The organism is Bacterioplanoides sp. (assembly GCF_965219715.1).
Classification (GTDB): domain Bacteria; phylum Pseudomonadota; class Gammaproteobacteria; order Pseudomonadales; family Oceanobacteraceae; genus Bacterioplanoides.
This window is the reverse complement of the sequence record NZ_OZ244785.1, coordinates 1,815,001-1,930,343: the sequence shown is the minus strand read 5'-3', so window position 1 is coordinate 1,930,343 and position 115,343 is coordinate 1,815,001. Positions and strand designations below refer to the sequence as shown.

93 protein-coding genes, 1 pseudogene and 1 riboswitch (2 of these 95 only partly in view) are annotated in these 115,343 nt (G+C 47.7%); of the genes and pseudogenes, 42 read left to right on the top strand and 52 right to left on the bottom strand.

The annotated features are described in order from the left end of the window. Together holA and lptE are read right to left on the bottom strand one after the other, a co-directional pair. Positions 1–893 carry the 5' portion of a DNA polymerase III subunit delta gene (holA, locus tag ACOQOZ_RS09245; protein WP_420591980.1) on the bottom strand. It extends 112 nt beyond the left edge of the window, so only the first 893 of its 1,005 coding nucleotides appear in the window; its start codon is at positions 891–893; its stop codon lies beyond the left edge, outside the window. Next, complete coding sequence (gene lptE / locus ACOQOZ_RS09240; protein WP_420591979.1) at positions 890–1,411, bottom strand: LPS assembly lipoprotein LptE; 522 nt, start codon at positions 1,409–1,411, stop codon at positions 890–892. The genes holA and lptE overlap by 4 nt, the downstream gene beginning before the upstream one ends. Positions 1,412–1,618: 207 nt before the next feature. On the opposite strand from lptE, the pseudogene ACOQOZ_RS09235 reads away from it, so the two are divergent. Next, positions 1,619–1,741, top strand: a pseudogene (locus tag ACOQOZ_RS09235) (hypothetical protein); the annotation flags it as partial. On the opposite strand, the gene leuS reads toward ACOQOZ_RS09235, so the two are convergent. Next, a complete protein-coding gene (gene leuS, locus ACOQOZ_RS09230) occupies positions 1,700–4,273 on the bottom strand; it encodes a leucine--tRNA ligase (RefSeq protein ID WP_420592411.1) in 2,574 nt (857 codons plus the stop codon). The pseudogene ACOQOZ_RS09235 and the gene leuS sit on opposite strands and share 42 nt — an antisense overlap. Before the next feature lie 335 nt (positions 4,274–4,608). Between leuS and ACOQOZ_RS09225 the strand changes: the two genes are divergently transcribed. The 5 genes from ACOQOZ_RS09225 (at position 4,609) to ACOQOZ_RS09205 (ending at position 12,484) form a co-directional block, all read left to right on the top strand. Beyond that, positions 4,609–5,241: a c-type cytochrome gene (locus ACOQOZ_RS09225; protein WP_420591978.1), complete on the top strand. Its 633-nt coding sequence runs from the start codon at positions 4,609–4,611 to the stop codon at positions 5,239–5,241. Positions 5,242–5,366: 125 nt separating this feature from the next. Continuing rightward, entirely contained in the window at positions 5,367–9,056 is a 3,690-nt protein-coding gene (locus tag ACOQOZ_RS09220; protein WP_420591977.1) for a hydantoinase B/oxoprolinase family protein, read from the top strand. 65 nt (positions 9,057–9,121) lie between these two features. Further along, on the top strand, positions 9,122–9,442 hold the full coding sequence (gene grxD / locus ACOQOZ_RS09215; protein ID WP_420591976.1) for a Grx4 family monothiol glutaredoxin: 321 nt from the start codon (positions 9,122–9,124) through the stop codon (positions 9,440–9,442). 370 nt (positions 9,443–9,812) lie between these two features. Then, positions 9,813–11,225 carry a DUF4856 domain-containing protein gene (locus tag ACOQOZ_RS09210; RefSeq protein ID WP_420591975.1) on the top strand — a complete coding sequence of 471 codons (1,413 nt, stop codon included), beginning with the start codon at positions 9,813–9,815 and terminating at the stop codon, positions 11,223–11,225. Between the two features lie 95 nt (positions 11,226–11,320). Beyond that, positions 11,321–12,484: an imelysin family protein gene (locus ACOQOZ_RS09205; RefSeq protein ID WP_420591974.1), complete on the top strand. Its 1,164-nt coding sequence runs from the start codon at positions 11,321–11,323 to the stop codon at positions 12,482–12,484. Between the two features lie 102 nt (positions 12,485–12,586). Here ACOQOZ_RS09205 and ACOQOZ_RS09200 read toward each other — a convergent pair whose 3' ends face one another. After that, complete coding sequence (locus tag ACOQOZ_RS09200; protein WP_420591973.1) at positions 12,587–13,762, bottom strand: DUF1513 domain-containing protein; 1,176 nt, start codon at positions 13,760–13,762, stop codon at positions 12,587–12,589. A 33-nt stretch (positions 13,763–13,795) separates the two neighbouring features. Beyond that, complete coding sequence (locus tag ACOQOZ_RS09195) at positions 13,796–14,710, bottom strand: sterol desaturase family protein (protein ID WP_420591972.1); 915 nt, start codon at positions 14,708–14,710, stop codon at positions 13,796–13,798. Between the two features lie 125 nt (positions 14,711–14,835). Here ACOQOZ_RS09195 and ACOQOZ_RS09190 point away from each other — a divergent pair, with 125 nt between their 5' ends. The 3 genes from ACOQOZ_RS09190 to ACOQOZ_RS09180 all read left to right on the top strand — a co-directional run bounded on the left by ACOQOZ_RS09190 (position 14,836) and on the right by ACOQOZ_RS09180 (position 21,271). Beyond that, a complete protein-coding gene (locus ACOQOZ_RS09190) occupies positions 14,836–17,073 on the top strand; it encodes a TonB-dependent receptor family protein (protein ID WP_420591971.1) in 2,238 nt (745 codons plus the stop codon). 174 nt (positions 17,074–17,247) lie between these two features. Then, positions 17,248–19,905: a LuxR C-terminal-related transcriptional regulator gene (locus tag ACOQOZ_RS09185; protein WP_420591970.1), complete on the top strand. Its 2,658-nt coding sequence runs from the start codon at positions 17,248–17,250 to the stop codon at positions 19,903–19,905. A 211-nt stretch (positions 19,906–20,116) separates the two neighbouring features. After that, on the top strand, positions 20,117–21,271 hold the full coding sequence (locus ACOQOZ_RS09180; RefSeq protein ID WP_420591969.1) for a hypothetical protein: 1,155 nt from the start codon (positions 20,117–20,119) through the stop codon (positions 21,269–21,271). 41 nt (positions 21,272–21,312) lie between these two features. On the opposite strand, the gene ACOQOZ_RS09175 is transcribed toward ACOQOZ_RS09180, so the two are convergent. The 3 genes from ACOQOZ_RS09175 to ACOQOZ_RS09165 form a co-directional block, all read right to left on the bottom strand. Beyond that, positions 21,313–21,975, bottom strand: a complete 663-nt coding sequence (locus ACOQOZ_RS09175) for a metallophosphoesterase (protein WP_420591968.1) — start codon at positions 21,973–21,975, stop codon at positions 21,313–21,315. Positions 21,976–21,994: 19 nt separating this feature from the next. Further along, positions 21,995–23,299, bottom strand: a complete 1,305-nt coding sequence (locus tag ACOQOZ_RS09170; RefSeq protein WP_420591967.1) for an O-antigen ligase family protein — start codon at positions 23,297–23,299, stop codon at positions 21,995–21,997. 79 nt (positions 23,300–23,378) lie between these two features. After that, positions 23,379–23,948 carry a hypothetical protein gene (locus ACOQOZ_RS09165; protein WP_420591966.1) on the bottom strand — a complete coding sequence of 190 codons (570 nt, stop codon included), beginning with the start codon at positions 23,946–23,948 and terminating at the stop codon, positions 23,379–23,381. Positions 23,949–24,415: 467 nt separating this feature from the next. Between ACOQOZ_RS09165 and ACOQOZ_RS09160 the strand changes: the two genes are divergently transcribed. From ACOQOZ_RS09160 to ACOQOZ_RS09110, 11 genes are all read left to right on the top strand, one after another. Beyond that, a complete protein-coding gene (locus tag ACOQOZ_RS09160) occupies positions 24,416–25,618 on the top strand; it encodes an oligosaccharide flippase family protein (RefSeq protein WP_420591965.1) in 1,203 nt (400 codons plus the stop codon). Beyond that, positions 25,611–26,453, top strand: coding sequence for an ATP-grasp fold amidoligase family protein (locus ACOQOZ_RS09155; RefSeq protein WP_420591964.1), 843 nt, complete (start codon positions 25,611–25,613; stop codon positions 26,451–26,453). The genes ACOQOZ_RS09160 and ACOQOZ_RS09155 overlap by 8 nt, the downstream gene beginning before the upstream one ends. 164 nt (positions 26,454–26,617) lie before the next feature. Next, complete coding sequence (locus ACOQOZ_RS09150; RefSeq protein WP_420591963.1) at positions 26,618–27,700, top strand: O-antigen ligase family protein; 1,083 nt, start codon at positions 26,618–26,620, stop codon at positions 27,698–27,700. Continuing rightward, positions 27,693–28,835: a glycosyltransferase family 4 protein gene (locus tag ACOQOZ_RS09145; RefSeq protein WP_420591962.1), complete on the top strand. Its 1,143-nt coding sequence runs from the start codon at positions 27,693–27,695 to the stop codon at positions 28,833–28,835. Before ACOQOZ_RS09150 ends, ACOQOZ_RS09145 begins: the two co-directional genes overlap by 8 nt. Continuing rightward, on the top strand, positions 28,832–29,989 hold the full coding sequence (locus ACOQOZ_RS09140) for a glycosyltransferase family 4 protein (RefSeq protein ID WP_420591961.1): 1,158 nt from the start codon (positions 28,832–28,834) through the stop codon (positions 29,987–29,989). The genes ACOQOZ_RS09145 and ACOQOZ_RS09140 overlap by 4 nt, the downstream gene beginning before the upstream one ends. Continuing rightward, positions 29,989–30,744 (top strand): WecB/TagA/CpsF family glycosyltransferase, encoded by a 756-nt coding sequence (locus ACOQOZ_RS09135; protein ID WP_420591960.1) that lies wholly within the window; start codon positions 29,989–29,991, stop codon positions 30,742–30,744. Before ACOQOZ_RS09140 ends, ACOQOZ_RS09135 begins: the two co-directional genes overlap by 1 nt. A gap of 16 nt (positions 30,745–30,760) precedes the next feature. Beyond that, entirely contained in the window at positions 30,761–31,885 is a 1,125-nt protein-coding gene (gene gmd, locus ACOQOZ_RS09130) for a GDP-mannose 4,6-dehydratase (RefSeq protein ID WP_420591959.1), read from the top strand. 6 nt (positions 31,886–31,891) lie between these two features. Continuing rightward, complete coding sequence (gene fcl, locus ACOQOZ_RS09125; protein ID WP_420590291.1) at positions 31,892–32,857, top strand: GDP-L-fucose synthase; 966 nt, start codon at positions 31,892–31,894, stop codon at positions 32,855–32,857. Further along, entirely contained in the window at positions 32,850–33,359 is a 510-nt protein-coding gene (locus ACOQOZ_RS09120) for a GDP-mannose mannosyl hydrolase (RefSeq protein ID WP_420590292.1), read from the top strand. The genes fcl and ACOQOZ_RS09120 overlap by 8 nt, the downstream gene beginning before the upstream one ends. Further along, positions 33,356–34,780: a mannose-1-phosphate guanylyltransferase/mannose-6-phosphate isomerase gene (locus ACOQOZ_RS09115; protein WP_420591958.1), complete on the top strand. Its 1,425-nt coding sequence runs from the start codon at positions 33,356–33,358 to the stop codon at positions 34,778–34,780. Before ACOQOZ_RS09120 ends, ACOQOZ_RS09115 begins: the two co-directional genes overlap by 4 nt. A gap of 20 nt (positions 34,781–34,800) precedes the next feature. Then, a complete protein-coding gene (locus ACOQOZ_RS09110; protein WP_420591957.1) occupies positions 34,801–36,168 on the top strand; it encodes a phosphomannomutase CpsG in 1,368 nt (455 codons plus the stop codon). 77 nt (positions 36,169–36,245) lie between these two features. Here the strand turns inward: ACOQOZ_RS09110 and galE are convergent, their stop codons facing one another. Further along, positions 36,246–37,280, bottom strand: a complete 1,035-nt coding sequence (galE, locus tag ACOQOZ_RS09105; RefSeq protein WP_420591956.1) for a UDP-glucose 4-epimerase GalE — start codon at positions 37,278–37,280, stop codon at positions 36,246–36,248. Positions 37,281–37,517: 237 nt separating this feature from the next. Between galE and ACOQOZ_RS09100 the strand changes: the two genes are divergently transcribed. The 7 genes from ACOQOZ_RS09100 (at position 37,518) to ACOQOZ_RS09070 (ending at position 45,536) form a co-directional block, all read left to right on the top strand. After that, entirely contained in the window at positions 37,518–38,684 is a 1,167-nt protein-coding gene (locus ACOQOZ_RS09100) for a nucleotide sugar dehydrogenase (protein WP_420591955.1), read from the top strand. Between the two features lie 179 nt (positions 38,685–38,863). After that, the gene (locus ACOQOZ_RS09095) at positions 38,864–40,267 is read left to right on the top strand and encodes an undecaprenyl-phosphate glucose phosphotransferase (RefSeq protein WP_420591954.1); all 1,404 of its coding nucleotides are present in this window, start codon (positions 38,864–38,866) and stop codon (positions 40,265–40,267) included. Between the two features lie 88 nt (positions 40,268–40,355). Then, complete coding sequence (locus ACOQOZ_RS09090) at positions 40,356–40,637, top strand: VanZ family protein (RefSeq protein WP_420591953.1); 282 nt, start codon at positions 40,356–40,358, stop codon at positions 40,635–40,637. A gap of 127 nt (positions 40,638–40,764) precedes the next feature. After that, positions 40,765–41,988, top strand: coding sequence for an outer membrane beta-barrel protein (locus ACOQOZ_RS09085; RefSeq protein WP_420591952.1), 1,224 nt, complete (start codon positions 40,765–40,767; stop codon positions 41,986–41,988). A 169-nt stretch (positions 41,989–42,157) separates the two neighbouring features. Continuing rightward, the gene (locus ACOQOZ_RS09080; protein ID WP_420591951.1) at positions 42,158–42,727 is read left to right on the top strand and encodes a polysaccharide biosynthesis/export family protein; all 570 of its coding nucleotides are present in this window, start codon (positions 42,158–42,160) and stop codon (positions 42,725–42,727) included. Between the two features lie 9 nt (positions 42,728–42,736). Then, entirely contained in the window at positions 42,737–44,935 is a 2,199-nt protein-coding gene (locus ACOQOZ_RS09075; protein WP_420591950.1) for a GumC family protein, read from the top strand. After that, on the top strand, positions 44,913–45,536 hold the full coding sequence (locus tag ACOQOZ_RS09070) for a hypothetical protein (RefSeq protein ID WP_420591949.1): 624 nt from the start codon (positions 44,913–44,915) through the stop codon (positions 45,534–45,536). Before ACOQOZ_RS09075 ends, ACOQOZ_RS09070 begins: the two co-directional genes overlap by 23 nt. A 19-nt stretch (positions 45,537–45,555) precedes the next feature. On the opposite strand, the gene ACOQOZ_RS09065 is transcribed toward ACOQOZ_RS09070, so the two are convergent. The 16 genes from ACOQOZ_RS09065 to ACOQOZ_RS08990 form a co-directional block, all read right to left on the bottom strand. Beyond that, complete coding sequence (locus ACOQOZ_RS09065) at positions 45,556–46,386, bottom strand: class I SAM-dependent methyltransferase (protein ID WP_420591948.1); 831 nt, start codon at positions 46,384–46,386, stop codon at positions 45,556–45,558. Between the two features lie 35 nt (positions 46,387–46,421). Continuing rightward, positions 46,422–47,399, bottom strand: a complete 978-nt coding sequence (locus ACOQOZ_RS09060) for a LysR substrate-binding domain-containing protein (RefSeq protein WP_420591947.1) — start codon at positions 47,397–47,399, stop codon at positions 46,422–46,424. A gap of 252 nt (positions 47,400–47,651) precedes the next feature. Beyond that, positions 47,652–49,760: a TonB-dependent receptor plug domain-containing protein gene (locus ACOQOZ_RS09055; protein WP_420591946.1), complete on the bottom strand. Its 2,109-nt coding sequence runs from the start codon at positions 49,758–49,760 to the stop codon at positions 47,652–47,654. 81 nt (positions 49,761–49,841) lie between these two features. Beyond that, the gene (locus ACOQOZ_RS09050) at positions 49,842–50,609 is read right to left on the bottom strand and encodes a hypothetical protein (RefSeq protein ID WP_420591945.1); all 768 of its coding nucleotides are present in this window, start codon (positions 50,607–50,609) and stop codon (positions 49,842–49,844) included. After that, entirely contained in the window at positions 50,575–51,156 is a 582-nt protein-coding gene (locus tag ACOQOZ_RS09045) for a DUF2878 domain-containing protein (RefSeq protein WP_420591944.1), read from the bottom strand. The genes ACOQOZ_RS09050 and ACOQOZ_RS09045 overlap by 35 nt, the downstream gene beginning before the upstream one ends. A 1-nt stretch (position 51,157) precedes the next feature. Further along, positions 51,158–52,552: a class I SAM-dependent methyltransferase gene (locus tag ACOQOZ_RS09040; protein WP_420591943.1), complete on the bottom strand. Its 1,395-nt coding sequence runs from the start codon at positions 52,550–52,552 to the stop codon at positions 51,158–51,160. Next, entirely contained in the window at positions 52,549–53,553 is a 1,005-nt protein-coding gene (locus tag ACOQOZ_RS09035; RefSeq protein ID WP_420591942.1) for a DUF1365 domain-containing protein, read from the bottom strand. The genes ACOQOZ_RS09040 and ACOQOZ_RS09035 overlap by 4 nt, the downstream gene beginning before the upstream one ends. Further along, entirely contained in the window at positions 53,553–54,947 is a 1,395-nt protein-coding gene (locus tag ACOQOZ_RS09030) for an NAD(P)/FAD-dependent oxidoreductase (RefSeq protein ID WP_420591941.1), read from the bottom strand. Before ACOQOZ_RS09030 ends, ACOQOZ_RS09035 begins: the two co-directional genes overlap by 1 nt. A gap of 15 nt (positions 54,948–54,962) precedes the next feature. Further along, positions 54,963–55,748, bottom strand: coding sequence for an SDR family NAD(P)-dependent oxidoreductase (locus ACOQOZ_RS09025; protein ID WP_420591940.1), 786 nt, complete (start codon positions 55,746–55,748; stop codon positions 54,963–54,965). After that, a complete protein-coding gene (locus ACOQOZ_RS09020) occupies positions 55,745–56,176 on the bottom strand; it encodes a nuclear transport factor 2 family protein (protein ID WP_420591939.1) in 432 nt (143 codons plus the stop codon). The genes ACOQOZ_RS09025 and ACOQOZ_RS09020 overlap by 4 nt, the downstream gene beginning before the upstream one ends. Next, a complete protein-coding gene (locus ACOQOZ_RS09015) occupies positions 56,173–57,114 on the bottom strand; it encodes an acyl-CoA desaturase (protein ID WP_420591938.1) in 942 nt (313 codons plus the stop codon). Before ACOQOZ_RS09015 ends, ACOQOZ_RS09020 begins: the two co-directional genes overlap by 4 nt. Further along, positions 57,114–58,688, bottom strand: a complete 1,575-nt coding sequence (phrB, locus tag ACOQOZ_RS09010) for a deoxyribodipyrimidine photo-lyase (protein ID WP_420591937.1) — start codon at positions 58,686–58,688, stop codon at positions 57,114–57,116. The genes ACOQOZ_RS09015 and phrB overlap by 1 nt, the downstream gene beginning before the upstream one ends. After that, positions 58,688–59,617 carry a MerR family transcriptional regulator gene (locus tag ACOQOZ_RS09005; RefSeq protein WP_420591936.1) on the bottom strand — a complete coding sequence of 310 codons (930 nt, stop codon included), beginning with the start codon at positions 59,615–59,617 and terminating at the stop codon, positions 58,688–58,690. Before ACOQOZ_RS09005 ends, phrB begins: the two co-directional genes overlap by 1 nt. Next, positions 59,607–60,584: a YbgA family protein gene (locus tag ACOQOZ_RS09000; protein ID WP_420591935.1), complete on the bottom strand. Its 978-nt coding sequence runs from the start codon at positions 60,582–60,584 to the stop codon at positions 59,607–59,609. Before ACOQOZ_RS09000 ends, ACOQOZ_RS09005 begins: the two co-directional genes overlap by 11 nt. A gap of 225 nt (positions 60,585–60,809) precedes the next feature. Continuing rightward, positions 60,810–61,193 (bottom strand): sirohydrochlorin chelatase, encoded by a 384-nt coding sequence (locus tag ACOQOZ_RS08995; RefSeq protein WP_420591934.1) that lies wholly within the window; start codon positions 61,191–61,193, stop codon positions 60,810–60,812. 15 nt (positions 61,194–61,208) lie between these two features. Further along, the gene (locus ACOQOZ_RS08990; RefSeq protein ID WP_420591933.1) at positions 61,209–62,201 is read right to left on the bottom strand and encodes an NAD(P)/FAD-dependent oxidoreductase; all 993 of its coding nucleotides are present in this window, start codon (positions 62,199–62,201) and stop codon (positions 61,209–61,211) included. Positions 62,202–62,344: 143 nt separating this feature from the next. Here ACOQOZ_RS08990 and ACOQOZ_RS08985 point away from each other — a divergent pair, with 143 nt between their 5' ends. The 4 genes from ACOQOZ_RS08985 to ACOQOZ_RS08970 all read left to right on the top strand — a co-directional run bounded on the left by ACOQOZ_RS08985 (position 62,345) and on the right by ACOQOZ_RS08970 (position 66,208). Continuing rightward, complete coding sequence (locus ACOQOZ_RS08985) at positions 62,345–64,114, top strand: acyl-CoA dehydrogenase C-terminal domain-containing protein (protein WP_420591932.1); 1,770 nt, start codon at positions 62,345–62,347, stop codon at positions 64,112–64,114. Positions 64,115–64,155: 41 nt separating this feature from the next. Then, entirely contained in the window at positions 64,156–65,070 is a 915-nt protein-coding gene (locus ACOQOZ_RS08980) for a TIGR01777 family oxidoreductase (RefSeq protein ID WP_420591931.1), read from the top strand. A gap of 289 nt (positions 65,071–65,359) precedes the next feature. Next, complete coding sequence (locus ACOQOZ_RS08975; RefSeq protein WP_068659300.1) at positions 65,360–65,689, top strand: hypothetical protein; 330 nt, start codon at positions 65,360–65,362, stop codon at positions 65,687–65,689. 183 nt (positions 65,690–65,872) lie between these two features. After that, positions 65,873–66,208: a DUF6482 family protein gene (locus ACOQOZ_RS08970; protein ID WP_420591930.1), complete on the top strand. Its 336-nt coding sequence runs from the start codon at positions 65,873–65,875 to the stop codon at positions 66,206–66,208. A 40-nt stretch (positions 66,209–66,248) separates the two neighbouring features. Here the strand turns inward: ACOQOZ_RS08970 and ACOQOZ_RS08965 are convergent, their stop codons facing one another. From ACOQOZ_RS08965 to ACOQOZ_RS08950, 4 genes are read right to left on the bottom strand one after another with little or no spacing between them, the layout of a single operon-like run. Beyond that, positions 66,249–67,850 (bottom strand): deoxyribodipyrimidine photo-lyase/cryptochrome family protein, encoded by a 1,602-nt coding sequence (locus tag ACOQOZ_RS08965; protein WP_420591929.1) that lies wholly within the window; start codon positions 67,848–67,850, stop codon positions 66,249–66,251. Beyond that, the gene (locus ACOQOZ_RS08960; RefSeq protein ID WP_420591928.1) at positions 67,828–69,285 is read right to left on the bottom strand and encodes a DASH family cryptochrome; all 1,458 of its coding nucleotides are present in this window, start codon (positions 69,283–69,285) and stop codon (positions 67,828–67,830) included. Before ACOQOZ_RS08960 ends, ACOQOZ_RS08965 begins: the two co-directional genes overlap by 23 nt. Further along, complete coding sequence (locus tag ACOQOZ_RS08955) at positions 69,275–69,472, bottom strand: DUF2256 domain-containing protein (protein WP_420591927.1); 198 nt, start codon at positions 69,470–69,472, stop codon at positions 69,275–69,277. The genes ACOQOZ_RS08960 and ACOQOZ_RS08955 overlap by 11 nt, the downstream gene beginning before the upstream one ends. Positions 69,473–69,474: 2 nt before the next feature. Continuing rightward, a complete protein-coding gene (locus ACOQOZ_RS08950) occupies positions 69,475–71,004 on the bottom strand; it encodes a cryptochrome/photolyase family protein (RefSeq protein ID WP_420591926.1) in 1,530 nt (509 codons plus the stop codon). 176 nt (positions 71,005–71,180) lie between these two features. On the opposite strand from ACOQOZ_RS08950, the gene ACOQOZ_RS08945 reads away from it, so the two are divergent. From ACOQOZ_RS08945 to ACOQOZ_RS08930, 4 genes are all read left to right on the top strand, one after another. Then, entirely contained in the window at positions 71,181–72,704 is a 1,524-nt protein-coding gene (locus ACOQOZ_RS08945; protein WP_420591925.1) for an FMN-binding glutamate synthase family protein, read from the top strand. 112 nt (positions 72,705–72,816) lie between these two features. After that, on the top strand, positions 72,817–73,797 hold the full coding sequence (locus ACOQOZ_RS08940) for a hypothetical protein (RefSeq protein ID WP_420591924.1): 981 nt from the start codon (positions 72,817–72,819) through the stop codon (positions 73,795–73,797). 209 nt (positions 73,798–74,006) lie between these two features. After that, on the top strand, positions 74,007–76,334 hold the full coding sequence (locus ACOQOZ_RS08935; protein WP_420591923.1) for a bifunctional diguanylate cyclase/phosphodiesterase: 2,328 nt from the start codon (positions 74,007–74,009) through the stop codon (positions 76,332–76,334). Positions 76,335–76,380: 46 nt separating this feature from the next. Further along, entirely contained in the window at positions 76,381–76,551 is a 171-nt protein-coding gene (locus ACOQOZ_RS08930) for a hypothetical protein (protein ID WP_420591922.1), read from the top strand. Between the two features lie 44 nt (positions 76,552–76,595). On the opposite strand, the gene ACOQOZ_RS08925 is transcribed toward ACOQOZ_RS08930, so the two are convergent. Genes ACOQOZ_RS08925 through imuA form a run of 4 tightly spaced genes read right to left on the bottom strand, consistent with a single transcriptional unit; the run spans position 76,596 to position 83,672 of the window. Then, positions 76,596–78,305, bottom strand: a complete 1,710-nt coding sequence (locus tag ACOQOZ_RS08925; RefSeq protein WP_420591921.1) for a GMC family oxidoreductase — start codon at positions 78,303–78,305, stop codon at positions 76,596–76,598. Between the two features lie 44 nt (positions 78,306–78,349). After that, the gene (locus ACOQOZ_RS08920) at positions 78,350–81,511 is read right to left on the bottom strand and encodes an error-prone DNA polymerase (protein WP_420591920.1); all 3,162 of its coding nucleotides are present in this window, start codon (positions 81,509–81,511) and stop codon (positions 78,350–78,352) included. Beyond that, on the bottom strand, positions 81,508–82,983 hold the full coding sequence (locus ACOQOZ_RS08915) for a Y-family DNA polymerase (RefSeq protein ID WP_420591919.1): 1,476 nt from the start codon (positions 82,981–82,983) through the stop codon (positions 81,508–81,510). The genes ACOQOZ_RS08920 and ACOQOZ_RS08915 overlap by 4 nt, the downstream gene beginning before the upstream one ends. Next, the gene (imuA, locus tag ACOQOZ_RS08910; RefSeq protein WP_420591918.1) at positions 82,980–83,672 is read right to left on the bottom strand and encodes a translesion DNA synthesis-associated protein ImuA; all 693 of its coding nucleotides are present in this window, start codon (positions 83,670–83,672) and stop codon (positions 82,980–82,982) included. The genes ACOQOZ_RS08915 and imuA overlap by 4 nt, the downstream gene beginning before the upstream one ends. A gap of 390 nt (positions 83,673–84,062) precedes the next feature. On the opposite strand from imuA, the gene ACOQOZ_RS08905 reads away from it, so the two are divergent. Then, a complete protein-coding gene (locus ACOQOZ_RS08905) occupies positions 84,063–86,048 on the top strand; it encodes a putative bifunctional diguanylate cyclase/phosphodiesterase (RefSeq protein WP_420591917.1) in 1,986 nt (661 codons plus the stop codon). 7 nt (positions 86,049–86,055) lie between these two features. Here the strand turns inward: ACOQOZ_RS08905 and cobO are convergent, their stop codons facing one another. Continuing rightward, complete coding sequence (gene cobO / locus ACOQOZ_RS08900) at positions 86,056–86,700, bottom strand: cob(I)yrinic acid a,c-diamide adenosyltransferase (RefSeq protein ID WP_420591916.1); 645 nt, start codon at positions 86,698–86,700, stop codon at positions 86,056–86,058. A 130-nt stretch (positions 86,701–86,830) separates the two neighbouring features. Between cobO and aceE the strand changes: the two genes are divergently transcribed. The 3 genes from aceE to ACOQOZ_RS08885 are packed head-to-tail and all read left to right on the top strand — an operon-like array spanning position 86,831 to position 93,293. Continuing rightward, positions 86,831–89,524 carry a pyruvate dehydrogenase (acetyl-transferring), homodimeric type gene (gene aceE / locus ACOQOZ_RS08895; RefSeq protein ID WP_420591915.1) on the top strand — a complete coding sequence of 898 codons (2,694 nt, stop codon included), beginning with the start codon at positions 86,831–86,833 and terminating at the stop codon, positions 89,522–89,524. A gap of 43 nt (positions 89,525–89,567) precedes the next feature. Beyond that, positions 89,568–91,214 carry a dihydrolipoyllysine-residue acetyltransferase gene (gene aceF, locus ACOQOZ_RS08890; protein WP_420591914.1) on the top strand — a complete coding sequence of 549 codons (1,647 nt, stop codon included), beginning with the start codon at positions 89,568–89,570 and terminating at the stop codon, positions 91,212–91,214. Between the two features lie 57 nt (positions 91,215–91,271). Continuing rightward, a complete protein-coding gene (locus ACOQOZ_RS08885) occupies positions 91,272–93,293 on the top strand; it encodes a methyl-accepting chemotaxis protein (RefSeq protein WP_420591913.1) in 2,022 nt (673 codons plus the stop codon). An 82-nt stretch (positions 93,294–93,375) separates the two neighbouring features. Here ACOQOZ_RS08885 and ACOQOZ_RS08880 read toward each other — a convergent pair whose 3' ends face one another. From ACOQOZ_RS08880 to ACOQOZ_RS08800, 17 genes are all read right to left on the bottom strand, one after another. Then, entirely contained in the window at positions 93,376–94,560 is a 1,185-nt protein-coding gene (locus ACOQOZ_RS08880) for a sirohydrochlorin chelatase (protein ID WP_420591912.1), read from the bottom strand. A 51-nt stretch (positions 94,561–94,611) separates the two neighbouring features. Further along, entirely contained in the window at positions 94,612–95,421 is an 810-nt protein-coding gene (gene cobM / locus ACOQOZ_RS08875) for a precorrin-4 C(11)-methyltransferase (protein ID WP_420591911.1), read from the bottom strand. Then, positions 95,418–96,209, bottom strand: a complete 792-nt coding sequence (gene cobJ, locus ACOQOZ_RS08870; protein WP_420591910.1) for a precorrin-3B C(17)-methyltransferase — start codon at positions 96,207–96,209, stop codon at positions 95,418–95,420. Before cobJ ends, cobM begins: the two co-directional genes overlap by 4 nt. Next, the gene (locus tag ACOQOZ_RS08865) at positions 96,206–97,009 is read right to left on the bottom strand and encodes a cobalamin biosynthesis protein (protein WP_420591909.1); all 804 of its coding nucleotides are present in this window, start codon (positions 97,007–97,009) and stop codon (positions 96,206–96,208) included. Before ACOQOZ_RS08865 ends, cobJ begins: the two co-directional genes overlap by 4 nt. 4 nt (positions 97,010–97,013) lie before the next feature. Then, positions 97,014–97,724, bottom strand: coding sequence for a precorrin-2 C(20)-methyltransferase (gene cobI / locus ACOQOZ_RS08860; protein ID WP_420591908.1), 711 nt, complete (start codon positions 97,722–97,724; stop codon positions 97,014–97,016). Beyond that, on the bottom strand, positions 97,721–99,019 hold the full coding sequence (cbiE, locus tag ACOQOZ_RS08855; RefSeq protein WP_420591907.1) for a precorrin-6y C5,15-methyltransferase (decarboxylating) subunit CbiE: 1,299 nt from the start codon (positions 99,017–99,019) through the stop codon (positions 97,721–97,723). Before cbiE ends, cobI begins: the two co-directional genes overlap by 4 nt. Then, the gene (locus ACOQOZ_RS08850) at positions 99,019–99,687 is read right to left on the bottom strand and encodes a precorrin-8X methylmutase (protein ID WP_420591906.1); all 669 of its coding nucleotides are present in this window, start codon (positions 99,685–99,687) and stop codon (positions 99,019–99,021) included. The genes cbiE and ACOQOZ_RS08850 overlap by 1 nt, the downstream gene beginning before the upstream one ends. After that, complete coding sequence (locus tag ACOQOZ_RS08845) at positions 99,677–100,525, bottom strand: precorrin-6A/cobalt-precorrin-6A reductase (RefSeq protein ID WP_420591905.1); 849 nt, start codon at positions 100,523–100,525, stop codon at positions 99,677–99,679. The genes ACOQOZ_RS08850 and ACOQOZ_RS08845 overlap by 11 nt, the downstream gene beginning before the upstream one ends. Then, the gene (locus tag ACOQOZ_RS08840) at positions 100,522–101,706 is read right to left on the bottom strand and encodes a cobalt-precorrin-5B (C(1))-methyltransferase (RefSeq protein WP_420591904.1); all 1,185 of its coding nucleotides are present in this window, start codon (positions 101,704–101,706) and stop codon (positions 100,522–100,524) included. The genes ACOQOZ_RS08845 and ACOQOZ_RS08840 overlap by 4 nt, the downstream gene beginning before the upstream one ends. A gap of 11 nt (positions 101,707–101,717) precedes the next feature. Beyond that, positions 101,718–102,401, bottom strand: a complete 684-nt coding sequence (locus ACOQOZ_RS08835) for a sulfite exporter TauE/SafE family protein (RefSeq protein ID WP_420591903.1) — start codon at positions 102,399–102,401, stop codon at positions 101,718–101,720. After that, complete coding sequence (locus tag ACOQOZ_RS08830) at positions 102,398–103,741, bottom strand: cobyrinate a,c-diamide synthase (protein WP_420591902.1); 1,344 nt, start codon at positions 103,739–103,741, stop codon at positions 102,398–102,400. The genes ACOQOZ_RS08835 and ACOQOZ_RS08830 overlap by 4 nt, the downstream gene beginning before the upstream one ends. Before the next feature lie 9 nt (positions 103,742–103,750). Beyond that, positions 103,751–104,311 (bottom strand): cob(I)yrinic acid a,c-diamide adenosyltransferase, encoded by a 561-nt coding sequence (locus ACOQOZ_RS08825; protein ID WP_420591901.1) that lies wholly within the window; start codon positions 104,309–104,311, stop codon positions 103,751–103,753. 11 nt (positions 104,312–104,322) lie between these two features. Next, on the bottom strand, positions 104,323–105,558 hold the full coding sequence (locus ACOQOZ_RS08820; protein ID WP_420591900.1) for a hypothetical protein: 1,236 nt from the start codon (positions 105,556–105,558) through the stop codon (positions 104,323–104,325). 6 nt (positions 105,559–105,564) lie between these two features. Then, positions 105,565–107,529, bottom strand: coding sequence for a TonB-dependent receptor (locus ACOQOZ_RS08815; protein ID WP_420591899.1), 1,965 nt, complete (start codon positions 107,527–107,529; stop codon positions 105,565–105,567). A 106-nt stretch (positions 107,530–107,635) separates the two neighbouring features. Then, positions 107,636–107,906, bottom strand: a riboswitch (cobalamin riboswitch). Positions 107,907–107,993: 87 nt separating this feature from the next. After that, the gene (locus ACOQOZ_RS08810) at positions 107,994–109,994 is read right to left on the bottom strand and encodes a two-component system sensor histidine kinase NtrB (protein WP_420591898.1); all 2,001 of its coding nucleotides are present in this window, start codon (positions 109,992–109,994) and stop codon (positions 107,994–107,996) included. 52 nt (positions 109,995–110,046) lie between these two features. Then, positions 110,047–110,937 (bottom strand): ketopantoate reductase family protein, encoded by an 891-nt coding sequence (locus tag ACOQOZ_RS08805; protein ID WP_420591897.1) that lies wholly within the window; start codon positions 110,935–110,937, stop codon positions 110,047–110,049. A gap of 24 nt (positions 110,938–110,961) precedes the next feature. Next, positions 110,962–112,035 (bottom strand): hypothetical protein, encoded by a 1,074-nt coding sequence (locus tag ACOQOZ_RS08800; protein WP_420591896.1) that lies wholly within the window; start codon positions 112,033–112,035, stop codon positions 110,962–110,964. Between the two features lie 144 nt (positions 112,036–112,179). On the opposite strand from ACOQOZ_RS08800, the gene ACOQOZ_RS08795 reads away from it, so the two are divergent. Genes ACOQOZ_RS08795 through ACOQOZ_RS08785 form a run of 3 tightly spaced genes read left to right on the top strand, consistent with a single transcriptional unit; the run spans position 112,180 to position 115,063 of the window. After that, the gene (locus ACOQOZ_RS08795; protein ID WP_420591895.1) at positions 112,180–112,665 is read left to right on the top strand and encodes a YajQ family cyclic di-GMP-binding protein; all 486 of its coding nucleotides are present in this window, start codon (positions 112,180–112,182) and stop codon (positions 112,663–112,665) included. After that, positions 112,665–114,086, top strand: a complete 1,422-nt coding sequence (locus ACOQOZ_RS08790) for an AmpG family muropeptide MFS transporter (protein WP_420591894.1) — start codon at positions 112,665–112,667, stop codon at positions 114,084–114,086. The genes ACOQOZ_RS08795 and ACOQOZ_RS08790 overlap by 1 nt, the downstream gene beginning before the upstream one ends. Beyond that, a complete protein-coding gene (locus ACOQOZ_RS08785) occupies positions 114,083–115,063 on the top strand; it encodes an alcohol dehydrogenase catalytic domain-containing protein (protein WP_420591893.1) in 981 nt (326 codons plus the stop codon). The genes ACOQOZ_RS08790 and ACOQOZ_RS08785 overlap by 4 nt, the downstream gene beginning before the upstream one ends. Before the next feature lie 246 nt (positions 115,064–115,309). Here ACOQOZ_RS08785 and queE read toward each other — a convergent pair whose 3' ends face one another. Further along, positions 115,310–115,343, bottom strand: the 3' portion of a protein-coding gene (queE, locus tag ACOQOZ_RS08780; protein WP_420591892.1) for a 7-carboxy-7-deazaguanine synthase. The gene runs 707 nt beyond the window's last position; 34 of the gene's 741 nt are visible here — the last part of the coding sequence; its start codon lies off the right edge, out of view — the gene reads right to left on this strand; it ends in the stop codon at positions 115,310–115,312.

Genomic DNA, 115,343 nt, shown 5'->3' with positions numbered 1-115,343 from the left:
AGCGCCCGGTGGAGGTCGTGTTTGGTGAGGTTTTGCAGTGCCTTCTTATAAGGAGGCTGTTGTTTGGGCCAGATATTATTCTTCTTGAAGGCTTCACTCAACTGTTGTCCGGAATTATTTGATAAAGAAATCAGTTGTCGGATCTTTCGTGTCAGTGCGCCGAGAATCATAATGGGCTCAACACCTTCACCTTTGAGGTGCGCCAGGATGCGACTGGCTTCGGCCTGTTTACCCAGCAGGCAGGCATCTGCTAAGCCAAATGCGTCGTAGCGTGAGCTATCGCCAATGGCCTCGTTAATCATATCTTCACTGATGGTCTGAACACCGAGCAGGCGCAGTTTCTCAATCTCCTGCACAGCGGCAAGAAGGTTGCCTTCGGTTTGTTGCGCCAGAGCGCCAATGGCTGCTGGCTCGGCCTGTAAGCCAGCGATCTGCATACGACGCTTCAGCCAGCCAGGGTATTGATTGCGATCGATTGGCCAGACCGGTAAAAACACACCTGCTTTTTCCACCGCTTTAAACCAGGCACTGCGTTGTGCTGCCGCGTCCATACGTGGGCACACGATCAGCAGCAGATTATCAGGATTGGGTTGCTTGCTCAGGTCGGTTAAGGCTGCGCCCTTGTCGGAGGGCTTACCGTTTGGAATCCGTACCTCGAGAATACGACGACTGGCGAATAACGACATGGCGTTGGCTTCTTCGCGTAAGCCATTCCAGTCAAAGCCCGCTTCAGCGTGAAACAGTTCTCGGTCTTCAATACCGGCTTTACGAGCGGCGGCACGAATTTCGTCACAGGCTTCCATAACCAGCAGGGGCTCATCGCCGGAAACCAGATAGCAGGGTGCCAGGCCTTTCTGTAGTGTCGCTGTCAGTTGGTCCTGACGAATCTTCATGGTTGCTCTGCTTTTGCCGCCGGACGTGGAATAAAGGCATCTGCCTGGGCTTTCTGCAGACGGCGCATCAGTTTGCGTACCATGTCTTTTTCCAGCTCTTTGATCTGAGTGGATTCTTCCGATGCAGTACCAACAACGTTATTGATGTCGTTGGTTAAACGACGACGGGATTTAATCTGGATAGGTAGTTCACTGTTGCGTTCAACATGTAATAAGCGGGCGTTCAAGCGGCCATTAAGCTCGTACTCGGCTACCTGACCAGAGCTGGTCACCGATAGCGTACGTTTGTCGATTTCGACAGGTTCAACCTGCAGGATGGCGGGAGCATCTGCGGCCATGTCTGTCAGCAGTACGTTATTGAACTCCAGTTGCAACTTCAGCTGTTGGTTAAAGCTGCTGCTGGCCTGACTTTGCAGGAAAAGAACGCGATATTCCTTAGGAAGTGGTGTTACACCACGGAGATGCCAACCGCAGGCGGTGAGCATGGTTAGCGTCAGAATCCAGACTATGACCCGCATCCACTTTTCCTTCTTTGTTTTGTATCTCTAAGACCCTCTTCACTAAGGCTTAATTTATTTTTCAGCCGCCGGATCAGTGGGCCATCCATGGCCCTTGATCCTTCCGCAACATCCTGTTGCTGCTTTGAAAAATAAACTAAGCCTCAATGAATTCGGTTTATCGACAGAAGGAACTGGGTGTTTGCTTTTCGACCGTCTGTGGCATGGATGCCACAGACGAGTCCACAAGGACGTGTTTACGACGTGTCGAAAAGTGAATACCCGGTTGCTTCTGCTCAGAATTCAGCATCAGTTGGCAACAATATTAACCAGCTTACCCGGTACCACAATCACTTTGCGTACGGTTTTACCGTCAATCTGCTTCTGAATCGCAGCATCCGCCATCGCCATAGCTTCCAGGTCATCCTTAGAAGCGTTGGCCGGCGCGTCTAGCTTGGCGCGAACTTTACCGTTCACCTGAACAACCAGCACGATGCTGTCTTTCACCAGTGCGCTTTCGTCAACTTCCGGCCAGGCTGCATCCAGCACTAAACCGTCGTTACCGAAGGCAGTCCACAGCTCCTGAGCGATGTGTGGCGCCATTGGGCTTAACATACGAACAACCGCATTCAGGCCTTCAGATACCACGCTGCGGCCACCGGCATTTGCCAGATCCAGCTTCTGCAATGTGTTCATCAGCTCCATGATGGCAGCGATACCGGTGTTGAAAGAATAACGACGACCGATGTCATCGCTCACTTTCTGGATGGTTTCGTGCACTTTACGGCGTGCGTCTTTTTCCGCTTTATCCAGCTGATCGGCAGCAACGATTGAGCGATCTTCCTGTTGCAGCAGCTCGAAGCTTAAACGCCATACGCGCTGCAGGAATTTCTGTGCACCCTGAACACCGTTTTCAGACCATTCCAGCGTTTGTTCCGGTGGCGCTGCGAACATGGTGTACAGGCGGACGGTGTCGGCGCCGTAAACATCGATGGCTTCTTGAGGGTCAACACCGTTGTTCTTCGACTTCGACATCTTGATCATACCTTCGTGTTTCAGCTCCTGGCCGTTCCACATGGCTTTGATCAGACGACCTTTTTCGTCACGCTCGGCTTCCACGTCTTTTGGCGCAACGTATTCTTTACCGCCGTTTTCGTTCTGATAGCTGAACGCATCAGCCAGAACCATACCCTGACACAGCAGGCTGGCGAATGGCTCATCACCTTTAACCAGGCCCACATCACGCATCAGCTTATGGAAGAAACGAGCGTACAACAGGTGCAGAATCGCGTGTTCGATACCACCGATGTATTGGTCAACCGGCAGCCAGTAATCGGCTTCGGTTGGATCAACCATCTGAGTGTCGTCCCACGGAGAGCAGTAACGCGCGTAGTACCAGGAAGACTCCATAAAGGTGTCGAAAGTATCGGTTTCGCGGAAGGCTTGTTCGCCTTCGAATTCGATGTTTTCGAAATCCGGATTGTTTTTGATCGGGCTGTTAACGCCGTCCATGACCACGTCGGTTGGCAGTTCAATCGGCAGCATATCCGCCGGAGTTGGTACTTGCTCACCGTTGGCCTTATTAATCATCGGAACCGGAGTGCCCCAGTAACGCTGACGGCTAACGCCCCAGTCGCGCAGACGGTAGTTGGTTTTCACCTGACCTTTGCCTGCATCAGACAACCACTTGGCGATGGCATCAAAAGCGGCTTCGAAATCCAGACCATCGAATTCACCGGAACTAACCAACTTACCTTTTTCAGTAAAGGCTTCCGCCGACAGATCAAAATCTGAAGGTGTTTCGATAACCTGATTAATTTCCAGGCCGTACTTCTGAGCGAACTCGAAGTCACGTTGGTCGTGTGCAGGAACCGCCATCACCGCGCCAGAGCCGTAATCCATCAAAACAAAGTTAGCGACCCAGATTGGTACTTCTTTGCCGGAGATTGGATGAATCGCAGTCAGACCGGTGGCGAAACCTTTCTTCTCCATGGTAGCGATATCCGCTTCTGCGGTGCCGCCTTTTTTGCATTCTTCGATAAATTCGGATAATTCAGCATTGCCTTCAGCGGCTTCAGCTGCCAATGGGTGGCCAGCGGCAACGGCCACGTAGCTCACGCCCATTAAGGTATCCGGACGGGTGGTGTACACCTCAAGAGTTTCTTCGCGACCTTTTATGCCGAAGTGAAGCTCAACGCCCTGGCTCTTACCAATCCAGTTGCGCTGCATGGCCACAACCTGTTCTGGCCAGCCTTCCAGCTGATCCAGGTCGTTTAACAATTCTTCAGCGTAATCCGTGATACGGATAAACCACTGTGGAATTTCTTTGCGCTCGATCGGCGTGTCACAACGCCAGCAGCAGTTGTCGATTACCTGCTCGTTGGCTAGCACGGTTTTATCGTGTGGGCACCAGTTAACCGCAGAAACTTTTTTGTAAGCTAAACCTTTCTCAACCAGCTTGGTGAAGAACCACTGCTCCCAGCGGTAATATTCCGGCTTACAGGTGGCCAGTTCACGGTTCCAGTCGTAACCAAAGCCCAGCGATTTCAGCTGGCCTTTCATATAAGCAATGTTTTCGTCGGTCCACTTGCCCGGTGCCGTGTTGTTTTTGATCGCCGCGTTTTCTGCTGGCAGACCAAACGCATCCCAGCCCATTGGCTGCATCACGTTTTTACCCTGCATACGCTCGTAGCGGGAAATTACATCACCGATGGTGTAGTTACGCACGTGACCCATGTGCAGACGGCCACTTGGATAAGGGAACATCGACAGGCAATAAAACTTCTCTTTATTGGCATCGACGACGGCTTTAAATACCTGTTGTTCTTCCCACTGGCTCTGGATCGAGGCTTCAATGGATTTTGGCTGATATGTCTCTTGCATCATGGCGTCACTATAAATTCTTACCCGCGCCTGCTTATGGCGACAGATATTGAGTAAACAGAAGAAATAAGAAAGCGCGAAAGTGTACCCGAAAGCCGGGTCTGTTCACACTCACGATTATGGCTCCGGCGCTAATAAAAATGGCTGGCTGTGGCAGAAGTGGTCCAAGACCAAGGTTATATGGCTGTATAGGCATTGGTGAGTGCCTACTAAGTAATACTTGATACAGGTCAGGAGACGATCATCTTTTGCGCGAATGGCAATTATTGCCACTTGGCCTAAGCCAGCAAGATGCGTATTTTCGCCCATCAAATGTAAAATATGAAAATTGTTGTATGAAGTATTTGCTCCGTACCCTGTTATTAAGTGCCGGTTTTATTGCGCTGTCATCTGCTGCAGAGACCGCTGAAAATATGCTGGTTGAAATGACCATGATCCAGAACAACACCGCCTTGATGCAGGCGGCGGTGGAAGATGGGCGTGAACGCGGCCAGCTGTGTTTTCGTTGTCATGGTGAAGATGGTAATTCCAAGCGCGATTACATTCCGAATCTCGCCAGCCAGAATGCCTTATATCTGTTCACCCAGTTTGAGCACTTTGCCGATGGCACCCGCAAAGACTATGTGATGAGTAAGCTGGCCGGGCATTTAAGCAAAGACGATCGTATTGCGATTGCGGTGTACTTTTCCCAGAGCGAAGTAAACAAGCGTCCGCAGCCGGTTGATGCGAACGTGAAAGGTGAGCAGTTATATCGTTCTATGTGTTTTGCCTGTCATGGCAACGAAGGTCATGGTAACCAGCAATATCCTCGTATTGCCGGTCAGCCGTATGAGTATCTGGAGTCGACTCTACTGAAGTTCCTGCATAAAGATCCTGAGCGTAAAAACTCACCGATGTCTGCGGTGATTCAGAACCTCAATGAAAAGCAGCTGAAAGAAGTGGCCGCGTACGTTGCTCATATGGAATAACGTTCCGCTGAGTCAGCCTGAACGTTTCAGACGAAGGCCCGGTTCCGTAAAGGTTCTGGGCCTTTTTTGTATTCTGGTAGAATGCCCGACGTTTTTTCTTGCTGGCAGAATACAGGCGTCTTTATATGGCTGATAACACAATAAATCACTGGCAATTCTGGGTTGATCGCGGCGGTACCTTTACCGATATCGTTGCACGCCGTCCGGATGGTGAGTTACTCAGCCGAAAACTTTTGTCGGAAAATCCGCAGCATTATCAGGATGCTGCGGTCGAAGGTATCCGCCGTATCCGCGCTGAATTTCCTCAGTTTCCGCAGGACGGTAGCGGCCAGATTGAATCGGTCAAAATGGGGACCACGGTTGCCACCAATGCGCTGTTGGAGCGTAAAGGTGAAGAGACCTGTTTGTTGATCAGTCATGGCCTGCGCGACCAGCTCGAAATTGGTTACCAGACCCGCCCGGATATTTTTGCCATCAATATCGATCAGCCGGATCTGCTGTATAAAAGTGTGTACGAAGCACCGGAGCGGGTACTTGCGGATGGCACGGTGGACATTCCGTTAGATCCGGAAGGTATTCAGGTCATTCTGCGAGAAGCACGTGAAAGTGGCTTTACCTCGCTGGCGGTGGTGTTTATGCATGCTTATAAATATCCACAGCACGAATTAATGGTGGGTGAAATTGCCCGGGAAATGGGATTCACACAGGTATCGTTATCTCATCAGGTCAGTCCTCTGATTAAACTGGTTCCGCGTGGTGATACCACGGTGGCTGATGCGTATTTATCGCCGGTGTTAAAACGTTATGTACAGCAGGTTAAATCCGGTTTGCCTCGCTCGACCGATGGCAAGCCTGTCGATTTGCAGTTTATGCAGTCGAACGGTGGGTTAACCGATGCCGATGTTTTCCACGGTAAAGATGCCATCCTGTCCGGTCCGGCCGGTGGCGTGGTGGGCATGGTGCGCACCGCAGAGCAGGATGGTTTTAACCATGTAATTGGTTTTGATATGGGTGGCACTTCCACCGATGTCAGTCACTACACAGCAGGCAAGAACGGAGAAAAATCCGGTGAGCTGGAACGTGAGACCGAAACTCAGGTCACCGGTATTCGTTTACGCGTTCCCATGATGAATATTCACACCGTCGCCGCTGGTGGTGGCTCGATTGTGAAGTTTGCTGATGGCCGTTTTCAGGTTGGGCCAGAGTCGGCTGGGGCGTACCCGGGACCAGCCTGTTATCGTAATGGTGGGCCATTAACGGTAACGGACTGCAATGTACTGCTCGGAAAAATTCAGCCACAACATTTTCCCCATGTGTTTGGCAGTGAACAAAATCAGCCATTAGATAAAGATATCGTTGAGCAGAAATTCCGCCAGCTGGCACAGCAGGTAAAAGCGTACAACGGTGAGCAGCTGACACCACAACAAATCGCCGAAGGTTTCTTGACCATTGCCGTCGACAATATGGCCAACGCGGTGAAAAAGATTTCGGTGCAGCGTGGTTATGATATTCAGAATTACGCGTTAAATGCGTTTGGTGGCGCCGGGGCGCAACATGCGAGTTTAGTCGCGGATGCACTGGGAATGGATAATGTGTATCTGCATCCGCTGGCAGGGGTGTTATCGGCTTATGGTATTGGCCTGGCGGAGCAACGTTGGTTAGGCGAAGAAGCGGTGGAAAAACCACTGGCCGATGCCAACTCTTTGCAACAAGCTGAGCAGGCGTTTCAGCAGTTATCCCAACAAAGTGAAATCAGCACGCAGGCGTCGACGGAAAAACGTCGGGCCTATTGTCGATATGACGGTTCGGATACGCACTTGTTGGTGGAGTTCTCGGACGCAGCGACTATGCGTGCCGAGTTCGAGCAGCAACATCAGCAATTGTTTGGTTTTATTCACAGCGATAAAGCCTTGATGTTAGATGCCGTACAACTGGAAGTGGTCGCCGGTGGTTACCAGCCGGAATCACTCACCTTGCCAACGGCGCAACCATTATTAAAAGAACGCTGTGATTTATTTTCTGGCGGAGAAAACCATCAGGTTGATGTGTATGCCCGCGAGCAGTTACCCGCCGGTTTTACGCTGGATGGCCCGGCATTATTAACCGATGCCAACAGTACTATTGTGATTGAACCGGATTGGCAACTGAAAGTGTTAGCCAGCGGTGCACTTGTTATCAGCAAACAAGTACAGAAAAACAAAACCGAGCTGGCTTCTGTCATAACCTCAGATAAAACAATTAAAAACGATCCGGTACGACTGGAAATTTTTAATAATATTTTTATGTCAGCAGCAGAGCAGATGGGCTTTGTACTGGAAAAAACCGCATCCAGCGTCAACATCAAAGAGCGACTGGATTTCTCCTGTGCCATTTTTGATCAGCATGGTGAACTGGTTGCCAACGCACCACACATCCCAGTGCACTTAGGCTCTATGAGTGAAAGCATTAAGGTCGTCATCAACGATCACCCGAATATGAAACCCGGTGATGCGTTTGTGCTTAACACTCCCTATAACGGCGGTACTCATCTACCCGATGTAACCGTCGTAAAACCGGTCTTTATAGAAAGAAAACCGGTATTTATTCAGCAGAATCCGATAAACGAAACACCGGACTTTTATGTCGCTGCTCGTGGCCACCATGCCGATATTGGTGGCATCACTCCGGGCTCCATGCCTGCCAACAGCCAGCATATTGAAGAAGAAGGCGTATTACTCAACAACCTGGTGTTAATGCGCGACGGTGAGTTCCAGACCCAGGCCCTTCTTGATGTATTGGCTGCTGCTAAATATCCGGCACGTAATCCACAGCAAAATATTGCCGATTTAACCGCGCAGTTGGCGGCCTGTGAAAAAGGTGCCAGCGAGCTGCAGCGTGTGTGTGATGAATACGGGGTCAGTACCGTGTCGGCTTATATGCAGTATGTTCAGGACAATGCCGAGCAAACACTGCGTGATTGCCTGAGTGAGTTGCCAGATGGTGAGTTCTGCTACGCCATGGATGATGGCACGCAATTTAACGTGAACATTCAGGTGAATCAGGCCGGGCAATCCGCGGTTGTTGATTTCTCTGGTACCGGCTATCGGCCCGACCAATTGATGCATCCTGGCAATTTTAATGCACCCACTTCGGTGGTGTATGCCGCAGTGCTGTACAGCTTCCGCGCGCTGGTGGATAAACCCATGCCACTGAACGCCGGTTTCTTTAAACCATTAACCATTAAAGTACCGTCGGAATCGATCATTGCTCCGGTTTACCCGGCAGCAGTGGTATCCGGTAACGTCGAAACGGCTCAGTACCTCACCGATTGTATGATGGGCGCACTGGGCTTAATGGCCGGTTGCCAGGGCACCAATAATAACTTCACTTTTGGTGATGACGAGCACCAGTACTACGAAACCCTGTGTGGTGGTATTGGTGCCAGTAGCAAAGGTGCGGGCGCCAGCGGTGTGCACAGCCATATGACCAACTCTCGATTAACTGATCCGGAAATTCTCGAACAACGTTTTCCGGTGATGTTAGAGATGTTTCATATCCGTGCCATGTCGGGTGGCGAAGGGGAGTTTGACGGAGGCCATGGTGTTGAGCGTCATATTCGCTTCCTGAAGGATATGCGTGCCAATATCATCAGTGGCCATCGTGATGTGCCAACCTTTGGCCTTAATGGCGGTGGTTCAGGCCAGGTTGGCTTTAATTTTGTGAAACGCCATCAGGGCCGGTTGGAGCGACTGAGCGGCTGCGCTGATGTTGAACTGGAGGCCGGAGATGTGTTCTGTATTCACACTCCAGGTGGCGGTGGCTATGGCTGCTCATAATCTGAGCTTGTGATAGAATCGCCGGATTCCTTCCAGATTTAACTCATATTGAAGAGAGAGACCCCATGGAAATTATGGACGTCATTAAAGACCAGATCGAAAACAACGACATCCTGCTGTACATGAAAGGTTCACCGAACCAACCTCAGTGTGGCTTCTCAGCACAAACTGTACAGGCTGTAATGGAGTGTGGTCAGAAGTTCGCATACGTTGATGTGTTATCCAATCCGGAAATCCGCAGCAACCTGCCGAAATACGCAAACTGGCCAACCTTCCCGCAGCTGTGGGTAAAAGGCGAGCTGGTTGGTGGTTGTGACATCATCACTGAGATGCACCAGAAGGGCGAACTAAAACCAATGCTGGTTGAAGCTGCTCCTGCCGAATAATTATTTAATTGCTAAATAATTACTTCAAAAAAAGCCGGTACATTTGTACCGGCTTTTTTGTTTTCAGCGTTCGTTGGAATGTTTTTCTAAATTAATAAGTGTAAAAACAGTTAAAATAATCAAAAGCAAATATATATTATTTGTATTCAATAAACGCATATTAAATGAATAAAACACCATAAAAAATCAGGCCTTTATCGCGAAATGACCACTTTGCTATTCCATATAACTAATCAATAAGAGGTAATAACTATTTATTCTTTATTTAAATAGGAGTAATTCTGATTTGTAGTTAGTTTTTTGTTGCAGTGTTAATGAGATTTGCTAGCATTCTCGATGATTATTAACCCGCATATAAATGAGAAAGCTAATGAACACACCTAAGATTCTGGCAGTTGCCGTATCCGCTGCTTTACTGGCCGCTTGTGGCAGTGACGACAATAAAAACGATGACAAAAAAGTTGTTAACGCTCCTGCGACATATACTTTCGACAGTAAAGTAACTGCGGGTGAATCGTCCGTTTCTTATTCTGGTCAGGTAGCACGTAATACACTGATTAACGAATTAAAAACACTGATTGGTAGCGACCTGACAACTGACCTGGGTGGTCTGGCTGTAGATGCTGCTGTTAAGCAAAAACTGGCACTGGTTTACGAAGGTGGTACTAACGGTGGTACTGCTAACTCAGGCAATGCTGACTTAACCAACAAAAACGCTTACACACTGGCGGCAGAAGTGACTACCGTTGGTTTATCTAAGAAAACCGCTGGTGCAACTTTCGAAGAAGCTGATTACAGCGAAATCAGCAGCGGCAAAAACCTGATTGGCAAGATTGCTGGTAAAGACAATGATTTAGCCCGTGGTGAGTTTGTTGGTTGGACCATCGCTGGCGAAGAAAACGAGAAAGCAAACGCTCTGGTTCAGAGCTGGTTTGATGCGGTAGCAGCGCAAGCCGCTGATCAAAACCACGCGGGTTCTGATTATGTTTCTGCGACGGGTCTGGACTACAAACAGCTGACGCAAAAATTCCTGTTAGGTGCTGTTGCATTCTCCCAGGCATCGAACGATTACCTGAAAGACTCTAAAGGCCTGCTGAAAGGCAACTCTGCTGGCGATAAAGACGGCACTAAACCTTACACTTCTCTGGAGCACCAATGGGACGAAGGCTTTGGTTACTTCGGTGCTGCACGTGATTACAACAACTACACCGACGCCCAGTTAAAAGCTCAGAAAGATAACGATACCAATGGTAATAAGGTTATTGATCTGGACTCTGAGTACACCTTTGCGATGGCACAATACGCTAACAAGCGTGACGATAGCATTGAAGGTGCGGACTACAGCAAAACCATCATGGATAACTTCCTGAAAGGTCGCCAGATTATCCAGGATAACTTTGGTACAGATCCTGTTGCTGGTGAAGGCTACCATGCAGAGCTGGCGGCAGTAGCAAAAACCATCATTATGCAGTGGGAAGAGATTTTTGCTGCTAACGTTATTCACTACATCAACGCCACTCTGGAAGATATGGCTGCGATTAATGGTAACGACCTGGGTGATCTGGCTAAGCACTGGGGTGAGATGAAAGGTTTCGCACTGGCACTGCAATTTAACCCAGAGAAAACCTCTGCAATGACTCTGGCTCAGTTAAAGCAACTGCACACTCTGCTGGAGCAAGCGCCTAAATTGACCAACGATGCGGCTTACCGTAAGCAGCTTGAAGATGCCCGTACATTACTGAAAACCACCTTTAAGTTCGAAGGTGATGTAACTAAGTGGTAATCTGCTACTAGTTCTGGTGTTACCCTAAGGCTGCTTCTGATACAGAAGCAGCCTTTTGTGTTTATATTTCGGTGGATTTTAAAGGTATTTTTCCGATGAAAATTCAAGCTTTATCTGTGTTAGCGACTGCAACGCTTTTAACCGCGTGTGGTGGTTCTTCCTCCTCATCATCAACCAGTGGAGGTGGCAACAATGGATTGTGTGCCGAATTAGCATCTAATGCTTCAAATTGTTCTGCGTTGTTGGTCACGGCCAAGGCGCAACAAGCTGGCCGTATTCAGGCATTTGAAACGGCAGCTAAAACACTGAATCAAAATACCGCTGCGTTTTGTAGTGCGATTGGCCAGGCGGGTGAAGGTGCTGCCCTGGCATTGGCTAAAACAAGTCTTACTGCAGCTGCGTCTGCCTGGCAGGCGCTAGAGCCGATGCAATTTGGTCCGGTGACAGAAAGCGCCCGTAATAACTTCTACAGCTGGCCTTTAAGCGTTGGTAAAGGTGGTCAAATTGATAATGAAATCGCTCTGGTTGCCAATGGTGGAGCTTTTAATCCAACACCAAGCAAGCGTGGTTTAACAGCGGTTGAATACGTTCTGTATAACAACCCAAACGGTGCGAACCGCTGTGATTATGCACAAAAAGTGACTGCGCGTATGGTGCCCGAGGCGGAAGCATTAACCGCCGCATCCGCTGCTTATAATCCAGCCCAGAGTTCGAATCAGCAAGCCGAAGTGCAAAGTGTATTTAATGCTTTGTTTTATCTCGACACTGATACCAAATCAGCCAAAATGCAAAAAGAAATTTTGCCGGAAGGACAGAATGATTCGTTTGCGGCAGATAAGCTGGAATACGCATACGCCGATCTTAACCGTGCTGCGGTCGCTGCTAACCTGGAAAGTGGTTTGGCAATCTTTACCGGTGAAGATAGTGTCGGTTTTGAAGAATTACTGATTGCCTCCAATCAGGCGGCGTTAGCGAGTCGGATGAAAGCTGCTTTAGAGTTGGCAGTAAATGCATCACAAGACAGCGAATTTTCACAAGGCTGGCGTGCGATATTAACCGACGCTAACAGCAACAACAAAAGCTCAAATGTTTCGGCGTGTCTGAACGTAACCGCTACTACAACCGCAGCTAACAGCAATATTGAAAAGCTGTGTTCGTTACCGAAGAAAATTCAGCCGTTTACTGCGGATCTGAAAAATCCGATGTCGATTGCATTAAGCCTGAGTGTTCCGGGTGGTGCTGCGGCTGATGGTGATTAATCAGAATCTCTGACTAATTCTGAAAAATAAAAAGGCCGGATTTAATATTTTAAATCCGGCCTTTTTATTGGTTGTTTGTTATTGGCTTTTTGAGAATGAAGATTAACTGCCAGACACCCGCAGTATTCGGCTGTGCAAATGATTCTCCCACCAAAAGTCCGGTTTTATCGTAGCGGTAATTTTTGTCAGCTGTTGATTGGCTGCTTGCCAGTGCCATAACTCTCCGGCTCCCGCTGAAATCCAGCCTTCATCCTGGCCCAGTGAAATGCCTTTGCTGTACTGCATAGTGTGTGTGTCAGGCTGTGTCGCTTGTTGCGGTTGCCAGCGGCTTAACAAGTGGCCTCTGGGGTTGGAAATTAACGCTGTGCCCGCGTAAGCAGACGATGCCGGAAAGGCTCGAAGGCTCGCGGTGTAGCCTTTCATATCCCAATAATAGTGTTCATTGTCTGGTTGCAATAACTGCAATTCAGATTCGCCATGGCGGGCAAGTGCTACCGTGGCAGGACGATCATCCTGTTTCTGATACTGGCAACCCACTAACACAGAACCATCTGGCATTTGGGTCAGATGGCGCGCGCTGAGCGCCTGAATCGGACTGCTCCAGCGCTGCTTAATTGCACCGGAAGGAATATCAATCTGAACCAGCTCCGATTTCATGGTGCTAATATTCAGCGGATCCCGGCCACTGTCCGGGTGAGTTAATACGCCGGTGTTGGCAATATATAGCTGATCAGTATCGATGATTAATTCATGGGGGCCAATGCCACCCGTTGCAATCACACGATTCAGCGTCAGGTCCGCGGCAAAAATTTCCAGAACGTAACCGGTTTGTTGCTGGTAATCGCTGGCGGTGGAATAAATAAACCGGCCATCGGCGGAAAAAACGCTGTGCCCTTCATAATGCATGTTCTCTGGTGGCATTAATTCGGCCAATAATTCGCCGGAGGCACTGTACTTTCTCAACGGCGCATCGGGTTTGCGCGAATTAACCAAAACCGCAGCAGGGGAGTTGTGTGGAAACAGATCGGCCATATGCACCCGATCGGCAACGGTGATATCACTGATAACATTTCCCTGAGTATCGCTGATCAATACCCCATAACGAGACTGCGTTGCCTGATCGCGGTAACCGGATACCAGCAGTCGTTGTACTGTGTTATCGACGTCGCTTTTTGCTGATGTGTTATTCGCAGAATAAACACCGCTGTACAAAGACGCGGAAGCAGACATCCCCAGCACTGAGGTTTGAATAAATTGGCGACGATTGATGTTTGGCATAGTTAGCTCAGTGTTGCAGCAATAATAGTTAGTTCAGCGCTTCAGCAATAATTGTTTAATCAGTGGCATATTCCGATTGGGCAAAGCAAAGTCATGCTTACCGCTGTGCCAACTATTAAACAGGTAATCCCAGATTGCCAATACCGAACCATAGTTATAGTGAATACCACCAGCGCCATGATGAAGCTGATGCTGTGCCGGGCTGATGAGCAACACTTCCAGCTTGCCGTATCTCAATGGAATATTGGAATGACGCAAATTGGCGCCGGCCATATTAAATAACCAGATAAAACCACTGACGCCAAAGATCAGCCAGAGTTCCGGAGTGCTGCCAATTATAAAAAAGTAAGCTCCGGTTAATACGCCATGAACCAGTACCAGGCGCAGCTGATACAGTAACTGTTCCAGTGGGTGCAGGCGTAATAACGTAAAGGGAGTCAGCACCTGAGCACTGTGATGCACCCTGTGTATGCGCCACAGCCAACGGCTGTGAAGCAAGCGGTGCAGGCCATAGCGAGAGGCATCGTCGACTAAAAATAAAATAACTGCGTAAATAGATATTAAAACAGCTGAATTGGTTGCAACCAGACTGTTGTCACTCAAATTTATCGCTGGGAAAACTGAACTGAAAAAAGCGTTGCTGTTAATCGCAATCTGAATAATCAGAAAAACATTACTCAGGCCTAAAAAAGAAAACAGCAGTGCATTTAATACAATTAATGCATATTCCTGGCGGGTCGATGTGTTCCACCAATAAGACAATGTAAACCAGGGTTTCAGGTAATGCTTGCGGCTTGCCCAGGAGGTTGTTGTCCATAACAGAACAATCAAAGCCGCAGACAGCCAATAGCCCCAGAATGTTCTGCTTTCCGGTGCCAACAGCAAAGAAGACAGTGATTGCCACCAATCGCTCAGCAAAGGCGGCAGGCCAGCAGATATTTCAGACACAGCCAGTACACGGTGTTAAATCAAAGTCTGAATGATAACTCATCTCCTGCACCTTTAATATTGAATCTCATTTATGGTTAAATGCCGGGTCGATAATTTTCTATGTAGTTCCTGCGGAGCCTGCCGTGCGTAAACTGTTGCTGAACCCTTCTGCTGTTTCTGATTCCCGTCGTTCTGGTGTTAAGCCATTGGCACTTGCCATTGCTCTGGCCGGAACGTCTTCTGTGGCGTTCGCCGAAGATCATGTTGAACTTGATAATGTCTATATTACTGGCGGTGAAGAGCTGGTACGTACGCAGCCAGGATCGGCAACGTTAATTGATGATGTGGCACTGGAACAGTTCGAATACACCGATATCAACCGTATTCTGAATGCCGTACCGGGCGTTAACCTGCAGGAAGAAGACGGTTACGGTTTGCGTCCAAATATCGGCCTGCGTGGCACGTCTCCGGAGCGCAGTAAAAAGATTACATTGATGGAAGATGGCGTGCTGGCTGGTCCGGCGCCATATTCTGCGCCAGCTGCTTACTACTTCCCGAATGTATCGCGCATGAGTGCGGTGGAAGTCTTTAAAGGTCCGTCGACTATCCAATATGGTCCGGCGACCGTGGGTGGTGCGGTGAACCTGGTAAGCCGTCCGATTCCTTTCAGCCGTTCCGGTGAGCTGGACGTACAATACGGCAGCGATAACTTCCAGCGCTATGAAGCCTGGTACGGTGGTGAAACTGATGGCCTCGGTTACCTGGTTGAAGGTTTACGCGTCAGCGCCGACGGTTTTAAAGATCTGGATGGCGGCGGCGACACCGGATTTGTGCGTAACGACATCAACACCAAATTCAGCTGGGAAATTCTGGGTAACTACAGCCATCGTTTCCAGCTGAAGCTGGGTTACGCCGATGAAGTATCCGATGAAACCTACCTGGGCCTGAGCCGTGCCGACTTCGATAAAAACCCGAATCGTCGTTACCGTGCCAGCAGCCTGGATAAGATGGAAACGGATCACAGCACCATCCATTTAAATCACCTGTTAACCCTGCCGAGCGACTCTACCGTTTCCACCGACGTTTATCGTCATAATTTCAAACGCGACTGGTTTAAAGTGAATAAGTTTGGTGACGGCACCACACTGCAGGAAGTACTGCAGAACCCACAAGCCAAGCAGGATTACTACAACGTTATTACCGGTCAGCAGGCATCGACTAACTCCAGTGACCAGCTGCTGATCGGCAGTAATGATCGTTCTTATGTCTCTCAGGGTATCCAGTCGCGCTTTAACACTGTGTTTAAGCAGGCAGGGTTAATCCACAACCTGGAACTGGGTTTGCGTTACCACTTCGATAGCATTGAGCGTGACCACACAGAACAAAACTACGATATGACGGCTCAGGGTGAGTTACGTGCAGTGGCAGGTACCTTCACCACCACCACGCTGAACGAAGGCGAAGCCAAAGCCTGGGCGCTGCATATTAAAGACGACATCGAGATTGATAACACCACTGTCACCATTGGTGTGCGTCATGAAAACATCACGTCCAGCAAAACGAATTTCCGCACAGATACCCGTGTTAAGCAGAACAAGCAGGAAATGGATCAGTCGGTAACCCTGCCGGGTATTGGCGTGTATTCTCAGCTGACCGAAGAGCTGGGTGTACTGGCGGGTGTGTATCGTGGTTTTACCGCAGCAACACCGGGTGGTTCGGGTGATGTGAAGCCGGAAGAAAGCACCAACTATGAGATTGGTGGTCGTTACTCCGGTATGGGTCAGGCGGAAGTGATTGCCTTCTTAAATGATTACACCCAGTTCAGCGGTACCTGTAGTTTCTCCCAGGGCTCTTGTAACAATAACAACATTGGCAACCAGGCGAATGCCGGTAACGCTCAGGTTTATGGTGTTGAAGCGAGCTGGAGCAATGAGCTTGAGCTGGCCAGCTATATGGTGCCTGTTTCTATGACCTATACCTACAGCAAAGGTGAATTTGGTGAAGAATTTACCGATGGCACCAGTGCTTTTGGTGAAGCCAACCTGAAGATTGAGAAAGGCTTTGAAATTGGTTATCTGCCTGAGCATCGCCTGAATATTCAGACCGGTATTCAGCGTGGTGATTGGCGGGTGAATCTGTCGGCGCTGTACCAAAGCGAAATGCGTAACGTACCAGGTAAAGGTGAAATTCCGGAAGAAGATAAGATCGATGCCTTCACTGTGTTCGATTTATCCGCTAACTACCAGCTGACCGAAGCGTTGCAGGTTTACAGCACGGTGGATAACCTGCTGGACGAAGAGTACGTGGTATCGGCTAAGCCATACGGCTTCCGTCCAGGTAAACCACGTTCGGTGAATGTTGGCGCGAAATTTAAGTTCTGATGCCTGTGGGTATCAGCCTGTGAGTGGCTGACAGAAGCTGAAAAAGGGAGCCTGGCTCCCTTTTTTATTGCTGCTGAGCTTCCTGTAATAAAATGTAACTGAAACATCTGTGACGTTGAGTTCAGGGAAAGGCCGTGTTTCCATAGCCGCAGTCGATAAATACCCCTTGGCATCATGATAACAACGAAAAAACCGGGTCAACCGGCTGTTGCGGGCTTTCGTCACTCCGAGCTATCGGGCGAACAATGGCAGCAAGAGCTGGATCAGCACGCACAAAATATCTGGATCGAAAATAAAGGCAAACGACCTGCCTTTGCCTCTCATTTCTGGCCCCGGGCTGAACTGCTGCATCGGGCTATGCAACAACATGATGTCGCCTGGATCAGCGCTCCGGCCGGTTACGGTAAAACGCTGCTGATGAGCGAATACTGCAACGAACTCCAGCAGCAGACCGATTCTCCGGGAGTGATGTGGTTTCGTTGTGACGATAAAGACACCCCGGATCAATACTTCCTGCGTCACTTACTTGAAGTTGCTGAACGTCAGCTTGAAGGTGTTGCGACCAATGCCTTAGCTCACTGGCATTTCTCCGAAGAACAAGGGCGAATGGATGTTGAGCAGGTGCTGCTGTTGTGGCTGTCTGAAATGGCCACGTTCGAACGTCCTTTATTGCTGTGCTTAGATGATGTTCATAACCTGAGCGACAGCAATTCGCTGCAACTATTAAGCAGCCTGGTCAGCCATCGTCCCGCCAACCTGAAACTGATGATTACCAGCCGCTACTTACCACAACCATTAGGAAAACTGCGGTTAGATCAGAGCATTGCCTGGCTTAATCATCGTATGTTGGCTTTTTCGGATGATCAGCTGCAACGCTGGCTGATGGACAACGATATTCAGCAAGCCGGACGCCTGGTGCCACAACTGAACAACCGCCTGCAGGGCTGGCCTGCCGGACTCGGATTGTGGCTCGCCTGTTATCGCGCTTTGGGTAAACCGTTTGATCCACCGGCGCTGTTAGGCCAGCAGGAAATGAGCGATTACCTGCAGGGTGAAACGCTGTTTACGCTGCCGCAGGAACTGCAAAACTTTATTCAGCGTGCCGCGGTGTTGGGCAGTTTTAACGACAGCATGCTCAACGATTGCCTTGGCGAAATCGATTACCAGCCGCAGCTCAATAGAGCGCTGGCGGTAAACCTGTTTATTCAGGCTCAGGAAGAGAAGCCAGGCTGGTACCGGATTCACCCGGTTATGGCTGAGCTGTTAGCGCGTCAGTTACCTCAGGTTGTACGTCAGCAATTACACCGCAAAGCGTATGAATGGCACAAAGATGGCGATGATCGTATTGCAGCATTACACCATGCACGTCAGGCGGGTATTGCCAATGAAGTGGTGCCCTGGGTAGAGGCGCAGGCGGAATACATTATTGCCAGCCTTGATATCGCCGCCATGCTCGAATGGTTCGATGTTCTGGGTCAGGAGCTTTTACAGTCGTCACCACGACTGATGCAGATTGCCGCCTGGTCCTGGCTGTTTACCCAGCAGCGGGAAAAAGCCGAACCTCTGGTGCAGCAATTACAGCGTGATAACAATCTGCAGGAATATGAACGGGCAGCGCTGGAAGGTTATCTGGCTCGCCTGGCTGGGCAGAACAAAAAAGCTGAAATTCTGTGTAAACAAGCGCTGGAAGAATTACCCCAGGAGCGCTTTACCGTACGTATTCTGATGATCTCGACCTTATCGAGTCTGTGTCTGATGAATAACGATGCCGACGGTGCCCGTATCTGGAACCGTCTGGCGCAGGATATGGCGCGCCAGTTCAAAGTGCCGGCGATGGAGGCTCAGGCATTATTTGAATACGCCAGAATCGAATTAAATCGCGGCCATATTCAGCGCAGCACCCAGGTTATCCAGCAAGGACTGGAGTTGTCTTCCCACAATAATGATGACTGTGGTCTGGCTCAGGGACGCCTGGTTATCTACAAGTGCTTCCTGTTGTGGTTGAGTGGAGAACCCCGGCCGCAGCTGGTGGAGCTGATGCAACAGGGCATATCCGCCAGCATTCACAGTCATGATATTGCCGTGTGTTATGGCTATGCCTTATTAGCCATGGTGAAGGCTGAAATGGGCAAGTTTGATCGGGCGCTGGATATTCTGGATCAGGCTGAGCGTCTGATGCAGCGTTGGCAGGTCGGCGTTGAAAGCTACCAATGGCTGGCGATGATTAAAGCCAATATCTGGATTTCCCAGGGCAAGTTATCCCGCGCCCAGAGTTACATCGATGAATTCGTAAAAATGCAGCAGGATGGCCCGCTGCGGTCGGATATGTTCCCAATGTTGCCGGGCTTTATTGCGGCAACCCGGGCGCGTGTTTGCCTGATTGCCAACAATCCTCAGGGCTGTATTCAGGAAGCCGACAATTATATTCGCAGTAACGGCCACAGCATTATGGCGCTGCTGATGAATATGATGCGTGCCGCCGCGTTACGCTCTATCAATCCGGCCGATAGCGATAACCAGCTGCGCTATATTCATCAGATGCTCGAACGTGCCGGAATTCGGATGAATCTCGATCAGTGGATTCCGAACCTGGCATTGGTTGAGCGCAGTAATGGCGACAGCAACAACCTGCCAGCCAGCGCCGCACTCAGTGAACGCGAGCTGGAAGTATTGCGTAAAATTGACCAAGGTCTGTCCAATCAGGAAATTGCCGATCAGCTGTTTATCTCTCTGCATACGGTGAAAACCCATGCACGCAAAATTAATGTGAAGCTCGGTGCTAAAAGCCGTACCCAGGCATTACACCGGGCGAAGGAATTGTTACTGATTTAGTCGCAGTAATGACGCTGGCCAATACGACAGCCGTATGGCTGGCTTTCTGAATGTCTTTCTTAAGTTTTTTATCTGTTATAACTGGCATCAATAGCGGTGCCGGTTTACCAATCTTGTGGCTATTAAAAATGCCAATTTGGCCCGAAAAGTTGGCAGAGTAAGCCGCATTTTACTAAACCTGTCTATTAGTTAATCAATTAAGGAAAGACGAATGGACTACAACGCATTGGTGATTGGAGCCACCAACTGCCAGCAGCTGGAACAACAAATTGGCAGTCCGTATTCCCTTACCTGTGTCGATGAATTCGAAACTCTGCTTGCCCATGCTGTCGCAACACCGTGTCAGGTGTTAATCATCAATGAAGTTATTACCGGCATGGCGGCGGCAATGGATTGGTGTCGAAAGCTGAAGCAGGAAGACATCTTTAATGATATGCCGATTGTTATGTTGGCTGATCGTGATGAACTGGCCGATCGCATGGATGCTTTTGAGGCAGGCTTCGACGATTTGATTGGCAATGATGCGATGTGGGAACTACGTGCCCGTATCGATCGCGTTGTGTTCAATAAGCTCGCCAATGCCCAGCTTAAAGCACAATTACAGCAAGCCAACGAAATGGCGTTTATCGCTATGTCGGATACCTCCGATCTGGGGGTAAACGTTCAGTTTCTGCTCGACTGCAATACCTGCAATAACCTCGATGAGCTGGGAATGCGCTTATTTCAGGCGCTGCAGAACTATGGTTTGAGCTGCAGCCTGCAGATGCGCAGTGAGCATGGCATCAAAAATATGGAAGCCAACGGCATGGCAAAAGCGATGGAATCTGTGCTGATGGAAGAGTGTAAGGATCAGGGGCGTTATGTCGACTTCGGACACCGCTCCATCATGAATTACGAAAGTGTGTCGCTGCTGGTTAAAAATATGCCGGTTGAAGACGATAAAAAATACGGCGCTATCAAAGATAATGTTTTCTCTCTGCTACAAGGCGCACACGCGCGTGTGGTTGCGTTAGATAACCAGAAAAATCTCGAATTAGAAGGAACCCTGGTGAAACAGATGGTCAGTCAGATGCGTGGGCAAATGGCAGATGTTGATGATTCCTATCAGGAAGTGATGCGCCAGATTGCCGACGTGGTTGAAAATATGGCCGACGGCGTTGAAGAAAGTATTCAGTTTCTCGGCATGGATGAACATCAGGAAAGGGCGCTGCAGAAAATTATGGAAACCGGCATTCTCGATACCAACCGGATTTTTAACGAAGGTATGCAGCTCGACCGTGGGCTGAAAGATTTCCTCAATCAGGTCGAGCACCTGTTTAATGCCGGACATATCGATGCCAGCGAATTGCAGCGTCTATTGCAGTAGCTGCAATTGCACTTGAAGAATCAGAAGTTCGCTCTGAACGTCTACAGCAACTCTTTGATAATAAAGTCGCGACCCTGATAGACACCGGGTTCAATATAAATACGATTACCCAGTTGCAGTTCCTGCTCGCACACATTGTGACCATGGATAATCAGATCAACGCCAGCAACCTTGTGCTCACGCCTTTCTTTAAAAGCGCTGCGTCCCCAGATGCATTGTTCAAGCTTTTTATCCGCCAGCGATTCGAATTCACCCCAATTTAATGCCGGAAAATCCGCGTGCACAATGCCATAGCGTTTGCCGGATTTACCGCTCACTTCAATCGCCAGTGGCAGCTTTTCAATAGCATCGAACCATAATGGCCACTGGCTGGGATCAGAACTCGCAATCCACTCACCACCATGTTGCAGCCATAACATCTTATGTTGGCTGTTCTGGTATTTCAGGCCGCTGACCATCAATAATTCGTGATTGCCCAGTACCGAGAAAAACCAAGGCTCGTTTAATAGCGCCAATGCCTGGGCGGATTCCGGACCACGATCAACCAGATCACCAACACAAATCAGACGATCTTTATCGATATCAAAACTCAGCTGATCAAGTTGTTCCATCAGCTTAGAGGTATGGCCGTGAATATCGCCGACAACAAAATCACGTCCCAGGGTATTGGTCGCTAAAACGGATTTACTGGCTGATAACTTCATACTGAACCTGCTTCAATCACTACTTATTCGGTGCCCAACGGGCAAGGGTTGCCAGCGCCATTAATAATACAAACATAAAGGCGTTGGCCGGAATCTGCAGATTAAAATCCACCGTGGAGTGAATCGCAATCGCCATCATGCCCATGGTGGAGGCAAATCCGAGGCCTTTAAATAATTCACTGCGGCGTTTGCGCATGGCCTCAATCGCCCAGAAGAAACTCCAGCCAGCAGCAATTAATAACGCCATAAATCCAACCAGACCATACTCCGCGAGAAATTGCAGATAATCATTGTGAGCGTGATCGTACAGTTTTCGGGTATGTACATCAGTGCCGCGATAGGCTGGGTAGGTGTATTCAAACGCCCCCGCGCCGATGCCTAACACTGGATTTTGCTGCCACATCTGGAAGGTATCACGCGATACTTCGTCTCTGCTTTCTGAATTTGTTGAGGTTTTCTTTAAACGATCGGCTACTTTCTCCACGCCAAAAAAAGTACCAACAATGGCGATATCAATAATCAACAGGCTGCTTAACAGAATGGTGGTGGAGCGGGATTTGTTTTTCATCAGCAGTAAGGCCAGACCGCCGGTCATCATCAGGCTGGCGAAAAAGGCAGTATTACCCATACGTGAACGGCTGAGTACCAGCGCAATCACCATCACGGCCAGTAGCAAGCGCATGGCAACTTTAGGGCTAAGCAGTGTATCAATGGTCTGGCGCATGCGCTGGCGCCAGTTGCCGTAATAACGGTTGGACTGAGACAGCAAAAAGCCGATGCCTAATGCCAGGCTCATTTCCAGGTACCCTGCCAAGTGGTTACGGTTAACAAAGGTACCGGTGGCTTTACCCTGATAAGCTTCTTTCTCCTGGAAGAAACCCCATTCAAGGCCGGTTAATACCATTAATGAACCGTAAATGGCCTGGAACGCAGCGGCCAGAATAACCACCCAGATAATACGTTTGATACGCTCACGTGAATTCAGAATTAACAGGCTGGCCGCCATAAATGCCGTAAGACCTGACCCCAGCAGGGCGTGTTGCCAGATATCATGTTGGCTATTGGCCAGAATAAGCGACTGCACAATAACCCACAGCTGAATGCCCAGCAGTAACAACAGAATAGGTAAGCTCTTCTTCAGAACCTTAGGCCAGCGCAAAACGTCGAGCTGTTGATTCACTTGTCCCTGAACAAGTCTGTTAACTTCGGTCGCCAGTAGCAGCAAAGCGGCTGCACTGTAGAGTGGCCAGACCCAGTTGGCATAACCGCCAAAGGCCAGCGGCAAGCAAAAAACCAATGCCTGATAAGAATTCCAGCTTTTCATAATCTTCTTTGACGAGGTGTCTGAATGTCGGACAAAAAAATACCCGGCATAGCCGGGTATTTGTCAGCCTTGTGGTTTATTAAACCGGGCTGATTGAACCGCCAGGAGCAGGAGCGTTTGGATCCTGAGTTGGCTCTTGGTTCTGGTTTTGATTCTGGTTAGTGTTTGAATCGTTACCAGAAGCAGTTGCGTCAGAGTTGCCAGTCAGAGCTGCAGAAGACTCTTGTGCAGATGCGATAACATCAGACGGAATGTTTTGGCTCTCAGCTGCTGCGTTAACCGCTGCTGCATCAACACCTTCAACATTGTTAGCTGCTACGAACAGAGCAGTTACAGCAACTTCCGGGCTGTCTACTGCTGCAGTAGTTGCTGCTAATACGTCGGCAACGCTTTGGTTGCTCTGGATTGCTGCAGTTGCAACGTCTGCAACCGGAACACCTGCGTCAACAGCAGTTTGTACAACCAGTGCCAGTGGCAAGCCAGCTTCAATCATCTTTTGAACAGCTTCAGCTTCACAAGCAGAAGTTTCACAAGCTGCGGCTTCTGCCTTCAGAGTCGCTGCTTCATTCAGTTGAGCCTGGGTGTATTCTTCAGCTGCGAATGCTGGCATTGCAGCAGCCATCACAGCAATAGTCAGTAATTTGCGCATAAGTCCAAATCCTTATGTAGTTCTAGTGAGTAAAGTTTGAGCGGATTCTAAAGCGCTCAATAGTGAATGCCAAGCAAAAATGGCGTAATCCGTGGAGAAAAAGTTCAAAGTACGAATATCGTACTAGTTTTGTTCTGTGACACTCTCCAGCCCAGAGATTACGGGCTTATTCCTTCATATTAAATATGAATTTTGTATGACAAATGGGCGCCAGAAAGTGTTTATTTGCGCCAGGTAGCAGAAATGGCGAAATGTGCCACTTTTTTGTAACCGGGCCATTCACAATGCCCGGTAGGTTGTGTATGGTGCGCCGGATTGTCTAAGGCCTAAACCTAGACTACTCATAAAAGGATGCTACAAACAGGGTGTTGTTCATATCTTATACGTCTGCTTGGATATATGCGCAGTCAAGTCTGTATCTGACCTTTATTGTTTCATTATTAGCCTGATGATATGGGTAATTTAGCTTGTCTATTTTGAAGAACAGTGCAATTTACCTTGGAGCAGAGGTCTGCTCTAAGTGTTTGCCTCTACTACTACTTCCTTACTTAACAAATAAGTTAGGTGTGCAAGGGTTTGCAGAGTTATCTATCGTTTTGGCGGCTGCAACATATGTACTTGTTGCTATCGGGCTGGGTGCTGATCGCTTCGTTCTCAAATTCGTAGCTGACGGAATATCTAGGGGTAGACTAGTCAGTGCGGCGTTAAAATGGTTCTGGCTTTCGTCATTTATATTATCTGTTATCGGATTTTTTTTGTACGGTGTCGAGGGGGTTATCGTCGTCGTATATGCTTTGTCTCAAGCTTCCTTGATGCTTATGCTTTCAGCATTGCAATCTAAAGAAGAGGTAGGGAAGTACTCGGGAGTCCAGGTTGGTGTTTCTATTACATCAACTGTGATGACTATCATTATATTTGAGTATGTATCATTCGGAGTAAATGAACGACTGCTTATTGTTGCAATGTCGAATTCTATATTTTCTCTATTTTTATGGAGTTATGTTAACAGTGAATCTGATATTGAAGAGACTTTTATGATTGAAAAGGGAGGCTTCTTTGCATTTATAGCTTATAGTATGCCTTTGGTTGGTTATCTTCTTTCTTCAGCATCAAAAGGTCAGTTGGAAAAAATATATTTTTCATATTCTGCGAGCGATGAGTATATAGCATCGTATTCATTGGCGTTTCAATTGATGACTTTGTATTTATATTTTTATACTTCGGTGAATAAGGCGCTTGTGCCCAAATTGTATAGTCGTCTAAGAAATGAGGGAATTGATGGGCGCTATTTCGTTAAGCAATTGATGATAAAGTTTCTTTTGTCTTGTGTAATTGTTCTGCCAGTGTTTTTCTTACCGGATTTCATTTTTACGCTGATTTTTGGTGATGAGTTTCATAGTGTTTCAGAATTGTTTTTATTTTTTTCTATATCTACGGTTCTATATTTGCCATATTTGATGTTGCTTAATACTTTGCTGTATTTCTCGAAAGTATATGAAACCTCTGTTTATGCACTTGCTGGAGTGTTTGTTTATTTTATTTCTTTATACTTTCTCCATCGATACTATCCGATACTAGTTCCACTGGCGAATTTAGTTTCAACTTTCTTTGTGATCGTTCTCATGGGGTATAAAGTGTTTTGTATAGAAAGGGATATTCGAAATGTATAATCTAAAGAAAATTTTTGTTGCACTATTTGGTGTGAGACTTATAAATTATTTGATTTTCGTTATTCAGCATAGAAGGCTTCCAGGCTCTGGTACATTTTCATATTATGTGAATTATAAAAAGATTAATTACACGGAAGAGATGGTGCGTTTGTCTGATAAAATCAGAGCGAAAGAGGCGCTGGTTGAGTGGGGGTATTCATATCTTCTCCCTGCTACTTATTGCGAAATAAGTGATATTTCAAAAGAAGCTTTTGATGCTCTGCCTGGTTCATTTGTTCTAAAGATGAACACCGGAGCAGGATGTAATTATATATGTAACGACAAGAAAAAAGTAAGTTTTGAAGAGTTATCAAGCTGTGTGTCATTGTGGGAAGTCGATAACGTAAGCTGGGTTGGGCTAGAGTTTCATTATTCTTTGATAAAACCTCGCTTGTATGCTGAGGAAGTCATCGGTGGTGGGGATGATGAACTTGTGGATTATAAATTTCACATGTTTCCAAGTGGATTTATGATTATTGCTGTATATAGAGGGCGAGGTCGTGACCTGAGAGTCGACTATTTTACTCGAGATCTAATTCGTTTGCCTCAGTTGTGGAATTATAAATCTAGTGGCCTGTCGATCGAGACCGTTATTCCAGCTAATATTAACGAGTTGATCGAGGTTGCAATGCGCTTGTATGAACTACAGAGTGAAGAATATGTAAGAATTGATTTGTATAGTATTGAGGGGAAAGTAATTTTCGGCGAGTTCACATTCACTCATTCTGGAGGATATTCGAAATTTGTGGATCCGGCATATGATAAAACTCTTTATCGCTGGGGATGGGGAGTCTAGTATGAATCGTTTGGGTTTTACTTTCGTTTTTTTTGGGCAGGGCTTTCATCAGTTGAATGTCTATTTTTTATCAAGGTTAATCTTTGTATATTAGGTTTGGTAGTATCGGAACGTGAATTTTTATTGTTCTAGATATTAGGGTGGTTCGAGAGTCTGGTTTTGTTATGAATGATGCACATGCTGTTAGTAATAAAGTTTTATATGGATATGTTGTAGTTTTCATATTGTTTATTTTTTCTTATTTGGAGCAGTTTATTTCTGGCGCGCGTTATATTAAGTACCTAGTCCCTGTGTTTGTTTTGTTTTTTTATGTGTTGGATGTTGTAAGGACGAGAGAGTTGTACTTTGTCCGGTCCAGGCCGGCTTATCCATTTGTTTTTTTGGTTTTTTACGGACTTTTTCTCTCAATATTTTATGGGGAATCCGACCTGAGGGATTTGTATTTTTTGCTTACGGCATTTGCGCCACTACTTTTTTTGGGTACAGTGCCATTACTGTATATAGATATTGCGGCTAAAGTTTTAGCGGTGCTATATCTTATCGAGTTTTCAATGTTTGGGTCAGTCGGTGAAATCTCATTTATCGATTCTAAGTCATCTTATGAAGGGACTATTAGCTTTCTATTTGGCTTCTTTGTTCTTTGGTATTCTGTACGTCGAAAATGGATTTTTTCACTATTATTCTTTGTATTGCTTCTTTTATCTTTGAAGAGAATTGCTCTCATTGGTGTGGTTCTTGGGGGAGGTTACCTACTGATGTTTCGGGCTGGTAGGGATCTTCGGTATATTGAAAAGGTAATCTACATAATACCTATTTTCGCTTTAGTGTTTTCTTTGGCGTTTTCCCTCGGTCTTATCAGTTATGTGCTGGAAGACTACTTTGGTGTTTCTATTGGCTATTTAACGATGGGGCGGTCTTTTATATCTGCTTATGTTTATGAGGCTATAGCTGGTAATGGGATGGTGTGGTTTGGATATGGGCCTGGAGTGGTTTATGAGTATGTTTCAGAAGCTACAGATGCTATTACTATTAATCTTCATAATGATTATTTGAAGATTTTCCTTGAATATGGGGTGTTTGGTTTTCTTGTTTTTTTTGCGCTGTTCGCTAGGGCGGTTCAAGGAGTTGGGGTAGTGTTTTATATTTATCTATCCTGTCTATTTTTAACTGATAATTGCCTTATATATCCACAAGTACTTTTTTTTATATTGGCAGCTATTGATGCTGAGGGTAATGATTGTGAGTGAGATCATTGTAATTCAAAGAGTAATGCCCCATTACCGTGTCCCATTTTTTGAAGCACTCCATCAAGAATGTAAGTCGCTTGGTATTAGCTTAAAGGTTGTTGTTGGAAATGAATATCCCGGGACTGTACCTAAAACGGTATATATAGAGCGCCCGTGGGTTGAATATCGACAAAATCTATATCTACGTGTTATGACAAAGGAGTTGGTTTTTCAGCCTTTCAGGCTTTCGGATTTAAAAGCTGATGCAATTGTTATTGAACAGTCTAATCGGTTGATTGTTAACTATCTGCTGCTGTTTTTAAGAGGTATGGGGTTAGTAAAGCTTGGTCTTTGGGGGCATGGAAAGAATTTTCAGGCAAGCAATAGTACATCTTTGTCTGAACGGCTGAAGAAGTGGCTATCGAAATCTTATGACTGGTGGTTTAGTTATACTGAGTCCGGCAAGAGCGTTATGGCATCTAACGGATGTCCGAAAGACAGAATTACGGTTGTCCAGAATAGTATTGATTTATCTGATTTTAATGATATTGATCGTATCAGGAATCAGGAGGAATTGAGTGTTGGTAACTTGGTGCTGAATAATCGGCTACCAACAGGAATCTATTGTGGTGGTATGTATGAAGAGAAGAGAATTCCTTTTCTTATAGGTTCCATCCTGAAAATTAAGGAAGAGATTCCGGAATTTCAGTTTGTTTTTATCGGTGGAGGCCCTGATTCATCCACTGTTGAGCGTTTTTCTAAAGAACATAGCTGGGTTGAATATATTGGTCCGGTATCGGGCCCTGATCGGGTTAAGTACTTTGCCTTTGCAAATGTTTTTTTGATGCCTGGCCTTGTTGGGCTCGCGGTTTTAGATTCGTTTGCAGCCGGGGTCCCTATGATTACTACCGATATTGGATATCACAGCCCTGAAATTGAATATCTTGAGGACGCTTATAACGGATATGTTACAGAAGATTGTGTTCAGAGCTATTCAAAGGCAGTTATTTCCCTTTTAAAGAATGACGCGAATATGGAGCAGTTGATTGAAGGTTGTAGGAAGTCTTCGGAAAAATATTCGATATCAAATATGGCTGGAAATTTTTCTTCTGGCCTTCAGGGGTTGTTAGATCGCATGGGCAGGCAAGAAATATGAGGATTTTGATTGTCCATAATGAATACCAGATTCGTGGAGGAGAAGACTCTGTTGTTGAATCAGAGTTTAAACTGCTATCTGATGATCATGAAGTCGAAGTGTTGTATCTTAATAACCATTCGGTAGCGGGGTTCGTGGATAAAGTTAAAGCTGCGATTGGTGCAATATTTTCGCTGTCTTCTTATTCTTTAATCCAGGCTCAAATAGATAGTTATAGGCCTGATGTTGTACATGTTCATAATTATTTCCCATTGATATCCCCATCCGTTTTTTATGCATGTAAGAGTAGGAGGGTTCCCGTCGTTCATACGTTGCATAATTATCGCTCGATATGCCCAACATCGTTGTTGATGTTAGATGGTAAGCCTTGTGAGAGGAGTCTGCATTCCTCAGTTTTTTGGGCGGTTAAACGTAAAGTTTATAAAGAGTCATACTTCGGAACTTTAACCCTAGCTCTGCTTATTGAATTTCATAAGGCTATTGGTACCTGGACTAAAAAAGTTGATCGTTTTATTCCGCTTACTTATTTCAGTAAAGATAAGTTTGTGACAGCGGGTTTTCCTGAGCAAAAATTGGCAGTAAAGCCTAACTTTTGCGAGAATCAACCTGTGCTGGCGGCTGATGAGCGTGGTGATTATGCTTGTTTTATTGGTCGCTTGAGTGAGGAGAAGGGAATTGCTGTCCTGTGTGAGGGGTGGTTTCCTCTTGATTATGAAATCAGGATCATTGGTGATGGTGATGTCCCTCGTTTGCCAGTCAGCCCTTCGATGAAGTTTACTGGAAGGTTAGACCGGGATGAGGCGCTCAAGACGCTCCGTTGCGCCAGATTTATAGTTATACCTTCAATCTGTTATGAGGGATTTCCAATGGCTATTGCGGAGGCATTCGCATGTGGGACCCCTGTGTTGTGTAGCCAGCTTGGTAGCATGGCAGAAATCGTTGAAAATGAAATTACTGGATTACATTTCGAACCAGGTAATGCTGAAGATTTGTCTGCAAAGGCTCAGTGGTTAATAGATCACCCAGAGGAGTGCGAGCAAATGGGGCGGAATGCCAAGGCTGAGTACCTTGAAAAGTACACGCCTGAAAAAAACTACGAGATGCTGATGGGTATCTATCAGCAAGCTATAGAAGAGGCTAAGAGGTCGAAGTGATGGATAGACAGGCGATTATATCTATGGAGGTGGATGTTGTTAACTTAGATCAAACACTTATAGCAGTAGAGGAAATGGCAAGGTCAGGGGAAGGTTCTTACGTTTGTGTATCTAATGTTCATATGTGTATGGAGGCGTTTGACTCTCCAGACTTCAAAAGAATAGTTAATGATGCTGACTTGGTCATTCCTGATGGACGCCCTCTGTCTTGGGCTCAGAAGTTGTTGGGCTATATTGATGCCGAACAGGTTCGTGGTCAGGATATAATGAATGCTATATGTGCAGCTTCAGGAAGAAAAAGTCTGAATATAGGTCTGTATGGTGGCAGCTCTGATAAGCTGTTGAAAAAAGTAACCCTAACGTTAAAACAAGATCATCCGGATATTAATATTACTTATAGTTTTTCACCACCTTTTAGGCCTTTAACCGAACAAGAAGATCAGGAAGTGGTTCGTGGTATTAGTGATGCTGATGTTGATGTGTTGTTTGTGGGAATCGGTTGTCCGAAGCAAGAAAGATGGATGGCGGAGCATAAAAATAGCCTGAAATGTGTTATGTTAGGTGTTGGTGCTGCCTATGACTTTATTGCGGGTTCTCAACAGCAGGCTCCGCACTGGATGCAGAAAATTGGCATGGAATGGGGATATCGCTTATTGTCAGAGCCTAAGCGATTGTGGAAACGTTATCTTAAACAAAACCCGCGTTTTATATATTATTTTCTCCAGCAGTGGCTATTGAAAAGAAAGTTTAAATAATTTAAGGGATATTAAAATGTCTAAAAAAGTCGCTTTAATAACAGGCATTACTGGTCAGGATGGTTCTTACCTGGCTGAGTTTTTGTTGGAGAAGGGCTATGAAGTTCATGGAATCAAACGTCGTGCATCTTCTTTTAACACGGAGCGTGTCGATCATATTTATCAAGATCGCCACGAGTCAAATGTTAACTTCTTTATGCATTACGGAGATCTGACAGACACCTCCAATCTAACCCGTATTTTAAAGGAAGTTCAGCCTGATGAAGTATACAATCTTGGTGCGCAGTCTCATGTAGCCGTTTCTTTCGAGTCTCCAGAGTACACGGCAGACGTCGACGCAATTGGTACTCTGCGTCTGTTGGAAGCGATTCGCTTCTTGGGTATGGAGAAGAAGACTCGTTTCTATCAAGCTTCTACCTCAGAATTGTACGGTGAGGTTCAGGAAATTCCTCAAAAGGAAACTACTCCATTCCATCCACGTTCTCCGTATGCCGTTGCTAAGATGTACGCCTATTGGATTGCGGTTAACTACCGTGAATCTTATGGGATGTACGCCTGTAACGGCATTCTGTTTAATCACGAATCTCCACGCCGTGGTGAAACCTTCGTTACCCGCAAGATTACTCGCGCATTGGCTAATATCTCCCAGGGCGTCGAAAAGTGCTTATATCTCGGTAATATGGATGCCTTACGTGACTGGGGCCACGCCAAAGATTACGTGCGTATGCAGTGGATGATGCTGCAACAAGATAATCCCGAAGATTTTGTAATCGCCACCGGCAAGCAAATTTCTGTACGCGATTTTGTGCGTTTGTCTGCCAAAGAACTAGGCATTGAGCTGGAATTTTCCGGTGAAGGCGTAGAAGAGAAAGCGACCATCACTAAGATTACCGGTGATACCTGTACGGGAGTCTCTGCTGGTGATGTTATCGTGCGTGTTGATCCCAAATACTTCCGTCCTGCAGAAGTAGAGACTCTGTTAGGCGACCCAACTAAAGCCAAAGAAAAACTGGGTTGGACGCCAGAGATTACCGTTGAAGAAATGTGCGCTGAGATGGTACAGGCTGACCTGGCTAAGGCTAAACAGCACGCTCTGTTAAAAGAGCATGGTTATGACGTAAATGTATCTCTGGAAGGCTAAATAGTTATGACAGTACGCATCTTTGTTGCTGGTCATAAGGGTATGGTCGGTTCGGCGATTGTTCGCCAGTTACGTGCTTCTGGCCGTGATGTTGAAGTGATTACCCGTGACCGCTCCGAGCTTAATCTCCTGGATCAACAACAGGTTCACAATTTCTTTCAGCAACAAAATATTGATGAAGTGTACCTGGCAGCAGCAAAGGTGGGGGGTATTGTTGCAAATAATACCTACCCAGCTGAGTTTATTTACGAAAACCTGATGATGGAATGCAATATTGTGCATGCAGCCCATCAGGCTGGTGTGAATGATTTATTGTTCTTGGGATCTTCCTGTATTTATCCAAAATTGGCTGAACAGCCAATGAAGGAAAGTGCTTTATTAACGGGGACTCTTGAGCCAACCAATGAGCCCTATGCAATTGCTAAAATTGCTGGCATCAAGTTGTGTGAATCCTATAACCGTCAGTATAGTCGCAATTACCGGAGTGTGATGCCTACGAACCTATATGGTGAAAATGATAATTTTCATCCAGAAAACTCACATGTTATCCCGGCATTGATGCGTCGCTTCCATGAAGCAAAGTTGAATAGTGATAAAGAAGTGGTGGTATGGGGTTCTGGTAAACCGATGCGAGAGTTTTTACATGTCGATGATATGGCAGCTGCCAGTATCTTTGTCATGAATGCCAGCGATGAGGTATATAAAAACTGCACCGAAGACATGTTATCTCACATCAATGTTGGTACCGGAGTAGACTGTACCATTGCGGAATTAGCATTGACTATGGCTGAGGTTGTAGGTTTTGAGGGAGAGGTGGTATTCGACAGTACTAAGCCGGATGGCGCACCCCGCAAGTTAATGGATGTTTCTACTTTAAAAGAGCTGGGCTGGCAATATAGCATCAGTTTAAAAGATGGTTTGTCTATGACTTATAAGTGGTTCCTAAATAACCAGGATAACTTCCGTGGCTGATGTATCCGGGGGGAGGGTTGTTCACGACTTTTTACCTGCTGAAACCTTTGAAGCTATCGTTGATGCGGCCCCTTTGGTTTCCATCGATCTGGTCGTACGAGATCAGAATGGACATGTGTTATTAGGTCGGCGTAACAACCGGCCTGCTCAGGGATATTGGTTCGTTCCTGGCGGGCGTATTCGTAAAAATGAATCTCTTGAATCTGCTTTCACACGTCTAACCAAAGACGAAATAGGAATTGAGTCGGAGATATGTAGTGCTACCTATCTCGGTTTATACGAACATTTTTATGACGACAGTATTTTTACCGAAGCAGGCAAGCTTGTTTCCACACACTACGTTGTAAATGGTTTTGAAATAGTGGTTGATTCTGCTGATATGTCATTGCCAGAGCAGCAGCATAATGATTATTGCTGGCAGAGCGAAGCCGAGTTGTTAACGAATCCAGAAGTACATATACACAGTAAATGGTACTTTCAGAAGGACAAAGGTTTTTTATGATTATTCCTGTCATTATGGCTGGCGGATCAGGCACACGTTTATGGCCTATGTCACGAACAGCTTTTCCTAAGCAGTTTCTGGCATTGGGAAACAATCTCACAATGTTACAGCAAACAGCCGCGAGACTGGATGGCTTAAGCTCCGGTAAGCCCATTGTTATTACTAATGAAGAACATCGCTTTTTGGTAGCTGAGCAAATGCGGCAGCAGAAGTCCGATGCAGATATTTTGTTAGAGCCTGTTGGTCGTAATACCGCTCCCGCGATTGCTTTGGCGGCATTGCATTTGCTAAACGCTAACACTGAAGAAACTCCTGTGATGTTGGTGCTGGCTTCAGATCATGTGATTCAGGATGACAAAGCGTTCCAGAATTCTGTAATGACGTTGTTGCCGGATGTTGAAGCCGGTAAATTTGGAACATTGGGTATTCTGCCGACAGAACCTGCTACCGGGTATGGTTATATTAAGCGTGTGGCATCGGATCAGTTGGCTTGTGTTGAGGCGTTTGTAGAAAAACCAGATGCAGTAACCGCTCAACAATATCTGGAAGAAGAATATTTGTGGAACAGCGGAATGTTCATGATACGCGCTGATCGTTATCTTGATGAGTTGAAAGAATACCGTCCGGATATTTATCTGGCTTGTGAAGCCGCGATGGCAGATACAGCGCAGGACCTGGATTTTATCAGGGTGGGCAAAGACGCCTTTGAGAGCTGTCCTGATGAGTCAATCGATTATGCTGTAATGGAGCCGTTGTCTGCTACAGGAAACGTTGTTGTCACGCCTCTTGATGCCGGTTGGAGTGATGTTGGTAGTTGGTCTGCATTGTGGGAAATCGCGGAAAAATGCGAAGATGGCAACGCTCTGTTAGGTAAAAACGTTCACAATCATACTATTTTGAAAGATACAAAAAATAGTTTTATTTTTTCTGAAAAGCGTTTGGTTGCGACATTGGGGGTGGAAAACCTTGTTGTGGTTGATACTCCCGATGCAGTATTGATCGCAGATAAAGGTAAGGTTCAGAATGTTAAAGATATCGTCGCAGATATCAAAAAACAAGGCAGAACGGAGCATCATAATCATCGTGAAGTGTATCGCCCTTGGGGTAAGTACGACTCCATTGACAATGGCGAGCGTTATCAGGTCAAGCGCATCACGGTTAATCCAGGGGCGAAGTTGTCGGTGCAAATGCATCATCACCGAGCGGAGCACTGGATTGTAGTGTCTGGTACAGCAAGTGTAACTAATGGTGAAGAAACTTACTTGGTAGCAGAAAATGAATCTACCTATATTCCAATTGGGCAGGTACATGCTCTGGAAAACCCAGGGGTCATTCCTTTGGAAATGATAGAAGTTCAGTCGGGTTCATATTTGGGTGAAGATGATATCGTTCGCTTAAAAGATAAATACGGCAGAGCATAGTAAGCTAAAGGATATAACAGATGTCTTCATTAACATGTTTTAAAGCCTATGATATTCGTGGACGTTTAGGTGAAGAATTAAATACCGATATTGCCTATCGCATTGGGCGTGCTTATGCCCAGTTCCTGGGCGCAAATAAAGTCGTTGTCGGTGGTGATGTTCGCGAAACAAGTGAAGAGCTGAAGCAGTCACTGGCCAGGGGAATTATGGACGCAGGCTGTGATGTTATTGATCTGGGCATGACCGGAACAGAACAAGTTTACTTCGCCTCTTTTCACCTGGATGTAGATGGTGGCATTGAAGTGACCGCAAGCCACAATCCAATTGATTTTAACGGTATGAAGCTCGTTCGCCGCGGAGCTCAGCCGATCAGTGGAGATACCGGTTTAAAAGACATTCAGGAGTTGGCGGAATCAGGCGCCTTTGAGGAGGTTGATAAGAAAGGCTCCTTAACCTCTTTAGATTTAATGCCAGCTTTTGTCGAGCATTTGCTGGGTTATGTTGACGTTAACAATTTTGAGCCGTTGAAATTAGTCGTCAATGCGGGTAACGGGTCGGCAGGGCCAAGTATTGACGCCATAGAAGGTGAATTTGTTCGTCTTGGTTTGCCGGTAGAGTTTGTTAAAGTTCATCATCAGCCTGACCCGAGCTTCCCTAACGGAATTCCGAATCCTTTATTGCCTGAAAACCGTTCTGCAACGGCTATTGCAGTTGTTGAAAATAAAGCTGATATGGGAATTGCCTGGGATGGTGACTTTGATCGTTGTTTCTTATTTGACGAAAATGGCGAGTTCATCGAAGGCTACTATATTGTTGGCCTGCTAGCCGAGGCGTTTTTGCTGAAGCACCAGGGCGAAAAGATAATTCATGATCCTCGTCTGACCTGGAATACCATTAACATGGTAGAGCGCAGTGGCGGTGTTGCTATCCAGAGTAAAACCGGCCACGCCTTTATTAAAGAGCGTATGCGCGCAGAAAATGCGGTATATGGTGGTGAAATGAGTGCTCATCATTATTTCCGTGATTTTGCTTATTGCGATAGTGGTATGATTCCGTGGCTATTGGTTGCCGAACTACTGTGCGTACAAAGCAAAAAGGTTTCGGAACTGGTAGGTGAGCGTATGCAAGCGTTCCCATGTAGTGGTGAAATCAATTACTGCGTATCCGATGTGCCCGCTGTGTTAGATGCTGTGAAAGCGCACTTTGCAGATCAAAATCCAGAGCTGGATACAACCGATGGTTTGAGCCTGGAATTGCCAGAGTGGCGTATGAATATTCGTGCTTCGAATACAGAGCCTCTGTTGCGTCTCAATATTGAAACAGTTGCAAACACAAAACTACTAGATGATTTGATTGGTGAAGTTGAAGAGCTCATTCGATCAGTCTAGCTAACCGATCAATTTTCAGCTGAATCAGGGTTGTCTGTCATGATAATCCTGATCCTAACTACGACAAGAAAGACCTGTTAACGATATCCTCTCGGATTCTGGCTCTGCCAGTTCCAGCTATCCTGAACCATTTCTTTGAGTCCAAGCTCAGCTTGCCAATTCAGTTCCTTTTGGGCGCGGGTCACGTCGGCATAACATGCAGCCACATCACCAGGCCGGCGTTCAACAATTTGGTACGGAACTTCAATGCTATTCTCTTTGGCGAATGAGTTCACCATTTGTAAAACACTGACGCCATTACCTGTTCCCAGGTTGTAAGCCTGAACACCATCGATACCTTCAGCGGACAGCAATTTTTCGACCGCCTTAACGTGACCCTTAGCCAGATCGACGACATGAATGTAATCACGCACTCCGGTTCCATCGATGGTGTCGTAGTCGTCACCAAATACAGCCAGTTGCTTACGTCGGCCAACTGCTGTTTGGGTAATAAATGGCATCAGGTTGTTCGGAATATCGGATGGATCCTCGCCGATTTTGCCCGAAGGATGAGCACCTACCGGGTTAAAGTATCTGAGTAATGCAACTTGCCAGTTGTTATCACCGTTAGCCAGGGCATCGGCTGCTGGTAAATCCCTCAACATTTCTTCAATAATTAACTTCGAGCGACCGTAAGGGTTGGTGGCGCTGAGAGGCATATCTTCAGTGAGTGGCAATGTCTGCGGATCACCGTAAACCGTTGCGGAAGAACTGAACACCAGGTTTTTAATGCTCGCGTTTTTCATCGCTTCGCACAGTATTAAAGTGCTGATGAGGTTGTTGTTGTAATACATCAGGGGTTCGGCAACCGATTCCCCTACCGCTTTAAGGCCAGCAAAATGGATAACGGCGTTGATTGGGTAGTCCTTGAACAGAGATGCCATTAATGTTGCATCACGTACATCACCTTCGATAAAGGTCAGGGACTTTCCTGTGATTTCTTCAACCCGTTTGAGTGCTTCCGGGCTCGAGTTATCGAGGCTGTCGACTACCAAAACGTCAAAGTTATTGTTAAGTAATTCAATGCAGGTGTGAGAACCGATGTATCCTGCGCCGCCGGTGACAAGAATCATAAATCTTCCATGGAAATAGTTGCTTGGGCACTGCGCCCCGATGTCGGCGATTATAGGTAGTCAAAGGTCTGGTTAAAACAGTTAAGTGCATCGCTTTTTTAAATAACACATCTGTCAGCCACATTCGCTAGGGCATTGTCTTTTATCTGACTTGGTGCAGTGGTATTGTTGGCGCCAGTTTTTATATGGTCAGAGCTGATTCGGAATCAGCTGTTTGAAGGAATAGTGAGTAGCAAGATGAAGATTACTGTTGCAGGGACTGGTTATGTGGGCTTATCCAATGCGATGTTGCTGGCCCAGCATAACGAGGTCATAGCGCTGGACATTGATGAACATAAGGTTGCGCTATTGAACGAGCGCCAATCCCCGATTGTTGATGCCGAAATCGAGCAGTTCCTTGGTCGTGACGATCTGAGTTTCCGAGCCACCCTGGATAAGGCTGAAGCTTATAAAGATGCCAGCTTCGTTATTATTGCTACTCCAACGGATTATGATGTTGAAACCAACTACTTCAATACTTCCAGTGTTGAGGCGGTGATTCGTGATGTAATGAGCCATAACCCGGATGCTGTGATGGTGATTAAATCGACTATTCCGGTCGGCTTCACTCGCCGTATCAAGGAAGAAATGGGATCGGATAACATCATTTTCTCTCCAGAGTTCCTGCGTGAAGGTAAGGCACTTTACGATAACCTGTACCCGTCGCGCATTATTGTGGGTGAAGACAGTGAACGTGCTCGCCAGTTTGCAGGCTTATTGGCTCAGGGTGCTGTCAAAGAAGAAATTGCCCAGCTGTTTGTTGAATCTACCGAAGCGGAAGCCGTTAAATTGTTCTCCAATACGTATCTGGCAATGCGTGTTGCTTACTTTAATGAACTCGACAGCTATGCCGAAGTTCATGGGTTAAATCCCCGTCAGATTATTGAAGGTGTTGGCCTAGACCCTCGTATTGGCGACCACTACAACAACCCTTCTTTTGGTTACGGCGGTTACTGTCTGCCAAAAGATACCAAGCAGTTATTGGCCAACTTCAGCGAAGTGCCGAGTAATATGGTACGTGCCATTGTTGATGCAAATACCACCCGTAAGGATTTTGTCGCAGATTCAATTATTGCCCGTCGGCCGAAAGTGGTGGGTGTCTATCGCCTGGTGATGAAGTCTGGCTCTGATAACTTCCGCGCATCTGCCATTCAGGGCATTATGAAGCGTATTAAAGCCAAAGGTATTGAAGTGGTTATTTATGAACCAACCATGGATGAAGATGAATTCTTCCGCTCTCGGGTTGAGCGCGACCTGAACAACTTTAAAGCAGAAGCAGACGTTATCATCGCTAACCGTATGGCTGATGAACTACAGGATGTTGAAGCTAAAGTTTATACCCGGGATTTGTTTGGTAGTGATTGATAATATTATCTTTTACGCGATAAATTGATGAAAAAGTGGCCTGTATGGCCACTTTTTTTTGCTTATCTCACAGAAAATAAAAACATAATATGACTTAATACGACAAACGCTGGTTAAGTGATTATTCATGTGGTAATTTCCGCGCGTTTTCACCATACAGCTTTAGCAGGGATGCCGTAATGTCACAAAAAGGAATGATTCGCTCACGGCAGGGCAGCTTTGCCGCGGGCTACCGTCTGATTGATCTCGCTATTATTCTGGCCAGCTTGTTTATTTCAGCAAGCATGTACGGAATTATTCTGGATTCAATGTATTTATCCGCCGTGTTAATTGCGGCAGTTACCTTCTATTTAATGGCCGAGTCGTTTGGTATCTATGGCTCATGGCGAGCGGTCTCTCCAGCGAGAATGTTAATTGCTGCTGCTGGCTCCTGGGTGATTGCTTGTTTGTTACTGGTATTAATCGGATTTTTTGCCAAGGTCAGTGAAGATTTTTCGCGTGTGGTGATGGGCAGCTGGATGCTGGCGACGTTATTGATTCTGTGTGGCTGGCGTTTAGGTTTCCGTAAAGTGCTACAAATGATGAGGGTTCGTGGCTATAACAGTCGTCGCGCTGCTATTGTTGGCTTAAATGACAATGCCTTGCGTCTGCGTAGTCAATTAAATGATCATCCTGAGTTGGGTATTGAGTTTGATGGCTTCTTTGATGATCGCAGTCATGAGCGTTTCAGTGAAGATTACCCGGAAGAAAGGCTGGAAGGTACGATTCAAGCCTTACTCGACCGTACTAAATCAGGTGAATACGATCTGATCTTTATTGCATTGCCGTTAAAAGCACAAAAGCGTATTGCACAGATTTTAGAGCGTTGTGGCGATACCACGGCCAATGTGCACCTGATCCCGGACTTCTTTACTTATAACCTGATTAACGCCCGCCTGGGTGCTGTTGGTAACGTCCAGACTATCAGTATTTATGACACGCCGATCTTTGGTTTTAACGATATTTTAAAGCGTTTATTCGATATTGTTTTTTCTGCCTGTGTATTAACCCTGATTGCCATTCCGATGTTAATGATTGCCGCGGCGGTGAAGTTTACTTCCCGTGGACCGGTTATTTTTAAACAGTACCGCTACGGCCTGGACGGTCGCAAAATTCATGTATGGAAATTCCGCAGCATGACGGTGATGGATAACGGCGATAAGGTTGTGCAGGCGAAAAAAGGCGATGCACGTATTACCCCGGTGGGTGCCTTTATCCGTAAAACTTCTCTGGATGAACTGCCACAGTTTATTAATGTGCTGCAGGGCAGCATGTCGGTGGTCGGTCCACGCCCGCATGCGGTTGCTCATAACGAGGAATACCGCAAACTCATTCCTTATTATATGTTGCGCCATAAAGTAAAACCGGGCATTACCGGTTGGGCTCAGATCAATGGCTACCGCGGTGAGACGGATACACTGGATAAGATGGAAGGACGGGTTGATTACGATCTGGACTACATCCGTAACTGGTCTCTGTGGATGGATATCAAAATTGTCTTTATGACTGTATTTAAAGGCTTTACCGGCAGTAATGTGCATTAACAGACGCTGTTGGTCATTCTTAATTTATGCACTGATTTTACTCAGTCTCAGTGTCTGTAAGTCTTTTGCAATATTTACCCCGTATATTATGTCGCTGGAAAAACTGGCGGGCGGGGATAAATGGTTACATTTTTGGCTTGCTATGCCGCTACCGCTGTTACTGCTTTGGGCAACGGCTTTGTGCAAAACCGGTTTAATAAAACGTTTGGTTTTCTCATTTCTGTTTCTCTCGTTAGCAATTTTAAGTGATGAAATATTGCAATTCTGGTTGAGTCATCGTCATTTCGATTGGCTCGACAGCCTTTATGGTATCGGCGGAATTGTCAGTGGAAGTGTGATTTATCTGATTTCGCTCAGGTTAAAGTATTAAACTGAGCTTAGATTGATCACTTAGGAAAAAAAAACGTTTTTCCCCTGCTTTTAGGGGGTGACAAGGGAATATGCCGTAGCTAGTATAGCGGCCAAATTTAAATTTGATTTTTTATTAGGGGACTACTATGAAAGCCTGGAAGCTGGCACCTCTCGCTGCTGCTCTGACTAGCGCATCTGCATTTGCAGTTGAACCTGTAGGCATGGGGTTGGGTAATGGAGTTACATTTTTACCGAGTGTTGATGTAACCGTTTCTAACAACGACAACATCTACCTGCAGTCTGACGGTAAAGAAGTAGATTCTACCATCACCCGTATCGCGCCTCAGCTGGGCCTGACTGGTGACATGGGTAAAGTAAACTGGCAAGCAAACTACCGTGCTGAGCAGGGTGTATTTGGTCACGATGAAAACGATGACTACCTGGATCAGAAAATCGATGTTGCTGCTGGCTTTGCAATTAATGGCCGTAACGAAATCGACGTAAAAGCGGCTTTTAATGCCGATCACGATAACCGTGGTGCTGGTACTACTGAAGGTGATGCGGCTCTGTCTGTTGTTGATCCGGATGAGTTCGAAGAAACAACTGCTGGTCTGAAGTACACTTTCGGTGCTGATTCTTCTTTCGCGAATATCGAAGTTGAAGCTGACAGCTACCAGAAGCGTTACACCAACAACAAAGTTGATAAAGACGGTAACGCAACCGGTATCGAAAGCCGTGACCACAATAAAGTGACTGGCGCAGCTGCTCTGAAACTGAACCTGAGCCCAGCGACTCAAGGTCTGTTAGAAGTTTCTCAGACTAACATCAGCTACGAAGAAGATTCTGCTGATAAGCGTGAAGGTGACATCCTGAAAGTGCTGATTGGTGCAAGCTGGGATATCACTGGTAAAACATCCGGTGAATTCAAAATCGGTAGCGCTAGCCGTGACTTCAAAAATTCTGATATCGATTCCAACACTCGTATCAGTTGGGAAGGTAACCTGAGCTGGAACCCGGTTACTTATTCAACGCTGACTCTGAGCACTTCTCAGAACAACAACGAAACTAATGGTGCGGGTAACTATATTGCTAACACCAATACCGTTGTAAACTGGAACCACACTTTCTCTACCTTCATTTCTGCAGGTATTGAAGCGTCTCGTGCTTCTGATGAGTATGTTGGTGACGACACTGTAAACGGTTCTGCTCGTAAAGACGAAACCATCTCTTACGGTCTGAACGTAACTTACTCGCCAAAAACCTGGGTAGATATTAAAGCTTCCCTGAAGCAGTCTGATCGTGATTCGAACAACGACACGCTGGACTACGACTCTCAGGTAGTAAACTTAGGTGTTACTTTAGCATTATAATTTAACGCTTAGTTCACGTATAATAAGCGGCCTGACAAGGCCCGGAATAAAGAGCAAGCAATTTGCTGGTGGAGTTTTCTCCGCTTTATTTCGGATGTTGTCGGGCCGTTTTTTTATATGGCGTGAATAAAATGCCATTGAGAGTGCGTAAGTGTTACAGGATGTCCGCATGTTTCGTTTTATCAGCTGTTTGCTGCTCGTTTGTTTGCCTTTTTTCTCCTCCGCTGAAATCAATCGTTATCGTTTAGGTGCCGGTGACCTGATTAATATCAGTGTTTACGACGAGAAAGATCTGACTCTGGAAGTTCGTATTGGTTTGTCCGGTCAGATTTCTTATCCGTTGTTAGGGGATGTTGTGGTGTCTGGTTTAAGCCCAAAGGAATTGGAGCAAAAACTGACCGCAGGGTTAAAAGGCCCTTATCTGATTGACCCAAGTGTTACTGTGTCGATCATCGAATACCGCCCGTTTTATGTTACCGGTGAAGTCAAAAAACCGGGTAGTTATGCCTTTCACCCAGGGTTAACCGTTGATCGTGCGATATCCATTGCCGGTGGTTTTACCGAGCGCGCCTCCAAAGGCAGCATTTATGTTAAGCATGATGAACGCAAGCAATCTTCTGAATTGAATCAGTCTGATGCAGAAGACAAAGATGCAGAGCAGGAAGAAAAGGAATCGGTTGAAATCTACGATGTAGTTCAGCCGGGAGATGTAATCACTGTTGAGCAGAGCTTCTTCTGATAGTGATTAATGATGGAAAATAAAGCGAAGTACCAGACCATGAATGATTCCGCCGTTGAAGTGATCGACCTCAGTTATTATTGGCAGGTTGTACGCCGTCAGCTGAAAATGATCATCGCCTTATCGATTATTGCCACATTAATTTCAGTGTTGGTGGTGTTGTCGATGACACCCAAATACAAGGCAACCACCACAATCCTGATCGAAGCTGAGGAAGCAAAGGTTCTATCAATTGAAGAGGTTTACGGTTTATCGGGTAAGTCCTCTGAGTACTTTCTGACCCAGTTCGAAATTCTAAAATCACGCGAAATGGCCAAGCGTGTCGTGGAAAAACTGAATCTGGTTAATGATCCTGAATTTAACCCGTTTCATCCTTCTGTTAAGAAAGGCTTTAGTTTAAAAGCTTTTATTCTTGGTGAAGGGGAGCCGCCTACTGAGAAAAAAATTCTTGATGCAACCATTGATAATTTTTGGGATGTCATCAGTGTTTCACCGGTACGGAAAACTCAGCTGGTTAAGGTATCGGTTGAAACAGAAGATAAAGATCTTGCACCAATCGCTGCCAATGCGGTTGCTCAGGCGTATATTGAAAGCCAGTTAGAAGCCAAAGTGGGTGTAACTCAACAAGCGGCCGACTGGTTGGGCGACCGTCTGGGTGGCTTAAAAACAAAATTGGAAAATTCGGAGCGCGAGCTGCAGGATTTCCGTGAAAAAAATAATCTGATCGATGTTAAGGGCGTGAATACCCTGTATGCCAAAGAACTGGATCAGATTACCGAAAAGCTTGTTGATTCCCGTAATAATCGCCTGAATATCGAAGGTACTTACACTCAGCTGCAGAAGATTAAACAGTTAAGTTACGAAAACCTCAGCTCTTTGCCGGTTATTCTGAAAAACCCGTTAATCGTTAAATTACGAGAGAACGAAACCACGGCAGAATTAAAAGTATCTGAATTAAGCAAGCGTTACGGCCCTAAGCACCCTCGTATGATTGCGGCACAATCCGATCTGGATGCTGTACGTGAATCGGTATTAACTCAGATGAAACGCCTGGCATCCGGTATTAAGCAGGATTATCAGGTGGCTAAGACTCAGGAACGCTCATTAGAAAAAGCGTTAAATGAAGTTAAGAAAAAAATTCAGAGTCTGAACCGCACTGAGTTTGAATTAAGTGAATATACCCGCGAAGTTCAGGCGAACCGTTCTTTGTACAACGCCTTCTTTAAGCGTATTCGTGAGACATCGGAAACCGGAGATTTACAAACGGCTAATGCACGGATTGTTGACCCGGCTGTTTTACCAGAAGCACCGTTTAAACCTAAGAAGAAGCTGATTGTTTCTTTAGTTATGGTTGTAAGTGTGATGTTTGGTATTGCTCTGGCGTTTTTACGTGATGCGCTGGATGCGACGGTAAAAAATGCTGAAGATGTGGACCGTAAACTGGGCTTCGCTATGTTGGGTCTGGTACCCATGATGAAACGTGAAAAAGCTCTGCCGGATACGCCGGAAAATGCAATGGCCAGGGCGTTTGCTCATAATGGTACCCACGGATTTAAAGAATCGGTACGTACTCTGAGAACCAGTTTAACCCTGGCGTCGCTGGAAAGCCCGGCCCAGGTATTATTGTTTACCTCTTCGGTACCGGCAGAAGGTAAAACCACAACGTCATTAAACCTGGCGACCGCTTATGGTCAGATGGAAAAAGTGTTGTTGATTGACGCCGATATGCGTCGTCCGACTGTGGCGAAGCAGTTGCGTTTGCCATCCGGCAGCAAAGGCTTATCGAACGCTGTGGCCAACCCGGAAACATTGGATGAGTGCATTTATTCACTCGAAGATATGAATATCGATGTGATTCCGGCTGGCTTTATTCCTCCGAATCCTCTGGAATTGTTATCGTCGAAAAACTTCACCAATCTGCTGGAAACACTGAAGGGTCGTTACCAGCGAATCATCATTGACTCAGCACCAATGCAGGCGGTAAGTGATGCACTTTATCTGTCTACGTTAGCTGACGGTGTGGTATACGTTATCAAATCTGATGCCACCAAAGATAAGCTGATTAAAGGTGGTCTGGGCCGTCTGGATGACTCTAATGCCCGCATCCTGGGTGTTGTTCTGAACCAGGTAGACGTTGATAAAGAAGCTAAGTACGGCGGTCATTACGGCGGTTATTACGATACCTATGAATATAAAGCGAGCAGTTAATGTTAACCGCTTGCTGCAAGCGGTTGTTGGTGTGCTCTTTATTGCAACCATGCAGGTATTTCTGGTATCTGCATTGGTTGCGATTGGTAAACAGCAAACGGTGACAACCAGTGATAACACTTGGTTGGAATTAGCTGATGTATTGTCGTTTTCGGACCCCGAAGTCTTTGCAGCCTTAGCAACGTATCAGCGGGAACAAGCGGTTCTGTCAGGTGAAGATAAGCGTGCTCCTCTATTGCAACAATCGTTGCTGAACTGGGAGCAGGCCATCGAATCCCGACCGCTATGGCCGTATCATCATTTAAATGCGTTACACGTTGAGGTGATGTTGAATAAACCAGCGCTGGATATTCAGCAACGCATCGATACGGTGATCAGCCAAACCCCGAATGAACGGGGCATGGACAAGTATTTGGTTGAGCTCGCTGTGTTCTCATGGCCGAAACTAAACCGGGATCAACGACGCTGGATCAGCGATCGTCTTGATATCCTGAGTGGCAAAGAGTTGAAATACGTACTGAAGGCGGCGGAGCGCATTAACCGCAAAACACTGGTGTGTGTTCATTTGCCGATTAAAAAGTCGCGCCGCTACTGCAAATGAAGCTGAAGCCAATTAAAGGCTATTTTGGCTTCCTGAACTTAAGCGTCATACGATCACTTTCGCCGATGCTTAAGTACTTTTCTTTATCCTGATCACCCAGTCGTAGTGACGGTGGCAACGTCCAGACGCCACGCGGATGATCCTTGTCGTCTTTTATGTTGGCGTTAATTTCTGAAGCGCCTGCGAATTCAAATCCCGCTTTTTTTGCCAGTTGCTTAACATAAGCTTCACTGACGTAACCGCTTTTAACCATTTGTTCATAGCTGAAAGTATCCGGTGCTCTGTGTTCCACCACACCAAGAATACCGCCCGGTTTTAAAGCATCAAAAGCAGCGTTAAATACCGCCTGTTCCTGTTGATTACGCATCCAGTTGTGGACATTACGGAAGGTAAATACTTTATCCACAGAACCCGCTTCCGCCAGTGTCAGGTGTTTTGGTGGCTCCAGTAAGCTGATTTGAATATTGCCGTAAAGCTTAGGATTGCTCAGGAATTTCTCATCAAACTGAGCGCGCATTCGACGGAAGAATCCTACTTTCGAATCTTCTGGCCAGTGAGCTGCAATCAATTGGCCATCGGTTTTAACTGCCGGTGCCAGAATCTGGGTATACCAGCCACCGCCGGGCCAGATTTCAACCACGGTATCGCTGTTCTTTAATTCGAAGAAATGCAGGGTTTGTTGAGGATTGCGGAACTGATCACGCTGTTGTTCTTTTGCGCTTCGGTGTGACTGATCGGAGAAGGTCAGTGGTTGCTGCACGGTATTGCAGGCGGTTAACGCACTGCCTGCTAACAGCAGTAAAGCCATGGTTTTAAATGAAGTGGATTTAGGTTTGATCATTTCAGCCATGGCTTGTCCCTCTGATGATGAATACGGCTCTGTGGTTATTGCAGCAGCGCCGGGTTGTTGTTTTCGAGTTTATGACACTCGCCGGCTTCACCAAGTTCCACTTCCCATGGTGGATTTGGTCGAACGCTGTCGATAACAAAATCAACGAAGCTCCGTACCTTCGCCGACAGGTGACGATTACTTGGGTACAAGGCATGAATTGGATTGGCTTCGAATGGCCAGTCACACAGTACCGGCACCAGGTTATCGGAACGAATAGCTGAGGCAGCAATTAACATGGGCAGTGGTGCGATACCAACACCAGACAGGGCCAGAGTGTAAAGGCTGGCGAAGTCGTTAACCTGAAGTCGTGGTTTCACCTGAACGCTGAATTCTTCTTCGTTTGGACCAACCAGTGACCAGCTGTTCCATTCCGGTGAGCTTAATAAAGTGTGGTTTGCCAGGTCAGACGGATGTTGCGGTGAACCATGGCGCGCAAGGTAATCCGGGCTGGCGCATAACAGGCCACGAACATCACCCAGATGACGACCAATCAGGGAAGAATCTTCCAGCTGGCCGATACGGAACGCAATGTCGATACCTTCCTGTACCAGATCCAGCTTCTGATCGGATAACACCAGATCAATCGATACCTGTGGATGTTGCTCCATGTATTCAGCAACCAGGCTGCTTAACACCGTTGATCCAAACAGCACGGGGGCAGTGATGCGGAGTGTGCCGGTTGGTGTACTCTGCATCTGGGTAACCGCGATATTGGCTTCTTCGATTTCGCTGAGGATACGGGCGCAGTGGTTGTAATAAGCATTGCCGGTATCGGTAAGACGTAAGCTACGGGTGGTACGCTGAATCAGGCGAATGCCTAAACGTTCTTCCAGTTGAGTGATCTTACGGCTGACGGTGGACTTCGGCAGACCGAGGTTTTTTGCCGCGCCGGTAAAGCTGCCGGCTTCTACTACGTGAACGAATATCGCCATTTCGTTCAGATCGAACTCTTCACGTTTACCAATTAACATGGACTGCTCTCCAGATAGCAAGATGCGAGGTATGAGTCACAGTATGGGGCTACTTTCGGAGAATTAAAGCTTTTTGGAACAATTTGCTATAAAAATACCCGATTGATCCATGAATTTGATATTCCTATCACTTCAATGGGCTCAAATCGGGTATTCAGCAGCTGTTCTCAGCGGTTTCACTAGCAACCGAACAACTGCTTGTTATCACAAATGACCCTTACTGCAGCTGTAAAAGATGACAGCTGCCATAGGTTACAGCTTAGCTTTAATACCAAACGACACTATGGTTGGCAGGTCAGTCACTTCCTCACGATTACTGTAGTCAGCTCCCTCGTACTCGTAATCTACGACATTGCTGCGGCCATAAAGGTTCAGAATTTCTGCATAAAAATCCATTTCCCAGGTTTTGAAGACAAAGGTCCGGTCGGCGCGTACATCCAGCTTGTGGTAAGCCGGCAAGCGCTGGGAGTTGGTTTCGCCATACACTGGGTTGTACAACTTAGGATCGTTTTTATCCTGTTCTGCCCGCAGTAGTGGTGTGATCAGCTGACCACTCTGGTAGCGCCATTTAAAACCAATCTGCCAGTGTTTGTTGTATTGGTAGTTTGCCACCATATTGATGATCACTGGCTGATCGTAGTTATAGCGGAACTCTTTATTGGTCAGTTGATCCTTACGCTCGGTACGGGAGTAGGCAGCAGACAGCCAGCCGTACCATTTGTCGGTCAGGTTCTTGTTGATGAAGAATTCCATACCCCAGGCGGTGCCATCGGCATCGTTGGTGTAGCGGGGCAGGGCATTGTAAGCCGCTTTGTCCGCTTCTTTACTCAGATCGTAGCCGTAAAAATCCGGATCCGGGCGTGCGATGATAATGTCGTCGAGATTTTTGTAGTAGGCTTCGACCTTCCATAACAGATCATCCGCCAGCTCATTTTCGATACCAATTTCATAGTGGTCAGCTGTTGGCTGTTTCAGGTTACGGTTACCAAACTCCGGCGTATAAGAACCAAAGTTATCCGGCAGGATGTGGTACTGACCATAGCCAGACGTGAAAGCCCAGTTCTCACGGAACTCCCAGCGGCTGTTCAGTTTCGGTTCGGTGAAATCCTGTTTGGTGTAATCGTCACTGGACACCAATACCCCCGGCGTTAATGTCCAGGTTGGCGTAACCGACCAGACATCGGCAACGCTGGCGTACCAGGTGGTAACTATTGGCTTACCTTTGCCTTTGATGGTTTCACTACCATCAACAATTCGGCAATCCGGATCAAATTCATCACAGGCCGGTGCATTAAACTGACCGTTGTAACCGATATGAGCTTCTTTTAATTGCAGACCCCATTGCAGTTCGTGATCAAAATTAATCGGATAGCTGAATTGTGAACGCAGGTGGTAAGAGTTCACTTTTACGTCGATACGATTTTCCTGGCCGATACCAAAACCAAATTTCTCTTCCAGTTGCGAGAAGCCAATTTTGTGAGTCAGGCCAGAGTCATACAGTTTGTCCCACACCAGGCCCTGGGTGTTAAAGAAGGCTTTATAGCGCAGGCCACCTTTAAGGCCCGGGTCCTGCAGTACTTCGTCGGAGTCTTCGTCGAATAAAATTCCGCCTTTATCCTGTGCGCCAATTACCTGAAATGTCAGGTTTTCATTATTGCTGATGCGCCAGGTGTATTTACCCTGGTAATCGTAGAACTCGGGAACCTGGGTGAATTTAAAGTCTTCGTCGTCGAGGAAGTTTTCGATGTAATACTGAAACAAACTCTGGCGTGCGGAAAAATAAAAAGCCTGGTTATCAGTCACCTGATTTTCAACAAAAATACCGGCTTTCAGCAGACTGAAGTCAATAATGGTCTGATCCCGGTCCTGGTAAGGCAGGCGTGAATCGGCATCGATAACTGCACCAGTAGCGTTGTTATATTCCGGACCAAAGGCTGCAGCTTCCAGTTTAAAATCTTTGACGACGTTATCGTTCAGAATACTGCTGCCGTCCTGATGGAAGATATAACCCACCGGCAGGAAATCAATAATATAGGCGTTGTCTTCCGGCGACGAACCCCGTACGGCTGGCTCAGAGCGGCGACCGCTTGAGAACACCACGCCGGGCAGGCTCTCAATGGCACGCAGCGGGTCATTACCGGAACCCGGTACGCGCAGCAGTTTATCGGTTGAGATTTCAGCCAGTGGCGTATCATCGCCCTGAACCTTGACGCTATCCAGCTCGACGGTTGCTGTTTTTTCAGCACTGGTCTGAGTGTCTGTACTGGTTTGAGTTTCTGCTGTCGCAAAAAGCGGCGAGAGCAGTAATAAACTCCCGACCGTAGTCTGTAATATCCGTGGGGCTGACATTAGGCGTTCCATAAGATTTCCCTGATCAAGGTATTTTGCCTGTTATTGTGTCTTGTGTTTATTAACAGCAGCTGAATTTTCGTTATAAATTTGTTACTCGCCATCAAAATAACGATAACGGATATCAACTTGCTGACCTTGCTGGTCATTATCCTGAATATTACTCAAACCGCGATACCGCAGTAAGCGTTGAGTGGAACGCTGGTACTCGAGCTCAATAGGATCCAGCAGCCAGGATAACAGGGAAGAGCGCAACGTCATGGTAATTTTCAATGGCTGCTGTAAACGTTCCGGGTTGCTGGCTTCAACCTCAAAGTTCACGCTGGTCTGGCGGGCGACGGAAGCAAAGCTGAAAGGCACGGTTTTGCCGGCTGATAACGCTTGCCAGTGCTTGCGGATAAAATCGTCAAAGCCAGCATCAATTACCAGTTCATAGTCAAAATCATCGATAACTTTGCTGCTTGTGGTGCCATTCTCCTGTAGCGTCAGGCGCCAGCCCTTTGCCAGTTGCTCCGATTGTTCGGAATAGTTATGACGTAAATCTTTGAGAATAAAATCCGGTTGTGTCGCCGCATTAGAATACTGGTTGGTTTTTTCTGCGATTAATTCACCGTCCGCGGAAAAGTATTCAACCTGGCGAGTGACCGGAATAAGCTTCCCTTGTTTATCGTGGCGCTGAGTCAGGCTGTGTTGCTCGCGGTACAGCAGTTTATCAGGCCGCTCCAGGTCATAAGCTTCGCCGATGTAATCGAGAGAGATCGTTTGTGCCTGTGCGATATTTGTCGTCAGTGCAGCTGCAACGACAACATAAGAGAGGATACTGACGTTAAACGACATCATGGCGTTGCTCCATCGTTGCATCCTGTTTTTGTCCCTGCTGGTTTTTCTGATTAAGCTTTGGTTGGCGTAGCTGAGCAGACACCCACACCAGTAAGGCTGCCCAGAACAGACTGATCGCAACAAAGGCTGCAGGCGTTGCTTCGACAGCACCTAATTTACTGCCAAGAAAATAACTCCAGGGCGCACCGGCAGCTCCGAACAAGGCTGCGAACCAATAGCGTTTTAACAGTCCGGCCAGTGAATGACGTAATGTGGCAGCAAACGCCAGCCATAACGCCATTAACCAGAATGGAATAATAAATGACGTATGTTGTGGAAAAGACAGCCAGCCCAAATGAAACAGCAAGGTATCAAAACCAATACCGAGCGAAATGACCGGCAGAATTAAATGGAACTCCTGCTGTAAATCAGATCGCTCAACCACCCAACCAACATGCACAACCGCCAGCAGTATTAATCCCATGAGCGCCCAGATATCGCCACCGATCACACAGGCTACCCAGCACAATTGAAATAACACAGCGTTGGCCAGAATTTTTGGCCAGTTATTGCTCCCGGCGGAAGTCATGTTAAAACTCCCGGGCTTCGGGCAAAGCCGTCTTAGCTTCAGGTGAAGCCTGTTGAATCTGAGGTGAAGCCTCTTGAACAGATGAATTAACCGCCATACCGTCAGTAAGATTGCCCAGTACCGGCTGGCGACGGTTATAAGGTTTGGCAAACATCAGCTGTACGTCACCAATGACCCGCTCGGCGAAGCCACCTTCACAATAAGCAAAATAGAAGTCCCACAAACGGATAAAGGTATCGTCGTAGCCCAATGATTTGATCTGTTGCTGATTCTCAAGAAAACGCTTGCGCCACTCCGCCAGGGTGCGGGCATAGTGTGGTGTGATGTCTTCCATATGAGTCATTTTCATATCCGACGCCTGGGTAACTGCACTCTGGATCGCGGTCACACAGGGGATAAAACTACCAGGGAAAATATAGCGCTTAATAAAGTCGACTTCGGTTTTTGCTTGCTCATAGCGCTGATCGTCGATGGTGATGGCCTGAATCAAAGCAACACCGTCGGTTTTTAATAACGCGCTACAGGCATCGATATAGGTGTTAAGGTAGTGATAGCCCACCGCTTCAATCATTTCGATGGAAACCAGCTTATCGAATTGCCCGGCACGTTCGCTGGCTAATACACGGTAATCCTGCTTCAGCAGGGTAATTTTATCTTCCAGTCCCTGTTCTCTGACTTTGGCTTGCGCCCAGGCGTACTGTTCATCAGAAATGGTTGTGGTGGTTACCCGGCAACCATAATGTTTCGCCGCATGAATCGCCATCGAGCCCCAACCGGTACCAATTTCAACCAAATGGTCTTCGGGTTGCAGGTCGAGTTTCTGGCAAATGCGATCCAGTTTGTATACAGATGCCTGTTCCATGGTGGCATCGTCACTGGGAAAAATACCGCTGGAATACATCATGGTTGGATCGAGGAACAACTCAAACATGTCGTTACCCAGATCGTAATGGGCCGCAATATTTCGCTTTGAGCCTTTTTCAGTGTTTTTATTCAGCTGGTGAAAGAACTTCAACGCAATTTTCCCAACGGTAGCCCAGCCGCCGTCAATCTGATCCACCACGTCTTTATTTAACGCCAGCACACGGATGACCATTGGCAGGTCCGGACTGCTCCAGTCGTGGGTCATATAGGCTTCACCTGCACCCACGCTGCCGTATAACGCAATGTTGCGGTAGGCTTCAAAATCATGAATATCAATTCGCGCGTTATGTTGCTGATAGCGTCCGGAATTTTCCGATTGACCAAAGCGGAAGGTTTGGTCACCTTCAGTGATGATTAATGAACCGGTATGCAGTTTTTTCAGTGTACTGAATAATCCCTGGCGACACAGGCGGTCGAGCCAGTGCATGTTTTGGCTATCGGAAGCGAGTGTTTTAGCTGACGAAGTTTTCATAACATTGACTCCTTTTGATGCACCGCTTGGTCATCACTGGTCGGTTTGGAAGAATATTGTGCGGGGTGCTTGTGGCGAAAAGTGTGTTCTGGCTGGTTGTGAGGATGATCATAAAAAGGCGAGCGTTTTAACCAGAGCTTCAGTGCGTTCCAGTAAATTCCGGCAAAGACCTTCAATGTCATCAGCGGGTATTGGCGCAGTACCTGATTCATGCTCTGAGTGGTAAAAGGTTCGGCACTCAGACGCATAGTGGCATCAAACTCACGCTGCTCATCCAGGTAATTTTCCATGTGAATCAGCATTTCATCCCCAGGTTGTTGCATTACCCAGCGGTATTGCATATCCAATGGATTAAAGGGGGAAACATGGAAACTTTTATTAAACCGGTAGTGACGTGCTGGCTGATTTTCCGGGCCGCTGGTGGAAGTTGCAGCAATAGCCCTGCAGTCTGTTAGAGGCTGTGGCTGTGGTTGAGATTGTGGCTGAGATTGAGGTTGTGGTTTCTGCTGATGCTGCGTATCGACACCAGGCTCCATTAAGGTGTAATGAAAGCGTTCATCCCAGGGAGTGTTGGTAATTTCTGCCAGCGTTCCCAGTAATTTGCCATGGTCGTCATAGCAATAATAAAAAGACACCGGGTTAATCAGATAGCCGAAGTAGCGCAAATTGGTCAGCAGTTTGACTTTGCTGGCTCGTAACCCCGTGTCGCGATAAAACTGAGCAATAACAGCGTGTTTTAAATCAGCACTGTCTGAATCCATGATGTAACTGCCATTAGCGCTGTTATCCCGCTGACTGCGGGTAACAGCAGCGGCAAAATAATCACGACGGCGAAATTGCGCCGGAGCCCATCGCCGGGTGGACCAGAATGAAGAACGACTGAAGATATCATCCACTTCATCGAGATCGAGCAACACCATAAAAACCTGATAAGTGAATTCATGCTTCACTTTGGTGTGGCGACGATGGCGTACCCAGCCTTTATAAATGCAGCTGTCCATCAGGCCACCTGATTCTGCTCGGCATTTGTTTGTTTTTGATCGTCCTGATTTTTCTGATCCGGGTTGTGCTGATCTGGATTGTGATTGCTCAGGTCGATGCCAAACGATTTACAAACCCGCAGCGCACTGTTGACGCCATCCTCGTGGAAACCATTCAGCCAGTAAGCACCACAAAAATGGGTATGGTGTTTGTTATTAATCAGGTAGTGATTCTTTTGCGCCCGCATGCCTTCCAGGGTAAACACCGGATGAGCGTAATTGAAAATCCGGATGATTTTATCCGGGTTGATATCTTCAGTTTTATTTAACGTGACGCAGAAGTGTTCCGGGCAGTGATCGAAGTTCTGCAGACGGTTCATATAATAGGTCACCGCCACCGTTTCTCGATCGCTTTTTTCTTCATCGATGTGATAATTCCACGCCGCCCAGGCAGTTCTGCGTTTTGGCAAAATGGTGTGGTCAGTATGTAACACCACTTCGTTCATCTGATAAGGAATGGCGCCGAGTACTTGTTGCTCGTCCGTGGTGGCATCCGCCAGCATTGATAACGCCTGATCGCTGTGACAGGCAAAAATGACTTCATCAAACTGGCTGGTCATTTCCTGCCCTTGCTTGCGGAAGCAGATTTCTGCACCGTTGATATTGCGGTTGACCCGGATCACTGGGGTACGCAAGTGAACCTGATTAACCGGCAATAGTTCTGTGATTGCACGAACATAAGAACGTGAACCGCCACTGATCACACGCCATTGCGGACGGTCGTCGACACTTAACATGCCGTGGTTATTAAAGAAGCGAACGAAGAAATACAGCGGGAATGACATCATCATTTCTTCGCTGGCAGACCAGACCGCAGCCCCCATAGGGATAATGTAGTAACGGCGGAAATAATCGCCGTAACCTTTACGGCTCAGGTAGCTGCCTAAGGTTTCGTTGCGATTGATTTCATCGGCTGCAAGTTCCGCACGTGTTTCTTTATTGAAGCGTAAAATATCACGCAGCATCAGCCAGAATTTGGGGTTAAACAGATTGGAGCGTTTGGCAAACAGCGAGTTAAAATCATGGCCATTGTATTCCATGTCTTTTAACGGTGCTTTTACACTGAAGCTCATGTCTGAATCTTCACTGGCCACACCAAGTTGATCCATCAGCTCGATAAAATTCGGATAGGTCCAGTCGTTAAATACAATAAATCCTGTATTAACCGGATAGGTTTCTCCGGCGAGTTCGACATCGGTGGTTTGGGTGTGGCCGCCCAGATAATCATTTGCTTCAAACAAATGAACATCGTGCTGGTGGTTCAGCAGGTAAGCCGATGTCAGTCCGGAAATACCAGAACCAATAATGGCAATTTTTTTACGACAAGAACGGTCTGCAGCAGTTGTTGGATTCATTGGATTATCCTCGTCTTAAGATTCGCGTGCCATAGATTGGGTGATACGCATGCGCAGGCCAGCAGGCAGCGCAGCAATGAATTTCATAATCAGGGTAAATTTTCGTGGGAAGTGAATTTCCCAGCGACGGCTTCTCAGACCATCAATAATTTCTTCCGCTGCCTGTTCAGCACTGATGCGCATTGGCATTGGAAAATCATTTTTATCGGTGAGTGGCGTTTTAACAAAGCCAGGAGCAATCACAGAAACGTCGATGTGCTGTGGCGCCAGATCGATTTTCATCGCTTCAAGAAAATGAGTGGTTGCTGCTTTACTGGCGCCATAAGCCTGAGCACGGCTCAACGGCAGCCAGGCAACGCTGGAACTCATTCCCACCAGATAACCACGCTGGCTTTGTTTCAACAGAGGTAATACCGCTTCAACACAATTGGCCAGGCCAATCAGATTGGTATTAATAACCCGTTGAAATAACTGAGCATCAAACTGATTCACATCGACGTATTCGCAGGTACCAGCATTGGCAATTAAGGTATCGAGGCGACCGTACTTGTGCTCAATTTCATTAGCGGCCTGATGCACCGACCAGTTGTCGGTGATATCCATCGGCAGGCAAAGAATGTTATGTAATCCACTGTCCGCGCGGATTCGCTCCAGCGCTTCATGATTACGGGCGCTGATAACCAGTTGATGACATTGTTCTGCCAGTGGTTTTACCAGAGCTTCACCAATACCGGATGAAGCACCGGTTAACCAGATGACCTGCTTATTTAATGCCGGGGCTGTGCGTTGCATTGAGCTCATGACATGCGCTCCTTTAATTTGCGGATGGCCCAGCCGAGCAACGGCAAATGTTCATACAACATCTGGCCGCCATCAAAAAAATCGCGGTGTTGAATGATTTTGTCGTTATGCCAGATCAGTTCGCTGCCGCCATCAACGGTTACCGGGTTGCCGGAATTAATGCGCGGATGTTGATACACCATTTGCCAGCGTATAAAAGCGTGATTGTCGTCGTACCAGCAATGGCCAAAATCAAACTGAATGCTCTCGACGTTTTCGTACATGGACACAAAATAACGCGTCATGGCATCCAGGCCGTTTATCTTGTGGAACGGATCCCTGAACTGAATCGATTCACCGTAAACACTTGCCAGTGTGGCTTTATCAACGTTGCCACGTTGTAACTGGTGGTACAGATTCTGAAAGGCGGAAACAGCAGCGGCATTCATGATGACACTCCCGTCTGACGACCTTCTTCGAGAATGTGTTTCGGTACCGGATTGAGGCTGTGGATAATGCCAAGCCAGCTCATAACTTTAAGTACGTAATAGGTGATGTCGATCTGCCACCAATAAAATCCCTGGCGCGCGGATACTGCAAAGCGGTGATGGTTGTTGTGCCAGCCTTCACCCAGTGTCAGCAACGCAAGAAATGCATTGTTGCGACTCTGGTCTTTGGTTTTAAAGCGTTTATTGCCCCAGATATGACCCAGAGAATTAATCGCTACCGTTGAATGGAACAACATAACCGTGGAAACAAAAAATCCCCAGATCACTAACTGGAAGCCGTTAGTGTTCAGACCTGGGGCAAAATATGCTGCTAATTCTCCGGCCACATACAGCAGAGCAATTAACAGCAGGGGAGCAAAGCTGTCGAAGCGATCGAGCCAGCGAAGTTCCGGAAAACGGGAAAAATCTTTAATACGGCGATACTGTGTTTTAAAGCTGGCATCACAGGTAAACCAACCGACATGGCTCCACCAGAAACCACGTTGCACCGGTGAATGCAGGTCCTGTTCTGTATCGGAATACTGGTGGTGCGCACGATGGTGTGCTGCCCACCAGAGAGGGCCGCGTTGCGCTGCCATATTGCCCAGCAGCGCAAAAATAAACTGCCAGAAACGATTCGTCTTGTACGAACGGTGTGAAAAATAACGATGATAAAATGCCGTGATCGCAAACTGACGCAGCCAATATAACGCCAGGCAGGTAACAATGGCGGTGGTGCTGCTGTCGATGACAAAAGCGAACAGCGCAATCAGGTGCAGGGTAATAAAAGGAATAACTCTCACCCAATTAAATTGGGTTGAGTCCATTTCCTCCTGACCTGCAGCGGATGAATCAAACCAGCGAATTACATTGCGCCAGGGGGATAATTTCGTGTCCATCAGGCTTTCTCACTGCTGACTGCGCCAGCTCCGGTTAGAGTAAATAAATCCGTTTCAGGTGCTGCTTCGGTAATCCCTTCAGTTGCACCTGGTTGAGTTAACAGGCCTTCGCCTTTAAACGCTGCCAATGCCCGCAAGCGTGCGAATTTATGTTCAACCACTTCGTTGGCATAACCACACTGGCTGCGTTGAATGGCATTTGGCTGGTGTCTGGATTTGGCTGGCAAGGCGGCCAGCTCAGGAACAAATTGCGCAATAAATTCGCCATCAGGATCGAACTTCTGGGATTGCGTAATTGGATTAAAAATACGGAAGTAGGGAGCACCATCGGCTCCGGTTGATGCACTCCATTGCCAGCCGCCGTTATTTGACGCCAGATCAAAGTCCACCAGATGACTGGCGAACCAGGCTTCACCCCAACGCCAGTCGATCAGCAAATGTTTGGTCAGGAACATAGCGCTGATCATACGCAGTCGATTATGCATCCAGCCGGTTTCCAGTAACTGACGTTGCGCGGCATCGACAATCGGATAACCGGTTTCTCCCTGACACCAGGCATCAAAATCAGCTTTGCTGAAACGCCAGGGGACCGATTCGGTATCTTGTTTAAAGGCTTTATGTTTATTCAGGTCGGGGAAGGCGACCAATAAGTGGCGATAAAATTCCCGCCAGATGATTTCATTAATCCAGCTGTTCAGTCCTGGCTCACCGTCGGTCAGCATGCAGGCATTCATTTGCCAGGCACTGTATAGACACTGACGCGTACTGAGCAGACCAATACTGAGATAACATGACAAACGGCTGGTGGCAGGTTTCGCCGGGAAATCCCGCCAGTTGTGATAATCACACGCGCGTTGTTGCAGGAAGTCCTGTAATTGCTCGTGCGCTTGTTCTTCGTTAACCGGCCAGAGTGGATCACTAATTTCTTTGGCGTCGGTGGTATTACCCAGCTTTTCTTCAGCAAGTTTGGACATCGCGCTGGAAATACTTTTCTCAGCTTCTGCTGTTAAAAAATGGTTGTTCGATAGCGCTTCGGGTTTGTTGAGTGGTGGTTGCTGAAATTGTGGGAAGTGCTGACACCAGGCTTTACGAAAGGGTGAATACACTTTAAACATTTGTTGTTGTTTGTTCAGCACTTGCCCTGGCGGAATAATGCACTGATCGTGGTAACAAAACAGTTGTGGCGATTGTGCACGATTATTTTCAGCCCAGCGACTGAAAAACAGGTCGCGATTAATCTCATTAATTTCGTATTCGTAATTAAAGTACAGCTGTTCAATTTCGAGGGTTGTACACAGTGTTTTCAGTGCTTCTGCATTATCGCTGAAGGTATCACTATCAATGATTAACAGTGGAATATTCAGTGCTTTCAGTTGTTGTTCAAGCTGCATCAGAGCATTTACAGTTAACTGAATCAGGCGATCACCCATGCCATGCTGCTGCCATTGTTTGCGGCTGATAAAGCTGACTGCAATGACGTCGCTGCTCTGACCATTAGTGTTGTGGCAGGCGTGCCACAAAGCAGGGTTATCATGTACGCGTAAATCGCGGCGGAACCAAACCAGGCGTTTCATTATTGTTGTCCTCGCGGCAGTTCGGAAGGTGTATCAGAGTGAGCACCATTAGCGGTGATATAGGTTTTTATCCGTTCAGAAAAATCGCCGGTTAAATGATGTAAATGTTGTGGCGATGTGTCGCTGGCCTGAGTACCGGAAACAAAAAAACGATATTGTGGGCTGTCGTTAATACAGCTCAGCCAGCGCTGGTGATCGCTCTGGAAGCCCGGTGATAAATGCAGCCAGATCTTTTTGCAGTTCAGCTGTTCGCTGGCTTGCAGAATGTCTGCCGGTGTTAATTCATAACCGAAATATTCGATATGAAAAGATGCCGCGCCCAGTGCATAAGCCACAGCGAGCAGTTCCAGCTCTGCATCCACATGGTTAGCGACCAGCAATAACACATCACCCTGATTGTGTTTTTGTTGGTGTTGAATGTAATTGAGTAACTTACGCTTAAATTGCTGGATAAATACTTGTTGGTGCAGGTGGGAGTATTGTCGCAGGGTAAATAACACCGGCATTAAACAGTGCTGGTAATACACGGCCATTGGATAGTTGGCGAGGCCTTCACTCCATAAACTATCGAGTAAAGACAGGTTCAGATTTTTAATGCCGTCGAGCAGCTGTTGCTGTTGTACCTGCCATTCATCGTTCGAATTATCCAACCCGGATTTAATATCGTTATTCAGTAATAACTTCACCTGGCGGATCGGGTAACCCTGGTCGAGCCAATAAAGAATATGTTCAACCTGCTTAATATCATCGTCGTTATAAAAACGATGACCTTTATCGGTTCGTTGTGGCTGAACGATGCCATAACGACGTTCCCATGCTCTTAATGTCGCCGGGTTAACGCCGGTCAGCCGGGCAAATTCACGAATCGGATACAAGCCGGAAAACGAGCGTTGTATCGTCATCGTGTGCAGATCGTTATCAGATGGCATTACGCAGACCCAGCTGATATGGATATGGGTTTAAGTACACCTGCTTGTTGGCATAGTGTTGCTGCTGTTGATGACTCAAATGATGTTTCAGCAGAGTCAGCGGCACAATTAACGGTACGATGCCCTGGTGGTACTGTTTGATCAGGTCGGTCAGCTCTTGCTTGTCTCCGGCACTGAGGCAGTTTTTCAGATAGCCCTGCAGATGCATCAGAGTGTTTGTATGCATTTTGCGGGAAGCCGGTTTGGCCAGAGCAGTCATCAGCTGGCTGAAGTATTCCGTGGCTACCGTATGCAGCTCGGTTGTGCTGAGATCGGACAACAAACGGCCGAGGCTTTTATAGTGCTGCTGGCTGTGGGCCATCACCAGATATTTATAACGGGCGTGGAACTCAATCAGGTCTTTGGCGCTGTAGTCGCTGGCGATAAATTGTTGCCAGTCGTGGTAAGCAAATACCCGCACCAGAAAGTTTTCGCGTAACCCCGGGTCATTTAACCGACCGGCTTCCTCCACCGGCAGCAGAGGCTGCTTTTTACAGAACTCTTCGGCGTAAAGGCCACGGGCACTGCCTTCCGGCATGCCGTTTTCGAGATAACGTTTCACCCCAAACAAACCGCAGCTTGGGCTTTTCTGCATAAAAATGTAGCCGCACAGGTTGTTGTGCTTTTCGCCTTGTTCCTGACCGTAAGCGCGTAACTTATCGCTGACGTCCAGCTCGGCATCGCGGGTACCGCGAGCGAACACATTGGTGTCATCAGCGGATTCACTCACCAGACGGATCGGTTGTCTTGGGGTGCCCATGCCGATGGCAACTTCCGGGCAAAGTGGCACGTATTCAAAGTACTCGGCTAATACATCGGTACAGAAACGTGAACGTTTGTGGCCACCATCAAATCGTACTTGTTGCCCCATCAGGCAGGCACTGATGCCAATCGGGATTTTTACGCTGTTGGTTTGTTGCTCGCTCATATTCTCTACCTCGTTGTACATGAATGTTGTACATCTCTGTATAAGAAAAATTTAGCGGTACAGGGCTGCCTCTGTCAAAGGTTTTGTACAAGAAAAGTGTAAATTTGTATAAGAAATGGCTCTGACTATGGAAGAAACCGATATAAAAAAAGCCGTACAGCCGGAGAGGGTGGCTGTACAGCGGAAGGGAAGCGGGTGAGCCGGACCGGCTCCGTCAGTGATGGCTTAACTCAGCTGGCGAATAACAACCTGGCTGATGGCGCTGGCCACTTCGGGCTCCAGGCCAATTGGCGGGTGCAGTTCGAGCTCGCTGGCGAAGCCTTGCTGCTGCAGCGTTTGTTGAACAGTGTCGAGCATTTCCGGTACGTCTTTGCGCAGGTGGCGGCCGGCGGCGAAGAACAATGGCAGCACATCCACGTGTTCGTAGCCGCATTTCACCAGTTCGATCACCACATCTTCCAGCATGGGTTCGGCCAGCTCCATGTATGCCAGTTTCAGTGGCGTACCGGCGGGCAGTTGCTGCGCGATGCTGTTTTTCAGCTGATCAAAAGGCTCCAGCCAGTGTGGGTCAGAGCTGCCATGGGCGAGCAATACGGTTGCTTTTTTCACCTGAGAATTCCCGGGTCAGTTATTAATAAATTGCTGTGCGGCCTGCTGACCACTGAGCCAGGCACCTTCAACCGCACCCTGATCAACCCAATCGCCGCAAACGGCCAGCTGCTGTTGCTGGTCGACCAATGAACCTTTGTGTAACGGCTGATCAACAATGGCGTACAGCCAGCGATGCAGCCAGCTTTCAGTCGGGACTATGGCATCACTTTGCATCACTTCAAAGAAGGCATCCAACATCAGTTGCTGTACATGATCACGCGGGCTTTCGGTGTGCGTGCGTGCCCAGTCGTGGTTGGCGTGTACCACCCAGGTTGTGAGGTTCTGGTCACGTTCGGGCTTGCTGGAGTTCTGCGAAATCCAGTCAACAATCGGGTGCTTAACAAATGCCCCTTTCACGTCATTTGCCTGGTCATTACTGAGGCCCTGGTCAAATGCCAGCAACAGGGTAAAGGTTGGCATCAGATCAACATCACATTGTGCCGCCAGCTCCGGTGCGATCTGCTGCAGCAATGGCTGTGCCTGTAACGGTGGGGTGTTAATGATCAGGCCATCAAAGTCGCCGAAGTTATTACCCATATCGTCTTCAAGCTGCCAGCTTTCGCCATGTCGGCGGCATTCAGTGATGCGTGTACTGGCATGAAACTGATCTGCGCACTCCAGTAATTTGCGGCTCAGTGCGGTCATGCGGCTGACGCCGACGTAACGTTCAACATCATCCGGAGATTCATGGATACCGTCGGCATTAATAACGTGTGGCTGGAAATTCCAGTGCTGGATCCAGCCTTCTTTCTGCCACTGATGCAGTGCTTTGGTGAACGCGCCGTTGTGGCTGCGCATAAACTGTGCGCCCATATCCCAGCTGGCATCACCCACTTTTTTGGTAGCCAGGCGGCCGCCGGAACCACGACTCTTATCAAACACGGTGACCTGATGGCCGTGTTCCTTCAGTAATTGCAGTGCACTGAGACCCGCCATACCGGCGCCTACGATCGCAATATGTGCCATAGGATGAGATTCCTTAAACCTTGTACAACAAAATGTTAAATCTTCATTGGCTAGCAAGTGTATCTCGATTTGCTATATAGTCCAAATGTTGTATAACATTTGTATAGCTAATAGAGCTTAATGCTGATAATGAGGACAAAAGCATGACTTATAAGGCGCCCCTGCGCGATATGCAATTCGTATTGTACGAGGTACTGAACGGTGATCAGGTACTGCCATCTTTACCGGGTTTCGAAGACTCAACCCGCGAAATCATGGACGCCGTGCTGACCGAAGGTGCGAAGCTGGCTGAAAACGTGATGGCTCCGCTGAACATGCCGGGTGACCGCGAAGGTTGTCAGTACGATCCTGAAACCAAAACCGTCACCACGCCGAAAGGTTTCCGCGAAGCTTACCAACAGTTCGCTGAAAACGGTTGGACGGCACTGTCTTCACCGGTGGAATACGGCGGTCAGGGTTTACCTCACACGCTGAACACGCTGGCGGAAGAGATGGTGTGCTCCGCTAACCTGTCGCTGGGTATGTACCCGGGCCTGACGCACGGCGCAATTAATGCGCTGCTGAGCTACGGCTCTGACGAACTGAAAAACAAATTCCTGCCGCAGCTGATCAGTGGTGAGTGGACCGGCACCATGTGTCTGACTGAACCGCACTGTGGTACTGACCTGGGTCTGATCCGCACCAAAGCTGAACCTCAGGCCGATGGTTCGCACGCCATTTCCGGTACCAAGATCTGGATCACCGGTGGTGAACACGATCTGGCCGATAACATCGTTCACCTGGTGCTGGCTAAGCTGCCGGATGCGCCGGGTGGTTCAAAAGGTATTTCATTGTTCCTGGTGCCTAAGTTCCTGGATGACGGCAGCCGTAACCCGGCTTTCTGTGGTGGTCTGGAACACAAAATGGGTATTAAGGGTTCAGCCACCTGTGTGATGAACTTTGAGCAGGCGAAAGGCTGGCTGATCGGTGAGCCACACAAAGGCTTGCAGGCGATGTTCGTGATGATGAACAGCGCGCGTCTGATGGTTGGCCTGCAGGGTCTGGGGATTGCCGAAGCGGCGTACCAGACGTCACTGGAATTTGCTAAAGACCGCCGTCAGTCGCGCTCTCTGGCGGGTCCACAAGAGCCAGACCAGGCGGCGGACTGCATCATTGTGCATCCGGACGTGCGTCGTATGTTGTTACGTCAGAAAGCCATCATTGAAGGTGGTCGTGCGCTGGCGTACTTCACCGCGATGCAGCTGGACGTGTCTCAGCACGGTGCCAGCGAAGAAGATCGCGAACACGCTGATGATATGGTTCAGCTGTTAACGCCAGTGGTAAAAGCCTTCCTGACCGATGAAGGTTTCTTCTGTGCTAACGACGGTCTGCAGCTGATGGGCGGCAATGGTTTTACCCAGGATTGGCCGGTTGAGCAGTACGTACGTGACTCTCGTATTACCCGTATTTACGAAGGCACCAATGGCATCCAGGCGCTGGATCTGGTGGGTCGTAAGCTGGGTATGGCGGGTGGTCGTCCGTTGAAACGTTTCTTCGCTATGCTGGAAAGCTACTGCAAAGAAAACGAAGGCGCGCCACACATTGGTGAACTGAAAGCCGCCATGGCGAAACTGCAGAAAGCCACCATGTGGCTGATGCAAAACGGCATGACGGATCGTGAACAGGCAGGTTCGGCAGCAACGCCATACCTGCGTCTGATGGCGTTAACCTCGCTGGCGTACTTCTGGAGCCGTATGGCGCTGACAGCACGCGAACAGCTGGATAACGGTACAACAGAGACCGATTTCTATCAGGCTAAACTGAACAGTGCTGAATTCTATATGGCGAAAATTCTGCCACAGAGCAGTGCACTGATGAGCGAAATTGAATCCGGCAAAGACAGCCTGATGGCAATGACGCTGGCGCAGTTCTGATATTGCCAGTCTGTATCTGCTGAAATCATGAGGAGACGATTATGAATAAAACAATTCTGATCACCGGTGGTACCGGGTTTATCGGCCAGCGTCTGGTAGATGACTGGGTTACGGAAGGTCATCACGTTGTTATTTATAGTCGTCGTCCGGATTGGGTGAAGCGGCGTTGGGGAGGCCGTGTTGAGGCGGCCTCTTCACTGGCGACGCTGAATCAGCGTTTTGACTGGCTGGTAAATCTGGCCGGTGAAGGCATCGCTGATAAGCGGTGGAGCGCTAAACGTAAACAGCAGCTTCGCCAGTCACGTATCGATCTTTCCAGAGACTTATTGCAATGGGCGCAAGACAGCCAGCAACATTTTGATCTGGTGCTGTCCGGCTCTGCGATTGGTTTTTATGGCTCACACATGGACGATGAGCAGCAGGGAACCGGTTTTACTGAACAATCTGCTAACGGCGCTGGCTTTGCTTCACAGCTGTGTCGCGACTGGGAAACGGTTGCCCACGAATTTGATGACCTTTGTGAACGTTTGGTGATTTTGCGCACCGGCGTGGTACTGGGGCAACACGGCGGCATGCTGGCCCGACTGTGGCTGCCATTCAGCCTGGCACTGGGCGGTGTGATTGGTAGCGGTAACCAGGTCTTATCGTGGATTCATATGGATGACTATCGTCGTGCCATCCACTTTCTCAGTAAGAACTCAGTGGCGGGGGCCGTGAATATGACCTCGCCCCAGGCGGTCACTAATCGCCAATTCACCAAAGCACTTGGCCAGGTTATGTCACGGCCAACCATTGCGCCAATGCCGGGCTTTGCTGCTGAACTCTTGTTTGGTGAAATGTCAGAGCTGTTACTTGAAGGGCAGCGGGTTTTACCGCAGCAATTACTGAGTCAGGGTTTTGTGTACGACTATGCTGACATTCACGACGCTTTGCGGGAAATTCATGCTCATTGGTGATAGCCAGACGCTTTAAACGATCAGCGCGAAAGACATTGCCGACCAATGTATAGAAATACAGTACTTACTGATATGTAAGAGACTGTGAACACAATGTAAAACCCATTTTTTTGACGCCTGTCTAACCTAGCAAACCCTTGTTTTTGCATCGTATTTCCGACAAATTCCCGCCGCTTTTGTGAGGTTACAAAAAGACTGTAGTTTTGTGTTATTCCGCATTGCGGTAGCGGGTAGGAGAAGCTAAACCTAAAGATAATTAAGTTGTTACCGATACAGGTTTATTTCCCCTATGAGCATCAGTCGTCAAACTCTTGAACAAAATTTGTACGAATTCGATCAGGGATATCGCGTTACCTATGTGAACTTTTCACGGGCTAACGAATTAACGGATGCACAATTAATTCTGACACTGGAACGGGATTGCGAGCGTAAGACCTTTGCCTTCTCTCAACCTCAGTTCAGTGATGTGAATAAAAATCTGGTGGCCAGCCATGGTATTTACATTGCGGCAATCAAAAGCTCACCGCTGTCGCCTAACCGTATTGAGGTGGGTGATTCTGAAGGTGGCTTTGCATACTTTACCGCGAAGAATGTAAAAAACATTACACCCGCAGCCTGATTTGAGGCTCCGGAAAAGGAATCCGGAGTCCATCGAATAAAGCACCCTGTAGGTTAGCACCCAGTGAAAAGCCCGGCAGATATGCCGGGCTTTTTTTTATGTGACTTTTATTACTGAACTCAGCGAATATCTTGCTCTGATCCTTTATAATAACAGCGATTATTTCCGGTAAGGTTGCGTATTATGACGATTAAAATCAGTGCATTAAAAAAGCGGGATCATATTGAAAAAGTGATCATCCATTCTCTTGATTTATGTCTGTATCAGGCTTCTGCAATCATTGATGACAAAGAAGAATTTATTACTGACGATAAGGGTAAATTATTGCGCAGTCATAATGTTTTATCGTTCCAGGCGATGTTTGAAAAATATCCGATTAAAAACCTGGTCGTGCGTCATACCAGTGCTTACGATGAAATGGTGGGGCAGCCTATCCGTGAAGTCAGTAACGCGATTGAGGTACCCTTTGGCAGAAATCAGCTTGGCAGTGCTAACGGCGTTTCGGCTACCGAGCATTAACCGGTTGTCAGAACATTTAATAACTGGTAAATGACAGTAATCAGAACAAGGTCATTTGCTGAGAATTGTTCTGACGTTTTTTTCTGGAGTTGATCTTCTGGCTGTTGGCTTTTAAACCATTATTTTTTGAACCACTGCTTTTCGCAGCCGTTTTCATAGCATTGCGACGATGGTTCCGATTCTTACGTGAACCGTGTTTATCTCCGATTTGATGCGCTTCCCGGCGGAAGTCAGCATCCCTTACTCCGCTAATTAAATGACGTGCTTTACGGCAGGCATCGCTGAAATCAACCAATGGCACCGGATAGTTTTTTCCCAGAATACAATTGTATGATTGCTGCAACTTTTCCGGCATGAGCCAAGGGTGATGAATCCAGCTGGTAGGTACCTGGCGTAATTCCGGTAACCACTGGCGAATAAAATTCCCTGATGGATCTAATTTCTGCGCTTGCAGAGTTGGGTTATAAATTCGTGGCATATTGATGCCGGTTGTACCAGCCTGCATCTGAGCTTGTGGATAATGAATTCCGGGTTCGTAATCAACAAACAGTTGCGCCAGAAAAGGAGCGGTAACCTGCCAGGGAAGCCACAAAGGATAACTGGCCACCGACATCAGCATGGCGCGCATACGAAAATTAATCCAGCCATGATGATGCAGGTAACGCATACAGGCATCCACCATGGGCCAGCCAGTATTGCCGGTTTTCCAGGCAATTAACCACTGCGGATTATAGTGCTGGCGTAACTCATTATAAGCCGGATGCAGGTTACGCCATTCCATATCCGGTTGATCTTCCAGCTTCTGAATAAAATGGCAGTGCCACCACAGGCGACTTTCGAAAGCTTTTAAGCTGTTTTTCCAATAACGGGTAGGCTGTTGCTGCTGGGTTAACTGCACGGCGGTTAATACTTCCCGCATACTCAGGCAACCGTAAGCCAGATACGGGCTCAGCCGCGAGCAGGCATGCCCAGCCGTGATTGGTGAGCTGATGGATGACCGGTAAAACTCTCCGCGTTGTTGCAGAAAACCGGTTAGCAGCGCCAGCCCTTGTTGGCGACCGCCATACCGACGACCCGGACACGGCAGTGTTAATTTTCCATAATCATTGTTCAACTCAGCAGCAGGCAGTTCATGATCCCGGGTAAATACATGCCATTGAATGGTGCTTGTGATTGAGTTGTGCGACGGAGTGTCGAATGGTTGTTGCATAAACCGTTGCCAGTTTTGCGCCCAGTGATCGCGTCCGGGATTGGGCCTGACGACTCCGAATTGCTGGTATTGCTGCCAGCTAATCTGATGTTGCCGACACCAGTCAGCCACCTGAATATCACGCTGATACGTCCAGTAATTACCGGTTTCTTCGTGGCTATGCAGGGTAAACTGACCCAGTTTATTTTTTAGCTGCATCAACAATTGAACAACATTGCCCTGAAATATCTGCAACTGGCCATCAAGCTGGTGATTCAGATCGGATAATGATTCTCTGACAAATTGCCACTGGCGCACGCTGGTGTCGGGCAGTTGCCAATAGTCTTGTTCCAGACAATAAAACGCCAGGACCGGCCCTGACTGAGCCGCCTGATAAAGCGCCTGATGATCCGCACTGCGAAGATCTCTTTTAAACCAAACCAGTTGCAGCATCTTTTTCCGTCGCGATCGGAGCAGGGTAATCGGGCAGCAAGGATTCGCCACGGCTGTGTTGCTGAATTTGTCTCAAGCTGTAATGTGCCAGCTGTGGCAGCCATAACTTAATATGAGTTAATTCCGGATCATAATTTTGCAGCTGGAAATTAATATTAAAAATCCGTCCTTGTCCCGGACTGCTGCGGGGATCCTGGCCAGCACCGGCGAGGTATGCCCAGTTGCCCCAGTTACTGGCAACGTCATAATCCACCAGATGGCGCTCGAAAAAGGCGGCACCTAAGCGCCAGTCGAGTTTCAGGTATTGAATAAAATAACTGGCCAGGTTTTGCCGCATACGGTTAGAGCTGTAGCCAGTGGCGATTAATTCTTTGATACCTGCGTCGATTAAAGGCACACCGGTTTCAGCCGCAACCCATTTATTCCAGTGGCTGGCATTAAATCGTGGAGGTGTCAGTGGCTCGTCTTTAATGCCCTGATAACGGAAAAATTTTCGACCGTAAATCCGCATACTCCAATGAAAATACTCACGCCACAACAGTTCTTGTTTGAACCATTGGCTGTGTTCATTTTCACCATGTTGCTGTTCCCAGCGTTCGGTTTCATACCAGACATTACGCACAGATAATGCGCCCCATGCCAGGTGGGCACTGAGCTGTGATGAAAAATTTAATCCACAAAGCTGATTTCGGCTGGTTTTATAATGCAGCAGTCCACGGGCTTGCCAGAGGTAGGAGGACAAATGTGCGAGTCCGGCATTTTCACCGCCAATCAGGCTGAACGATTGTCCGGGTTCTTGGTTGTATGCATGTTGACTGCCGTTAAAATCATTATGCCAGGGGATCGATGGTATACGTTCATCGAAGTGATCGGACAAGTGGCTGATGGTTACCGGCGGTTTTGGAGCGTCGGGAATAATGGCCTGTTTTTCAACTTTTCGTCGGAACGCACTGAAGGACGTTGGCCAGCGTTCAAATAAATGCCCGATTTGTTGTGCTTCAAATAAAGTTTGGTTGTTGTATAGCGTTAAAGGTATGGCTTGGTGTTGCAGCTGATCCAGCCAGTAACTTTCTTCCGGGGCCTGAGCATGCTGGGTAAATATCTGTTGCATGCCTTGTTTTTTCCAATCACGGAATAATTCGTCAGGCTGCTGATACACCATCTTAAAATCGATATTCTGTAACGCCAGTTGCCGTTGCAGATCGATTAAACATGCGCGTAAAAAACGCGCTTTAGCCAGACCTATCCGGCCGGTTTCCGCTGCACATTCAGGTGGGGTACTCAAGCTGAAAGGCGTTTTTTCATCCGGGTTTAGCCAGAACGGTGGCATAATAAAAACCACCCGCAGTGGCAGTCCGGCTTGTTTGGCCAGTGAAAAGCCCGGGTTGTCATTCAGACGTAAATCCTGACGTAACCAGATTACATTAAAATTCATCTTCTACCTGACCTGCATGGCATAAATTCGGCGTTACTGGCTGAGATTTTTGTTTCGATTTTCTCCGGCAAGCGTCGCTGCAATATTTTACTTCTTCCCAGCAGCGATGCCATTTCTTACGCCAGGCAAAGGGGCGTTGGCACTGCTGGCAGGTTTTTTCCGGTAAATTCACTTTTTTGTGCGCCATGGTTACAACTCCTCAATATGCTCAAGAAGGTATTCAGCACGGTGAATAATGGCCTGCTGTTTTTCGTCTGCCATTTTTGTCCAGCTGCGATAGATCATTGCCATACGGGGATTTTTTTCGAATTGTTGCTGATGTCTTTGAATAAAGTGCCAGTACAGACTGTTAAAAGGACAGCTGTTTTCTTCACTGGAGGTTTTTACGGAGTAGCTGCAGTGTTTGCAGTAATCCGACATTTTATTGATGTAGTTACCCGATGCGGCATACGGTTTACTAGCCAGGTAGCCACCGTCTGCGTGCATTACCATTCCCAGGGTGTTGGGAAGTTCCACCCAATCATAGGCGTCGGCATAAACCGCCAGATACCAATCACAAACCTGTTGTGGAGTGATGCCCGCTAACAGTGAAAAATTGCCGGTAATCATTAAACGCTGAATATGATGGGCATACGCATTACGAAAAGTACTTTCGAAACATTCACTCATACATTTCATGCGTGTATTGCCATGCCAGAAATAACCCGGTAACTGGCGCTGGTTGTTTAATTGGTTTTGTTGTCCGTATTGCGGCATTAATAACCAATAGATACCGCGTACGTATTCACGCCAACCGATAATCTGACGAATAAAACCTTCGGCTGCGTTTAACGGCGCTTTGCCTTGCTGGTAAGCCAGCTCCACTTGTTGGCAGACTTCCAGCGGTGTTAACAAACCACAATTGAGATAGGGTGCAATCAGGCTATGAAATAAGGTGTGTTCACCACTAACCATCGCGTCCTGATAATCGCCAAAATGTGGCAACCGATGTTGAATAAAATGGCTGAGTTCTGCTTGTGCCTGTTCCCGGGTTGTCGCCCAATTAAAATGTTCCATAGTGCCGGGATGTTTTGGAAATTCACGTTCCACCAGTTCAAGCACTTGCTGGTCAATCTCATCCTGCTCGTGGCGGATACGGGGAACCAGCGCCACTGCGCCTTTGTAACGCTTGCGATTATCCTGGTCGAAATTCCACTGGCCTCCGCAGGGTTCACCTTGCTCCATTAACAATCCGGTTTTGCGCCGCATTTCGCGATAGAAGAATTCCATACGCAGTTGTTTACGGCCGCTGGCCCAGCTTTTGAACTCTTCCTGAGAGCTGATAAAGCGATCGTCCTGATAACACTCAACCGGCAGCGATAATTGATTTTGCCAGTCTTCGTCGATCGCTCGTTGCAATCGGTGCTCACCGCATTCAGTTACGACTAAAGTCTCTATGTCGTATTCAAAACAAACGGCTTGTATAACTTCTACCAGGCTGCGATGGGGGCTGTCCGGTTGATAATGATGGTAATGAATACGCCATCCGGCCGCCTGCAATTGCGCGCTGAAATGACGCATGGCACTGAACAGTAACGCTATTTTCTGCTTGTGATGGGCCACATATTGCGCTTCTTCAGCGACCTCAGCCATTACCAGCATATCCTGCTCGGGGTCCAGTGCGCGCAGACTGGCGAGATTGGTTGTCAGTTGATCAGCAAGTATCAGCCCAAGCTTCATAACCTACTCATGTATTACTGATGTATAGGTAATGTATAGGTATTGGCTTTTTTAGTCCAGAGTCATGAACCTGAGTAAACATGCCTTGTCTCAATGAAACTGTCTTTCCTGACGACTTTGACTTTTATCTACGCCAGCCGGGCAGTAACCTGATGCCGTTATGATGAGAGGTGACTATGCCCGAAGATATTTTATTAATTGCTGCTTATGGTGTGCTGGTGTTACTTGGCGTACTGGCCATCTTGTCGCTTGCGGCTTTGGTGTGGCTGGTATTTGCGTATTTTGTTGATGTAACCCAAACACGCCATACCGTCAGGCGGAATTTCCCGGTGATTGGGCGCTTCCGTTATTTCTTTGAGCATCTGGGAGAATTTTTTCGCCAGTATTTTTTTGCTATGGATCGCGAGGAAATGCCATTTAATCGGGCCGAGCGGGCCTGGGCTTATAAAGCCGCTAAAAAAGTGAATACTACGGTTGCGTTTGGTTCTACCCGCCGGCTGGATTTACCCGGCACAGTGTTGTTTGTGAACAGCCCATTCCCGGCATTAAAAAAGACCTTTGCCGAACCGGCGGAAATCACCATTGGTGAAAACTGTCGCCATCCTTTTACCACCAAGTCTCTGATTAATATTTCCGGCATGAGTTATGGCGCTTTATCCAAGCCTGCGGTTCAGGCTTTATCCCACGGTGCCAAGCAAGCAGGTTGTTGGATGAACAGCGGTGAGGGAGGTGTATCGCCTTTTCATCTGGAAAGTGGCTGTGATCTGGTGGCTCAGATTGGCACCGCCAAATACGGTGTGCGTACGCCTGAAGGTGAACTGGACGAAGAAAAGTTAAAAGCCATTGCCGCCCATGAACAGGTGCGGATGTTTGAGATTAAGCTCAGTCAGGGTGCTAAGCCTGGCAAAGGTGGCATGTTACCGGGGGCCAAAGTCTCCGCAGAAATTGCCGCTATTCGTGGTATTCCCGAAGGCGAAGACTCCATCAGTCCAAACGGCCATCCGGATATCCGCTCGGTGGATGATTTGCTCGATATGATTGCCCGGGTACGCGCGGTGACCGGTAAGCCGGTGGGTTTTAAAACCGTACTGGGTGGCATGGACTGGATTCAGGATTTGTGTCACGAAATCATGCTGCGGGGTGTTGAATCTGCTCCAGACTTTATCACCCTGGATGGCGCTGAAGGCGGCACCGGTGCGGCGCCACAACCGCTGATGGATTATATGGGACTGCCGTTAAGTCAGTCGTTACCCATGCTGGTTGATACATTGGATGAATTTAATTTGCGCCCGCGGATTCGTGTTATTGCGTCGGGCAAGTTGATTAATCCGGATCGGGTAGCCTGGGCCTTATGTACCGGCGCCGATTTTGTCGTTTCTGCCCGCGGCTTTATGTTTGCTCTGGGTTGTATTCAGGCGCTGCAGTGTAACTCCAACACCTGTCCGACTGGCATTACGACACACGATCCTAAGTTACAGAATGGTCTGGTGGTTAAAGATAAAGCCCGTCGTGTCGCGCAATACGTTGATTCGATGATTCAGGAAGTGGGCATTATTGCGCACTCTTGTGGTGTTGATGAACCACGCCGCCTGAAGCGCAGCCATGCCCGTATCGTTCAGCCCAGTGGTGCCGCAGTGTTGTTATCTGACTTGTATGCCAGCAACGACTTTCGCTCGGATGGAGATTTTCGTCATGGCTGAGGCGAGTTGATGTTCCTCAATAATCTGTAAATTTATATGAGACATTATTGTCTCATATTGGCTTTGGGTATATCTTTTCATTAGTGAAAACAAATGAAGAGGAAACCTGGCTATGAAAAAATTAGTCTCAGTGGTGTTTTCGGCAGCGTTAATTGCCGGTTGTGGCAGTGACAACAAAAAATCTGACGATAACGTGCGTGAATTTACGGCAGTGGCCGCTAAAGGCGAGCTGCTGCGTTACAGCGTTAATGAGAGCAAGAAGAGCTATCGCTATGAAATTATCGACAGTGCTTTTGGCCTCAACGGTAAGACCGGTAGTGGCACTTATAAAGTGGAAGCGGATGGTTCGTTAACCGTTTCGGAAAACGCGGCGGGCAGCCAGTCTAAGATGTATCTGCTGCCTAACGGCCTGGTGCTGGGTGCCATCACCGAAGAGTTCACCTATAACGGCGTTAAAGCGCGTCAGACCACTCCGTTTCTGGGTATTCAGAACCTGGTTGAAGACCTGAATGCCGGTGCCGGTAAATACAATTACATTGGCCAGTTCTGTGGCCATCAGCCATCCATCTGTACCGATTATGGCACTTTCCAGATTAAGGCCGACGCCACCTGGGTGAAGTGTGATCGTGAAAACAATGCTGATGAAAACAGCTGTAATAAACGTGCCAGCGGCACCATGGAACACCTGGGTGACGGTCGCTGGCAGTTGATGCGTAACGGCCGCCATATCGGCACAGCCCTGATGTTTACCTCCGGAGATCAGAAAGTGTCTCTGATTGATTTACGTGATTACAGCAGCCAGGGTTTAGGCACCGGTATTATTTTCGCAAGTTCGCAACAACCGGTGAACGACGGTGACAATGTTGGCACCTGGTTCTACAACGACGATCGTGGCCGTGGTGGTATTGCCCGGGTGGGTAAAAATGACTACGTCGTCAGCTCCGACGACTTTAAGCGCAAATACAGCTTTACCAATAATTCGCCGTGGGTCGGTTTCCAGACGTCACCGGCTAACGAGCGCAGTATCTTTACCGGTGCGGGCGTGTTCGTCAGCGAATTAAACGGTAGCCTGTTATTTGGTATTAAAAAATAATTTATATAACCCTGGGATATTAAGTAATCCGATCCCGGGGTTATATCTTGTTAATAGAGCCCGGGTTATTTACTGATAGTTACGTTAGCAATTACTTTGTTGATTTATGTCATCTGGGGGTTACCTCAGCTGGACGATGACTGATTTATCACTATATTTGTCACAATAACAAAAACTCGTGACTATTTTTTAATGCGGTATTTAGTTTCATGGCCCAGCTGAAACGCAACATCTGGACTATCTATTTTATATTCTTGCTGGGAAGTATTGTTTTAGCTGGCGTTATTGCCAGTTATCGTTGGCAGGGTGTTGTTAACGAATATAAACAGCAGCATATCCACCGGGCAGAGCAGGTTGCGTCTGCCATTCATGCCGTTTTTGTCAGTCAGGAAATGTTGCTGGATGTATTAGGCCAGCAATTATTACGTGAACACACCGATCTGACACATCCACAATCGCCCAAGCTACTCGATGATTTATTATTGGTTAACCCCTGGGTGTCGGGTTTTGGCCTGGCCCGTCCGGACGGCAAACTGGTGCTGGTTAACTCGGCTCAGGACAAAAGCCTGTTGCCGAACCTGGCGACACAGGAAAGCAGCCGCGACTCCTTTCGCCAGACATTGTCGTCATACAGCATGGTCGTTGGCCGTACTTATTATCTGAAAGCCATGAGTGAGTGGGGCATTCCTATTCGTAAAGCTTTGCGTGATAACGACGGCAATGTGCTGGCGGTGATGACCGCCGGTATTCGTATTCGTGGTGCCTCAAAAATATTTGAGAAAGACCTGCATTATGGTGCCACCGACGAGGTTAACCTGATTCGTGGCAGTGATTTTTACCTGCAATACCATTCATCCAATGCCAATAACCTCGATACGATTTATCAGAAGCCTTTATCGGACACGACACTGGACAATGGTTTTTCAGCCTTAATGGAAGCCGCTAATACCGACTTTGCAGGTATTCGTCAGTTAACCGGTGCGCTGGGGTATACGGTTGAACGTTATGGCAAGCAACGGATTGAAGCGACTCTGTATGACAGTCGTTACGATTTGTGGGTGTCGTCATCGGTTGATTTTAACGATGTGGTGGTGGAATTTATTCCGACGCTGATGACCTACGCGGCGATTTTTCTGGTCGTACAGCTGATGATTCTGTTCTTATTTCGTTCTATTGCAGCTGCCGACAAAAAGACGCGCGACCATCTGGAATATCAGGCGGCTCACGATGTGTTAACCGCCTTACCTAACCGCTATTTTCTCGTTGATCGGACTTCTCACCTGATTGATATTGGTGTGGAACGTTTCAGTTTATTATTTATCGATATTGATAACTTCAAAGGCATTAATGATAACTTTGGTCACGATGTTGGTGACCAGGTATTGCAGGATCTGGCCCAGCGACTGAACAGTATTATTGATAAGTCGGAGTTATTAGCGCGTCTGGGTGGTGATGAATTTGTCGTGATTACCACCAAATATGACGAGCAGGAATTAAAAGCCTGTGCCGAGAATATTATTGCCAGTCTGGGCAAGGTATTCAGCGTGCGTAATATGCAGTTTCATCTGGGCGCCAGTATCGGTATTGCCCGTTATCCCCAGCATGGTGATTCCCTGAACGCATTATTACGTGCGGCGGATATCGCTATGTACGAAGCCAAGAAAGATAAAAACAGCGTTGTTATTTATCGCGACGAAATTGAAGACACGTACCTCAGGCACAATCGCATCGAGCAACTGTTACGTCTGGCGCGTCATCGCAACGAGCTCTTTATGGTGTATCAGCCGCAGGTTGATCAGGCTGGCACTTTGGTCGGGGTGGAAGCACTGGTGCGCTGGAATAACGCCGAGTTAGGGTTTGTGTCGCCGGATCAGTTTATTGCCGTAGCTGAAACCAGTGGTCTGATGACGGAGTTGGGCAATTTTATTATTGAGCGCAGTTTGCAGGATATCCGCCAGGTTCAGGATGCACTGGCGCAACACTTTAACTTGTCGCTGAATATCTCCGTACGTCAGCTGTTGCAGCCCGGCTTTGTTGAAATGCTCGGTGATATGATCCAGCGATACCGGTTTTCGCCACACGAAATCGTACTGGAGATTACCGAAAACCTGTTTATCGAAGATATGAATAACGTTGGCTCGGTTATTTTTACGTTACGTGATCGTGGATTTAACATCTCGCTGGATGATTTTGGTACCGGCTACTCGTCACTGAGTGTGCTGCAGAAATTGCCGATTGATGAACTGAAGGTGGATAAAAGCTTCGTTGATGATATTCATCATGACGAAAAAGCCCGCAAGATGATTAAAAACATCATCGCTATTGGCAAGAACTACGGCATGTCGGTGCTGGCGGAAGGAGTCGAAACCGAGCAGCAGGCCTGTATGCTGAATACCTTCGGCTGTGATTATTATCAGGGCTACTGGTTCTCTAAGCCTCTTGATGTTGAGGCTTTGTGCCATTTTGTTCAGGCAGCCGACGACAGTCGTGTGATTGATAATGTTTGTGGTGAAATGCTTGACCTCAACTTAGATTGAGGTCTTAACATCCCTGTGTCTGCAATTAATCGACAGGAACACGGGCATGCCTACACACAACGAATTCCATGCTTTTTATGTAATTGAAAAAGCGTCTCAGCGCAGCCGCCGCATCAGTTCAGCTAATCGCGCTAAAGCACTCAAAGCCAGTCAGCCAAAGCCTGCGCCTTATGCCGTTGCTAAGGTGGTAACTGAGCAGGCTGCTTTCAGCTCCTGAACAGCCGACAGCAGACCAGCTCAGATGGCTGAAAGCAGAATTGGTTATCTGAGTACAGGACGCTGCAGAATCAGATCTGCTGCTCTGGCCGCCATGGCGATAACGGTGGCATTGGTATTAGCGCTGATCTGATCCGGGAAGACCGATGCGTCCATAATTCTCAGTCCATGACAGTGATGCACCTGCAGCTGGTCATTAACTACGGAATCTTGTGAGCTGGTGCCCATACGACAGCTACTCACCGGGTGGTAGACGTGGTTCGCTTTATCGCGAATAAAAGCGGTTAACTCTTCATCCGTGGTTTTATGATTACCCGGAAACACCTCTTGCAGCTGATACTGTGCCAGTGCTGGTGATTGAATGATGTTGCGGGCGTGGCGAATACCTTTGATCAACGGCTGAATATCTTCTTTGTTCGTTAACAAACCTAAATGAATATCTGGTGCTGATGCCGGATTATTATCCCTCAGCCGTATTTGCCCGCGGCTTTTCGGGCGCAGCAGAGTAATGTGCATGGAAAAGCCCCAACCCATCATAAAGAGCAGATTACGGCCATGATCATCAAATAACCCCGGGGTACACATCAGTTGTAAATCCGGTGCTGATTGCTGCTCATCGGAGTAAATAAAACCACCGGCTTCAATCAGGCAGCTGCTGAGTAACCCTTGATGTCTGGGTTGTTTTAATGGCCGGAAATACTTCCCCGCTTCTCTGATCAGTCGTGGCAACATGGCCGGAGAAAAGCTTAGGCTGGAGCGTTTGATCTTTGTATGTTTCGCCCGGTTAACGACTACCACATCAAGGTGTTCCTGCAGATGTTTACCCACGGCTGGCAGCGCCAGACGGCACGGAATCTGGTGGCGTTGTAGCTCTTGCGGGTCTCCGATACCGGATAACATCAACAGCTGCGGGCTTTGAAACGCTCCGGCGGATAAGATGACTTCTTTATTGGCAGCGATATGCCTGACTGAGCCCGACTTGCGTGATAACTGAATTTCGACCCCTGTGGCTGTCAGTTGATCGTCCGCCGTGGTTTCTGTGAGTACTTTATTCACCTGACAGTTGCTAACAACCGTCAGATTTTTTCGTGTCAAGGCCGGGTGAAGAAAGGCATGGGCACTGGAACAGCGTTCGCCGTTATCAATGGTGGCCTGATATAAACCGACCCCATTTTGTTCTGCGCCATTAAAGTCATTATTATACGGTTGGCCAGCCTGTTGTGCGGCGGCGACAAAGTCGCGACTGATTGGTTGAACATCATTCAGATCGCTGACGACTAATTCGCCATCAACACCATGAAAATGATCGTCTTTAAGCTGTGGCCGTTGTTGTTTCATGGTGGCGCGAAAGTAGGGTAATAAATCCTCATAACCCCAGCCATTGGCGCCAACAGAAATCCAGCGCTGGTAATCCTGCTGGTGGCCACGGGTATACACCATGGCATTAATTGCGCTGCTGCCTCCCAGTGTTTTTCCTCTGGGGTTGTACACCTGACGATGATTCAGTTCTTTGCCTTCCTGGCTGGAAAACTTCCAGTTGTATTTTTTCCATTGAATCAGGGCGGCGACCAGAGCCGGAATCCGGATTGCTGCTGAATTGTCCACAGGTCCCGCTTCCAGTAAGCACACGGAATATTGGCCATCGGCTGATAATCGATTGGCCAGAACACACCCGGCGGAACCGGCACCGACAATAATAAAGTCGAATTTCTGGGGAAATGTTTCTGGCAGGTTATCGGCTTGGTAAATGGGCATGGTCTCAACTTACAGCGGTGTTAACTGGCTATCAGATTACCTGATTAATGGAAGTCGTGGGAGGTGATTTCCAGCTGTTTGATGGCGTCCGTTAAATCCAGCAGACGATAGGCAATAATATGAGTCACACCTGAATTTTCGTCTTTTTCGAGTTTGCCATAAACCTGCAAAATACGGGATTTCACCAGCGTTTTAAGCTGGCGTTTGGCCGTTGATAGCCAGACAACGATATTAATACAGCCGGTTTCGTCTTCCAGTGTGACAAACGTAACTCCGGCAGAGGTTCCGGGGCGCTGGCGACAGGTAACCAGTCCGGCGACATACACTTCACTGTTGTGCTGGCATTGGGTTAATCCCAGCGCGGTGACACTGGCGCCGAGTTTGCCTTGTTCACGCAGGATTTCTAACGGATGGCGACCCAACGTCAGACCAAGGCTTTGATAATCTTCCTGCAAATTATCAATTTCATTCGACGCCTGCAGATAGTCCTGAGAGAGCGGGTTATCTAACTGTAACGGGGTTAATAAATCATCCTGAATAGGTTCCGCCACCTGCCAGCGTGCCTGATATCTGTGTTGCGATAAACTGTCAAAAGCACCGGCACTGGCCAGTGATTCACGCTCTTGTTTATTTAATTGTGCCAAGCGAATGCATTCAGCAATGCTGCGGTAACCGGCTTCTGGTTTATGGTGTTGTAAGCGTTGTGCCGCGTCCTGGTTAAAACCTTTAACCAATCTCAGACCCAGTCGCACCGGCAGGCTCTTTTTAATCACTTGTTGTACGTCTTGCCCGGTCTCAATCCGATGATCCCAATCGCTGAGATTAATATCCACCGGTAAGGTTTTTACGCTATGGTGGCGGGCGTCTTCGATTAATTGTGCCGGGCTGTAAAAGCCCATCGGCTGGCTGTTCAATAAAGCGCAGAAAAATACATTGGGATAATGGCATTTCAGCCAGGCGGTGACATAAACCAGCAACGCAAAACTGGCCGCATGGGATTCCGGAAAACCGTATTCACCAAAACCTTCCAACTGGCGCTGAATGCGACGGATATACTCCAACTCAAAACCGTTAGTCAGCATATTGTCTTCCAGCCGTTGTTGCAGTCGATGCATATGGCCTTTTTTACGCCAGCTGGCCATGGAGCGCCGTAATAAATCGGCTTCTGCAGCGGTAAAGTCTGCAGCAACTATGGCAAAAGCAATCACCTGTTCCTGAAATAAAGGCACACCTAATGTGCGTTTCAGAATGGGTTTCAGTGCTTCCAGTGGGTAGTCCGGGTCTTCCTGTTTATTACGACGTTTTAAATACGGGTGAACCATATCACCATGAATGGGGCCGGGCCGGACAATGGCAACCTGCACCACCAGGTCGTAATAATTCTGAGGTTTTAACCGCGGCAGCATATTCATCTGAGCCCGGCTTTCGACCTGAAAAACCCCGACGCTGTCGGCTTGTTGTAACATCTGATAAGTCGCCGGATCATCGCGGGGAATATCCGCCAGTGTTTTTTTCTGTTCGGGGGTGGATAACATTTCCAGAGAACGACGAATCGCCGATAACATACCCAGCCCAAGCACATCGACCTTCATCAGCCCGAGTGATTCCAGATCCTCTTTATCCCATTGAATTACCGTACGATCGGCCATGCTGGCATTTTCTATGGGCACCAGATCGGCCAGTAAACCTTCGCTGATAACAAAACCACCAACATGCTGTGATAAGTGGCGGGGGAAGTTAATAATTTCTGCTGCCAGCCGTTTAAAGGAAGTTAATAAATGACCTGGTTCCTGACTGCCGGTTAATAATTCGTCCAGCCAGTTTTCGCCATGATAACGCCAGCCGTAGTTGGCGATGCGTTGTTCTAATTGCAACAGGTTGAGGCCCAGAGCTCGGGCCACATCGCGAATGGCACTTTTGCGGCGATAGCTGATGACGGTGGCAGCCAGCGCTGCTCGTTCTCTGCCGTATTTGCGGTAAATATACTGAATCACTTCTTCGCGTCGCTGGCTTTCAAAATCCACATCGATATCCGGTGGTTCGTTTCGCTCTTCAGAAATAAAGCGTTCAAACAACAAACTGACTTCAACCGGGTTCACCTCGGTAATTTCCAGGCAATAACAGACGACCGAATTCGCCGCTGAGCCACGCCCCTGACAGAGAATATTCTGTGATCTTGCAAAACGAACAATGTCATAAACGGTTAAAAAATAATGTTCGTATTGTTTTTGTTTTATCAGGGATAGTTCTTTATTAATGGTCTGTTGGATTGTTTCCGGAATGCCTTGTGGAAAACGTTTTCTGGCGCCGATATCGACCAGGTTTTTCAGAAACCGGTGTGGACATTGGCCTTGTGGTACCAGATCTTTTGGGTAGTGATAAGCAATTTCGTCCAGATTAAAATGGCAGCGATCGGCTATTTCTGTGGTCGCTGTTATCAGTTTTTCCGGATAAAGATAATGAAGTTTTTCGGTGGAGCGCAGCTGACGTTCGGCATTGCTGAATAGCTGATCTTTACTTTGCTCAATGGTCTGATTAAGACGGATCGCGGTCAGGCAATCCTGCAGGGATTTTCGTTGGCTATGGTGCATATGAACATCATTGGCGCAAACAACGGGTAACGCTTCCGACTCTGACCACTGTAAAACCTGATGATAGTATTGGTTGTCATGTTCATCTAATAAACGCTCTGCCAGTAACCAGTATCGATTTTTATCCGGCTGTGGATGATAAAAGTGTTTTATCAGCAGTTGCTCTTCAGGCTTATGAATATCTTGCGGGCGACACAACAGAAAAACATGTTTGAGGTGTAATAAGTCCTCGCTGTAAAACCGATACTGGCCTTTTTCTGCACGGCGGCGGCAATGGCTGATTAATTGGCTCAGTTCACTGTAGGCTTTTTTATCTGGAGCAATTATTACATAACAACTGCTTCTCGGTGCATCATAAAATTCACTGCCAATAATTAAACGGGTTTTTAATTGTTGGTCTTTAATCGCCTGGTGTGCACGAACGACACCAGCCAGTGAGCATTCATCGGTAATGGCCAGGGCGTGATACTGTAATTGATCCGCGCGCTCAATCAGTTCCTGTGGGTGTGAAGCACCGCGTAAAAAAGAAAAGTTACTGACGCAGTGCAATTCGGCATACGGCTGGCTGGAGGCATCGGGTGTACAGGTCTGAGTGTCACCAGAATCACGACTCATGAAAAATAGCCCTGAATAAACCATTGCTTACTGGCGTCGCGAAATACCCATAAATGTCGCTGGGAATCCTGCTGTTGTTCAATCACCTGATAATAATCACGTTGTTGCTGCTGTCCGTGTTGCCACCAACCACTGCTGATGCGTTCCGGACCAGCGATAATATTGTCAGGTTTCTCACAGGGAATCGCCTGAGCTAATAGCCATAATGGCCGGCCGTTTGGCGATGTAACACGATGACTGTTTTTCTCCGGATAACCCTGTTCAGCCTGTAGCGCTTGCCAGGCATAATCGGGCCGGGCATCGGCGTTGCTGGTTAAGCGAAATAACTGATTGTGTTCCAGTCGGGCCTGCAGGCGATTTAATAATTGTTGACCGTGTTCCCGATTGTGAGCCGCTGAATCAGGCCAGTAGTCGGTTTGTTCAGGTTGCTGGCTGACAAACTCGCGCACCTTGAGCACCATCTCCCGCACGGGTGCAGCCAATGTTTTTTTCTCTAACTGGTAACGAATTAACTGGGTTAATTCCTGCTGACGGAACTCTGCCCGGGCAAAACGAATCAGCCAATAACTGTCTTCCTGTGGACTATCTGCTTGTTGTCGATGTTTCAGCTGAATACTGACGTGATCAATCGCAAGCTGTCGTTTGTGCAGAAAAGCACTGAGGGCACTGAGTTGTCGTCGCAGTGGAAATAACAGACCGTTGATGTGTTCAACTTCGTGAATAAATAACGCTTCATCACAAAAATCGAGGGGAGGCTGGAAGAACGTCATGGTGGTTGGTTTGTCGCCACTCAGCTGCATCAGCCAGTGAATTAAGTCGCTGTCGAAGCGGCTGGCGAGTTCCGATAACGGCAATTTCAGCAGCTGATGATAGTGGTGAACACCCAGACGCTGTAACGCCAGCTGATGAGATTCGGCTAATCCCAGTTGAGCGATCGACAAGTGCCGCAGTTGTTGCTGGTTATCAAGCCGTAACTGCTGGCGCTCAAGCGGGTGTGGTAACTGCTGGATCTTGCCGCCGTTGTTCACAGCCAGAACTTTAGCAACGGCAGGGGTATAACCCACCGCTATTTGTAATGGCCATTGATGTTGTTCCGCTTGCTGCTGAATCTGCTGGCACAACGCTGAGACACCACCAAACAGGTTTTGCATACTGGCAGCCTCAAGCCACAACCCTTGTGGTTGATCGAGACAAACCTGGGCAGAAAAGCGGTACGCCCACAGAGCTTGTTGTTGCAGCAGTTGCTCTGCTTTGTGTGGGTCCAGCAGGCTGGTTTGCAGGTCGTTGCATAAGCACAGAGCGCTGGCCAGTGGCATATCCACTTCGATTCCGGCATTGGCTGCCAGGGTATTGCGCTGACAGACGTAATGCTGGCCTCCCCGCAGTTCCAGCAGAGCGAAAGGACCGGCTTGCTGCTGGTGGAAACTGTGCAGATACAGATCCGGAAAATAGAGATAAAGCCAGATATTCATAAGCGGGATGCTGGGCTGGCAGCTATGCCATTATCATTCAGAGTAAAAGGGCGGCTGGGCCAGCTGCCCCGGCGCTTCAGGAATTCCAGCGACAGGCCTTGTTGCTGGCGCTGCAGCTTTAATCGTAATGCCGCCGGAGAACCACTGGCATCAAACGGAGTTTGTGGCCATAGCCAGCAGAAGCTCTGGCTGTCCTGAGCGGCAATCTGCAGGCGTCGGATATGTTGCTTATGCCATTGTTGCGGCCAGCCCAGTACGGCGCTGCATTGACCGCTGCGTAAACCTTCCTCCATGCACCACAGAGCCTGTTCATAGTTTTGGCTGTGGACAACCAACACCTGTTCAAGATCGATGCCTGCATTCATTAAAGCGGGGGCATAAGGAATGGCCGGTGGCGCCACCCATAACAACCACTTCGCCTGCTGGCTCAGTGTTGCCAGTGCCGGCAAAAGTAAGCTGACCTCGGCACTGCCGGGCTGGGCGTAGATTTCACATACCTGGCCAGGCTGCCAACCACCACCAGGCAGGTACTGATTCAGGTCGGCAAAACCACTGCTCAGTATGTTGTCGGGTTTTTCCGGGCAATCATTAGCAGACCATACCTGGCCCTGGCCAACCATTTGTTGCAGCGTATCGACGGGCTGCTTCAGTGACTTTTTATGTATCTGAGTATGTTGTGTGCTGGCCATAATGGAACGTTGTGTTGATTTGTATGAATATACAGTACTGTATGTAAAAATAGTATTCAATAATGTGCAGAACGACCAACAATGATGTGCATGAAATGACAGCTGCTTTGTTGCACTGATATTTTTTGACGTCAGTTGTCAGGCGTGACTTTAAGGTTTTACTAATAACATTCAATTAATTAGCAAAACTGTATATAAACCGAGAAAACTCAGGTACTTAGAGGCGTAAGCAGGGCTCAGAGAGGATTTTTATAAGATGCCATACTTAACCGCTATAACTCTGTACTTTTGCCTGATTAGCGTCTTTAATTCGTAGGCAAGGTTAATTTATATATTTATCTTTTGATAAACAGCAGTTTATCAATTGTTTTGAGTCTGCAGTCGTTGTCGATGAAGTTACCCAGCCTGAATGCCTTAACTGTTTCCCAGCTCAGATCTCCGGTCTGGGCTTATGATGTGGTTGGTCAGAAAATGGTTTGGGCTAATACTTCCGCATTGGAATTGTGGGAGGCCGATAGCCTGGAAGAATTCTGCAGCCGGGATTTTTCCAGTGATCAGTCCCAGGCTGTGCAGCAAACCCTGATGGGTTATATGGAACGCTTTGACGTGGGTGAGTACATCGACGTCTGGTGGGAAATCCAACCGAAAGGGCATAAAAAACGGGTTTTCTGTCGCCTGTCTGGCGTTATTGCTGAGCTGGAAGATGGCAGCGAGCGTATGGTGATGTTGCTGGAAGGGCAGTTTTCACCGGAAATGCTCAGCGACGGTGGCATTCCTTCAGCTGCCATGGCCGTTATTTTTGATGAAGACGGCAGCATCATCAGTGTAAACCCTCCATTTATCGAGCAGTTCGGTGACAGCATCGAAAACCTGCGTCAGATTCTGGTCGACGACATCAGTGTCTGGTTCGTCAAAGTTATGAGTTCCAATGGCCGTGATATTGAGCTGAATACCCTGAAAGGTATGCGCTGGCATCATGCCGAAGTGAACATTCAGCAGGAAATTTCTTCATCTCCTTGTTATGTCCTGACCCTGATTGATATTCAGGAACGCAAACTGCGTGAAATCGAAACCGCCAATGAAGCACGTTCCGACCTGTTAACCGGACTGATGAATCGTCGTGGCTTGCTGCAATATATGTCGAGTCATCAGGGCAAAGAATTTTCGCTGTTTTATATCGATCTGGATGGTTTTAAACCCATTAACGACAGTTATGGTCATAACGTCGGTGATGCATTATTGCGTCGGCTGGCCAATGTGCTGATGTCGCAGTCGGGTAAAAAAGTCTGCGCCCGCCTTGGTGGTGATGAATTTGTTGTGGTTTTTCTCGGCAAAAACACTGCTGAAGTTATTCTCGAAAAGGCCCGCCAGTTGTTATACGACCTGTCGCGACCGTTTGAAGTGGCCAGTGATTGTGTCGTCAGAGTATCGGCCAGTATTGGTATTGCCTGCTCGCCGAAAGATTCATCCGATATTTATGAGCTGGTGATTCAGGCCGATGCGGCAATGTACGAAGCGAAAAAACAGGGCCGCAATCAGGCTGTGGTGTATCAGCCGGGTATGGAATCGTACCTGCGACGCCGTACTGAAATTCTGCAGTATCTGGATGAAGCCATCAGTAATAATGACTTTGTTCTGCATTATCAGCCGATTATTAATGGCCTGAGCGGTGAAACCGTTCTGGTTGAAGCCTTATTACGCTGGCATCATCCAACTCTGGGCCATCTGTCGCCGCTGGAATTTATCGCGGTGGCGGAAGACAGCGGTAAAATCGCCCGATTAGAATCCTGGGTTATTCAGCAGGTGTGTCGTGATCTGGCGGCTATTCGTCAGCGTTTTTCTCCAGAGGCAAAAGTCACCATTAATATATCCGGCGCGCATATGATTCAGCCCGGTTTTATCGACAAACTGGTGGCCTTGTTAACTTCATATAATTATCAGGCTGATGATGTGGTGCTGGAGCTGACCGAAAGTGTTCTGGTGCCGGTGGTCGAAGAAAATAACCCTTGTCTGGATCAATTGGTGGAAGCCGGTTTTAAACTGGCTATTGATGACTTTGGTACCGGCTATTCATCGCTGGCCTACATCAGTCAGCTGCCAGCGCATTACGTAAAAATCGATAAGGCATTTATTGATCGTTTGCAGCAGGATCACAATACTCTGATTTTTATTCGCGATTTATGCGAAAAATTTAATATGCAGTGTATTGCTGAAGGTGTGGAAGTGATTGCCCAGAAAGATATTCTCAATAACACCAATATCTTACTGCAGCAGGGATATTTCTACGCCAGACCACAACCATTAGAAGCATTAACGTCGCCGCTTGAAGCACTTCGGGCCGACAATAGCAGCATCGAAGTGCTCAATCACGATTAAACGATTACTACCACTCGATACCCGCCTGAGCTTTTACCCCGGCTTTAAAGGCGTGTTTTTCCATTTTCATATCGGTAACCGTATCGGCGTATTCACGCAGAGCGCTTGGTGCACCGCGACCGGTAAGAATCACATTCTGGTCTTTCGGGCGATTATCCAGCGCTTCCTTTAACGTTTCCCAATCCAGTAGCTTATAAGCCAGCATATAGGTGATTTCATCAAACATCACGGTGCGCAGCTGTGGATTTTGCAGCATGGCTTTGGCTTTAGGCCAAACGGTATCAAAGGCCAGTTGATCGCGTTCTTTGTCCTGGGTTTCCCAGGTAAAACCGGATCCCATCACTTCGTGTTGCAGGCCATCGAGATTTTTCAGGATATTAGCTTCGCCACAGTTCCAGGTGCCTTTAATAAACTGCACTAACCCGGCCTGATAACCGTGCCCCAAAGTACGGATCACAGTACCAAAACCGGAACTGCTTTTTCCTTTACCGGTGCCGGTTAACACGATTACCACACCACGTTCTTCTTGGGCGCGTTCGATGGCGGCATCTACTTTGGCTTTATGACGCGCCATTTTTTCTTTATGGCGTTGGTTCGCTTTCTCTTTTTCGGCTAATTGCTCAGCGGATAACTTGTCGTTTTCTTGGCTCATGTTCACTTCACAGTCGTTCCCAGATCCTTTGACTATACTGGATTCAGGAACAGTTCTCACTCACCAACGACTTTGCAGTGTTTGAACCATCAGGCACTCAGTAATAACCGACAAACTCCGGGAGCCTTCAATGGACGAGAATCAGCTGGATAATGCCCAAACTGTCGATATCGACCCTCAGGAAACCAAAGAGTGGCAGGATGCTATTCATTCTGTCATTCGTGCTGAAGGTGTCGAACGGGCCCATTATCTGATTGAGCGTATTGCCGAACGTGCAACAAAAGACGGTATGCCGCTGCCTTATGCGTTAAACACGCCTTATCGCAATACCATTTCCCCGGAAAATGAAGCGCCGATGTCGGGTGATCTGTTTATGGAGCGGCGAATCCGCTCGCTGGTGCGCTGGAATGCACTGGCGATGGTGCTGAGAGCAAACAAAGAAGGCGGTGGCGATCTGGGTGGTCATATCTCCAGTTTTGCTTCCAGTGCAACCTTGTACGATGTCGGTTTTAATCATTTTTTCCGTGCACCGAACTCCGCCAGTGAAGATTGTCCTCACGGCGACCTGCTGTATTACCAGGGGCATGTTGCGCCGGGTATTTACGCCCGTTCATATTTGGAAGGACGTTTTCAGGAATCCGATCTTGAGCGTTTTCGCCAGGAAGCATTAGGCCCGGGATTATCCTCTTATCCCCACCCGAAACTGATGCCGGATTACTGGCAATTCCCAACGGTATCCATGGGCTTAGGACCACTGCAGGCGATTTATCAGGCGCACTTTATGCGCTATTTATCGGCGCGTGAACTGGTGCCACGTAAAGATCGTAAAGTCTGGGCATTCCTCGGTGATGGTGAATGTGACGAGCCGGAGACACTGGGTGCGATTGGTCTGGCGGGCCGGGAAAAACTGGAAAACCTGATCTTTGTGATTAACTGCAACTTGCAGCGTCTGGATGGCCCGGTGCGGGGTAATGGTAAAATTATCCAGGAACTGGAAAGTCAGTTCCGTGGTGCTGGCTGGAATGTGATTAAAGTAGTGTGGGGGCGTTTCTGGGATCCATTGCTGGCAAAAGACCGCAAAGGATTATTGCAGAAGCGTATGGATGAAACGGTGGATGGTGAATTCCAGAACTACAAAGCCAAAGGTGGCAAATATACCCGCGAACATTTCTTCGAAGCGTATCCGGAATTAAAAGAAATCATTAAAGATTTATCCGATGAGGATATCTACAAATTAAACCGCGGTGGCCATGATCCATATAAAGTTTTTGCGGCCTATCAGGCGGCGATGGATCATAAAGGGCAACCAACGGTTATTCTGGCGCACACCGTAAAAGGTTATGGCATGGGGGCTGAGGCTGAAGGTCAGAACCAGGCGCACCAGGTGAAAAAACTGGATATCGAAAGTATTCGTGCATTCCGTGATCGTTTTGATATTCCGGTGCGTGATGAAGATCTGGAACATTTACCTTTCTACCGCCCACCGGCAGACAGTCCAGAGTTGCAATATATGCGTAAGCAGCGGGAAAAACTCGGTGGTTTTTTACCGCAGCGCAATGAAAATTGGACGGCATTAACCGCGCCGGATTTATCCTTCTTTAAAGCTCAGACCGATGGTACCGGTGAACGCGAAATTTCCACCACCATGGCGTTTGTGCGCATTATGTCGCAGCTGATTAAAGACAAAACCATGGGCGATCGGGTGGTACCCATTGTGCCAGATGAAGCACGAACCTTTGGTATGGAAGGGATGTTCCGTCAGCTAGGTATTTATTCCTCTGAAGGCCAGTTGTATGAGCCGGTCGATCAGGGTCAGGTGATGTATTACCGCGAAGATAAAAAAGGCCGCATTCTGGAAGAAGGTATTAACGAAGCCGGAGCATTTTCTGCCTGGATGGCCGCGGGCAGTTCATACAGCACCAATGGCCTGGCGATGATTCCGTTTTATATCTATTACTCCATGTTTGGTTTCCAGCGTGTGGGTGATCTGGCCTGGGCTGCCGGTGATATGCAATGTCAGGGCTTTTTAATTGGTGCAACTTCCGGGCGTACCACATTGAACGGTGAAGGTTTGCAACACCAGGATGGCCACTCTCATATTCTCGCGTCGACCATTCCTAACTGTGTTTCTTACGATCCAACCTATGCCTACGAATTGGCCGTAATTATTCAGGACGGTTTAAAGCGGATGTATGAGAAGAAAGAAAAAGTCTTCTATTACATCACCAGCCTGAACGAAAACTACGCACATCCGGCAATGCCAGAGGGTGTGGAAGAAGGCATTCGTCGTGGTATTTATCGCCTCAAAGCGAACGAACAGGCGGGGCCGAAAATTCAGTTACTGGGTTGTGGCTCGATTTTACGTCAGGTTGAAACAGCGGCTGAATGGCTGGCCGATAAAGGTGTCAGTGCCGATGTCTGGAGCGTGACGTCGTTTAATGAATTACGTCGTGATGGTCTGGCGTGTGAGCGTCAGGAATATTTATCCGCAGGCGACCAGCAAGCACAACCGTATGTTACCCGTCAGTTAGCGGAGTCCAGTGGTCCTATCCTGGCAACCACCGATCATATGAAAGTATACGCTGAACAAATTCGTCCGTTTATTCCTGAAGGTCGTCGTTATCGTTGTTTAGGCACCGATGGCTTTGGCCGTAGTGACTCACGCGAAAACCTGCGTCGTTTCTTCGAGGTCGACTGGCAACACGTCGCCTGGGCGGCGGGTTTTGAACTGGTGAAGCAGGGGGATCTGAAACCGGCCGAACTGGAAAAATGGCGTGCAGAACTGAACATCGACGCCAGCAAACCTGATCCGCTTTACTCGTAATAAGCGTACTCATAACCAGCCAGGGTAATAAGGAGAAACAAGCATGAGCAATGAGTACCGAATTCCGGATTTAGGTGGCGCGACCGACGTTGAGGTGATTGAGGTTTCCGTCGCTGTGGGTGATCAGGTTGACGCTGAACAAACCTTACTGGTGCTGGAAACGGATAAAGCCAGTATGGAAATTCCGGCGGAAGTTGCCGGTCAGGTGGAAGCACTTAAAATTGCGGTTGGCGATAAAGTAAATGAAGGGGATGTGTTTATTACTATTACATCCGATGCTGCTGGTCAGCCAGCTGAAGCCGCAGCAGTAAAACCTGAAGCCGATATCAAAAATGAAACCGGAACAACAGAAGAGCCGGTCACGGCTTCTGCGGAAAGCACAGCCGATGCAGCCGCAGAAAGCACTGAAAAAGCCATTGCCGTTCCCGATCTGGGCGGTAGCGAAGGCGTTGAAGTCATTGAACTGAATGCAGCCGTGGGCGACCAGATCGACGCCGAGCAGACCATTCTGGTTTTGGAAAGCGATAAAGCCACAATGGAAATCCCGGCGGGCGAAGCCGGTAAGATTCTTTCTCTTGCAGTTGCCGTTGGCGATAAGGTAAGTCAGGGAGATGCGATGCTGACCTTGCTGGTTCAGGCTTCCGCATCACCGGCTTCAAAATCGCAAACATCCATATCGCAAACTTCCGCACCGGCGGCATTACAAGCTGCAAAACCGCAAACACCCGCCGCCAGTACCAGTCTTAGTGTTAAATCCGCAGCACAATCAACGACAGAACCACAGAAAGCTTCCGGTCAGGTGCACGCCGGACCAGCGGTGCGAAAACTGGCGCGTGAGTTTGGTGTGGATTTGTCGCAGGTCAGCGCCAGTGGACGCAAGGGACGAATTACCAAGGACGATGTGCAACTGTTTGTGAAGCAGCGCCTGAATGCGCCACAAAGTGCTGCTGGAACGGGTATTCCAGCGGTACCTGAGGTCGACTTCGCTAAGTTTGGAGCAATTGCAACAGAGCCACTTAACAACATTAAGCGAGCGACAGCCAAGGCCATGACAACCGCCTGGCTCAATGTTCCTCAGGTGACCCAGTTCGATTTGGCGGATATCACCGACCTCGAAAGTTATCGCAAAGCCCAGAATCAGCAATATCAGGCCCAGGGAATACGTTTTTCTGTCGTGCCGTTTGTAATGAAGGCTCTGGCTAAGGTGTTACGTGAGTTTCCACAGTTTGCGGCGTCGCTGAGCAGCGATGGTGAGTCACTGATTATGAAGGACTATGTTCATATCGGTGTGGCGGTGGATACGCCAAAAGGATTACTGGTACCTGTAATTCGTGACGTTGACCGCCTTTCTGTTACAGAAATCACACAGCAGCTTAATGAAAAAGCGCAAAACGCCCGCGACGGTAAGCTAACATTATTAGATATGCAGGGTGGCTGTTTCAGCTTATCGAGCCTGGGTGGGATTGGCGGTACGGCATTTACGCCGATTGTGAACCCACCGGAAGTGGCCATTCTTGGGCTGTCAAAGTCTGAAATGAAGCCGGTGTGGAATGGTCAGGAGTTTGTTCCACGGCTGATGTTGCCGTTGTCGTTGTCATATGATCACAGGGTGATTGACGGCGCAGAAGCCGCCAGGTTCAGCCAGCGTTTGGTTGCCTGCCTGCAGGATTTAAGAAACGTGCTGATGTAATCGCTATTAGTTGGTTGCAATCAGCCGACTATAAAAATACAAGGGGTTCAATCGCTCATGCTCAAGGCACTTATGTGGCCAGCCATTAAATTTATGGGGCGACTTAATTACGCCGCTAAATTTGGCCTGATCAGTTTTCTGTTTACTTTGCCGCTGGTGGTGCTCAGTGGCCAGGTATTTCTATCCGCTTTTGAAACAATGAAAAAAACCGAGCACGAACTGGCTGCCATCGGCACCATCGGAGAATTGATCGAATTCTCCCATGATATCGAGCTGTATCGCGACCAGGCATCGGTTTTACCATTTATGAATAATGCTGAGCTGGAGCAGAAAATGTCCCAGCATAAAGCAGGCATTGAAAGCCAGCTGGCACGACTGATAGAGAACAGTCAGACCGAGACTCTGCGGGAAAATCTCGAAGTCTGGCGACGTGATTATGGCAGCCGTTTGAGCATTGTTGGTGAAAACCGGCAAACGGTGTATGCCGATCAGCTGCAACATTATCAAACAGCGATTGACGAATTTCAGTCTTTGATTCGTCAGTACAGTCAGGCCAGTGGTGTTAGCCTGGATCCGGATTTTGAAATTCAGGGTCTGGTTTCTATTTTGTTAACCGACATGCCGCAGGTGATTGAAGCCGCCGGAACCGCACGTGCGATTGGTACGTACGGCATGATTGAAAAATACATCAAGTCCACCACCTTCGATTTATTAAATGATGCCTACGATGCATTGATTTCGGCTGAAGCGATTATGGCGGTGGTTGTTGCGGCTGCAAACGAAGCCGGTTTTTCACAACTGGGCGAAGCGGCCACCACGGCCAACCGTTCGCTGGAAAATATCCGAATTAAACTGGACGATGAGGCTATCTCGGCTGTGTCAGTGGAAATGACCTGGCAGGAATACGATAAATTTCTCGCCAGCGAAATCAGCTATCTGGAAAATATAGAAGCTCAGATTCTGCCACTGATTTCTGAAAAACTTCAGGAACGCCTGCAAACACAACAAACCAAAGTGCGTAACTTTTTAATTGTTATTGCGGTTGTACTTTCCATTATTGCCTACCTCTATCTCGCATTCTTTATGTCGATTCGCTTTACCATTAAACGTTTTTCCAGAACGGCGGGTTCGATTGCAGAAGGTGACCTGACTCACGAAATTAAGTTCCAGGGACAGGATGAGATGGGCCAGTTGCGCGATTCCTTTAACGGTATGGTGTCGAATATCCGTACAACATTATCAGCCGTTAAAGAATCTGCTACCGCGGTAACAAATAACGTTAACGACGTTGAAGGTATTGCCCAGCGCAGCCGTCAGGCGGTTCAGAATCAGCTTGATCAGACACATCAGGTGTCTGATGCTTTGGGATCCATGGTGGATCGTGCAGTGATGGTAACCGAGTTGGCTGAAGCGGCGGAAGCGGCAGCTAAAACAGGCCAGATTAAATCGGATGAAGCAGGCCAGGTAGTCACCCATGTGATGGGAGAGGTTCAGCGCCTGTCGCAGGAAATGGAGAATTCGATGGAGGCGGTTAATCGTCTGGCAGAAAATTCGACCAGCATCTCCAGTATTCTTGAAACCATTAAAGGCATTGCTGAACAAACCAACCTGTTAGCACTGAACGCTGCCATTGAAGCAGCCCGGGCAGGTGAGCAGGGCAGAGGCTTTGCGGTAGTAGCGGATGAAGTTCGTACTCTGGCAAGCCGGACTCAGGGTTCTGCACAGGAGATTGAAGGGTTAATCAGCGATGTTCAGCAGAATATTGTCAGTGCGGTGGATACCATGAAGGTAAATCGGGATATGGTTGAAACAACGGTAACCAACTCGGAGCAGGTGGGAGTGACCTTATCTGAAATTCAGGCCAGCATGGGTGATATCCAGTCGAAGACCAACGATATTGTGGTTACGGCCGGAGAACAGAAAAGTAATGCCAGTGCTTTAGAAACAAATCTGGAAGCGATTCGCTTAAGTGGTGAGGAAACCTCGGCAAATGCTGAAGGAACCGTGGAAGCGGTACGTAAAGCTCAGGCGATTACTGATTCGCTATCGCAGCGGGTCGACCAGTTTAAAGTGCAGTAATCTGTTACTGTGTTTGGGCGAAAAAAGAGCGACCAACAGGTCGCTCTTTTTTTATGATTTTCGACACAGCTATCGCAGGTATCTAACGGCGTTTACAGGTTGGAATTCTGTCTTGTTCCTCTTTAATCGCCTTCTCCTCGTCAATAACATGCTGTGGAAACTGACGCATAAAACAGCAGCAAATATTGTCATTAATCATGGTGCGCGGTCCATGTGGATGAGCAATATGTTTGTAGGGCGCATGGTGGTGGCCATGATCGTGTGAATGGTCATGCGAGTGATCGTGGGAATGGCCATGTGAGTGATCGTGGGAATGGCCATGTGAGTGATCGTGGGAATGGCCATGTGGGTGATCGTGTGAATGATCCGGCTGGAATTCTGCATGATGATGATGAATATCCACTTCACCCGCTGCCAGGCGACGTTTAAAGTCTTCCATCAGGGTCAGCTGGTCATTGTGACTTTGTGCCTGATGTTGAATCTCACTGATACGGGTAATAAAGGTATTTAGTACATGCGACTGATCTCTGAGATAGTCGGCTTTAATAAACTGCACATCCGTTTGCTGTTCAGCAACGCTGTCGACATAAGCATAAATTCGGTCAATTAAACGCCCGCCGAACAAAAAGTAAGGTGCCACCACCACTTTTTTGAAGCCAAGCTTACACGCCATTTCGAGACCACGACCAACACTTGGGTAGGTGACTCCGGAATAAACCGTTTCTGACCAGCCAAAGCCAAGGTTTTCGCTGACCATACGGGTTAATTTAGCTGCTTCCGCATTAGCTTCGGTAACCGATGTTCCACGACCCACAACAACCAGCATGGTGTCGTACAAACTGCCGGTTTCCGGAATTTGATCGTAACCGAGCGACTCAAGAATACGTTGCTGAAAGGCTAACAACATCTCATTGTGTAATCCCAGCTCACGGCCGTATTCGATATTCAGGGTTGGGTATTTCTGTTGGTAGGTTGTCAGCACCGAAGGAATATCATTTTTGGCATGAGTGGCTGCAAACAGCATCCCTGGCACAGCCAGTATATTTTCAACACCTTGTTCACGCAGGCGGTCGAGCGCCATATGAATATTGGGAGCGGAATATTCAAGAAAACCGTATTCGATTTTCAACTGTGGGAAACGCTGGCGTAAACCTTTTGCCAGCAGGCTGAATTCTTCTTCCGCTATTTTAGCTCGACTGCCGTGGCCGCAGATGAGCACACCACTGTTTTCGGGTAATTGGCTTAATAATTGGTCGTAATCTTTCATGAGATAATCTCAGTTATTTATTCGTCTTTTATTTTCGCGAATTGTTATTTTTTAGTTCTTTGGGTGTGCGCTGCTGAAGTTCACATCCCGGGATACTTTCGGTTTGTTTTTAGGGCGATAAACATGCGCCTGATTTTCGTCGTACAGGTAAGAATCGGCAAAGTCATCACTTCCAAGCACGTGGCCAACCAGAATTAGCGATGTACGGGTAAACTTCTTTTTCCGAACCTTGTCGACAATATCCTTCAGGGTACCGGTGACTTTATCCTGATCTTCCCAGGAGGTGCGGTAACACACAGCAACCGGGCAGTCTTCACCGTAGTGTGGAATTAATTCTTCGACGATCTTATGGATGCGGGTAACACCCAGATGGATAGCCAGCGTTGCACCACTGGCAGCTAGAGCTGGCAGACGCTCTCGTTCCGGAAACGGCGTTTTGCCTTCATAGCGCGTCATAATAATGGTTTGCGATACACCGGAGAGCGTTAACTCCTTTCCTAACCAGGCGGCGGACGCTGAGGTGGCGGTAACCCCCGGGATAATTTCGAAATTAATATTGAGCTGATTTAAACGTCGGATTTGTTCGCCAATGGCACCGTAAACCGACGGATCGCCACTGTGGACCCGGGCAACATCCTGGCCTTTACTTTCCGCTTGTTGAATATGTTCGATAATTTCATCAAGGCTTAACGAAGCGGTATCAATAATACGCTCGGCACTGTCTTCAACGTCAGCGAGAATGGCACGTGGAACGAGAGAGCCCGCGTATAAAATTACCGGACACGCATTAATGCGCTTCTGAGCTTTGATGGTGATTAATTCCGGATCCCCCGGGCCTGCGCCAATAAAATAAACCGTCATAGCTTTTTACTGTAACCCCGCGGTGTATAAATCCAGTGTTTGTCACCATTAATAATATGACGTGATTCGCTGTTACCAACACTGACCAGTGTGAACATATCAACGTCATTTGCGTCGAGATTTTCCAGCGTCGTAATAGTAATACTCTCGTCTTCCCGGGTTAGCTGCCGTCCTAATAACACCGGTGTATTACCTGGGCGATACTGCAGCAAAATGTCGCGCGCGCTGTTGATCTGCCAGTCGCGCTTTTTAGATCTCGGGTTATAAAAGGACACGACAAAATCACCGCTGCCACATGCGTGCAGGCGTTTTTCAATGGTCTGCCATGGCGTTAATAAATCAGACAGTGAAATGGTGCAGAAATCATGGCCTAACATTGCTCCGACCCGGCTCGCTCCGGCCTGCATGGCGGATATACCAGGAACCACCTCAATATCGACATCCAGCCATTGAGCTGATAACGATGATTCGGTTTCTTTCCCCTGTAATTGCAGATCAAGGAGTTCAAACACCAAAGTCGCCATGGCATAAATACCAATATCGCCACTGGAAATCAGCGCGGTATTTTTGCCTTGAGCAGCCAGATCAAGTGCCAGCCGGGCACGACCAATTTCTTTTCCCAGCGGCAGGTCATGGTGTTGCTTGCCGTTACATACATCTCCCAGCAAATCCAGGTATAAACCATAAGCAACCAGATCGCTGCATTGTGACAATGCCTGGCTGGCTTTGGGAGCAACAAGGTCTCGATCACCCGGACCGGTGCTGATTAAAAATAATTTTCCGCTCATAAACTGCTTGTTATCTCAGATTGTTTGTTTGGATAGACCCGGGCTATCGCACAGGTTGCTTTTGCATTTTTCTGTTTTTCCACCAGTAATTCGGCTGGGGATGTCATTAACTGGTCGCCGGCTAATAACGCGCTGGATTCAGCAACGCCAGCAACACCCACGGTATCGAATACATATTGAGAAGGATTTTTCAGTCGTTCTGATACGGTGTTCAGTTCAGCCGCTGTCCAGGTTAAAAAAGGCCGTTGGTATTTCTCCGCAATTGCAATCATGGCACTTTCGTCGGCTTTTAAGTCGATACTGTTAAAACTGTGGATTTGATCCATTGTGATACCTGCCCGTTGCAGGCAGTCATGAATCAGACTTTCCAGGTATTCAGCCGGGCAGTGACGCTCGCAACCAAAACCAAGGGTATATCTGGGGGAAATGTAGTTATTGGCCGTTGTTGAAACCAAGGTTGCACCAAGCTCCATGGCTACCTTATGGCCCCAGTCGTTAGCACCGCCCTCATGACCGGAAAGCAATGGGATGACAAATTGTCCCGCTTCATCCACCGCAAGAACTGCCGGGTCGTGATATTTATCGGTTAATACCGGGGCCAGGGTGCGAATAATGATGCCAGTCGCACAAACAGCGATTAATCGTTCACCTTGTTGATAAGCCTGCTGAATGGTTTCAGCAAAAGGCTTGGGTTTAAATAGAATCTGACATTCTGCGCCCAGACCGATGACGATTGTTTGTAGTCGCCGGGCCAAAGTATTTCCGGCTTCAGTCAGCGCAATTATTTTTACGGTTGTCATACGATTAATCCGGCCGCTGACTGGCAGTTACAATAAACAGGGAAAAATACGGCCCTTTTGAATCTGCGAGCATTGAAACATCATCAACAACTTTCTGCTGCTCACGCCCCACATACTCCAGATAACGGGCATCCTGCAGACGCTTACTCTGACTTAATGCCTGAATAATTTTAGGGCGATAAGGGCCGGCTTTCATGATCACCAGACTGTTGTGTTGTTCCAGTGCCTGTATTAGTCGGGACTGTGAATGACGACCATTAAGGATGGCAACGGATTCTGTCAGCATTGACAGCGGAGTTTGTAATTCGGCCGATGCTGCGGAAAAAGACGTGATACCAGGAATAACCTGTGTGCTGATATTTTCTTCACTTAACCGTTCAAGCAGATAGCTGAATGAGCCATAAAAAAGAGGATCCCCTTCGCATAAGAAAGCGACGGATTTACCCTGCTGAATAAATCCGAGGATAGATTGTGCTGCCTGATCATAAACCGCGTTTGCTTCTGTGCGATCATTCTTCATTGGCATCGCAATCGGGAGATGAGCCGCATTGCAATTTTCGAGTGCTAAGTGAGCAATTTCCAGCGCCTGGGATTCACCATTATGGTTACTTAAGTAAGCAACGACATCAGACTGCTGAATAATCCGCATTGCTTTCAGGGTGAGTAGCTCCGGATCTCCAGGGCCAACACCAACACCAATAAACTGAGCGCTCATGCAGACTCTCCACAAGGTATTTTCTCAAAACTGAATAAAGTAACCGGCAGGTTTGGCCGGTAAAGCATTTGTCCGGCCAGCTGTTCACCTTTGCTGACACTAAGCTGCAGGGTTTCGCAGCGAGCCTGATAATGTTTATTGCCGGCTGGCGAGGCAGAACTTCGCTGAAGTGATTGATAAAAACGCATCAATATAAACTTGCTGTCTTCGGTGACAGCACTGGCGACTAAAATACTGCGCTGATCCGATAGCAGGGGCAGTTGTTGCCAGCATTGCTGAAGTAGTTGTTCGAGCTCACCATCGCTGCCACCAATAAAAATTTTATTGGCTGCAGGTAAATCGGCCAGAATCTGAGGGGCACGCTGGTGAAGTGGCTTAAGGTTATGACTAACACCAAAACGTTTCTGGTTTTGTTGCAGGCACTGAAATCGTTGAGTGTGGTGTTCAATTGCATAAACAGTTTGCTGTTGGTTCCAATAAGCCCACTCAACAGCAAGTGCTCCACAGCCAGCGCCGATATCCCAACCGACATCGCCATTAGCTGGTTGTAATAAGCTTAATGCGGCGAGGCGGACTTCGCGCTTGGTAATCAAACCTTTGCCTGGGGCTTTTCCCGTAATAAATTCTTCATCCGGAATACCTGGAAACTGTGGAAAGCAACGAGACACCCCGTGCGTTTTTATAACGCTGACATGTAATTCCGGAAATACCTGATCAAGCTCGCTGAGGTCAGTGGCGATAAAATGCTGTATCTGCTCGTGTGGATAACCCAGGTCACTGAGGACACTGATTTCTGCCTGATGATAACCCGCTGCTACACATTCTTGGGCCAGGCGTTGTGGGTTGCTGTGTTGGTCAGTAAGAATCAGAAGCGTTTGCTGATCCTTCAGGGCTGAACGAATATTTTCTGACGGGCGACCATGCAGCGATAAAAACTCACAATCCTGAAATGAAAGTTTCAGGCGATGGCAGGCTGCCTGCAAACTTGAAGGGGCCGGATAAAAATTCAGTAATGAAGAATCAAAATTTTTCGTTAACCAGCGGCCAATACCAAACAACAGCGGATCACCGGAAGCCAGTATGACAAGGTTGTTGTTTTTGATATCAAAGGTATCAATCAGCTGCTTCAACTCGGATAATTTGGGTAGCGCTTTATTGGGTTGTTGGTGTAATGCTGCAACACTTGCCAGCTGCCTTTGCGAGCCAATAACACAGTCAGCCTGACGCAGATTTATCAACGCCTGTTCACTGAGCTGCACTGGCTGATCTATTCCGAGACCAATAATATGCAGCATCAGTAAATTTCTCCGCGGTTTATCCGTAATAAGGCATTACAGGCAGCGCTGGATACGGCACTTCCTCCCTGGTTTCCAAGCAAGGTAATACATTCAATGTCCAGCTCTTTATGTACATCCCACAGTGCTTGTTTGGATTCTGCTGCGCCAATAAAACCTACCGGCATACCAATAATCAGAGCCGGTTTTAACCGTTGGTATTCGGCTTTATTGGTGTCACGAAGCTGCTCCAGGTTTTCCAGTAAACGAAATAATGCAGTTGGAGCATTACCAATAACAATGACACTTCCGGGGAGTGTTTCTCGCCAGAACTTAACCGCAGCCATGGAACGTGTTTCACCAGTCTCGGCAGCCAGTGCCACGGTTCTCGAATCGTTAAGAAAACACAGTGGAGGCTGTTGAATCATTCGCTTGGTGATTCCCTGCTTAACCATTTCAACATCACACAAGATAGGTGCATTATTTTTTAATGCGGCCAGTCCCTGCTCACACGCTGCGGTACTGAACCGGACTTTATCGGCGACTTCAGGCATACCAATGCTATGAACAATACGCATCACGACTTGTTGCTGTTGATCATCAAATGCGGATAGATCGGTTTGCTCTCGAATCGTACGAAAGCTGTTTTCCTCAATCTTTTTCGGATCAATAATATAGTCAAATGGCATTCTTTAAGTCCTGAAAGTGTTGTACGGCCTGAATGCAGTCTGGCAGTTCACAGAAGGTTCGCTGAGCTTCAGCCAAGGTCGGTCTGGCCAGCATAAATACCGGAATATTCAGTTCTTTGGCAGCAATCAGCTTTGCTTCGGATGAGGGCGCACCGCTGTTTCTACAAATTACCGCCTGAACCTTGTGTCGTCTGAATAGCGCTATTTCGGCAGAGCTATCAAACGGGCCGATGTCAGAAATCCAATCACATTTTTTCGGTAGTTGAGCGGGGGAATGAATCGAGCGCAGCAGGTACGAGATACTGCTTTGTTTATTTTCCGGCTGGCTTAAACGAGACAAAGAATCGACCGTGGAGTTGTCCAACTGTCCCAGAGCAAGGAATATCCGTCCATTAATTTTGTGTTGCATCACAGCATCAAGCACATTGTTAATCGAATCATATTGCCAGCGTTGTAATGCGCCCGATGTTAGCCAGGGTGAGTGTTGTAAGCGCCAGAATGGTATATCCGCAGTGACAGATGTTTGCCAAGCTTGTTGGCTTATGTTGGTGGCAAATGCATGAGTCGCATCAATAATCAGGTCTATTGTTTGCTGCTCACAGAAATGTAATAAACCATCGTGACATGAGTTATTGGTATCGGATAACGCCTGGCGAAATTTTTTGTATTGATAGTTTTCATTGTATTGTGAGAAGCCTCCACTGATCACCTTACATGACAGCTCCGGCTGACGGACACGTCCGGCAACGCTGTATATTACGTTGATGCTATTTAAATTGATTAATGCTTTCGCCAGTTGTTTGGCCAGAGCCGTGCCACCAAGAATCAGAATATTCATGACAGTGGCTTTCCTTGAATTGGATACGTCGGAAAGGCGTTACTCGATCCAACCAGGTCTCCGTGGCGATTAATCGCCAGAACTTCCAGCTCCATTTGTTCGGGTAAATAGCGACTGGCAAATGTGTGCGCCTTGCGACAAAGTGCATCAGCAAGGGGAATATTCTGCTGCTGACACAAGGTCAGTGCTTCAATGCTGGTATTCGAAGTGAGGATTTTTTCACACAGCGTGTTATTGGCTCCGGCTTCTGCGGCGGTATCACGGATAAACGTCAGATCAATTGCAGAGGTACGGCTGTGCAGGTCGAGATGTCCCTGAGCTAATTTGGATATTTTACCGAATCCGCCCGACAAACTCAGGCGCGTAATCTTCCGATTGGTGCGCAGATACTTCAGCAGAGCTCCGGCAAAGTCGCCCATTTCAATTAAAGCCATATCCGCTAATTGATGACGCTCAACCAGCAAGCGTTCACTGCTGGTGCCGGTACTGGCTCCAATATGAAAATGATTATTGTGGCTTGCTACGTCAACCCCCTGATGAATACTGGCGATATACGCAGCACAGGAAAAAGGCCGGACAATACCGGTTGTTCCCAGAATTGATAATCCGCCGATAATTCCCAGGCGAGGGTTCATGGTTTTTTGAGCAATGTCTTCGCCATTTTTGACACCAATAGCAACCCGGAAACCACCCGCATAATTGTAGTTTTTTGCCTGGAGCCGCAGGTGTTGGGAAATCATTTGCCGTGGAACCGGATTAATTGCTGGCTCGCCCACAGCTAATAGCAGTCCTTCGCGGGTTACTGTCCCAACTCCTTCTGCGGCATGAAAGGTAATGCCGGGCTGTTTGGTTAAATACAGTTCAGAGATGATTTCGGCACCATGAGTCACATCAGGATCGTCACCGGCATCTTTAATCGTACTGGTGCGAACAGCGGGCTTTGAGTCTTCGATTGGTTGATAGCCGACAATTGCCAGGTCTGCATATTTATCGGCTTCTGTTGCAGAATCAGTGGTTTGCTTGCGACGTTTCTGTGGAAGCAATACAGAAACCGTTTTTGGCTTTTTATTCCCGAGTAAAAATTCCGCCGCCGCGACGCAACAAGCCGTTGCGCAGCAGCCAGTGGTGTAGCCGGTACGCAGTTTTTTTGTCGGACTATTTTCCTGACTTTCAGGCCACACAGAATTAAGTCTCAGATAGCCTGGTACAGCCAGAAGCCACCAATGGCGATCGCCGCGCCAGCAATTATCTGACGGCACATCGTAAACAGGCGGATTGATTTCTGTTGTAACTGCTTCTGCATTTGTCCGAACAGCAGACCAAAGGTAACCATCGATACTAAAACACCGGCAGAGAATAGCAGCAGATATGCCAATGCGGTGCCGGTTTCCGCCTGAATCATAGCGGGAATTAATGCCAGGGCGGGAGCACTGCCTGCCAGACCGTGAAGTACGCCAACCATGACCGGAGTATGTGCTTCTTTAATCTGATTTTGTGGTACTTGCTCATGGCCATCGAGTTGAATATGCGTGTGGCGTATATCACCATGACTGTGTGTTGTGACACTCAGCTTTTCTTTGTGGAACTGCCAGAAGCACACCAGTCCTAAAATAATCAGCAAAACGCCAACGCTGGATTCAGCAATATGCTGAATGGATTCGGGCAATGAAACGCCCAGACCAAATAACAGCATACCCAGAATAAGTAGCACACTGCCATGACCAATCGCCCAGTTGGCACTGAATTTTAATGTGCGGCGCAAATCCGGTTTACGGTTACTTAATGCTGAAACCGCCATAACATGATCAGCGTCTAATGCATGTAATAGCCCTAAGCCCAAACCGGTGAATAAAAGGGTCATTAATTCTGGAGTCATGCTGAAGGTACGTCCTGGTAGCCAAACAATTTAGCAATGGCGAGTGGATTGGATGGAAAAAACAAATGCAGATAGCTGGCGGTTAATTGCTTCTCACGGAAAATTGCTTCTCCGGGAGCGGTGTGCCGCTGACGCTTGCCATAAGAAATTGCTTCGGGCGTGTTGCTGCTGCGTGACCTGTGGTGTGCGTGCGCACGCACATCACCTTCTGGTAACGGTGCTGTCTGCATTCCCTGGCAGCCGCGTTTACCGCGCATTGCTCCGTGCCCGGTTAATGCTGCCGTCATCGGGTATTGTTGATCCTCAAGATCGATCAGAGTTTCGAGGCAATATAAAAAGCCACCACATTCGGCGAGTACAGGGGATCCAGATTCAACAAATGTACGAATCTGCTGCAGCATTGCCGTATTTTCTGACAACTGCTGAGCGTGTAATTCGGGATAGCCACCAGGCAACCATAGGGCATCGCAATCCGGCATTTTTTGATCACTTAGCGGAGAGAAGTAGCGAACTTCGGCCCCCAGTTTTTTCAGCAAGTCGACATTTGCCTGATAAATAAAACTGAATGCATTATCTCTGGCGATTGCTATGGTTTTGCCGGCTAACGCCTGCGTAAGTTTTTCGCAGCCGTCGGAATAATTTTCGACGGGATAAAATTCGGTCGCGGGTAGCTGTTGTAATAACGGTAAAATACCGGCTTGCTGTAAGGCATCGGCAGCAGCTTCAAACCGCTGCTCCAGCTCCTGATGTATTTCGCTGGCCTGCACCAATCCCAGATGGCGCTCTGGTAGTGCTATACCTTCTGTACGCGGCAGATTAGCCCAGAGAGGCAGGTCTTCAGGTAAATTATCTTCGATTAATTCGCGGTGCCTGGCGGTGCTGCAATGATTGGCTATTAACCCGGCAACCGCGACGTCCTGGCGAAATGAAGCCAGCCCTGAAGCGACCGCTGCAGCAGTTTGTGCCATGCCTTTTACATCCATGACCAGCACCATTGGAATATTAAATCGCGCTGCCAGATCTGCGCTCGAAGGTGTGCCATCGAACATTCCCATGGCACCTTCGACGATGATCAGATCATTTTCCTGAGCTGCCTGAAAAAAGCGTTGCTGGCAATACTGGTCGCCAGCCATCCACAGGTCGAGAGGTTCGACTGCCTGGCCGGACGCCTGTTCAAGAATCTGAGGGTCCAGGTAGTCTGGTCCACACTTGAATACTTTTACCTTACATTGCTGGCGTTTGAGCAAACGCGCAATACCGGCGGTAATTGTGGTTTTACCCTGGCCGGATGCAGGCGCCGTTAAAAAAACGGCGGGACATAATGCTGGAGATTGTGGCACGGTTGCCGCCTATTGTTCGCGTTGGTGGCGACTTTTCCAAAGTATTTCGGAACCATTTTCGCGTCTGGCTAATACGCGTGCGGTGACAAATAATAAATCGGATAAACGATTCACATAGCGCAATGCTAATGGGTTCAGTTCATCAACCTGATTAAGCTGAACCAGTGAACGCTCTGCCCGGCGACACACTGTACGTGTCATATGACATAACGCGGCTGCTTTGCTTCCTCCAGGCAGAATAAAATCTTTTAACGGTGGCATAGTGTCGTTCAATGCTTCGAGGTTATCTTCAAGATCGGAGATCAGAACTTCCTGCAGAGCATTAAAACCTGGTACCGATAACTCACCGCCAAGATCAAATAAGTCGTGCTGAATCTGATGAAGCAGAGGAATCAAATCGTCTGCTTCATCTAACTCGGCTCTGAGCATACCGACCCAGGAGTTCAGCTCATCAACATCACCAATGGCATGCATACGCTCGCTGCTTTTACTGATGCGTGATCCATCGCCCAGTCCTGTTTCACCTTTGTCGCCGGTTTTGGTGGCGATTTTAGAAAGTCGGTTGCCCATGTTCGCTCCGATTAATTGTTGTCAGACGAGTCTTTATTTTCTACTGGATTGTTTTTTGGCAGCTCTGAATCTTCTTTCACTTGTAAGAACTGAATATTAATTGGCTTCAGTTTAGTGTTGACAGAGCTTAGCTGAATACTGGCAATTGATCTTGGGTCGCTAAAATCAGCAGCTGCATTAATCCGGGTAACTTTATTATCTTCACCCGGCAAACCCAGCCAAATTACTTCATTACGGGCTGCTAAGGCAGAAATGCTGCCATTGGCCAGATCATCACTTATCAGGCTTGTACTGTTGTCCGAATTCAACTTATACAAAGCATCAATTGAGCGTTTCAACTCACTGTTGTAGCCTTTGTATTCGGTGAAAAATAATGAACCGTTTTCAGTCGCGACGATACGATTAACCGCGTGGTCAGTTGTCAGGGTTTTAAGGCTGTAATTGTCTACATCAAGAACCTCGATACCACCAGTGTTCTTTGCGCCATAAACTAAAGACGCCAGGTATATTTTGTTACCCGACATGACACCACTTTGATGATTACGTAAGTCAAGCGAGATAGCTTGTACTCCATCGATCGCAGTATCGGTATCAATTTCGTTCCATGTAGTTGTATCAAATACAACAACTTTGGAGTTGTTAGTGGCAGCAAAACCTTTCAGGTTCTGTAATGTAATGAAGACCCTGTTTTTATTGTAAAAAACCATATCCATTTCCGGATCTTTGTCGTTTTCAGTTGCATCAGTAACGTGGCGGCTCAGATCCAGCTCTCGGATAAGGAAATCTTCGGCATTTCTTGCCTCAAGATTAACAACCCAAGCTTTAGGCATGCCGTAGCGGGTAATAACCGCTGTATTATTATCAATAAAGGCCATGTTATATGGGTTGGCTGATGTACTGTCTCCTGGAGTTTTCAGAGAAAAACCTTTGCCAGGGTAATAGCCTAGTTGTGGGTCTTTAATATGATACTTTTGGATAGTATCAATTTTGAACTTACCAATATGATAAAAGTATTCACCACGAGTTACGATTGTGTAATCTGTTGCTGTTTGCGGATTGTAGTTACTGGCGACATCGTTAATGCCATTTGAGAACTCAATCATGCTCTCGCCAGAACCAACGCTCTGAATAACAGCAACGTCTTTAAACTTAATTTCTTCAGGTGAGCTATTGTTGCTATCGCTGCCACAGGCGCTAAGTAGCATTGACGAAGAAATTGTTGCACATAAAAGTGTTTTATTTTTCATGTTTAATTACCATTGATATTTTGTTTTAAAGAAAATCATTCGGCCAGGCTCGGGGTATCTTTCGAAATCACGTGCACGATTACTTGTTGCATCTGTAATACTTAGACTGAGCTGCCAGTTTTGAGGTTGATAGGAAACCCGTGCATCCCACCGGTTCATTGGATCTTTTTCTATCGAGTTCGAATTATTGTAATAGCCATTTCCTGAACGCCGATTGCTAATGCTGAAGAACCAATTATTCTTTTGCCAGATAGCAGAGCTGAATACTATCCATTGGTCATAATTAGCGACCTGCTTGCCCTTGTAGGAAGAGAAACGTTTATCTTCTATTATTTCATTAGATTGCAGTGTAAAAGCAGTGTTCAATGTCAAGTTAGCAGATACTTGCCAGCTGATATCTTGCTCTAAACCCGTGTGGAGAGTCTCTCCAAGGTTGTCATATCTGATAATTCCACGACTATCGCTTTCAGAGAAAATAGCTTGCTTTAACTCCCGTCTGTACACACTGGTTGAAATTTCAAAGCTATGAAATGGAATAACTATTCCTGACTCTACTTGCTGTGATGTTTCGGGCAATAGATTTGGGTTGCCAATGCTTGAACCACGATCACCAAATATTTCTTGAGTTGTCGGTATTCTTAGCTGGTGAGATATCTTTCCATAAACAGACGTACCACTGTCAAAATTATATGTCAGACCACTGCTGAAAGTTGATTTTGTGTAGTTATTACGCGAGCTTTCACCTTTATGATTTTTATCACTGACATTTATCTGGCTATATTGCAATTTCAACTCACCAATCCGAGTAGAGATTTCAAAGCGGCTGGACAGATCTGTCTGTGCACGTGTATAGGCTGATTCGCATCCACGCCCAGCGAGACATTGTTGTTTTAACTCTTCCTGATTTAACAAGCGGTACTGCGTGTCAACTTTTTCCTGTTGATGTCGTGCCGTTAACGCCAGTGACCATGCATCATGAATAACGTACTGGTTTCCCTGTAATGACAGGCCTGTAGTGTTATAACGATTAAGCTGTGCTCCCAGGCCAATTTGAGATTTCCGATCATCATAGTCTTCTGTTTGCCATCGATAGGCCGTCTTTACTTCATATGGGTAGGCGGAATGTTCTGCCCCTCTGAAATTTATCTGTATATTGGCAGAATCTGATTTAATGTTAGCCCGATTATTTTTGTCATTGCTGATGTCGGCTAAACTACGTTTTCCGTTGTACCCCTGAATCGCGGTGTCCCAACGTCCAAAAGAACTCTGAATTTGTCCTTTCGCCAGCCACGCGGTTTGCTCGGTGCGGTTATTTTGTCTTCGTTCAAAGGCCGGTGACTGCGGCGTATCAATCGGAGACTCATTCTGATAAGTGAAATCATTATCAGCGCTTTGGTGATCTGCGCTAAAATACCATTTACTGCTAGCAAACTGTGCTGTTTGACTCGCTGAAACTTTTTGCGTGCCATAACTTCCGGCTATTAAGGATACGGCACCTTCATTATTGTCGGATAGTTCATATGAACGAATATTAATCGCACCACCTACTGCAGAGGAGCTCAGCTCAATTGGCGCTTCACCGCGATAAATATCTATGCTTTGAGCTTGTTCCAGGTTCAAGCGCGATAAATCTGTAGCCCCGCCGTTTAATGAATTAATTAGCAGACCATCCCAGAAAACCAGAACTTGTTGTCCTGATGAGCCACGCATTACCGGTACAGAATAGTGACCGATGCCACCAACAGAATGAAGATCTATACCACTCTGTTGCGACAGAAGGTCTGGTAATTGGACAAAACCATGCTGCCAGTGCTCTTTACTCAAATGTTGATTATGGCCGGTGAGTGTAGCTGCGGAGAATAACTCGTTTACAGCACCAGTGACGTGCACGGTATCCAACTGCTCTGTCGAATGAGATACAGCTGGAAGCATCAAACTAATGACGATGAATGATGAAGAAACTTTGTTCATGTGCACTTTACTATGAGTGCGGCTGGTAGGGCAGAGACAATTGTTGCGTAAGACGCTGAAAATTATCACCCAGGTCGCCCACCGCAACTATTGGTTACTTTGCTAGCTTTTGTTAGCACTTACAGGCCGGTATCCGGGCTGACGGCTTTCTATTCACAACAGCAGAGATGACTGCATGTTATTAATAGTCCGACTGACGCCTTCCCATGATTTACCTGTTACAAAAAGCAGGATAATCACAGTGGCTGTGTGTCAGTCAGCTAAGCCGATCACCGTTGCGGGGGCAGCGTTGGACTGTCTTAGCGGGAGCTAAGGGGGACACCAACTTCCCGTTTAACTTGATCAGAGATCAGAGCACCTGAGGCGGGGCAGAATATAGTTTGTACGATATTCGGTCAAGTTTGAGGCGTTTGAATTATCTGCATATCGCCATTGAATAATATTCAGTAACCGTGCTGCCGAAGTTAAAGCGGCAGTTGGATTTCGAATCGTGAACCGCTGGATTGTTCAGCGTTTTCAAGGGGTTGGTAAATCAGCTTACCCTGATGGTGGGCGGTGATAATAAAGTAAGATACGGACAAACCAAGGCCGGTTCCTTCGCCAACATCTTTGGTGGTATAGAAAGGTTCAAAAATATGTGCTGCTACTTCAGCGGGAATGCCCGGACCGTTATCTTCCACCGCAATGCAGACATATTCCTCGTTTAACGAAGCATGGATACGAATATCGGAGCTGACGGTTTGTTCTGTGCTGAATTGCGTTTGTTTGTCGATTGCCTGTTGTGCGTTTTTGATCAGATTCAACAGAACCTGTTCTATCTCGCTGGGAACGCAATAAACATCGGGCAGATTATCAGCAACCTGTTTGTGTAATTGTGATTGTTTCAGATCGACATCCGTTGCGGCAATCGTGAGAGTGGTATCGACTAATTCGCGGACATTCACCCAGCTTTTCTGCAGATGGTCATTACGGGCAAATTGCAGCATAGAGCGGATAATGCGTGCTGCACGCTCTCCGGCATCCTGAATATTGTCGAGCAGTTTATCGATGTCACGACGTTGTGCGTAACTGGCGATTTGTTGCGGTTCCAGCCCAAGTTCATCGGCAATTCGCTGGTTGGCCGGTAAGTCTGTCAGTAATCGTCGGCGGATGTTTTGCAGGTTCTGCAGCATGGCGCCTAGTGGGTTGTTTATTTCGTGTGCCATTCCCGCTGCAAGTCCACCTACAGACATCATCTTCTCGGTCTGTACCATGATTTCTTCCATGCGTTGGCGTTGGCTGATGTCATCGATACGTATGACGTAATGGGCCTGCTGGTCGTTCTCCATCAGGAATAGCTGAACATCGGCAATGATGGCGGGTGTCAGGTTGTTCAGCTGTACACGCTCTATTTTGTTGTGGTCGTCTTTAGTACGACGAGTGTCAGAGTGGGTTAGCAGTGGTTGCTGTTCCAGCTCTGGTATCAGTTGATAAAGAGGACGGCCGATCAGCTGAGATGAATCGGTTTGCAGCCAAAACCCAGCTTGCTGATTACATTGAACAACCCGTAGCTGTTTATCCAGCGCAAAAATGGCAGATGGCATGGCGTTTAAAATACTGTCGAGCAGCAGCTGGGTGTTCTTTAACTGCACCTCGATGCCTCGCCGGACAGAAACCTCTTTGGCCAGATTATCATTCATCATCCGGGTTTCATCCGATAGCCGGGTTGCCCGTAAGCGAGCACTTTCTGCTTGTTGATGAGCACTTTTCAGATGCAAATGGCGTTGGTCGCGTAGCCAGAATAAATCGTTTAACGCATGAACCAGAGGTTGAATATCCGGGTCCTGAGTCTGAATGTGAATGGGTTCGTCTTTATTGCTTTTTTCGCCAGCGGATTTGTCGTTGTTCTTATGGTTGTGTTTGTGAACTTCCGCCAGTAGCTCACGGTAAGGTTGCCGCTGCCACTTTCGGATCGTCAGATACAGTAAAAATACAATCAGCGCCGAGAAAGAGACGACAAATAAGCTGGTTGTGACGGTATCCAGTAAGAAGAAAGAGGGCAGAGAAACCTGGCTGACGATGGCCAGAGTGAAGGTTTCTGAGAGATTGCTATCGCTTTGACGGTTTATGCGATACAGCTTTAGCCAGGGTTGTTGATAACTGTCTGTCAGCTGTGGCGGTAACCCCGGGTTGTGGTCATGATTGTAGCTGTGCAGCAGTCGCTGATTATGAGGGTTATATAAGGCAACTTCGCTGATTTGATAGTGTTGAGTCATACGTTCGATAACCGAACGCAGCACCATATCATCACGCTGTTGGGTTAATTCAATCTGAATCAGGTCAGCAAATGCCTGGCTGATTTGTGGCGCCAGATGTTCGCGGCCAACGCGGTCAGCTGCGGCGATATATGCAACGGTTGTCAGGGTGATGATCAGGCTGATCGCAACGACGGTCGCCAGCATGGCTTTTTGCCGCGCTAACATCATGGGGAAAAAATCCGGCTGGAATGTCTGATGATGAATCCTTTCATGATGACTTTCAGATTTCCCCAAGTTGCTGCATCAGCTGGCGCGTGAGCGGTAAATCCTGTTGCTGCTGTGCTTGTCGTAACAGGAAACCATTGATGTAGGCTAACTCGGTTGGCCGCTGATTCAAAATATCCTGTAACGTTGATGATTGATTGGCCGCGGTCGCCTGAGCGACTTCGGCAGCACGCTGCTTCAGACTAAAGGGCAATTGCCAGCCATGAGCTTCGAAAAAGGCCTGCGTTTCTTCTGCCAGTTGTTCCAGCTTTTGCTTGTAAGCCGGGTTTTCAACCAGCTCTCCATTACGGCAACGAAAGACGGCTGTGAGCGGATTGATGACCGCATTAATCGCCAGTTTCGCCTGAATGCGTTGTTGAATATCGTTAACTTCGCTCACTCGCGGCAGAACTGGATCGCTGCTCGCCTGGTTATGATGCTCAGTCCAGCGACCGATCACGGTTTCGCCATGGCCAGCATAGACAACCTGTTCATCCCCTCGGCGATAGGCCCCTTCGGTTGAAATACCAGCCCACAGTTCAGGAGCCTTTTCCAGGGTTTGCAGCCAGTCGGCTATCTGTTGCTGCTGTCCCATACCATTTTGCAGCAACAGGATCTGCTTTACCGATGCCATTGCGGATTCGAGAGGCTTTAATGCCGTTAACGTGTCTGACGCTTTAGTGGTGACAACCAGCCACTCCAGCGGATTGTGTTGATGCTGATTGGCCTGCCAGACGGGCAATTCGAGGGTGTGCTGATGTTGGGCGGTAATGATCAGTTGCCGATGGCAAGGCTTCTGGTTGCGGCTAACGCAAAATGGAGATAGCTCGCGCCAGTGATAAGCCAGCAGGGTACCAATGGCACCCATTCCGACAATTGCAATTGATGAGGAAGATAATTGAGTCATGCGTCGATTATAAGACGCGTTTTGCTAATTTGAATGGGAAGGCAGTACTTCGCTATCTTCAGTTTCGATATCTTCCTGCGGTTCGTCTTCTTTTTCCACAGCTTCTTCTTCCTGGACCTGTGCCTCAACTTCCTGTGCTTGAGGCTTTGTGCCTGGCTGATTGGAATTCAGGTTCAGTGTACTGAGTGGTATAGGGGACCAGAGATTTTGTAATCGGGCTAATAACTCTGGCGAGTGATCTGCCGGTAGATTACGCAACCATAATTGCAGACGCTCTTCGTCTTCTCCAACCAACTTCGTAATGTCGTCCAGATGGGCGCCACGTTCCTGTAGCAGCCAAACCACAATCGGCATTAAGCGATTAAACTGACGGCGATTTCTGGCATCGGTCAGTTGTTGTGATGACACATCAAAGCGCTCGCATACCAGCTGGCAGGCATCGTCGAATAATCTGCGTAAGTCTTCATCGCTACGCGCTGCCTGTGACAGTGCCTGCTTTTTCAGGTGTTGGTTAACAAACCCATCACGTGCCAGAGCCTGGTAGGTCGGGTGGCTGCCGTGCTGCAGATCCAGAGTACGGTTTTGCGGTTGCTGCATGACCGCTTCATATCGCTGCGCCCGTCCATGTCTGCTATGACACAGAAGATTCAGCATTGGCTCTACGTGAAGACTGGCTGGTGGGGTTAGTGAGCGATAACCGTGATCGCTGCTCCATGGATACAAGCTGGCATCAGCGACCTTACGCGAGGTTTCCGGCCAGCGATGCAGTTGAATCACCAGATCCGTCAGGTAGGCCTGTTCATCAACCAGCATCACGATGCCCTGGTCTGACAACAACTGCTTGCGTTTATGCCAGCTGCGCTCATGCATATCATCAAAAGCAATCTGGATATCGTCCATCACCTCTGTCCAGTCGCGCTCGCTTTGCAGGACAAACTGAATGTGATGATCATCAAAAACATATGCCAGCAACCGGGTTTGTTTTACGCTCGACAGGATCTGCACTCCGTATTCGTACTCAAATACCGAGTGGAAGATAGGCTGGTCTTTCGCTCCGTGTACCGAGAAGTAATAAGTTCCGGCACCGTGCAATGTCATTTTGGTTTCCATAGCAGAAAAGGTAGCTGACTTTTGTGTATTTTCCAGCGTCTCCTGTATGCCCGGGAATTTTGCAATTCCATGACACTCGCGGTATACAAGGCGCCAATAGTTAGATTTGAACGAATTGTGCAGGAGTATGTTATGCCTTCATTTGATGTGGTGTCCGAAGTCGATAAGCATGAGGCCCAGAACGCGGTAGACCAGGCCAATCGCGAGCTGTCCACTCGTTTTGACTTTAAAGGCGTGAACGCCAGCTTTGAATTAAAAGACTTTGTTGTCGTAATGACGGCCAATGAAGAGTTTCAGATCGAGCAAATGAAGCCGATGCTGGAAGGTGCCATGATCAAACGTAAGATCAAAGTCAGCTGTCTTGAATACGGCGACTGTGTGGGTGCCGGTAAGCAAGTAAAAGTAAACGCCACCATGCGCCAGGGCATTGATAAAGAGCTGGCTAAAAAGATGGTGAAAATCGTCAAAGAGAGCAAGCTTAAAGTTCAGGCTTCAATTCAGGGCGAAATGGTACGTGTTACCGGTAAGAAGCGTGATGAACTTCAGGATGTGATGGCGCTTTATCGCGGTGATGAAACCATTACGATGCCGCTGCTATTTAAGAATTTTAAAGACTGATGACCGCTGCCACTCGATCGCCAGCGGGGCCAGAGGCAAAAAGCTGGCGAGAGGCACTGCTGGTTTACAGTAAAAAACCGGTTGTTGCTATCGCGATGCTCGGCTTTTCTGCCGGGCTGCCATTTCTGTTAGTTTTTTCCACCCTGACTGCATGGCTGCGGGACGAAGGCGTTGAGCGCACTGCTATCGGCTTTTTTGCCTGGGTCGGATTAACCTATTCCATCAAGATTTTCTGGGCGCCAATAATTGATCGTCTGGAGATCCCTTTGTTGTCACGACGACTTGGTCAACGGCGCAGTTGGATTCTGTTCGGTCAAATCGGTATCGCAGCCGGACTCTTATTGATGAGTTCAATGAATCCACAACAATCTTTATGGTGGATTGCCGTTGCTGCGGTACTGGTCGCCTTTTCTTCTGCGACTCAGGATATTGCTCTCGATGCATATCGCATCGAAATTGTTGACAACAACCTGCAAGGCGCTATGTCGGCGGCGTATATTTTCGGCTATCGACTGGCTCTGCTAATGGCGGGTGCAGGTGCTTTGTATATCGCTGAATGGTCTGACTGGAGTATGGCTTACATTGCGATGGCTGCTCTGATGGGACTGGCGATGCTGGCCACTCTGTGGGCGGATGCCACTGCGCGTAAAACGCCGGAGCAACGTGCCAGTGATGAGGCGGCCATGGTCGACGAAATTATGGGCAGGCCTATGAATTTGTCACAGCGGCCGCAATGGCAACGCTGGTTATTGGGTGCGGTGATTTGTCCATTTCTCGAATTCTTCCAGCGCAACGGCGTATTTGCACTGTTAATTCTGACGTTTATCGCCGTATTTCGTCTCAGCGATATCACTATGGGTGTTATGGCCAACCCATTTTATCTGGATCTGGGTTACAGCAAGGCTGATATCGCCAGTGTTGCTAAAGTCTTTGGCTTTTTTATGACGATTGCCGGTTCTGCGTTATGTGGCGTGCTGGTGGTTCGTTGGGGAATATATAAACCGCTGTTTATCGGCGCGGTGATGGTGTCGGTAACCAATTTGTTATTTGCTGTGTTAGCCATGCAATCTGGCATTGATAATCAGACAGCAGAAGCCGTTACTCCGACATTGGCCTGGTTGGCATTTGTGATCAGTGCCGATAACCTTTCGGGTGGTATCGCCAGTACAGCGTTTATCGCTTATTTATCCAGTCTGACCAATCGCAGTTATACCGCGACTCAATATGCCTTGTTCAGTTCACTGATGACATTGCCTGGCAAGTTTATTAGCGGGTTTTCCGGCTGGGTTGTTGATAGTGCGGGTTATAGTGAGTTCTTTATTGTGGCTTCTGTATTAGGAGTTCCGGCGATTGCCTTGGTATTGGTTTTAATATCGCATGAGCGTAAAGCCCTGCCGGAGAAAGAAGAGGTTAAAGTATGACGGCTAAGTCTGTTTCTGCATGGTCGGTAAAACAAACCGGCACCCCGGATGTTTTAGAAAAAGGCACCATTGAATTAGCAGAGCCTCAGTCTGGTGAAGTAATAATTCGGGTTTGTGCCGCAGGTTTTAACCCAATTGATACCAAAATACGTGCGGGCCTTGCTCCCATTCTTAATGACGCTGGTGTGTTGGGTTGTGATGTCAGTGGCGAAGTGATTGCCGTAGGAGAGGGTGTTGCTCATCTTGCTGTTGGCGATTCAGTTTATGGCTGCGCTGGTGGCGTTAAGGGTAATGGCGGAGCGTTGGCTTCAGAAATGGTGTGTAATGCTGACCTGTTAGCGAAAGCACCTACCGCTATTACTCTGGCTCAAGCTGCAGCGATTCCTCTCGTTGCGATAACTGCATTTGAAGCATTAAAACGCTTAGCGCCCGAAACCGATGAAAAGTTGCTTGTAATGGGGGCTTCTGGCGGTGTAGGCCAGTGGGCCACGCGTTTGGCGAAAGAGGCGGGTATCTCGGTTTACGGTACCGCTGGTAGCACAGAGCGGGTTAAACAGCTGAAGCAGCAAGGTGTAAATGCTTCGTTGCATGCTGATGTTGCAGAATTATCTGAAACCGGTTTCGAAAAAGTACTCGATACCTTTGGTGGTGACAGCCTGCAAAAAGCATTAGAGATGGCGGCACCTTATGCAAAGGTGGCAACAATTAATGCCCGTAATACTTATGATCTGACTCAGGCCCATGCTAAGTCCCTAACGTTACATGCGGTATTTATGCTTTTACCGCTGCTAACCGGAAAAGGTCGCGAAACGCATGGTGAATTTTTAGCTGAGCTGAGTCAGAAAATTGATGCGGGTTTAATTCAGGTACCTGAAGCTGAAGAAAAGCGGATGTCGGATGTGGCTGATATTCACCGCGCTTATGAATCCGGTGAATTAAAAAATAAAGTGGTGATGATTGCTGACTTTGAAGAATAGTAAGAAATAAAGTTCTATAACTTTTCAAACAGCAGCAGGAGCTGTGTGCCCGTCACCGGAGCCATGGATGGCGATTGTGACGGTTGTAACTGAAAAATTATAGAGCTTTGTTTCGACGATAGCTTGAAGATAAAAAACGATTATTTTTCAGCCGCCGGATCAGTGGGCCATCCCTGGCCCTTGATCCTACCGCAACATCCTGTTGCTGCTATGAAAAACAATCAGTTCTCTATTTTTCGATCCGATCTACTCGATTCCCAGCATTTTGTGAGTTTGCAAA

Excerpts from the sequence above, each read along its gene's own strand:
- ACOQOZ_RS09045 (WP_420591944.1), bottom strand. The coding sequence starts at position 51,156 with ATGACTTCCGCCGGGAGCAATAACTGGCCAAAAATTCTGGCCAACGCT.
- ACOQOZ_RS08815 (WP_420591899.1), bottom strand. The coding sequence starts at position 107,529 with ATGAACAAAGTTTCTTCATCATTCATCGTCATTAGTTTGATGCTTCCA.
- ACOQOZ_RS08935 (WP_420591923.1), top strand. The coding sequence starts at position 74,007 with ATGGCCCAGCTGAAACGCAACATCTGGACTATCTATTTTATATTCTTG.
- ACOQOZ_RS08835 (WP_420591903.1), bottom strand. The coding sequence starts at position 102,401 with ATGACTCCAGAATTAATGACCCTTTTATTCACCGGTTTGGGCTTAGGG.
- ACOQOZ_RS08975 (WP_068659300.1), top strand. The coding sequence starts at position 65,360 with ATGAGCATCAGTCGTCAAACTCTTGAACAAAATTTGTACGAATTCGAT.
- ACOQOZ_RS09085 (WP_420591952.1), top strand. The coding sequence starts at position 40,765 with ATGAAAGCCTGGAAGCTGGCACCTCTCGCTGCTGCTCTGACTAGCGCA.
- ACOQOZ_RS09055 (WP_420591946.1), bottom strand. The coding sequence starts at position 49,760 with ATGGAACGCCTAATGTCAGCCCCACGGATATTACAGACTACGGTCGGG.
- ACOQOZ_RS08940 (WP_420591924.1), top strand. The coding sequence starts at position 72,817 with ATGAAAAAATTAGTCTCAGTGGTGTTTTCGGCAGCGTTAATTGCCGGT.
- ACOQOZ_RS09115 (WP_420591958.1), top strand. The coding sequence starts at position 33,356 with ATGATTATTCCTGTCATTATGGCTGGCGGATCAGGCACACGTTTATGG.
- ACOQOZ_RS09050 (WP_420591945.1), bottom strand. The coding sequence starts at position 50,609 with ATGCAACGATGGAGCAACGCCATGATGTCGTTTAACGTCAGTATCCTC.
- ACOQOZ_RS08850 (WP_420591906.1), bottom strand. The coding sequence starts at position 99,687 with ATGCCATTTGACTATATTATTGATCCGAAAAAGATTGAGGAAAACAGC.
- cobI (WP_420591908.1), bottom strand. The coding sequence starts at position 97,724 with ATGAGCGCTCAGTTTATTGGTGTTGGTGTTGGCCCTGGAGATCCGGAG.
- ACOQOZ_RS08985 (WP_420591932.1), top strand. The coding sequence starts at position 62,345 with ATGACTTATAAGGCGCCCCTGCGCGATATGCAATTCGTATTGTACGAG.
- ACOQOZ_RS09110 (WP_420591957.1), top strand. The coding sequence starts at position 34,801 with ATGTCTTCATTAACATGTTTTAAAGCCTATGATATTCGTGGACGTTTA.
- ACOQOZ_RS08965 (WP_420591929.1), bottom strand. The coding sequence starts at position 67,850 with ATGCTGCAACTGGTTTGGTTTAAAAGAGATCTTCGCAGTGCGGATCAT.
- ACOQOZ_RS09060 (WP_420591947.1), bottom strand. The coding sequence starts at position 47,399 with ATGTTAATTGGTAAACGTGAAGAGTTCGATCTGAACGAAATGGCGATA.
- leuS (WP_420592411.1), bottom strand. The coding sequence starts at position 4,273 with ATGCAAGAGACATATCAGCCAAAATCCATTGAAGCCTCGATCCAGAGC.
- ACOQOZ_RS09035 (WP_420591942.1), bottom strand. The coding sequence starts at position 53,553 with ATGGACAGCTGCATTTATAAAGGCTGGGTACGCCATCGTCGCCACACC.
- ACOQOZ_RS09025 (WP_420591940.1), bottom strand. The coding sequence starts at position 55,748 with ATGAGCTCAATGCAACGCACAGCCCCGGCATTAAATAAGCAGGTCATC.
- ACOQOZ_RS08795 (WP_420591895.1), top strand. The coding sequence starts at position 112,180 with ATGCCTTCATTTGATGTGGTGTCCGAAGTCGATAAGCATGAGGCCCAG.
- lptE (WP_420591979.1), bottom strand. The coding sequence starts at position 1,411 with ATGCGGGTCATAGTCTGGATTCTGACGCTAACCATGCTCACCGCCTGC.
- ACOQOZ_RS09150 (WP_420591963.1), top strand. The coding sequence starts at position 26,618 with ATGAATGATGCACATGCTGTTAGTAATAAAGTTTTATATGGATATGTT.
- ACOQOZ_RS09220 (WP_420591977.1), top strand. The coding sequence starts at position 5,367 with ATGGCTGATAACACAATAAATCACTGGCAATTCTGGGTTGATCGCGGC.
- ACOQOZ_RS08905 (WP_420591917.1), top strand. The coding sequence starts at position 84,063 with ATGAAGTTACCCAGCCTGAATGCCTTAACTGTTTCCCAGCTCAGATCT.
- aceE (WP_420591915.1), top strand. The coding sequence starts at position 86,831 with ATGGACGAGAATCAGCTGGATAATGCCCAAACTGTCGATATCGACCCT.
- ACOQOZ_RS08785 (WP_420591893.1), top strand. The coding sequence starts at position 114,083 with ATGACGGCTAAGTCTGTTTCTGCATGGTCGGTAAAACAAACCGGCACC.
- ACOQOZ_RS08915 (WP_420591919.1), bottom strand. The coding sequence starts at position 82,983 with ATGAATATCTGGCTTTATCTCTATTTTCCGGATCTGTATCTGCACAGT.
- ACOQOZ_RS08950 (WP_420591926.1), bottom strand. The coding sequence starts at position 71,004 with ATGAAGCTTGGGCTGATACTTGCTGATCAACTGACAACCAATCTCGCC.
- ACOQOZ_RS09185 (WP_420591970.1), top strand. The coding sequence starts at position 17,248 with ATGATAACAACGAAAAAACCGGGTCAACCGGCTGTTGCGGGCTTTCGT.
- ACOQOZ_RS09090 (WP_420591953.1), top strand. The coding sequence starts at position 40,356 with ATGTCGCTGGAAAAACTGGCGGGCGGGGATAAATGGTTACATTTTTGG.
- ACOQOZ_RS08990 (WP_420591933.1), bottom strand. The coding sequence starts at position 62,201 with ATGGCACATATTGCGATCGTAGGCGCCGGTATGGCGGGTCTCAGTGCA.
- ACOQOZ_RS09040 (WP_420591943.1), bottom strand. The coding sequence starts at position 52,552 with ATGAAAACTTCGTCAGCTAAAACACTCGCTTCCGATAGCCAAAACATG.
- grxD (WP_420591976.1), top strand. The coding sequence starts at position 9,122 with ATGGAAATTATGGACGTCATTAAAGACCAGATCGAAAACAACGACATC.
- cobM (WP_420591911.1), bottom strand. The coding sequence starts at position 95,421 with ATGACGGTTTATTTTATTGGCGCAGGCCCGGGGGATCCGGAATTAATC.
- ACOQOZ_RS09100 (WP_420591955.1), top strand. The coding sequence starts at position 37,518 with ATGAAGATTACTGTTGCAGGGACTGGTTATGTGGGCTTATCCAATGCG.
- ACOQOZ_RS09155 (WP_420591964.1), top strand. The coding sequence starts at position 25,611 with ATGTATAATCTAAAGAAAATTTTTGTTGCACTATTTGGTGTGAGACTT.
- ACOQOZ_RS09200 (WP_420591973.1), bottom strand. The coding sequence starts at position 13,762 with ATGCCAAACATCAATCGTCGCCAATTTATTCAAACCTCAGTGCTGGGG.
- ACOQOZ_RS09080 (WP_420591951.1), top strand. The coding sequence starts at position 42,158 with ATGTTTCGTTTTATCAGCTGTTTGCTGCTCGTTTGTTTGCCTTTTTTC.
- cobJ (WP_420591910.1), bottom strand. The coding sequence starts at position 96,209 with ATGAGCGGAAAATTATTTTTAATCAGCACCGGTCCGGGTGATCGAGAC.
- phrB (WP_420591937.1), bottom strand. The coding sequence starts at position 58,688 with ATGAAACGCCTGGTTTGGTTCCGCCGCGATTTACGCGTACATGATAAC.
- gmd (WP_420591959.1), top strand. The coding sequence starts at position 30,761 with ATGTCTAAAAAAGTCGCTTTAATAACAGGCATTACTGGTCAGGATGGT.
- ACOQOZ_RS09030 (WP_420591941.1), bottom strand. The coding sequence starts at position 54,947 with ATGAATCCAACAACTGCTGCAGACCGTTCTTGTCGTAAAAAAATTGCC.
- ACOQOZ_RS08970 (WP_420591930.1), top strand. The coding sequence starts at position 65,873 with ATGACGATTAAAATCAGTGCATTAAAAAAGCGGGATCATATTGAAAAA.
- ACOQOZ_RS09210 (WP_420591975.1), top strand. The coding sequence starts at position 9,813 with ATGAACACACCTAAGATTCTGGCAGTTGCCGTATCCGCTGCTTTACTG.
- ACOQOZ_RS09135 (WP_420591960.1), top strand. The coding sequence starts at position 29,989 with ATGGATAGACAGGCGATTATATCTATGGAGGTGGATGTTGTTAACTTA.
- ACOQOZ_RS09205 (WP_420591974.1), top strand. The coding sequence starts at position 11,321 with ATGAAAATTCAAGCTTTATCTGTGTTAGCGACTGCAACGCTTTTAACC.
- ACOQOZ_RS09225 (WP_420591978.1), top strand. The coding sequence starts at position 4,609 with ATGAAGTATTTGCTCCGTACCCTGTTATTAAGTGCCGGTTTTATTGCG.
- ACOQOZ_RS09095 (WP_420591954.1), top strand. The coding sequence starts at position 38,864 with ATGTCACAAAAAGGAATGATTCGCTCACGGCAGGGCAGCTTTGCCGCG.
- ACOQOZ_RS09015 (WP_420591938.1), bottom strand. The coding sequence starts at position 57,114 with ATGGACACGAAATTATCCCCCTGGCGCAATGTAATTCGCTGGTTTGAT.
- ACOQOZ_RS09180 (WP_420591969.1), top strand. The coding sequence starts at position 20,117 with ATGGACTACAACGCATTGGTGATTGGAGCCACCAACTGCCAGCAGCTG.
- ACOQOZ_RS09070 (WP_420591949.1), top strand. The coding sequence starts at position 44,913 with ATGAATATAAAGCGAGCAGTTAATGTTAACCGCTTGCTGCAAGCGGTT.
- ACOQOZ_RS09000 (WP_420591935.1), bottom strand. The coding sequence starts at position 60,584 with ATGAGCGAGCAACAAACCAACAGCGTAAAAATCCCGATTGGCATCAGT.
- ACOQOZ_RS09075 (WP_420591950.1), top strand. The coding sequence starts at position 42,737 with ATGATGGAAAATAAAGCGAAGTACCAGACCATGAATGATTCCGCCGTT.
- ACOQOZ_RS09140 (WP_420591961.1), top strand. The coding sequence starts at position 28,832 with ATGAGGATTTTGATTGTCCATAATGAATACCAGATTCGTGGAGGAGAA.
- ACOQOZ_RS08955 (WP_420591927.1), bottom strand. The coding sequence starts at position 69,472 with ATGGCGCACAAAAAAGTGAATTTACCGGAAAAAACCTGCCAGCAGTGC.
- ACOQOZ_RS08810 (WP_420591898.1), bottom strand. The coding sequence starts at position 109,994 with ATGATGTTAGCGCGGCAAAAAGCCATGCTGGCGACCGTCGTTGCGATC.
- fcl (WP_420590291.1), top strand. The coding sequence starts at position 31,892 with ATGACAGTACGCATCTTTGTTGCTGGTCATAAGGGTATGGTCGGTTCG.
- ACOQOZ_RS09020 (WP_420591939.1), bottom strand. The coding sequence starts at position 56,176 with ATGAATGCCGCTGCTGTTTCCGCCTTTCAGAATCTGTACCACCAGTTA.
- imuA (WP_420591918.1), bottom strand. The coding sequence starts at position 83,672 with ATGGCCAGCACACAACATACTCAGATACATAAAAAGTCACTGAAGCAG.
- ACOQOZ_RS08825 (WP_420591901.1), bottom strand. The coding sequence starts at position 104,311 with ATGGGCAACCGACTTTCTAAAATCGCCACCAAAACCGGCGACAAAGGT.
- ACOQOZ_RS08920 (WP_420591920.1), bottom strand. The coding sequence starts at position 81,511 with ATGAGTCGTGATTCTGGTGACACTCAGACCTGTACACCCGATGCCTCC.
- ACOQOZ_RS08960 (WP_420591928.1), bottom strand. The coding sequence starts at position 69,285 with ATGAATTTTAATGTAATCTGGTTACGTCAGGATTTACGTCTGAATGAC.
- galE (WP_420591956.1), bottom strand. The coding sequence starts at position 37,280 with ATGATTCTTGTCACCGGCGGCGCAGGATACATCGGTTCTCACACCTGC.
- ACOQOZ_RS08820 (WP_420591900.1), bottom strand. The coding sequence starts at position 105,558 with ATGAAAAATAAAACACTTTTATGTGCAACAATTTCTTCGTCAATGCTA.
- ACOQOZ_RS08865 (WP_420591909.1), bottom strand. The coding sequence starts at position 97,009 with ATGACAACCGTAAAAATAATTGCGCTGACTGAAGCCGGAAATACTTTG.
- ACOQOZ_RS09170 (WP_420591967.1), bottom strand. The coding sequence starts at position 23,299 with ATGAAAAGCTGGAATTCTTATCAGGCATTGGTTTTTTGCTTGCCGCTG.
- ACOQOZ_RS08880 (WP_420591912.1), bottom strand. The coding sequence starts at position 94,560 with ATGAAAGATTACGACCAATTATTAAGCCAATTACCCGAAAACAGTGGT.
- ACOQOZ_RS08925 (WP_420591921.1), bottom strand. The coding sequence starts at position 78,305 with ATGCCCATTTACCAAGCCGATAACCTGCCAGAAACATTTCCCCAGAAA.
- ACOQOZ_RS09175 (WP_420591968.1), bottom strand. The coding sequence starts at position 21,975 with ATGAAGTTATCAGCCAGTAAATCCGTTTTAGCGACCAATACCCTGGGA.
- ACOQOZ_RS08945 (WP_420591925.1), top strand. The coding sequence starts at position 71,181 with ATGCCCGAAGATATTTTATTAATTGCTGCTTATGGTGTGCTGGTGTTA.
- ACOQOZ_RS08930 (WP_420591922.1), top strand. The coding sequence starts at position 76,381 with ATGCCTACACACAACGAATTCCATGCTTTTTATGTAATTGAAAAAGCG.
- ACOQOZ_RS08980 (WP_420591931.1), top strand. The coding sequence starts at position 64,156 with ATGAATAAAACAATTCTGATCACCGGTGGTACCGGGTTTATCGGCCAG.
- ACOQOZ_RS08800 (WP_420591896.1), bottom strand. The coding sequence starts at position 112,035 with ATGACATTGCACGGTGCCGGAACTTATTACTTCTCGGTACACGGAGCG.
- ACOQOZ_RS08845 (WP_420591905.1), bottom strand. The coding sequence starts at position 100,525 with ATGAATATTCTGATTCTTGGTGGCACGGCTCTGGCCAAACAACTGGCG.
- ACOQOZ_RS08790 (WP_420591894.1), top strand. The coding sequence starts at position 112,665 with ATGACCGCTGCCACTCGATCGCCAGCGGGGCCAGAGGCAAAAAGCTGG.
- cobO (WP_420591916.1), bottom strand. The coding sequence starts at position 86,700 with ATGAGCCAAGAAAACGACAAGTTATCCGCTGAGCAATTAGCCGAAAAA.
- ACOQOZ_RS08805 (WP_420591897.1), bottom strand. The coding sequence starts at position 110,937 with ATGACTCAATTATCTTCCTCATCAATTGCAATTGTCGGAATGGGTGCC.
- aceF (WP_420591914.1), top strand. The coding sequence starts at position 89,568 with ATGAGCAATGAGTACCGAATTCCGGATTTAGGTGGCGCGACCGACGTT.
- ACOQOZ_RS09065 (WP_420591948.1), bottom strand. The coding sequence starts at position 46,386 with ATGGCTGAAATGATCAAACCTAAATCCACTTCATTTAAAACCATGGCT.
- ACOQOZ_RS09005 (WP_420591936.1), bottom strand. The coding sequence starts at position 59,617 with ATGCCATCTGATAACGATCTGCACACGATGACGATACAACGCTCGTTT.
- cbiE (WP_420591907.1), bottom strand. The coding sequence starts at position 99,019 with ATGCTGCATATTATTGGTCTCGGAATAGATCAGCCAGTGCAGCTCAGT.
- ACOQOZ_RS08885 (WP_420591913.1), top strand. The coding sequence starts at position 91,272 with ATGCTCAAGGCACTTATGTGGCCAGCCATTAAATTTATGGGGCGACTT.
- ACOQOZ_RS09165 (WP_420591966.1), bottom strand. The coding sequence starts at position 23,948 with ATGCGCAAATTACTGACTATTGCTGTGATGGCTGCTGCAATGCCAGCA.